Genomic DNA, 111,122 nt, shown 5'->3' on the forward strand with positions numbered 1-111,122 from the left:
CAGCATCGAAGCGTGGACGTGCATGCCGTTGCCGGCATATTCGAGGAAGGGCTTGGCCATGAAGGTGGCCGTCAGCCCGTGGGCGCGGGCGCAGCCAATGACGATGCGCTGGAGCATGATGACGTCGTCGGCAGCCCTCAGCGGATCGGCCCGGTGCTTGAGATTGACCTCGAACTGGCCGGGGGCGGCTTCCTTGATGATCGTGTCGATCGGCAGGTTCTGATCGTCGGCGGCGTCGCGGATCATGTCGAACAGGTCGGCATGTTCGGCGAGATCGTCGAGGCCATACATGCGCAGCCTGTCCGGACCGGCAGTGGCGCCGACGGGGGCCGGCATGCCGTCATCCCACTCCACCTCGGGATCGAGGAGATAGAATTCCAGCTCGAAGGCGACGACCGGGAAGAAGCCCTTGGCGTTGACCTCGGCCACCTTGCGCTTCAGCACCTGGCGGGAATCGGCCATGAAAGGTTCGCCCTCGGGCGAAAACGTCTGGAGCAGCACCTGCGCGGTCTTGCGCTTGGCCCATGGCACGATCGACAGCGATCCGCGCGTGGCACGGCAGTAGCCGTCCTTATCGCCGGTTTCGATGTGCAGGCCGGTCTCGCTGACCTCGCGGCCCCAGACGTCGAGGCCGTGCAGCGACATCGGGAAATTGACGCCGTCCTGGAAAGCTTTCTTGAGCGCGTCGCCCGGCGCCCACTTGCCGCGCATCATCCCGTTGGGATCGACCAGCAGGAATTCGACAGCTTCGATGTCGGGATGCTTTTCGACGAAGGCGCGATATTCGGCCTCGTGCTCTGGGGAAATGAACGAGGACTTCTGGCCGGAAGAGGCTGGAACCGGGGGAATTTCAGGGGAAGGAATTTCGGGCGGACGTTTTTTCCCGGCGGTGCCGCTTGAGGGAAAAGAAGAGCCGCCTATGGAAGAAGGTTTGGTTCCGGTTTCTATGCTTCCGGTTATTTCACGCAAGATATACCTGTTTACTGGTTGAAGATCACATAACCTGCCTGCTCTGTAACAGTTATGTCAATGGGGAGACGGCATGCCTGTGACGCCCGGCCTCACCGGACGCGACTGGCGCCGGAACTCCAGCCCGATGTGAACCAGCAGGGCCGTGAACACCACCGCACCGCCGACGATGGTGCGGGCCGATGGTACTTCGCCATGGATAAGCCAGACCCAGATGGGTCCGAGGATCGGCTCAAAACAGCCGAGAAGGGCTGCGATGGCAGCCGGAACCAGCCGCGCGCCGGTGGCGAAGAAGGCAAGCCCGAGCCCGAGATTGAGCGCGCCGAAGGCAAACAGGAACCCCATGTCGCGCGGCGACACGACAAAGGCTTCGACCTGCGTGGCGGCGAATATGCCGGCGAGAATCGTGCCCAGGCATGTTGCCGGCGTCATGCGCACATGGGCGAAGCGGCGGGTGATGACGGTGGCGATCGAAAACACCATGGCAATCAGCAGCGCAAGACCGTCGCCGATTGGCGATACCTGCCCGTTGAAGGATTCCGAGACCATGATGGCGACGCCGCAGATCACGGCGGCAATCGCTATCCAGGTCGGCCCGCTGACACGTTCGCGGAACACCAGCCAGGCGATCAGCGCCGCAAACAGCGGCACACCGGCCTGCATGAGAAGGATGTTGGCAACCGTGGTGTAGGCAAGCGCCACGACGAAACAGGTGGAGGCCACCGCAAAGCAAAGCGCCACCGCAAGGCCAGGCAGGCCCATTCCCCGGAACAGCTTCAGCGTGCCGCGCAGGCCATCGCGCCAGGCCATGAAGCCGAGCAGGAAGACGGCGGCCCAGAACGAGCGCCAGAATACGACCGTCCAGCTATCGTCAACCTCGACGAAGCGGGCGATCGCGCCACCAAAGCTCCACATCAGCGCCGACAGGAACACCAGCAGCATGCCGATGCGCTCCTCGCGCCGGGAGATGTAAGAGCCTGCGTGTGAAACGGCGGTTTCTGTCATGGCTCGACTATCGATGTTTCGAAAAGGCCGCGCATGTCGCCAAGCGACAAACACGTTCGGAATCCGATAGTCGAAAGATGTTTTTTGCGGGTGGTCCAGTCCGGGCTTGTGGTTGTGGCACCCGGTCGCTCAGCAGGCGCTGTCGCGCCTTTCGCGGCGGCTGCGAAACAGGCCGGACCACAGCCTGCGCAGGATGCTTCTGGAGGGAACGTCCAGCGCTTCGCCGTTATACGAGCGCTGGCGCTCGCGGGATTTTCGGCTCAGTTCGTGTTGTATCATCGTCCAGACGTGAAGCGGCTCCATGGCCATATCCTTTCCCTTGAAGTTCATAATCGAAAGATAACTGGCGTTTTTGGATGTATCTCCGGCGGATTTCGCGCTATCTTTTTCAATTATGAAAAATCTCGACTGGAACGACCTGAAAGCCTTCATCCATGTCGCGCGCAGCGGCGGGCTTTCGGCGGCAGCCGTGGAACTGCGCTCCAGCCCGGCCACGATCGGCCGCAAGATGCTGTCGCTGGAACAGGCGCTCGCGCGGCGCCTCTTCATCCGCCGCCAGACCGGCTATGAACTCACCGAAGACGGTCGTGCGCTGCTTGCCAAGGCGCAGGCGATGGAGGCGAGCGCCCGCCCCATCGAGGACTGGCTTTCAGCCGACATGCGACGCCCCGTGGTGCGGATATCGGCGGGCACCTGGATCGCCAATCTGCTGTCGGCCAATTTCTCGCGGCTGTGGACGCCCGACGATCCCTTCCGCATCGGCTTCAAGACGGCGGAAGCGCGGCTCGACATCGCCCATCGCGAGGTCGAGATCGGCGTTCGCAACCGACCGGCCGAGGGCATGAACCTGGCGTCGCGGCCGGCGGGCGAAGTCGCCTATGCGCCCTTCCGGGCACGCAACCAGCCGGTGCAGGGACCGGAAAACTGGGTGGCGATCACGCCCGACGACGCGGCCACGCCGTCGGCCCGCTGGACGAATGCGCAACCGAACCTGTCGATTGCCGCCTGGGCAAACACGCCACGCACGCTCTACGATCTCATCAGTGCCGGCGTCGGCACCGGCGTGTTGCCGTGCTTTGCCGGCGACCGCGACCCGCTGCTAGAGCGCGCCGGCGAGCCGATCGCTGAACTGCATCACAGGCAGTGGATCGTCATGCATGACGACGACCGCCATCGCCCGGAAGTGCGAAAAGTCATCGAGCGCTTGGCCGCGCTGATCGCTGCGCATGCGCCGCTGTTTGCCGGCGAGCGGCCCCTGGGAGGCGACTGAATCCAGCCCCGCTGCGTTTCCAAAAACCACGGCGGCGCTTTTTAGCGCTTGACCTCAACTATACCTGAGGTTTTATAGGGATGCTCCTGACCCTTATCGAATGGAGGCCCACCCAAAATGCCCCAGAAAACAAAGCTCGGCCTGATCTATGGCAGCGCCCGAGAAGGCCGCTTTTGCGACACCATGGTCAATTGGGTGGCAGCCGAGATTGTCAACGACGGGCGGTTCGTTGCGAATTCCATCGACCCGCGAGACCTCGACAAAAGCCGGGCGGAGATCGGGCACCGCTTCGACGAGGCAGACGCCTTCCTGATCGTCACGCCCGAATACAATCACGGCTACACCGGCGCCCTGAAATCGCTGATCGACGCCTACAATCAGCAATGGCAGATTAAGCCCATCGCCTTCGTCTCCTATGGCGGCGTTTCGGGCGGGTTGCGGGCGGTCGAGCAGCTTCGGCTGGTCTTCGCCGAGCTTCATGCCGTCGGCATCCGCGACACGGTAAGCTTCGCCAACCCCTGGAACAGATTCGACAGCGCCGGGGCGCTGGTCGAACCGAAGGACGCGCAGCGGGCGATGACAACGCTGCTCGCCCGCCTCCACTGGTGGGCCGTGACGCTGCGCGATGCGCGCGCCACCTCATCTTACTTCGAGGTGGCAGCATGAATGCGCAACTGCCGATCGAGACGGCATCAAGCCGCCACCCGCACCGCGCCCGCAACATCACGCTGCTGCTGGCGGCGACGCTGACCATCATGTCGGGCGCGACGATCTCGCCTTCCCTGCCGGCCATCCAAGCGCATTTCGCCGGCAGCGACAATGTCGAGATCCTGACCCGGCTGGTGCTGACGCTGCCGGCGCTTTTCATCGTCATCTGCGCGCCCTTCGCCGGTGGCCTTGCCGACCGCTTCGGCCGCCGGCCGTTGCTGATGGCGGGTGCTGTTCTCTACGGGATAGGTGGCATGTCGGGCCTGCTGGCGGATTCGCTTCTCGGCCTGCTGATCGGACGCGCCGCACTCGGCATTGCCGTGGCCGGCGTCATGACGACAGTCACGGCGCTCGTCGGGGACTATTTCACCGGCCCGGCGCGCGATCGTTTCATGGGGTTGCAGTCGGCTTTCGTCGGCATAGGAGGCCTGGTCTTCCTGACCGGCGGCGGCTTTCTGGCCGAATTGCATTGGCGAGCACCATTTGCCGTCTATGGCCTTTCGCTCCTGCTGATCCCGGCCATATTGGCCTTCATCAACGAACCCAATCATGCCCGCAGCACGACCGTGGTCGCCGGAGCCGTGGGCACGACGGCATGGCTTGCCATTGCCGCGGTGTACTTCGCTTCCGTTCTCAACAGCGTCGCCTACTATCTGATACCGACGCAACTTCCCTTCTACCTCAATACCATGGGCATTGGTTCGCCCACGCTGGCGGGGTTCGCCATCGGGCTGGGCAACATCGTCAGCGCTGGCGTCTCGCTGTTCTATGCTCCCTTGCGCGCAAGACTGGGCGTGACCGGTATCTTCGGCCTCGCTTTCGGCCTGATGGCGACCGGCTATGCGCTTCTGGGACTGGCAGATTCGCTACCCACTGTGCTTGCGAGCGCGGGCGTCATCGGGCTCGGACTCGGCATGATGATGCCGAACATCGCAGCAGCCGCCATGACCGCAGCCGCACCGGAGATGAGAGGACGCGTTGCCGGCGGCATGACGGCCAGCGTCTTCGCCGGCCATTTCATCTCGCCCTTCGTCAGCCAGCCGATGATCGCGGCATTCGGCTTCGAGCGGACCTACCTCTGTGCAGGCGCTGCTGTCGGTGCCGTCGCGATCTTCGCCGCCAGCATGGCGATATTTCGGGCTGCGCGCGTCCCGGCGGCGGGTTGAGCGGTAACCGGAAATGATGAGCGGGTCGATCAGCCCCGCTCGTCAAGCAATTCCCGCCAAAGGCGATGTCCTTCCGACACCAGCAGGACATGAACGGCCCTGCCCGTCTTATCGACATCATAGGCGATGACGTAGTTGTCGAGCACCAGATAGCGGAAGGAACCATAGGCACGACCGCTATTGGGGAATGCTGCGAGTTGCTCAACGGCTCGCTTTTGCAGATCGTCGACGAAGGACAGCGCCCGATCTGGATTATCGGCGGCGATGAAATCTATGATGGAGAGAAAATCGTCTTCGGCTGCCCGGGAGAAATAGACCCGATAGGTCATCAGGCCGGCTTCGCCCCGGAGCCCTTACGAATACGCTGGCGCGCGCGTTCAAAAAACTCCGGCGTCGCCTCGGTCACCGCGCCTGCCGCCACGTCGGCACGAGCTTGGGCGATGCGGCTCTGCAAATCGCGTTCCGCCTTCTCGCGCAAATGGCCGCGCAGCGCCTCGCGAACAACCTCGCTGGCAGACGAATAGTGGCCGGAGCGCACTTGGGAGGAGACGTACTCCTCCAGTTCCTTGGTCAGCGAGATGTTCATGCCAAAAAGTTAGGATCGATAACAGGCTTTGTCAATTTTGGTTATTTCTGGCTACTTCTGGTTATCATTGAAAATCGAAGGCGCTCAAGCCGGTTACCATCTCGTCAAGGCCGAGCGGGCGGGTGACGGGGGGTTCGGCGCGTGAGAGGCAGCCGGTGCGTTCGCAGAGCCGGCAGGCGGGGCCGACGGGCGTAGCGGCGATCTGGCCTGCCTTGCCGCCCGAGGCACCGGGAAGTGCGGCGCCGTAGACGATCTCGTCCTTGAAGGCGATGTCGCAGCCAATGAGCAAGGCGGTGCGGCGCGGGCGCTCGTTGAAGGCGCCTTGCGGTCCTTCCAGCGTGCGGGCAACGCACAGGAACTCTGCGCCGTCCGGCATCTCCACTGCCTCGACGAAGATCTGCCCCGGCTGGGTGAAGGCCGCATGCACCGGCAGTTTCGGACAGCCGCCGCCGAAGCGGCTTTGCGGAAAGCCTTGCGCGCCGGCCTTGCGGAAGCGGTTGCCGGCATTGTCGACTTCGAGCATGAAGAACGGCACCGCCGAAGCGCCCTGCCTTTGCAGCATGGTCAGCCGGTTTGCCGCCTGCTCGAAGGAGACGCCGAAGCGGGAGCGCAGCACGTCGACATCATAGCGTGAGCGCTGCGCCGCCGACTGGAACGCCTGATAGGGCATCATCAGCGCGTGCGCCGCATAGCGGCCAAGCTCGAACCGGGCGAGACGCCGGGCCTCGTCAGATGACAGTTTCAGCGATTGGATCTCGGCGGCTACCGCCACCGACATGCGGATGAGGCAGGCTTCCATCGCCACCTCGCGCAGCTGGTCGAAGGGCGACAGGCGCTCAGAAATGAACAGGCGCTGCGAATGGCGATCGTAGCGGCGGCGCCAGTTGGGCATGGTGGCGACCGGCAGCACCTTCACCACGATGCCGTATTCGCGCCGGAGCCATGCCTTCAGCGCCCCGAACAGGTCGTCGCCGGGATCGAGAACGCCAGTAAACGCCTCCGCCTCCTCCTCGATCGACGCAAAATGGTTGGGCCGGCGCTCGAAGACCTCATGCACCTCGTCGATGGGCAGCCGTGCGCCGGACAGGGCCGTCGCCCTGCCCTCTCGCGCCAGCAACTCCGAAAGATCGGACAGGCGCTCGGCCTGTTCGCGATAGGCGCGGAACAGCTTTATCACCGCCGCTGCCGCATTCGGCGCGCCCTCGGCGATCTCGACCAGCTCCTGGTCGCCCGGCAGTTCGCCTGCAAGCAGCGGGTCGGAAAACACCTCCTTGAGTGACGCGATCGAGCCCCTCGCCTCGCCCTGAAGCTCTTCGGGCTCGACCTTGTAGACGGATGAGAGTTTTAGGATCAGCTGCACCGTCAGCGGGCGCTGGTTGCGCTCGATCAGGTTGAGATAAGATGGCGAGATGCCGAGCCCCTCGGCCATCGCCGTCTGGGTCAGGCCCTTGGCGTTGCGGATGCGGCGGATGCGCGGCCCGGCGAAGATTTTTTGCTCGGCCATGGGTGCCGTCCTCAGCCCGTCGGATAGGAAATGTAAGAGATCAACAGCAAAAGGAGGCCCAGCACGCTGATCGTGAGACCACGTCGCGCGAGGGGCGAAGGCGCGAAACGCAGAAAGAACATGGACAGCACAGCGAACGCTCCGAAACTTGCCACTGCCAGAATCGAGGAGAGCTCCAAGAGTTCAGGTCGCCGTAGTGAAACCGCCATGGTGACGACGATGACCAGGTTCACGAATGAGGCATGCAGCACCAGCAGCCAAAGTCCTGGGCTATTCGGGCTTATTCCATAGAGATCGCTCAATCCCTTTCGCCCGCTCGTAAACCAGACGAACGCAATCTGGCAAGCGATCGCGCCCCAAAAAGCCCACATCCACAAATCCCGCATCTAGCCCCCCGTATTGACATCGATTTACAAACGAAACGCACTCAATCAAGCGCAGTCTAAATTTACAAGATTTACAATTTTACAATGCCAACCTGTCAAACACAATACAGGTTTTCCCTATTTCCCGCACGGTTTTCCTGAATTAACTCGCTTATGTCGCACCGCAATGTAAATTCCGTAACACACAAGTGGCCGGCAGGTCGCTTTGTCCACGCCAGATCACAGACTGTTCGGAGAAGAATATGACCGATTTTTACAATCTCGTCCCATCCGCGCCGGAAGGCCGTTTCGAAGGCATCGAGCGGCCCTACACCGCCGAGACGGTCAAGAAGCTGCGCGGCTCCGTGCAGATCAAGCACAGCCTGGCCGAAATGGGCGCCAACCGCCTGTGGCAGTTGATCCATGAAGAAGGCTTCGTCAACGCGCTGGGTGCGCTCTCCGGCAACCAGGCGATGCAGATGGTGCGCGCCGGGCTGAAGGCGATCTATCTGTCGGGCTGGCAGGTCGCAGCCGACGCCAACACGGCGTCCGCCATGTATCCCGACCAGTCGCTCTACCCGGCCAATGCTGCGCCCGAGCTTGCCAAGCGCATCAACAAGACGCTGCAGCGCGCCGACCAGATCGAAACCTCGGAAGGCAAGGGCCTGTCGGTCGACACATGGTTCGCGCCGATCGTGGCCGATGCGGAAGCCGGCTTCGGCGGTCCGCTCAACGCTTTCGAGATCATGAAGGCCTTCATCGAGGCGGGCGCTGCAGGCGTCCACTATGAAGACCAGCTCGCTTCGGAAAAGAAGTGCGGCCATCTCGGCGGCAAGGTTCTGATTCCGACTGCAGCCCACATCCGCAACCTCAATGCGGCCCGCCTTGCCGCCGACGTGATGGGCACGCCGACGCTGGTGATCGCACGCACCGACGCGGAAGCCGCCAAGCTGCTGACGTCCGACATCGACGAGCGCGACCAGCCTTTCGTCGACTACGACGCCGGCCGCACGGTCGAAGGCTTCTACAACGTCAAGAACGGCATCGAGCCCTGCATTGCGCGCGCCGTTGCCTATGCCCCGCATTGCGACCTGATCTGGTGCGAGACCTCCAAGCCGGATCTGGCGCAGGCGAAGAAGTTTGCCGAGGGCGTGCGCAAGCATCACCCGAACAAGCTTCTCGCCTATAATTGCTCGCCTTCCTTCAACTGGAAGAAGCATCTGGACGATGCCACTATCGCCAAGTTCCAGCGCGAGCTGGGCGCCATGGGCTACAAGTTCCAGTTCATCACGCTGGCTGGGTTCCATCAGCTCAACCACGGCATGTTCGAGCTGGCGCGCGGCTACAAGGATCGCCAGATGGCGGCCTATTCGGAGTTGCAGGAAGCCGAGTTCGCTTCGGAAGCCAACGGCTACACCGCGACCAAGCACCAGCGCGAAGTCGGCACCGGCTATTTCGACGCGGTGTCGATGGCGATCACCGGCGGCCAGTCGTCGACCACGGCGATGAAGGAATCGACCGAGCACGACCAGTTCCGCCCGGCGGCAGAGTAACCAAAGCAGAGGAAGCGCCCGAAAGGCGACTACAGGCACGGGAGAAGACCAATGGCAACAAGAACACGCGTCAAGGAGCGGGCCGAGGAACAGTCTTCGGCCATGAATATGGATCAGCAGGCGGTTATCCGTATCGTCGCCAACGATCTGCACCGCCTCAACCAGTCGGTGATGAAGGCGGTGGAGGCCGGCGTCTCGGTCGAGCTCGTGCGCTCGGCACGCCATCATGGCGGTGACGGCAACTGGGGCGACCTGCTCATCCCGGTGATCGTCACCCAGGGCACCCGCTAACGATCGGCATCCGTCAGCCGACAAAACATTTCCAAGGCCGGCTCAATCACCCGCGCGGTTTCGCGCGGGTGATCTTTTTTTAATGCCATGGCCCTTGCTGCGCCTTTGGTCGCAAGCGCGGCGCAGCCAATCCCTTCACTTTTTGCTCACGCTCGCCACGCAATGGTTTTACGCTTGACATGAAGGTCGGGCGTGCGGTTAGTTGCATCATTCCTCAACCATAAATTGAGCTATCGGCGGGCGGGCTAGTGCATGATCAAGTCACGTAGCGACAGCAGCCGTCGCCCGGGCACCGGCCCGACTGACCAGAGTCCCGCTGTATTCACGGTCGATCTGAACAAGGTTCTGGTCGTCGGCAAATCGCAGATCAACCGCATCGTGGTTTCCAAGATCGTCGAGAGATCCGGGCTCAGGCCGATTTCGGAAGATCCGGAGACAGCACTCAGGACGCTGCAGACGATGGTGCCGGGCACGGTCGTGCTCGACGGCGGCGTCGACAATACTGACTGCCAGGCGCTGATGGGCCAACTGGTGACCCTGCGGCGCCTGTCGGGAACGGAAGCGCCCTGCGTGATCCTGCTCTCGACGCGGATCATGGATGCCGACGATCTGTCGGCGCTGACGGCGATCGATGCCGCCGTCGCCAAGCCGATCACGCCCGAACTGCTCCAGCCGGTGGTCGATCGGCTGCTGGACCGCTTGCGCGGTTAAGAACCGCGCGTGGCCCCACAAAAGGCCGCGAAAGCCCCCCTTTCCTTCCCTGATGGGGCGTGGCTATACTCGCAAATCCGAAATCAAATCCTGGTGATTGATGCCTGCCCCTAAAAAGGAAGCCCGCCCCTCCAAAGCCGGAGGGCGCGCGCGAACCCCCGCCTACGTAAAAAACCTTCGTGGCGTAAAGAACTGGAAGGAAGTCAGCGACTGGCTGGAATGGCGCGGCATCGAAGACATAGAATGCATCACCCCCGACCAGGCGGGCGTGGCGCGCGGCAAGATGATGCCGTCGAGCAAATTCACCTCGAACACTTCGCTGGCGCTGCCTTCGGCGCCCTTCATGATGACCATCTCGGGCGACTACCCCGAAGACGGCAACGGCTTCTCCTATCCGGAAGACGACGGCGACCTGAAGCTGATGCCCGATCTTTCGACGCTGACCGCCGTGCCGTGGGAGGAAGACCCGACGGCGCAGGTGATCTGCGATCTCGTCCATCAGGACGGGCGCGCAGTGGAGTTCACGCCGCGCAACGTGCTGAAGAAGGTCGTTGCCGCCTATGAGAGGAAGGGCCTGCGCCCGGTCGTCGCGCCGGAGATCGAATTCTATCTCGTCCGCAAGAACCCCGACCCGGATTACCCGCTGACCCCGCCCGTCGGACGCTCGGGCCGGCCGATCGGCGGCGGCGCCGGCTATTCGATCGCCGGCGTCAACGAGTTCGACGAGCTGATCGACGACATCTACCATTTCTCCGAAAACCAGGGCCTGGAAATCGACACGCTCATCCACGAAGAGGGTGCCGGCCAGCTCGAGATCAACCTGCGCCATGGCGATCCGATCGAGCTTGCCGACCAGGTGTTCCTGTTCAAGCGCACCATTCGTGAGGCGGCGCTCAAGCACGACACCTACGCCACCTTCATGGCCAAGCCGATCCAGGGCCAGCCCGGCTCGGCCATGCACATCCACCAGTCGATCGTCGATCGCAAGACCGGCAAGAACATCTTCTCGGCACCGGACGGTTCGGAGACCGACGCATTCTTCAACTTCATCGGCGGCATGCAGCGCCATGTACCGAACGCGCTGGTGATGTTTGCGCCTTACGTCAATTCCTATCGCCGGCTGACGCAGGCGGCGTCCGCGCCGGTCAACACCAAATGGGGCTACGACAACCGCACCACCGCCTTCCGCGTCCCACGTTCCGATCCGGGCGGGCGGCGTGTCGAAAACCGCATCCCCTCTTCGGATGCCAATCCCTATCTGGCGCTGGCAGGCTCGCTCGCCTGCGGGCTGATCGGCATGAACAAGGGCCTGAAACCCGACGCGCCGATCCTGACCACGGCCAATGAGGACGAGATCGACCTGCCGCGCGGCCTGCTGGAAGCGGTCGATCTGTTCGAGGCCGACGAGGACCTGCGGGCGATGCTAGGCGAATCCTTCGTCGCCACCTACGCCGCCATCAAGCGCGCCGAATTCGAAACCTTCATGGAAGTGATCAGCCCGTGGGAACGGGAGTATTTGTTGTTGAATGTGTGAGAGATGAGTGAATAGTGAATAGTGAATAGTGAATAGCAGGAAATCGGATGAAGACGGCATTGCAAGTTAACAGCGCATGCAGCGCAATTCTCTACTCGCTACTCACCACTCGCTACTCACTATTCACTACTCACTAATGACTCATCACTCCCCCATCTCCCCAGGCCATTCCTGGTACGAAGCGACGGCCGGCGAGCGGCCTGCCTATCCGGCGCTGGACGGCGATCGCAGTGCCGATGTTGTCATCATCGGCGGCGGCTTTACCGGGCTGTCGGCAGCAGCCCATCTGGCCAAGGCTGGCACGAATGTCGTGCTCATCGAGGCGCATCGCTTCGGCGATGGCGCGTCGGGGCGCAATGGCGGCCAGCTTGGCACCGGCCAGCGCGCCTGGGCCGAAGACCTCGAGGCCGAGCTCGGCCTTTCGCGCGCCAAGGCGCTGTTCGAACTCGCCGAGGAAGCCAAGGCACATCTGCTGGAGTTCTCGGCGGCCAACAATATCGAGATCGACTTTATGCCCGGCCAGTTGTCGGTGGCGCACAAGAAGCGCTATGTCGACGACTACAAGGCCCATGCCGAGATCATGGCGACGCGCTTCGGCTATGAGCACATCTCCTTCATGGACGAGAAGGAGACGGCGGAGCGGCTCGGCTCGACCGCCTATTTCGGCGGCACGCGCGACACCGGCACCGGCCATATTCATCCGCTGAAACTGGTCATCGGCACGGCGCGGGTCGCGGCGGCGGCAGGCGCGCAGCTTTTCGAAGAGACGCCATCAACCGGCATCGTCTCCGCCGGCGGCAAAGTGCGCGTGACGACGCCGACCGGCACGATAACCGCCGACAAATGCCTGATCGCGGTCAATGCCTATGGCGGCAACCTGGAACCGGTGAGTGCCGCCCATGTCATGCCGATCGGCTCCTTCATCGGCGCGACCGTGCCGCTGGGCACTGACAGCCCGGTCATTCCGGGCGGCGAGTCCGTCGACGATTCACGCTTCGTCGTGCGCTATTTCCGCAAATCCAGGGATGGCCGGCTGCTGTTCGGCGGGCGCGAGGTCTATGGCGTCGATGATCCCAAGGACATCCACATCCATATCCGCAAGCAGATCGCCGAGCTTTATCCGGCCTTGAAGGATGTCGAGATCACCCATGGCTGGGGCGGCTATGTCGGCATCACCGTGCCGCGAAAGCCCTATGTGCGCGAGGTCATGCCCAATGTCATTTTCGCCGGCGGCTATTCCGGCCATGGCGTCATGCTGTCCAACTTCGTCGGCAAGCTCTACGCCGAGACCATCGCCGGAAACCGCGACCGGCTGAAACTGTTCGAAGACCTGAAAATACCGCCTTTCCCCGGCGGACGGCGCTTCCGCGCGCCGCTGATGTTCCTCGCGCTGAACTGGTTCGCGCTGCGGGACAGGTTCTGACACCTCTCGTTTTAGTGATCAGGCCCCCGAGCACTGTTGCGCAGGTGTGACAGCCAAAGCGCCGGATTTGGGCTAAGGTCGCTTCATCACGTCGGGTGGCGTGGGGTATTCGCATGTGCAGGAGGCAGCCTTGACCAAAGGGTTTGCGCGCGCTGCGGTTCTCGCAGCACTTCTTTCCACCGGAACGGTGGCCTATGCCGCTGACGTCGTGGAGCCCGAAGCACCGGCTCCCATTGCCGAAACACCGATCTTCAGCTGGACCGGCGCCTATGTCGGTATCGTCGGCGGCTATAATTGGGGCAAGACCGACTGGACCTTCACGGACACCGGCGACAACAACGATTTCGACACCAATGGTGGCTCGGTCGGCGGCACGGTTGGCTACAACTATCAATTCCCCAACAATGTCGTGCTCGGCCTTGAAGGCGATCTCTCCTGGTCGGGCGCCGATGGCAGCGTAACCTGTCCGAACCCGACCTTCTCCTGCGACTCGGAAGTGAAATGGTATGGCACGGTGCGCCCACGCCTCGGCTATGCCTATGACCGCTTCCTGCCTTACATCACCGGCGGCGCGGCCTTCGGCAATGTCGAGCTGACAACCCATGACACGGCGACGGGCAACAGCGTCAGCGACGACCAGACGCGGTTCGGCTGGGCTGCCGGCGTCGGCCTCGAATATGCCTTCACCGACCAGTTCACCGCCAAGCTCGAATACCTGCATATCGATCTCGGCAAGGACGACTACTCGCTGGATGGCGGCACGCCTGTCGAAGCCAAATGGAAGTCCGACGGCATCCGTCTCGGCTTCAACTACAAGTTCTAACGAACCGTCTCATTGGCTGAACTCCCCCGGCGCTCGCGCCGGGGTTTCTTTTTGCGCGGGCTCGTGCGGCATGCGGGAAGGTGGCTAGGGTCTTGGTGCGAGGGGCGACTAGCCGTGAAGTCGTCATTCTGGACGCTGCCATTCAATGTCGACGACTGGCGAAGGCAGTCCTGACGTCGTCATCCCGAAAACCGGAGCGAAGCGAAGGTTATCCCGGACCCATTGGCCGCAGCATCGTCAGGCGCGGCCCGGTCCTGAGGTTGACGCGCGTTCTGCACCGCCGAAGTTCCCCACCGTTCAGGCATGGATTCCCGACACTCTCCGCTCGTTCCTCGCTCACGAGGTCGAGAATGACGAATTGCATTTAGGCTTGCCGCCAATCTCAGGCGTTGGCGGTTTGGCGTTGGCCGTTTGGTGCTGGCGGTTTGGCGTTGGCGGCTTGGCGTTGACGGTTTGCGAAGGCGGCAAATAACAAGCTCGTCATCCCAGGCGAAGCACGAGCGAAGCGAAGGGCGAAGACCCGGGGATCCATGCCGGAACCTCGGTGAAATGTACCGCGGTGCAGAACCGCCAAAGCTGAAGCTTGCTAACTGTGGGAAAGATTTCCATCCGATTTCCCAGCAACCCATTGTTTCCGCTCACACCACACTTTCTCACGCCCGATTTTTCCACACCCTTCGAGCATCTTTCATAATCCAGCCAGTTCCTCCCATGGGAACATCGGTCGCGACGGTGATCTGTGGGGAGGAACCGGCGCTTCCGGTGATGGGCTAACGTGGCTCATCATCCGGGGAGGTTCCGTCCAAGGGTTCCCCTGCGGGTAATACGGCCCGCGCGTGCTGGACGAGCACATAGGTTTCGCAAACCGAAAGGTTTGCGAAGAGCAGCGGAACGGACGGGAACAGAAATCGCCGGCGGGGCGCGGAAGTCGCGCCACGTACTAAACATTAGGAAGGCACGGCCATGCGCCCCGCTTCCCACCCTCGTAGAGGGAGTTCTTTGACAATGGCCAGATGCGAAAGCAGGCGTGGCGACGATAAAGTGCGCCGCCGCGCCACCTCTTACTCCACCGCCGGCATCGGCCGCGTCTGGGAGGCGATCATGGCGCCGATGGCGTCGACCGCTTTTGGATTGGCCTCATAAGACATGGCGGTCTGCGCCAGGTCAGACGGCTGCGGCGCCTCGGACGGCAGGGACGGCGTGGCTTCCGCCATCTGTGGCGCAGAGGCTTCGGGCTTCGTGTCCTGCACAAGAATCCGAGGCCCCTTGCCTGTGGTGCCTGGCTGCATCGCTACCGGTCCGGCGTCGTCGGACCGGCCATTTCGGGCAACAAGCCGTGCGCCCTTTGCAGAGGTGGATGCGCGCGTCTCGACCGGTGCGGAATCCTGCGAACGGGCGCTTTGCGCAACGACACGCGGTCCGTTTTCGGTCATGGCAATCTTCGTTTCGACGGGAGCGGTTGCCTGCGCCGTCGTCTCCTGCACGCCGGGAAGCGGGCTGGCTTCTGCGACCTGGGTCTCTTCGACCGCCGGCTTTGCGCGGCGCCGGCTGCGCTTTTCGTAAAACTCGTTGCCGCCGGCTTCCAGCACGTAGTGCATGTTCTTGTAGGGGAAGCGCAGGCCGGCGGTGTGGAAGAACATGGCGCTCTGCACCTTCGGATGGCGCTCGCCCTTCAGCACGGAATCGGCTGCATCGACCACATCGGGGAGCGCCTTGGAGTCCATCCGGCGCGACAGCACGCCGGGCGCGAACTGGCCCTTCTGGCCAACGACCTGACAGACGGTGTTACCGTATTCGCCGGATTGCAGGCGGTTCATCACCACCGTGCCGACGGCGACAAGCCCCGACCGGCTCGAGCGGTTGGATTCGAAGAACATTGCGCGGGCGAGACATTCCTTGTCCTTGGCCGTGTAGGCATAGGACGTTTTGGACGATGTCTTGCCGAGGGACGCGGTCTTGAGGCCATCCGACAGACCGCCAGCGCCTTGCGTGGTACAACCAGCAAGCACGCAACCGGACACGACGGTGCCGAACGCAAGAAACGTCCTCCACCTTGGGAGATTTAGCAAGCGGGCCCCTTACTCCTTAGTCGTCCCCAGCCCAGAATCGAGATTGTGCATTTTTCAGGCTAAAAGATGGCGAAAGCCTTAACCATGTCAGCTTTCGCTTTTTTCACGCACCGGAGAGCTCGGCAAAGAAGCAGGATCGCCGGCTAGATGCAGCGGCCGCCGTCCACCTCCAGCGCCACGCCGGTGATGAACTTCGCTTCGTCGGACGCCAGCCAGAGAGCCGCATTGGCGATATCGAGCGGCGTCGACAGGCGGCCGAGCGGGATCGAGGCGCGGAACTTGGCGCGAAGCTCGGGCGTGTCCTCGCCCATGAACTGCGCCAGCATTCCCGTTTCGCCGGCCACAGGGCAAAGGCAGTTCACGCGGATGTTCTTCGGCGCGAGTTCCACCGCCATCGACTTGGTCGCGGTGATCGCCCAGCCCTTGGAGGCGTTGTACCAGGTCAGGCCGGGACGCGGGCGCAGGCCGGCGGTGGAGGCGGTGGTGATGATGGAGCCGCCACCTTGCGCGTCCATGATCGGCACGACGGCGCGGGCGGCGTGGTAGATCGCCTTCATGTTGACGGCGGTGATCAGGTCGAAAACATCCTCCTCGACCGCCACGAGATCACCGTTGCGATGGGTGTAGCCGGCATTGTTGACCATGATGTCGATGCGGCCGAACGTCTTCATGGTCGCGGCGACCAGTTCGTCGAACTCGGATTTCTGCGACACGTCGGTCTGCACGAAGATCGCCTGGTGCCCGATCTCGGCAGCAACGCGCTCGGCGCCCTTCACATTGAGGTCGGCGACGACGATTTTTGCGCCTTCCTCAGCAAAGCGCTTGGCCATGCCCTCGCCGAAGCCCGCTGCTGCACCGGTGATAATCGCGACCTTGTTCTTCAGACGTTGCATGGTGTTCCTGGTTCTCCTACCCGTGATTAAAAACCACCGTCTTTGTGGCCGACATATCGTAAAGCGCCTCGAAACCTTTCTCGCGGCCATGGCCGGATTTCTTGAAGCCGCCGAAGGGCAGTTCGATGCCGCCGCCCGCGCCATAACCGTTGACGAAAACCTGGCCGGCGCGCACGCGCTTAGCGACGCGATGCTGGCGCGCGCCGTCCTTCGTCCAGACGCCGGCGACGAGGCCGAAATCGGTGCCGTTGGCGAGACGGATGGCTTCTTCCTCGCCCTCGAATGGAAACAGCGTCAGCACCGGCCCGAACACTTCGTTCTGGGCGATCGCCGCTGCCGGATCAACCGAACCGAACAGGACCGGTGCCTGATAATAGCCCTCTGCGGGCGCGTCAGGATGGATCGAGCCGCGCGCCAGGATCGAAATGCCGGCCTCTTGCGCCGCCGCGATCATGCCGGCCACCTGGCTCTTCTGCTTGGGATTGATGAGCGCGCCGAGATCGAGATCGGCATCATGCGGACCGGCGACGAGCTTGGAGAATCGTTCAGCAAGGCCGGAGGCAATGCGGTCGTAGACCGGCTTTTCGATCAGCACGCGGCTGCCCGCAGAGCAGGTCTGGCCGCCATTCTGGATGATCGCGTTGACCAGAACGGGCAGTGCCGCCTCGATATCGGCATCGGCAAACACGATCTGCGGCGACTTGCCGCCAAGCTCCATGGTGACGCCGCGATTGTTGATTGCCGCCGCCTGCTGGATCGCGGTGCCGGTCATTGGTGAGCCGGTGAAGGTGACGTAATCGACCAGCGGATGCGCCGAAAGGGCTGCCCCGGCGTCGCGGCCGTAGCCGGTGACAACGTTGAACACGCCGGCTGGAATACCAGCCTCCAGCGCCAGTTCGGCAATGCGGATCGTGGTCAGCGAGGCGTCTTCCGCGGGCTTGACCACCAGCGTGTTGCCCATGGCAAGGGCAGCACCCGCAACGCGGGCAAGGATCTGCAGCGGATAGTTCCAGGGGATGATGCCGGCGACCACGCCATGCGGCTCGCGCAGGGTCAGCGCCGTGTAGCCCTCCAGAAACGGGATGGTGTCGCCATGGATCTTGTCGGCAGCACCGCCGTAGAACTCGTAATAGCGCATGGCGCCGTTCACATCCGCCCTGCCCTGCCGGATCGGCTTGCCGGTGTCGCGCGATTCGAGTGCGGCGAGCTCGGTGCCGTTTTTTTCGATGAGCTGAAACAGCCGGGTCAGGCAGCGTCCGCGCTCGACAGCCGGCATGCGGCTCCATGGCCCTTCATCGAAGGCGCGGCGGGCGGACTGCACGGCGCGGTCGACATCTGCGGCACCGGCAGCGGGAATTGAGGCGAAAACCTTGCCGTCCGAGGGGCACCGCACGTCGATCCGTTCGCCCGACAAAGCATCGACCTGCTTGCCGTCGACGATCTGCATGAAGGCGCGGCCTTCCGCCACGGTTCTGGAAAGATGCGTTCCCATCGCAATTCTCCTTTGGAAATCGTCACGCTCAAGTCTTATGTTGCGTTTGCGAACAGACCGGAGTGACTATTGCCTGCGCAGAAACGCCCCGGTTGGACCAGTGTCAAGGTTGAAGCTGTGACAGTCTGACACTGGTAATTTTAAATCGATTAGATTAATAGACGGCGGACTCACCGCCGTCGTGAACACGGAACTGCAATGACTAGCCAGATCATCCCCGTCGAAGCCTTCGACCTTGTCGTTTTCGGAGGCACGGGCGACCTTGCCGAGCGCAAGCTTTTGCCGGCGCTCTACCAGCGCCAGCGCGCCGGGCAATTCTCCGAACCGACGCGCATCATCGGCGCTTCCCGCACGACGATGACCGACGACGAGTATCGCGCATTCGCGAGCAAGGCGATTTCCGAGCACGTAAAGGCGGAGGAAATCGACCCCGCCCAGCTCGAAAGCTTTATTGCGCGCCTCAACTATGTGGCCGTCGATGCGAAGACGGGTGAAGGTTTTGCCGATCTCAAGAACGTGGTCGGTGACAGCAAGAACGTGCTGGTCTTCTATCTGGCGGTCGCGCCGGCCCTGTTCGGCGACATCTCGACCCATTTGAAGGCCAACGACTTGGTTACGCCGACTGCGCGCATCGTCATGGAAAAGCCGATCGGCCGCGATCTGGCATCGGCGCGCGAACTGAACGACCAGATCGGCAAGGTCTTCTCCGAACAGCAGATTTTCCGCATCGACCACTATCTCGGCAAGGAAACGGTGCAGAACCTGATGGCGCTGCGCTTTGCCAATGCGCTTTACGAGCCGCTGTGGAATTCGGCCCATATCGACCATGTCCAGATCACCGTGGCCGAGACGGTCGGCCTCGAGGACCGCATCACCTATTACGACAAGGCCGGCGCGCTGCGCGACATGGTGCAGAACCACATGCTGCAGCTTCTGTGCCTTGTCGCCATGGAAGCGCCCGCCTCGATGGAAGCGGACGCAGTGCGCGATGAGAAGTTGAAGGTGCTGCGCTCGCTGAAGCGCATCAACGGGCAGGAAGCGCCGAAATCGACCGTGCGCGGGCAGTATCGCGCCGGCGCATCGGCCACCGGCCCGGTGAAGGGCTATGTCGAGGAACTCGGCAACGGCGAAAGCGACACCGAAACCTTCGTCGCCATCAAGGCCGAGATCGCCAATTGGCGCTGGGCCGGCGTGCCGTTCTACCTGCGCACCGGCAAGCGGCTTGCCTCGCGCGTTTCCGAAATCGTCATCGAGTTCAAGCCGATCCCGCATTCGATCTTCGAGGAAAGTGCGGGCAATGTCATCGCCAATCAGCTGGTGATACGTCTGCAGCCCGACGACGGCGTCAAGCAGTGGATCATGATCAAGGATCCGGGTCCGGGCGGCATGCGCCTGCGCAACGTTGCGCTCGACATGAGCTTCGCCGAGAGCTTCCAGGAGCGCAACCCGGACGCCTATGAACGCCTGCTGATGGACGTCATCCGCGGCAACCAGACGCTGTTCATGCGCCGCGACGAAGTCGAGGCGGCGTGGAAGTGGATCGACCCGATCCAGGGCGCCTGGGCCGACAGCCATCAGGAAACGCAGGGCTACACCTCGGGCACCTGGGGTCCGTCTGCCTCGATCGCGCTGATCGAGCGCGATGGCCGCACCTGGCACGAGAGCTGAGCGCATGGACGCGGCCACCCGCAACTGGCACGAATTCGCCTCGTCCGAGACACTGGCGCTGGCGCTTTCCGGCGCCGTCGCCAAGGTTCTGAGTGATGCGATTGCGGCTAACGGAAAGGCGACACTCGCCGTTTCCGGCGGCACCACGCCCGGCCTGTTCTTCCGCACGCTTTCGCGCGAAAAGCTCGACTGGGCCAAGGTGACGGTTACGCTGATAGACGAGCGTTTCGTGCCGGCGGATTCGCCGCGCTCGAATGCCGGACTGGTGGCCGCGAACCTACTCCAGAACGAAGCGGCAGCGGCAAATTTCGTCGGCCTCTATTCCGAGGCCGGTAACGTCCAGAGCGCGGCACAGCGCGCCAATGATTCCATCGCCCGCAGTGCGCTGCCTCTTGATGCCGCGATCCTCGGCATGGGCGGCGACGGTCACACGGCCTCGTTCTTTCCCGATGCCGGCAATCTGACCGCGCTGCTCGACCCGGCCTCGAAGTCGAACGTGCTGCCGGTTCATGCGGCGAGTGGCATCGAGCCACGCCTGACGCTGTCCCTGCCGCGCATTGCCGAGGCCGGCTTCATTGCCCTGCACATCGAAGGGGCCGAGAAGCGCCGCGTGCTGGAAGCAGCCCTTGGGACTGAAGAGCATCTGCCCGTGCGCGCAGTGTTCGATCATGCCCGCACGCCCGTCCAGGTGTTCTGGGCGCCGTAATATTTCTGCATGCCGAGCCGGAGAACGCTCCTCCACGTTTTCTGCGGCATGTTCCAGACCATGATCCCGAAGACGGGAGCCGGTTTCGAAAAGGTCATGGTCAAACAACAAGGTAGGACCGAGAGCCATGACCGCGAGAAGCGATATCGAAGCCATCACCAACCGCATCCGCGAGCGGTCCAGAGGCTCGCGAGAGATTTATCTCGGGCGCATCACGGAGGCCTCCAGCCGCTCGGCCAACCGCGCTGTGCTCTCCTGCGGCAACCTCGCCCACGGCTTTGCCGTGTGCAGCCCGTCGGAAAAAATCGCGCTCGGCGGCGACAAGGTGCCCAATCTCGGCATCATCACTTCCTATAACGACATGCTGTCGGCGCATCAGCCCTTCGAGACCTTTCCGCAAATGATCAAGCAGGCGGCCCGCGAAGTGGGCGGCATCGCGCAGGTGGCGGGCGGCGTGCCGGCCATGTGCGATGGCGTGACCCAGGGTCAGCCGGGCATGGAGCTTTCGCTGTTTTCGCGCGATGTGATCGCCATGGCGGCGGCCGTGGGCCTCAGCCACAACATGTTCGATGCCGCCGTGTTCCTCGGCGTCTGCGACAAGATCGTGCCGGGGCTGCTGATCGGGGCCCTGACCTTCGGCCATCTGCCTGCGGTGTTCATTCCCGCCGGGCCGATGACGTCGGGCCTGCCGAACGACGAGAAGGCCAAGGTGCGGCAGCTCTATGCCGAGGGCAAGGTCGGCCGCGCCGAACTGCTTGAGGCGGAGTCGAAGTCCTATCACGGCCCCGGCACCTGCACCTTCTACGGCACAGCCAATTCCAACCAGATGCTGATGGAGATCATGGGCCTGCACACGCCGGGCGCCTCCTTCGTCAATCCGGGCACGCCGTTGCGCGATGCGCTGACCAGGGAAGCCGCCAAACGGGCGCTGGCGATCACCGCGCTCGGCAATGCCTACACGCCGGTCGGGCGGATGATCGACGAGCGTTCGATCGTCAATGGCGTCGTCGGCCTGCACGCCACCGGCGGCTCGACCAACCACACGATCCATCTGCTCGCGATGGCGGCGGCGGCGGGCATCAAGCTGACCTGGCAGGACATTTCCGATCTCTCCGACGCGACCCCGCTTCTGGCCCGCGTCTATCCGAACGGCCTCTCCGACGTGAACCATTTCCACGCCGCCGGCGGGCTCGGTTTCCTGATCCGCGAACTGCTCGACGCCGGCCTGCTGCATGAGGACGTGCAGACCGTGTGGGGCGAAGGCCTGCGCCCTTATGCGGTCGAAGCCAAGCTCGGCGCAGACGGCAACGTCACCCGCGAAGCCGCGCCCAAGCTCAGCGGCGACGAAAAGGTATTGGCGCCCTTCGCCAAGGCATTTCAATCAAATGGCGGCCTGAAGATGCTGTCGGGCAATATCGGCCACGCCGTCATCAAGACGTCTGCCGTCAAGCCGGAACGCCGCCTGATCGAGGCACCCGCCGTGGTACTCGACAGCCAGCAGGCGCTGAATGACGCCTTCAAGGCAGGCGAACTCGACCGCGATTTCGTCGCCGTCATCCGCTTCCAGGGGCCCCGCGCCAACGGCATGCCGGAACTGCACAAGCTGACGACCATTCTGGGCATCCTGCAGGATCGTGGCCACAAGGTAGCCCTTGTCACCGACGGCCGTATGTCGGGCGCATCCGGCAAGGTGCCGGCGGCGATCCACGTGACGCCGGAGGCGCTGGAAGGCGGGCCGATCGGCAAGATCTGCGACGGCGACATCGTGCGGCTTGATGCTGACAACGGCACGCTGGAAGTGTTCGTATCCGAGGCAGAGCTTAAGGCGCGCAAGGTGCCGCTGATCGACCTTACCGGGAACGAGTACGGCTTTGGGCGCGAGCTGTTTGCCGGCTTCCGCCAGATGGCCGGCCGTGCCGACCAGGGCGCGAGCGCTTTCGGGATGGCTTGAGGCGGGCGGCCTGTTTCTCGTTGAGGGCAGGCACTTGCGGAGGGACCCCCACCCCTAGCCCCTCCCCGGGACGATTTCATCACCTCTTCGACCAAAAACGTTGAAGATTGGCCTAGGCAGCAGCTCAACAAAATCCCCCTCCCCCTTGTGGGGAGGGGCTAGGGGTGGGGGTCCCTCCGCAAGTGCCTGCCTCCTTAGAGGAGCGTCGAGCTCTACTTATTTACCCGCGCGAACGCTATGCAACGCCTCCGCATAAGCAGTCAGCCCCGCCACGACGAGGTGGCGCTGGTCCTGCGAAAGATGCCGGAAGGCCGCAGCGACCTGATTTTGCCCAAAGCTGTCGATCGCCGCGAGCGTCGCCTTTCCGCGCGTCGTCAGCGTCAGGAGTTTTGAGCGGGCATCGCCGGGGCTTGTCCGCTCCTCGATTTCGCCGGTATCGATCAGCTTGCGCAGCATCCGGCTGACGCTCGATTTTTCGAGGTTGAGGATTTCGCTGAGCATGCCGGCAGTCATCGCCTCGTTGCCGCCAATCTCGATCAGCGCGTGAACGGCGGAAATCGGCAGGCCGCTTGAGGCAAGAGTGGGCCGCATGAAGCCCAGTTCGCGCACGAGCTTGCGCGAGGAATCGCGGACCTTTTCGATCTCTTCGTTTTCCAGCATTTCATGATCCTCTTGTTTATAATTAGTTGTATGATACAACTTTCATGAATTCAATCCGAATTGCGTGGAACGGGCAGACATGTCGGCAGAACCCTTGAACCTAAACGAGCAAGCAGCACATGCCCGGATGGCCGGTCGCGTCTGCCTTATCACCGGCGGCGGCAGCGGCATCGGACAGGCGACAGCGCTCAAGATGGCTGCCGAAGGAGCGGCGGCAGTAGTCATCGCCGGACGCCGCGCCGAGGAAGGCGAAGCCGTGGCCGAAGCCTGCCGCGCCGCCGGAGCGAAAAGCCTGTTCGTTCGCACGGATGTGACCAATGACGAGGAAGTCGAGCATCTGGTGCGGGCGACAGTCGAGCGGTTCGGGCGGCTGGATGTCGCCTTCAACAATGCCGGCTATCAGGAACGGCCTGGGCCGCTGGAGACGCAGAGCACCGAGACATTCGATGCGGTGTTCGACACCAATGTGCGGTCGGTGTTCGTGTGCCTGAAACAGCAGCTGGCGGTGATGCTGCCGCAGGGCAGCGGGCGCATCGTCATCAACACCTCCGTCAGCGGTGTGCGCAATCCCAACCCCGGCTTCGCGCTCTACTCGGCCTCGAAGGCCGCGGTGATCTCGCTGATGCGCTCCGCCGCGATGACTTATGCATCGCGCGGCGTGCGCATCAACGCCGTCGCGCCCGGCCGGGTGGTGACCGACATGATGAAGCTGGCGGCGTCCGGCGTCGGAGGATTGGAGGCGGTGGCGGCTGGGCTGCCGCTGCGGCGCATGGGCGAGCCCGAGGAAGTGGCGGAAGCCGTGGTATGGCTTGCATCCGACCAGTCGGCCTTTGTCGTCGGACATGTGCTGGCGGCAGACGGCGGCTTCCTCGCCGCTTGAGCCTCAATAGGTCGTGCGGCGCTCTTCGCTGGGCGGGCGGCCGAATTGCAGGCGGTAGCTCTGGGCGAAATAGGAATGCGAGGTGAAGCCGGTCGCGATCGCCACGTCGAGGATCGGCATGTTGGTCTGGCGCAAAAGTTCGCGCGCGCGCTCCAGCCGCAGGCGCATGTAGTAGCGGCCCGGCGTGACGGTGAGATGGCGCAAAAACAGCCGCTCTACCTGCCGCACCGACAGCCCCGCCGATTTCGCCAGTTGCACGGCAGAAAACGGCTCGTCGAGATTGTCGGCCATCAGTTCGACTATCTTGCGCAGCTTTTCCGATTTGCCGGTGAGGTCGCGCTCCGGCCCGACGCGCTGGCGATCTCCGGCAGAGCGGATGCGCTCATGCTGGAACTGGTTGGCGACGCCATTGGCGATGTTTGAGCCGAAATCGGTGCGCACGATCTCCAGCATCAGGTCGATCGAGGTGGTGCCACCGGCGCAGGTATAGCGCTTGCGGTCGATCTCGAAGACGTTGCCTGTGCAGTTGATGTCGGGAAAACGCTCCATGAAGCCGGCACGGTTTTCCCAATGGATGGTGCAGCGATGGCCCTCGAGCTGGCCGGCCTCTGCCAGCAGGTATGAGCCGACAGAGAGCGCGCCCAGCGTGCCGCCCCGGCGGCCCCAGTTGCGCAACGCGCCGAGCACCTTGCTCTTGCCGGGGAATTCCGTGGTCAGGCCGACGCAGACGAACAATATGTCGACTGGTGGCACGTCGGCGACGCTGTAATCGACCTTCAACGGCAGGCCGTTCGAGGCAATGACGGAATCGCCGTCGGCGGAGACCGTCGTCCAGCCGTAATAATCCTGGCCGAGCAGACGGTTCGCCGAACGAACCGTGTCGATCGCGGCTGCCAGGGAAAACATCGAGAACTTGTCGACCAGCAGGAAAGCGAACTGCCGGCCGCCTTGAACCAAATCGGCCATGGGCGGCATATCTACCGGAACGGGAAGCTTCGGCAAAGATGCCACCTGCGTTTGGGCTGAAAGATAGTCAGAAAGACGGGCGTTCGATGCCTGCGGTGAGACTAGCAGAGACGAGCGTGTTTGCCATCAGCATGGCGATGGTCATCGGGCCGACGCCGCCGGGCACCGGCGTAATCGCGCCCGCGACCTTCGCCGCCTCGGCATAGGCGACATCGCCGACCAGCCGCGACTTGCCCTCGCCCTTTTCGGGTGCCGGAATGCGGTTGATGCCGACGTCGATGACGGTCGCGCCCGGCTTGACCCAGTCGCCCTTGATCATCTCCGGACGGCCGACGGCTGCGACCAGAATATCGGCGGTGCGGGCGATGGCAGGCAGGTCCTTGGTGCGGCTGTGGGCGATGGTGACGGTGCAGTTGGCGGCCAGCAGCAGATTGGCCATCGGCTTGCCGACGATGTTGGAACGGCCGACGACGACCGCGTTGAGCCCGGACAAATCCTTGCCGCGCACGCGCTCGATCAGCAGCATCGAGCCGGCGGGCGTGCAAGGCACGAAAGCCGTCGCCAGTTCGCCGGTACCAAGCTTGCCGACATTGATGAAGTGGAAGCCGTCGACATCCTTTTCCGGCGCTATGGTCTGGATGACCTTGCCGGCATCGACGTGGTCTGGCAGCGGCAGTTGCACCAGAATGCCGTGAATGGCCGGGTCGGCGTTGAGATCGCCGATAAGTTTCAGAAGCTCGGCTTCGCCGGTGTCGGCGGGCAGCGTGTGCTGGACAGAATGGAAGCCGCACTCCTTGGCCTTCTTGCCCTTGGAGGAGACATAGACCTGGCTGGCAGGATCCTCGCCGACGATGACCACGGCAAGGCCGGGTGTCACGCCGTGCTTGGCCAACAGATCGGCAGTCAGGCGCTTGACCGTTGCGACAACATCTTCGGCCACCAGCTTGCCATCGATCACTTCAGCCATTTATTTCCTCCTATGCATTTTTCTTGCATGGTAAGCATATCCGTATAACAGGCATAGTCACGAAAAATTCGCGGCGCAATCCCGTCAATACGGCACGGCGTGCCGCTAACGTGAAACCCGGTGAATTATTTAGAAATAGCGGCGGCGCGCGCGTGATGTGGCGAGCTCTTCCACGGCCTGACGGAAGTCGCGCAGGCTGGCGCGGATTTCCTCGATGGGCGGCTGATGGGCCGCGGGGTCCGGCATCTGCTGGGCTGCTGGTGCGGACGCGGGCTGGAATGCCCCCGGCATCGGCTGATATGCGGGCTGTGCTGCCGGCTGAGGCTGAACCGGCATTTGCTGTTCGAATACAGGCGCTTGCGGAGGATAGGGATAATAGCCCTGGGGATGCAGCGGCTGATACATCTGCGCGGGTGCCTGCGGATAGGGCGTTGGCTGTGGCGCGTAAGTCATCGGCTGCGGCGCGGGCTGCACCGGCGGCTGCGCGTACTGCCCGGTATAAGGATGCGGCGCCGGCTGCTGCGGATAGGCTTGCGGCTGAGGCGTCGGCTGGACGAAAGGCGGCACCGCAGCCTGCTGATAGGTCACAGGCGCCTGAACCGGCTGTGGGGCATGATAAGTCGGATAGCCGGCGGCGGAATTTTGCCTCGGGTCTGTCTCCGGATAGGAAGGCTGCTGCCGCATTGGAGCCGGCTGCGGAACTGCCTGTTCCGGGACGGAATATGCGCCGGCGTGCACAGCAGTTTCGCGTGCGAAGGCGGGTTCGCCAAACGCGGAGGATGCGGCTTGTGGGGCCGGCTGGTATGGACGCTGCGCTGGCTCGCGGTTGGCCGGGGGGACATCCAGCGGTGCAGCACTGCGCTTGCGTGGATTGCGCCGGCGACGGCGATCGTCGGCGGTATCGCGCAGGCTTTCATAAGCACCGCGCATGCCGCCCAGCCCGATGCCCGCCAGGAAACCGAGGATGGTGCTGGCGATCGTTATCGTCGAGCGTGACGGCCCATTGGCCTGCAACGGCGCATATGCGACCGAAATCACGCTCATATTGGCCGTATTGATGTCCCTCTGCTCGCCGGTTTCGCGGGCGCGCAGCAGGAAGGATTCGTAGACGGCGCGCTTGGCGGTCGCCTCACGCTCCAGTTCGCGGAGGGTTACGAGTTCGCTGCTGACGCTGCCCGAACGCACCTTGAGCTGGGCGAGCCGCGACGACAGTTCCTGTTCAAGCTGCACGGCGCGCTTCAGTTCTGTCTGAACCGAGGAGACGATGCGGCGCAGTTCGGCGGCGATCTGGTCGCGCGCGCCGGCAAGCTGGCCTTCGACCGCCTGGCGCTGCGGATGGCGCGGCCCGAGCTTGACGGCAAGACGGTCGGCCTCGCCCTTCAGCGTCGAATATTGCGAGCGCAGTTCGGTCATGCTCGCCGACGCCATTTCTTCCGGCAGCACGCCACCGAGAACGGAATCGACATTGACGTTCCTGGTGGAGGCGGCCCTGGCATTGAGTTCCAGTGTGCGGGCACGCGCGATCGAAAGCTGTTCGTTGAGCTTCAGGATTTCATCGTCGCTGATCAGGCGGCCCTGCGCATCGATCAGATCATTCTCGGCCTTGAAGGCTTCGACCTTGCGTTCGGCGGCTTCCACGCCGCTGCGAAGCTCGTCGAGCCGGGCCGTCAGTTCGTCGGTGGCGCGGCCGGCCGTATCGGACTGCAACTCGCCATAGGTCTTCAGAAAGACATCCGCCATGGTATTGGCGATAAGCGCCGACTTCTCGCCGTCCTGCGTCTTCACATCGATGACGACCACGAAGGTCTTGCCGCCGCGTTCCACCGAAAGGGCCTTGGCGAGATTGCCGACGGCCAGCGAACGGCGGCGGCCGGGATCGTCGGCGCCATTGCTGCCGCGCGACAGCAGCGAGCGGACGAATGACAGAGGCCCGCCCCCGCCCTGCCCATTGAATTCTGGATCGCTTTCGAGATTGAGGCGGTCGACGACCTTGTTGAGCACCGTACCGGAGGTGATGACGCGCACCTGGTTCTCGACGATGGCGAGTGTCGCCTCGTTCGAGAAGCCGGCCTGGGTGAGGTCCCGGTCAACCAGCTTGAGGTCGCGCGGATCGATCAGCAGTTCGGTTGCCGCCTCGTAGGTCTTGGGCGTCGACAAGGCGATGGCGATGCCGAGCAGCGCGCCGAGTATCGTCGTCGCGGCAATCAGCAATTTGGAGCGGGCGACACCGCCGATGACCTTCATCGGATCGACCAGCGGCTTCCACTGCTGGTCGTCACCATCATCGCCCCTTTGAGCGAACTGATCTTCGTTGCCACGCACGCTGTCGTCATCCTGCCGCCGCGTTGCAAGCCGCCGGTCCTGATCGACGGAGGCGGCTTCGGCGGTGGCCGATGATAGCTGATGCTGGCGATGCTGCGCCATACGCGACATCCAGCCAGGAACCAGATCGGCGATATGCCACGAGGATCGCGGTTCGGCTGAGGTGTATGTCGGTTGTACGGTCGGCGGCGCTTCAGCCGCAACCGGGGCTTCCCAGCGGCTTTCGCGCTGCGCCCTTGCTGCCCGATGCCGCTCTACCGGATCGGCTTCCGGCTCGGAATTCGCCATTGAAAGCAGGGAACCGGGACGCGGTGCCTTTCGGGCATCACGATCGTCGCCGGCATATGCAAGCAGCGAACGCTTTCGATCATCACGATTTTCGGTGTCGAACATTCTGCGACAGCTTCCAAACGGGGCACGGTGATCGAGAACCGATCGTTAAGCCACGCTAAACAAGTATGGGAAACAAAACGTTAATTTAGGTGCAACTTCCGGTAAGCGCCAGCGTGCATCCTGCTTTGCGGGACATTAAGCTTTCAACGGTAGTTTCTCGACTCAAATATGACCCAGAGCAACAACACAAGGCCTGCGCGGCCGACCGCGCGACTGACCGCGTTCCTGTCGGAACGGCGCAACCTCGTGCGCGACTATTTTTCGGCGATCAGCGGCGCCGGCGGGCGGCTTGTCTTTTCGCTCATTTATTTCATAGCACTCGCCAACACGCTGTCTTTGGCCGACTTCGGTCTCTTCGCAACCGCCTCGGCGGCAGGCGTCATGCTGTCGCGCATCCTCGCCTTCGGCTTCATCTCAGCGCTTTACCGGACGGCGACGATCCGGCCGAACCTTATCGGCACCTTCACGGCGGGTTTCATCCTGCTTGCGGTGCTCTCGCTGCCGCTGCTCGCGGCGGCTTCCTATGGGGTCTACCTGCTGTTCTTTTCAAGCGAACTGACGCTCAAGATCTTTGCGACGGTGGTCTTCGCCGAAGCGCTGTTGTGGCGGCCGGTCGAGGTGGCGCTGATCGTCAACAACGGCCTCGGCCGGTTCGGTCGCGCGGCGATCATGGCGATACTCGGGACGGTGGCGCGTGCCGCTTTCGCGGCGGCATTCTTCTTCTGGCCGACGCATGCGCTGGAAGACTGGGCACTGTTCTACATTGCCGCCAATGCCATATCGGCGGTCATCGCCTTCGGCTTCTTCTATCCGCGCCAGCGCCTGCGGCTGCGCATTCCGCTCTATATGCGGCGGCTGGCGGATTCGGTCTATGTCGCCGGCGCGGAAGTGCTGTTCTACCTGCAGATGGAATTCGACAAGCTGCTGGTGCTGTCGATCGGCGGGCCGCAGCTTGCCGGCCTCTATGCCATCATCATGCGGCTGGTCGATCTCACCGCCATACCGATCCGCACCTTCTCGATGATGCTGGTGCAGCGGATGATGCGCGCGCCGGAAATGCTGAGGCGTTGGAAGGTGCGCGGCGGCATCGAACTCGGCGTGTTCCTCGTCTCGACGCTGGCCCTTTTCTGCCTTGCGGTGGTCCTGCATTTCTTCCCCAACGCACTCGGCAGGAACGTTGCCGAAGCCGCCCCGCTGGTGGCGCTTGCCATATGCGTTCCGGGCCTGCGCAACCTGGTGGAATACCAGGCCGAGCTGCTGTTTGCGCGGGGACAGACGCTGATCCGCGCGATAAACCTCGCCCTGCTGGCCGGGCTCAAGGCCGTTCTGTTGATCTGGATACTGACGCGCGGACTGGAAACACCGGACCTGATCTGGTGGCTGAACGGCGTCTTCGCCGGGCTCTACCTGGCGTCGGCCGCCCTCACCTATTCGGCATTGAAGCTGCCGGCGAAGGCGGTGTAAGCGGCCAAGCTCTGGCTTTTAAGCCTCGACCAACCGTCTGATGCGGTCGAGATCGGTGCCGATGAAGGACTGCATGCCGATCGCCACCTGTTCGGGCGACATGGTTGCGACGAATTCGCGGAATTCCGCCTCCGACATGGCCGAACCCGTCCAGTGCACGCGGCAGAATTCTTCCGCGCCATGGAAATGGCCCTGCCCTTCCAGAACCTCGTCCACGAAGCGGCCATAGAGCAGGCATTCGGAGAATTTTCGCGCCGAGCCAAGAACCGCGATCCAGTGGCGGCCATGCACCGCCTCGATCTTCCGGCACATTTCCAGCACGCTGTCGCGCCGCCATGCGATCAGCGTCGAGATGTAGTCATGCGGGGATATTTCGGGGGTTTCAATGCCGAGGGCTGCACCGGCATTGCGCGACCATATGGGGTGCTCGCCCTGATCACGGCCTGCCATGGCATCGTCACGCCGGAAAAGCCGCACCTTGCCCTCGCGCTGGAAGGCGGCGCAGTCGAACGGCTTCAGAAAGGCGACGTCGGAATCGACATAGACAAGAACGTCCTCCTTCGCATGCGCTGCAACCGCGATGCGGCGCAACTGCTGCACATGCCATCCGCGCAGCGGCATGGTGCGCATGCTGAGCCAGACGCGGCGGCGAAACAGGCTGAGCGGGTCGTCCAGAACGTGAAGCCAGCTCGGCAGCAGGTCTTGCTCGTCGACCACCGTGCGGTTTGGTGTTTCAAGCTGCCGAAACAGCGGCACGTCGCGATGCTCGACCAGGATGTAATGATGCGCCATGCCGGCGACGTGGCGGTCGACGGTCTCGCAAAGCAGCCGGCAGCGCTCGAAATCGGGCGCGTAGCTGGCGGTCACCATTGCCGCCTGCAAGGTCACCGGCATGTTCGAGCGCCTGTCGTCGGAGGGAACGAAACGGCTGTTCACCGTTCTTCCCTCACGCCGAAAAACTTCTGATACAGGACGCGGGCAAGGAAGAGCGGATTGCCGACGATATAGCGGCGCCACAGGCGGCGCGGCTCGATGATGAGGCGAAACAGCCATTCGAGCCGCAGGGTGCGCATCCACCCCGGCGCGCGCGGCACCGAGCCGCTGAGGAAGTCGAGCAATGCACCGACTGCGATCGGCAGGATGCAATGCTGCTTGGTCAGGTTGCGGGCGATCCACAATTCCTGGCGTGGCACGCCCATCGCGACCAGCAGGATGTCGGGGCGCAGGATTCTGATGCGTTCGAGGATTTCCGGCTCGTCCTTGGGCGCAAAATAGCCGTCATGGATGACGGCAAAGCTGTGCTGTTCGGCCAATGCTGCGAGTTTGCGCGCGGCTTCGTCGGCGTTGCGGCGCGTGGCGCCGATCAGGCCGACCGTCAGCGGGCGGGCCGACGCTTTCAGGAAAGCGGGAATGAAATCGGTACCGTTCAGGTTCGACGGAAACGGCGCGCCGTAGAGCAGTTTGGACGCGATATCGACACCGATGCCGTCCGGCAGAATGACGAAATCGTTCAGCGCGTCGGCGAAGGCTTCATCGACGCAGGCGATATTGGCGTTGTGCGCGTTGAGAAAGCTGATCTTGGTGAAGCGGTTGTCATCCAGCTTACGCTTCAGGATGGTGATCGCCGCGCCCCATTCGATATTGGCGACGTGAATGCCAAGTATCATTCTCCAGGACTTCACATCGGAGGACCGGCGGCCGGCATGGACGTTCATGCGGCAGCTCCATCTCTCTGGTAGCCGATCTTGTCCAGGCCGCGCATGACCTGCGCGTCGAGTGCGGCGCGCTGCTGGCGGTAGAAGATGCGGCCGTCGGCGTCGGCAACCTTTCCGGACGCCGCGCGCTCAAGCGCCTTGGCGAAAACGGCCGGATTGTCGGTCACGACGCAGTTTTCCGGCATATGATCTATGCCGCGCAGGGCGCTTCGAGTTGCGACTGCGGGAAGGCCGAGCTCGAAGGTCTCGATGGTCTTGAGCTGCACGCCGGTGCCGGCACGGCTGATAAGCGGGATGACCGCGGCACTTCGCACGAACGCTTCGGCATCGGGCACACGGCCGACGAACTCCACACCGGGATGGGTCGATGACGCGCCCGCGAGCGTGCGCCCGGCGATGCGGATCCGGAAATCGCTCGGCAGTTGCGGCACGACCTCGCCCAGGAACCAGTCGAGGCCAATTCTATTCGGCTGCCAGGTCCAGGTGCCGATAAGGGCTGCGTCACACTCGATCTGCCGCTTCGACGGCTGCGGCGGGGGCGTGTGGCGCGTGACGAGCGGCAAGGCAGCCGACCTGTCATCCGAGGCGACGCCAAGGGCTGCGCGATCTTCCTCGGCCAGCGTGAACACGAAACGCGCCTTTTCGCACAGCCGCAATTCGAGCGTCTTCAGCAGCCTCGCCTCGCGCGTATACATGAAACGCTGGAGCATGCTGTTGACCGAATGGGCAATCTCGATAGCCGAGCGATGCTCGACATTATGCGCGACGAAGATCGAGGGGCGGTCATCGAAAACGCCCTCGAATGCGCCCGCAAACTGGACGGAGTTTAGCACATAGCCGTCGAAAGGCCCGGCTTTGGCGATCTCCTGGCGCAATTCCCTGGCGGTGACGGCGCGCAGCTTCACCGACGAAAATGTCAGGCCGGTGCGCATCGCCTTGGCGAGCCACACCATCTTCTGCTTGAGCGGCGCGTCTTCCGTGCGAACGTCGATTTCGCCGAGCACTATGGTGTTGTCGGGATCGGCCGGCGGCTTGCCCGGCCAGGCAAAACCGATGACCGTGACGCGCACGCCAGCACGATGCAAAGCATCGATGACCGCGGCATTGGCGATCTCGTAGCCCGATTCCAGCGCGCCGTCCGGCACGATCGATGTTGCAAACAGAAGATGCATCACACCCCTACGTCAGCATTTTCGCTAGCAGAGCGCGGTGAACCGTTGATTAAATGACACATATGATTGTCGCGATTGCCCCACTGGCGAAGCCCGTTCCACGAAAGGTGTTTAACGAACCGTTATCGGCGATAGTGATATCACAGCCCAAACTCAATCGGCAGCCCACGCATGACCCTTTCGCCATCAAACGGCGCCGTTTCGATCGCCGGCAAGTCTCCTGCCCTGGACTTCGCGGCAATGGAAGCGGTTGTTACCGTGCCGACCTTCCGCCGGCCAGAGCAATTGCTGGCCACGCTCGACTCACTGCGCGCGCAAAAGACGCAACGCCCCTTCGCCATCATCGTCATGGAAAACGAGGCTGAAAAGCGCGAAGGCGCCAAGGCCGCGACGCCGCTGTTCGTGGCGGGACATCTTCCCGGCATGGTCATTATTGCGCATGATCGCGGCAATTGCAGCGCCTACAATGCCGGCTGGCAGACGGCGATCCGCTATTTCCCCGCCTTTCGCCACCTGCTTGTCATCGACGACGATGAGATCGCCGACGAGAACTGGCTGGAGCGGATGTGCCTGGCGTCGGAGACCATGCGTGCCGATATTGTCGGCGGCCCGCAGATTCCCGTCTTTGCAGAACCTGCTCACGAAAAGTGGGCGACGCATCCTGTCTTTGCGCCACCCTATAACGAAAGCGGTCGCGTGCCGGCGCTCTACTCGTCCGGCAATCTCCTGATCGGCCGGCATGTGCTGGTGGCCATGGGTCCGCCCTTCCTCGACTTGCGGTTCAATTTCATGGGCGGCGGCGATTCCGACTTCCTGAGCCGCTCGGCCGTGCGCGGCTTCAGGCTGGGCTGGTGTGCGGAAGCACCCGTCTACGAAGCCGTGCCGGCGCGCCGGGTCGAGGCCGACTGGATCCGCGCCCGCGCCTTGCGCAACGGCGTGATCTCGACGCTGGTGGAAAAGAAGAAACGGGCCGACACGCCGTTTGCCAACACGAAAGTGCTGTTGAAAAGCCTGGCGCTGCTGGCGGCTTCTCCGGTACGGGGCGCGCGGCGGCTCTATGAAACACGCTCGCTTTCGGTCGGTCTTTATCCCGTCTATGTTGCGCTCGGCCGGGTGATGGCCGAATTCGGATATGCCAATGAGCAATATCGTCAGCCCGAAAAAAACTGAGAAACCCTTCGATGACTTCGCCCCACCGGTCGTCTGACGCGATTTTCTCCGCTTCCGGTGCTCACGGACCGCATGTCCGCTCCGCTCCGGTTCTCGAAAACCACGCCATACACCTCGGCGGAACGAATCCTCGAAAGGTTTCTTTCTGGATGCCGCTGGCCGGCGCTTTCACGCGCACCGGCATCGCCACCGCGATCGCCTCGCTGCTGCTGACCGTCGTGATGATCTCGTTCCGGCCGTTCCAGCCGGGAGGCGCCGAGATGCCGTCGGCGGGCGGCGACATCGTCAACCAGCTCGGCTTCGGCGCATTGGGCGCGATTTCGATCTTCTCGCTGTTCACGTTTGCCGACAGGCGCGTGCTGATGGCGCTGTTTGCGCCGTCTTTCCTGCTGCTGCTCGGCTTCCTGATGCTTTCAGTCGCCAATGCGACGGACCCGATGGCGGCACTCCGTGCCGCTTCCTTCACCATCATCGGCATATTGGTGATGGCGACGGTCCTTGCCATTCCGCGCGACGCCGACGCATTTTCGACCGTCATCGCTTTTTCCGGCATTTTCATCGTGGTTCTGTGTTTTGTCGGACTGGTGCTGTTTCCAAACGAAGCCAAACACACGACAGCCGGCGCCGAGCCGCAGCATGCCGGGCTGTGGCGCGGCGTGTTCACGCACAAGAACATCGCCGGGCCGGTGATGGCCTGTTTCAGCTTTGGCGGTCTCTATCTGTTCCGGCGCGGCTGGAAAGTCACCGGTCCGTTCCTGCTGGTCGCCGCGATGATCTTCATGATGAACACCGGCTCCAAGACAACTGCCGGGCTGGTGCCTCTCGCGATCCTGATGGTGGCTGTGCCGGGAATTTTCGGGGTGCGCTCGCTGACGCCGGCGCTGTTCCTGCTGGCGATCATCGGTACGACGATCGGCACGCTCGGCATCGTCTTCATCGAGCCGTTGCGGCTGTTCGTCCACCACAACTTTCCCGACCTGACCTATACCGGGCGCACCACCCTGTGGGAGTTCGCCGGCGAGATGATCGCCAAGAAACCATGGACCGGCTACGGCTATGAGAGCTTCTGGGGCACGATGTTCCTCTGGACCATGGACCAGCCCTTCGACCGGCCATGGGACATCCGCAGCATCGTGCATGGCCACAACGGTTATCTCGACATCGCCGTCATCATGGGCATTCCGGCGCTATGCGTTGCCGCCTGGGCCTTCTTCATCGCGCCGCTGCGCGACTATATGCGCATTCCCATGCGCAAGGAGAATGTCTATCTCGGCGACTTCTTCATGATGATCCTGCTGTTCACCGCGCTGAACTCCTTCCTGGAGAGTTTCTTCTTCCGTCGTGCCGATCCGGTCTGGCTGTTCTTCGTCTTCAGCATCATCGGGCTAAGGCTGGTCGCACGTTTTCCGGTGGCGACACGGACGAAACGTTAGTTGCAAAGCGCATGCGGACGTCACATCTTCATCGCATGAGCGCGCGCGGCATTGCTCCTGGACAGGGTTCCAGCGCCCCGGACATTCGACTGTCCCGGCGCGACATGATCCTCGGCGGGCTCGGGCTGGCTGTGCTGTCCGCCTTGCCGCGCGAGGCCTTTGCCGTAGCGCCTGCTTCCGGCCGGATGATCGACGCCACCTTCATCTTCACAAACGACGTGCACGCCTGCCGCATGGCGAGCGGCCTCAGCCCGAACTGTTTGCAGGAAGGCAAGACGGACCAGAACCTGCTGCGCCACATCGCGGCGCTTAACCGCGTGCCGAACAATCGCTGGCCGAAGGATATCCAAGGCGCGGCGAGCGGGCTTGCGGGCGCAGGCAGGAAGATTTCGCGGCCGCTCGGCGTGGTCGTCGGCGGCGACCTGACCGACGATGGCGGCGGACAGATGACGCAACCGCGGGAAGGCACCCAGCTGCTGCAGTTCAGCCATCGCTACCAGAAGGGCAGTGGGCCGGACCGCGTGCATTTTCCCGTCTATGCCGGTCTCGGCAATCACGATCTCGACCAGGACGGCCCGCCGCCGCAAACCGACTGGTACCGGCAGGAACTGCGCGACTATATCGAGATCAACCACCGCCCGAGCGTGTTCTTCAAGCCGCCGGTGCCGGCCGAAAACTACGACAGCGCTTCGGATGACTATTCCTGGAACTGGGGCGGCCTGCATCTGGTCCAGACACATCGCTTTGCCGGCGACACCACCAAGGGCGCGGTGAGCGGCCTGCCCTGGCTCAAGCGAGATCTGGAAACCTATGCCGGCAATGGCGAGCCGGTGATCCTCTTCCAGCACTATGGCTGGGATCCTTTCTCGACGGAAAAGTGGGACCCGGCGAAAAGACAATTCGACGATGACGGCGCCGGCGCACCGCATTGGTGGAGCGAGGACGACCGCAAGGCGCTGCTGGCTGTCCTTTCCGGCCATAACGTCATCGGTATCTTTCACGGCCATCAGCACGAGACGGCGATGATCTATCAGCGCGACGGGCTCGACATCTTCAAGCCCAAGGCCGCCTATATGGGCGGCTTCGCCATCGTCCACGTCACCAACGACTACATGGATGTCGCGCTGGCAGAGGCGGTCGGCGACAGCGGCGAGATGATCTTCACCAATGCCTTCAGCAAGAAGCTGGACACGCCCTGACGAGGATTTGGGCCAGTTCCATGGGCACCCTTTTCCATCCGCACATGACCGTCTATTGAGGACTTGTCTGGAGAACTCAAATGACAATCACAGTCGTGCTCGCCGGTTGCGGCAATATGGGATACGCGATGCTCGCCGGCTGGCTGAAATCGGGCCAGTTGAAGCCATCCGAAACCTTCGTGGTCGAGCCGAATGCGGATTTGCGCGCGCGCGCCGAAAAGCTGGGCGCTGCGGCAAGTCCGGATGCCAGCGGTCTGCCGGCTGGCGCAACACCGAAGCTTGTGGTGCTTGCGGTCAAGCCGCAGGTGATCCGCGAAGTGACGGCCGCCTACAAGCATCTCGGCAATGGTGAGACGACTTTCGTCAGCGTCGCCGCCGGAACGCCGATTGCAACCTTCGAGACCATTCTCGGCAGCAAGACGCCGATCATCCGCGTGATGCCGAATACGCCCGCCGCGATCGGCAAGGGCATGATGGTGGTCTATGCGAACGGCAATGTCTCTGCGCTAACCAAACGCATCGTTGACGAGCTGCTTTCGGCCAGCGGCGCGGTGGCGACCATCGATGACGAAGGCCTGATGGACGCAGTGACCGCGGTTTCCGGCTCAGGCCCGGCCTATATCTTCCACTTCATCGAATGCCTGACGGCAGCGGCTGAGCACGCCGGCCTGCCGAAAGAAACCGCAAAGCTGCTCGCTATGCAAACCGTGTTCGGCGCGGCGAGCCTCGCCGCCGAAAGCGCGGAAGAACCCGGTGTGCTGCGCCAGCAGGTGACCAGCCCCAACGGTACGACAGCGGCGGCGCTTGCGGTGCTGATGGGAGAGGACCGGCTGAAGAACCTGGTGACCGAGGCCGTGGAAGCGGCGCGGTTGAGGTCGGTGGAACTGGGGAAGTAAATTTCTCTCGCGTCAAATGCCCAGGAATGGATTGCGAATAACCAATCGTCCGTCGACGACCAGATCGTGCTTCATGTCTTCTGAGAACACGCCATCGCAACCGGCATCAAGAGCGGCGGCGACAATCATGCCGTCATAAACGCCTAATTGATAACGCTCTGCCAGCGCCAAGCCGGCTACGTGGATTTCCTCGGTCATCGGAACCACCGTGAGCAGTTCTCTGAACGTCGAAAGAAAAACCTGCGTCTCGGACCATGCCATGCCCAACTTGCGGCGGGCGACACTGGCAAATTCATTCAGAACCTGAACGCTGATCGTGCCGCCTTCTTTCAGAATCTCTTCTGCTTGATCAGCCTTGGCCCCGTGACTGGAAGCCAGATAGATAAGCACGTTGGTGTCGATGAAGGGACGAACGATGCTACCGGGCATTCGCCTCATCCCGGTCGAACTTGAAATCGGCAGGCAAGCGGCCACGATAGGCCCTTAACCTTTCCACCAATTCGTCTCGACTGGGTTTGCGTGCAACTTCAAGCTCGCCACGATCCAACACGCGAAGTTCGATTTCATCGCCCTCGTGCAGTTCGAGCGCGTCCACCACCGCGGCGGGCAGTCGGACTGCAAGGCTGTTGCCCCATTTCGAAATCTTCATCTGCGTCACCTAAGGATATACATACTAAAAATGTATATCCAATCGGTCACTCAAACAAGGGCCGCCGAACTCTCAGCTGCCCCATAAAGCATCACATCCTGCCTCCGCCGCAGCTCATACAGCCGCGTCGTGGCGTCCGGTGCGGCGTTGTCGGTGGTGAGCAGCTCGCCCTTTCTCACCGGCTTCAGCACCTTGCCGCCTTCCAGCAATCCCACCGGCACGGCATGGCTGGCGCGGGCTTCCTGCGCCGTCATCGTCCAGGAGCGGTAGCAGGTTTCGCCGATAGCATCGAAGGTCTCGCCGGCTTTCAGGTCGCGCTTGGCCACCGCGCAGACTTCGGCCACGGGCGTCGGCAGCGGCACCATGTCGGGCTTGCCGTAGAGCATGATGCGGGCCGCCGTCAGCGGCACTTCCAGCGAGGTCAGGTGGTATGGCCGGAAGAAGCTGTAATAGGGACCGGTGCCGACATGCAGATCGTCCATGCGCTCGATGATGCGCGGATGGGTGGCCTCGACGATGACGAAGACGCCCGGCGCCACGCCCTTGCCGATCGTATAGTCGACGACGCCCTTCTTGCTCAGCACGCCGCCATCCTTCTCCGGGATCAGCACCTTGGCCAGTTGGTCGCGGTCGGCCTTGGGGCCGTGCATGCCCGGTTTGTCGGGCACGAGGCCGGTGGCGTTAGCGATCGCCGCCATCTCGACCATGGTTTTCGAGCCGTCGATGAACTCGACCAGCATGCGCGGGTTCATGTTGCGGCGGATGGCTTCCTCGCGATAGTCGTCGGGCACGGCATCGTGGTTGAGCGGGTTGTTCTTGCCCTTGCCGGCCGAGACGATGGTGTAGCCGAGTGCGGAAGCAAACTCGATCAGCTCCATGCAGCTCGACGGCTCGTCGCCGGCGCCAACCGAATAGACGACGCCGAGCCGGTCGGCCTCCTTCTTGAGATAGGCGCCAATGGTGACGTCGGCCTCGACATTCATCATGACGAGATGCTTGCCGTGCTCCATCGCCTTGAGGTCGAAGTCGGCGGCGACGCCGGGCTTGCCGGTGGCGTCGATGACGACATCGACCAGCGGGTTGGTGACCAGCATTTCGTTGGAGGTGATGGCGATCTTGCCAGCCTCGATCGCCTCGGTGACTTTCGAGGCGGTGTCGGCCTCGCGCGCCATGGCCTCGTCGCCATAGGCGATCTTGATCGCTTCACGCGCCGTATGCGGGCGGCGCGTGGAAATCGCGCAAACCTCGACGCCCTTCATCAGCATCGCCTGCGTGACCAGGTCGGTGCCCATTTCGCCCGAGCCGATGACGCCGATGCGAACCGGCCGCCCCTCCTCCGCACGTCTGGCAAGATCCCGGGCGAGCCCGGTGAGGGCGACATTGGTCATGGCAATTCCGATGCTTGGTAAAACTGAACGATGTTACGGGAATTGCGCCCGTCTTGCCAACGAAACGGCCGCGCGTCCAGTCACAGTCTACCATCATCCGAAGCAAATCGGCAGGCTGAAGCCCGATGCCTGCTCAGTTGAGCTTGACCAGCACCACGCGGCGGTTCTTGGCGCGGCCGGCCTCGTCGTCATTGCTGGCGACGGGCGCCATCATGCCGGCGCCCGCGGCGGTGAGGCGCGCAGCCTCGATGCCGTATTTGGCGGCAAGCTCATTCTTGACGGAATTTGCGCGCCGCGACGACAGGTCGAGATTGTAGTCGAAGGCGCCCTGATTGTCGGTATGGCCGACCACGATGACGGAGATATTCGGCTCGTTCTTCAGCAGGGCAGCGATTTCCTTCAGGGTCGGCTCGGATTCCGGCTTGATATCAGTCTTGTCGGTGTCGAACAGGATGCCATAGAGTGAAATGCTGCCCTTCTGGCTCAGCGAATCGGCCATCTCCTTGGCCTCGACCAGAACCATCTTCTTTTCGCGCGGCTTTGGCTCCAGAATCTGGACGACGGCAATGGTGCGCCCGTTGAACTCCTTGCAGTAGAGATCATCCACCAGTTGATAGGCCTGCACGGTGACGTAGGCGTCGCCGGCTGACTGCGGCACCTTGGCGGTGAAATAACGCTGGTCGTTGATGCCGGCAGTCAGGGCGCAATTGCCGTTGGAAAAGGCCGCATCCTTCACATCGGCCTCGTGGAAGAAATACTGCATCAGGCTCATATTGTTGCCGCCACCGCCGCTCGAACGGGTGGCATCGCCGCCGCATTCTTCCTTCTTGCACTCGAACTGGACTTCGCCGCCGGCCTCTTCGATCACATCCTGATAATTGCGCAGTACTTCCAGCGGCGAGCGCTCGGCGGGCAACACATAGGCGATGCGGGTCAATGCACCCTCGACCTCGACCTTCTTTTCAGGGGCGAAAACACGGTTGTTGCTGGAATCGCGCGCGTCCGGATCCTCACTGGGCTTCAGCGGCGAAAGCGGAATTGTGAAATCGGTGTAGGAGAATTTTTCGTAGCTGACGATGAACGAGCCGTCATAACGCTTGGCCAGCGCACTGTCGACGGCACCTTCGATGTCGGCAGTAGGAATGGTGGCATCGGCGGCGGCAAGATTTACGCCGGCAAACAGAAGAATGGCGGCACAAAACAGCGTCGCGACCCTGGAACCCGAAAATTGCATAATCTTCCCCCACTGCGTTTATCACAGGTGGTGAAAAATATCTTCGAGTGGCAAGAAACGCAATTACGCTTTACTGCTGAATAGACCGATTTTATTTTTCGGCTCGAGAAAAATTTGGCCTCAACTTCGAAGAACGAAACTATGTCTTCGTCACTGCTTCGATTCCGCGCTCCGGCGGCGTCATGGCCGATGTCCTGATCGCGCCACGCCGGCGTAACGTCTTGAACGCGGCCGCGATCGGTTTTTCCAGCAGTTCATAGGCGACGAGGCCAATGCCCGTGCCAGCGATCACCGCAATGACCAGCGCAAGGGGAGCCGGCAGGGAAAGCGCCGGCGCAAATTTCGCCACCACCGAAACCGCCAGCGTGTGCCAGAGGTAGATCGAATAGGAAGCGTCGCCGATCCACGTCAGCGGGCGAAAATCGGAAATCATGCCGGCGCGCTCCAGCGAAAGCACGCCGGTTACAAGGGCGACGGCGAGCGGGCCGAAGACGAAGGGATGAAAGCCGACATAGGTGACGCCGACAAAAACGAAACCGAAGACGGCAAGCAGGATCAGCGCAAGGCCGCTGGCCGGCGATGGAATCTTTCCCTCCAGCCAGAACGTGCCGATCAGCGCGCCCAGCAGGAATTCGAGGATTGCCGGATTGGTGTAGGTGCGGAAAAGCGGATTATCGCTGTCGAGCGAAAGGCCTATGACGGTCAATAGGATGAACAAGCCCGCCAGCGCCGGAAGCCGTCTGGCCGTTGGCAGCAGCAAGGTGCAGGCGAAGACGACGTAGAAGAACATCTCGTAATTCAACGTCCAGCCCTGGACGAGAACCGGCCAGATCTCGCCATTGCTCGGCGAAATGTGCGGAATGAAGAACAGCGAACCCAGCACATGGCCGAGCGTGAGCTTCATGTTGGGGAACAGTCCGGCAAAAGCGCCCGCGACCATGACCGCCGTGGCGATCCAGTAGACCGGTGCAATGCGCTCCAGCCGCTCCCGCAGGAACTGCAACGGCGTGACGGGCCGCGACTGCGCAAGCGTCCACATGATGAAGCCGCTGACGACGAAGAACACGTCGACGCCCGCCGCTCCGATGGCGAAGTGCCCGCCCGTGCGTTCGGCGGCGTGAAAGACGACGACTGCAAGTGCTGCGAAGGCGCGCAGATACTGGATACCGTAGAGCTTCTTCATTGGGCTGGATGCACCTGCAACTCCGGCTGACTTTCCGGCGCGACGTAGCGCCGGGTGGATTGGGACGTCGCGAGCAGGCCGGCCGAATAATAGAGAAGGAACGAGCCGATCGCATAAGGGTGCATCATGTCGACTTCGAAGAAGGAGCGCACGACCAGCATGACCGACATGCCGAAGACGACATAGGAGGCGACATCGTCGCGGTCATCGAGAAGCCGAATGAGATGGCCGACCGGAACCCGGACGATCACCACGGCGAGCAGGAAAAGCCCGACCACGCCAAGCTCGACCAGCAACTCGATATAGGTGTTGTGGAAATGGAAGCCGCTGCGCGAGGCGATGTAGAATTCCTCCCACAGCCGCTCTGCTTCCGAAAAGCCCTGCACCCAATAAGCCTGGTAGCCGACGCCGAAATAGGGTGACAGCCGCCAGGCGGCTATGCCCTCGCCCCACAGATAGGTTCGGCCGGTCAGCGTCGTGTCCTTGCCGAAAGCGCCAAGCAGAAGGTCGAGACCGCCAAGGTTGATGGCGGCGAAGGCGAGGCCGATGGCAGCTATGAGGCCGACGAGGAAGAACATCTTTCGCGTGCGCGGCGCAAACAGCAGGAGGAGGCTCAACCCGATTACGACCGCGAGGGTTCCTGCCGTGGCGATGATGGAGGTTGCCGATTGCGAGGCGAGCAGCGCGTAACCGGCGAGAACCAGCGTACCAAGGGCGAGCAGACGCCAGATGCCGCGTTCGCGCAGGATGAAGATGGCGGCGAAGGCAAAGTAGATGCCCACCGAGCAGTAAAAGCCGAGCTGGTTCTTGGACGAAAAAGCGCCGACGAAACTGAAATTGCCGTCCATCGAATCGTAGTTGTAGCCGCCGAATGCCAGCGAGTAGAGAACCACCATGCAGACGCCGGCAAGCATGCCCATCGACAATGTGCGGATGTTCATCGTGCGCGCGACGATCAGCGCGCAAACGATATGCGTCATATATTGCAGGCTGGCGCGCATGGTGACGCTAGGTGCTGCCGACCAGAAGACCGACAGGCAGGCAAAAACGCCGAAGGCTATGATCCAGTAGAATTTCGCGTAGTTGCCGAGCGAGTGGCGATAGTCGATCAGGATCAGCGGAAACCAGAGCGCGTAATAGGCCAGGATCGAAACCTGACCGAAGCGGCTCGAATAGGCGAAGACGAAGACCGACAAGGTAATCGCAAAGAAGCCATACCAGAAATTATGGTCGGGGCTGACAAAGCGTGCCTTGGCGATCTTCATATCCGGTCCACCGCCGATCAGTTGGCGGGGATCGGCAATATCCCGACCTTGATGACGTCACCCGGCTGCACCGGCGTGTTCTCGTCGACCGGTATCTCGCTGGCCTTTCCGTCTGTTTCCCGCACGATGGAGTAGCTGACCGGCGGGGCCTCGTTGGTGCTCGAGCCGCGCGCGGCGCCCGGATCACGCGACAGCGCCTCGGCTATCAGGTCCTTGTACATGCCGATCTTCAGGCTCAGGCCCTCGATATCGGACTCCGTCGACTGACGGTCCTGGGCTATCTCGGTATCGCGGTCGCTCTGAAGGTCGGCGGCATTCTGCGTTGCCTTGCTGATGTCCTGCTTGGCGCGCAGCGATGCCGTTTCCATGTCGAGCACCTTGCCCTGCAGATCGGAGATGGATTGTTCGAGCGACAGCACGCGCGAATTCACCACAAGTCCGCGGTCGGCCAGGTTGCCGATGCCGTCCAGCTCCTTGCGATAGAGTTCCATCTGACGGTTCTGGGTAGCGATCTTCTTTTCAAGCGAGGCGATCTCGCTCGTGAGAAGGCCCTTGAGGTCGTCGATCGACTTGAGCTGGTCGCTTAGTCTTTTCGCACGAGCGTTCTTGAAGTTGGTTTCGTCGGCGATCAGCTTCTTGCCATCGGCGCTTTCCTCCAGTTCCTTCGGAAACGCGATCTGCTCCTGGTCCTCGGCTTCCGCGACAAGGCGCGCGCGCCGGGCGAGAAGGCCGTTTCGCTGCGACACGAGAACATCGAAATTGCCGCGCGCATTGATGAAGTCACGCTCTATGCGCTGACCCGCATCAGCACGATGCAGACCGCCGGCGAGGCTGAGCGCCTTCAGCACCGTCAGATTGGGGGCAAAGGGATATTGCCCGGGCGTTTCCACATCGCCGGAAAGGAAGACCGGGCGGAACTCGGCGAGCTCCACCGAGGCGTCGGGCTTGTCGAGCAGGCCGAACTTCTGCTGAAGCTCCTCGCCGATCGCCGTCGAGATGTCGGTGGTCGTCTTGCCCGAAGCCGGCATCTCGCCGATGAAAGGCAGCGATATGTTGCCGGAAGGTCCGACGGTGTAGTCGCCGCTGATCGACGACCAGTCGCGCACCGCGCCCTCCGCCGTGCGCCACTCGACGACGCGGATGCGCAACTTGTCCATGGTGCCGAGCTGATAGTCGGCGGATTGCGCCGCCATGGGCAGCAGCATGACGATAGCGGCCGCGCCAAAGCAGAAAAAACGCCTGCCGGCGCGCCACATGGGATGGGGTATAGACAATAGGCTGATCAAAGCATGCCTTTCTGGCTGCGTTTGTCGGGTCATCTGGTGTTTGGCGCCGAAGCGCAGGCCGATCCGAACAATCGGAACGGCCTCAGTCCGTGGTCAATAGCTGCCGCGCGACGAGAAAACGGCCGGAACCGTCTTGAAGATGATCTTGAGATCGGAAGCGAATGACCAGTTCTCGACATAGTGACGGTCGAAGGCGACACGCGCATTGTAGGAAACGTCGTTGCGGCCGCTGACCTGCCACAGGCCGGTCAGGCCCGGACGCGACTTCAGATAATAGTCAGCCGCCTGGCCGTAGAGTTCGAGTTCGTCCTTCACCACCGGACGTGGTCCGACAATGCTCATATCCCCGCGCAGGATATTGATGATCTGCGGGAGTTCGTCGAGGCTGAGCTTGCGCAGGACGGTGCCGACCCTGGTTACACGCGGGTCGTTCTGCAGTTTGCGCGTGGCTTCCCATTCTTCGCGGCCCTGGGGATTGGTGGCGAGATAGGCTGCCAGAACTTCATCGCCATTCTGCACCATGGTGCGGAACTTGAGGCAATGGAACACATTGCCATTCCGGCCGATCCGGCGATGGCCATAAAAGATACTGCCGCCGTCAGAAAATTTGACCAGGGCTGCCAGCATCAGAAAAAGCGGGCTGAGTAATACGAGTCCTCCCACAGCACCGAGAATGTCGAAGCCCCTCTTAATAGCTCCTCCGATCGGCGGCTGGGCTTCGGTGCCGGATCGGAATCGTCGAGATAGGTTTGCCAGTACGGCGGCGTAATTCATTTGGCTGCTCCACGAGAATGGTCAGGAACGATGCGAAATGCTGCAACGCAACATAACATTTGTACACTGGGGGATATGTCATGTCTGTGATCAAAATCGGACGGGAAAACCGATTTAGATCATAATTTGTGACGCTCGTTTACATAACAGTCGATTTAGGTGAGGATATTTTACCGCGAGCTTTAGTAAAAATTGATCGTTTTAGGTGCATTTTTTGAAATCTATTTGTATTACTTATAATCAAACCAAATTTTATTGAGAAACTCTTAGGCGAAAATCAACATCATTCTTGTATATCCTTAATATTCTAACCTATGTTAGCCCAATAAATCTATGTCATGATTGAAATTATTTCCCACAGATATTGCGCTGCAACATCCTTTGGATTCAAAGCGATGCACAATGAAAGAATGGAAGAGAAACCAATTCGTGATGTTGCGCGTTCACCTCAGGTTCAATATATCTCCTCTATACGCGCCTTTGCAGTGGCGCCCGGCTCCGAAAAATCACAAGATCAGGTCGCGTGCCGGATGCAGATTGTGGGCGTGTGTTTGGGAGGGAGGTATCTGCGCATGATTTCGGGCAACCGAAACTATTACACTAATGGCATGAGGATATAACAATGTCCTTATTGCTATTCTTGCGCGGTCTTGTCGGCGTATTGGTGGTGTTTGCCATCACGACTTACGTTGTGACGCAATCGCTATGGACGACTTTCATCCAGACCGTGATCTGCGCCATTCTCCTGCAAGTAGGCTATTTTGCTGCTGTTTTGTTCATGGTCTGGCGCTCGGGCGCCAAGAATTCGCAGGCCACGGCAAGCCGTTCCGACGATTCAATTCAAACCTCGGGCACAGAAGAGCAGCCTGCGGCAAAGATCAGCCAACTGCCCGGCGTTTCCGGTTCCCAGCACCCCTGATCACTGTCTCGATCACCCGCATGTCATGAAATAGCCTTTCGCAACTGCGAACAATCTGCCTGTATTGGAGCCGGCGACTTCCGGCGCGTCGCCGTCTAGCGGCGATCCACAAGCGGATTGAAAGAGGTGCACGTGACATCATCCGAGGCTAGCGTCTGCGTTATCATCGCAGCCAAGAATGCGGCAGACACGATTTCCCGGGCCATAAGCTCCGCCTTGCGCGAGAGGCAGACCGCGGAGGTCATCGTCGTCGATGACGGCTCGAGCGACCGCACGGCGGAAACCTCGATTGCTGCCGACGACGGTACAGGCCGCCTGAAGGTCCTTCGCCTCGATACGAACAAGGGGCCAGCCTTTGCCCGCAACCATGCCATCGCAAATTCCACGGCGCCGCTGATCGCAATCCTCGACGCGGACGACTTTTTCCTGAAAGGCCGTTTCGACCGGCTTCTCGACAATGACGACTGGGATTTCGTTGCCGACAACATCGTCTTCATCGATGCCCGGGGCGACATGGCCGAACCGGAGGTTCCCTATTTCGCCGCAGAACCCCGCTTCCTCGACATTGGCGGCTTCATCGAGGGCAATATCTCCAAGCGCGGCAAGGCGCGCGGCGAGATCGGCTTTCTCAAGCCGGTCATGCGCCGGGCTTTTCTCAATGCGCATGGCATCCGCTACAAGGAAGAATTGCGGCTCGGCGAGGATTACGACCTCTATGCACGCGCGCTAGTGAAGGGCGCGCGCTACAAGATCATTCACGGCTGCGGCTACGGCGCGGTGGTGCGGCCGGACTCGCTGAGCGGCCGGCACCGCACACTTGATCTCAAGCGTCTCTATGAAGCAGACCGGGCCATCCTCGCCTCACCCGATCTGCCGAGGGAAGCGAAAGGCTGGCTGCGCCTGCACGAACGCCACATTCGCGGACGCTACGAGTTGCGCAACTTCCTCGACATGAAAGCCAAGGCCGGGCTCGCAAGAGCCGGGCTCATTGCGCTGACGAACCCGGCATCCCTGCCGTCGATCGTTGGTGGCGTCGCCGCCGACAAGATCGAAGCGCGCAAGTCGCGATACAGGCCGGTGAGCGACAAACCGATGCCGCCGCGCTACCTGCTGCCCGCGCGCGTCATCTAACTGTTTGTTTCTACAAACTTCCGAACGGAAACCCGCGACGCACTTTTCCTGGAATTGCTCTAGAAATAATCGCGTCGTATCCCGGCCAGCACTTCGCGAAAACGTTCCTTGCGCTCGGCAAGGACGCTATCGGCGCTGAGCTGCGGTACGGAGCGACGCGCCTGCCGCAGGGCAAGCGTCGATGGAGCCGCCAGCACCTGCTTTGCCATGGTGCGCAAGGTCGACTGACGCGGATCGTTGCGGGTCATGACCAGGCTTTCGTCGAAGCTGCGCTTGTTGGGATCGTCAAGCTGCGGCGGCGCCTTGTTGTCGAAATCGACGCCCCAGAAACGCGCCCCCTTGGTAATCGCCTCGGCGCGCGACGAAACCGGCACGTGCAACGGCTTGTAGGCGACCTTTACCGTCGAGGCCCAGTCGTTCCATTTGAAATTGTTGATGATGCGCGAGGTGCTGACTGCGACCCATGGCACGCGGAAGGCGTCGGCAAGAATCGCGGCATGCATGGATTCGGCAACGACAAGTTCGGCCTGGGCGATCGCCCGGATCACCGACTTCGCCTCGCCGCACGGATCGACATAGTCGAGGCCGGCGGCCTTGCAGACGATGGGCCAGATGCCGCCGACCGTAGACTCCCAATGCGGCACGAAGATCGGGCCACCGGTCTTCGGCAGGTTCTGGAATTCCGGCATATCGGCGACCAGCACTGCCGGATCGATGATGCCAAGCTCAGGGTCGATGCCGAGCTTGCCGGCAGTCAGCGGACCACGCACACAGCGAACGTCCCACTCCGACTCGTCGGAAAAATCGGGCAGCGTGCCGTAACCGAAGCCGCTGCCGATAACGAGCTTCTTGACGCCGTCCGGCAGCAAGACCTTGTTGAGGACGGTGCCGACGCCGACGAGCAGCACTTCGGGGTGAACCTCGCGAAAGCCGGGAAGCAGAAAATCCCAGAGCCAGAGATTGAGGTCGTCGCCGAAATTGCCGTGTTCGGATTCCCAATAGAATGGATTCATGTTGCCCTCGCCTATCGAGAAATCTTGGATACGGCGAGTTCCACCGCGCTGCGCAGGATTTTTGGGTCGCGCCAGGCCCATTCGGCCAGCAGGCTCAGCTGCGGCACCTTGCGCTTGCGGACCAGCCGCATCTGGCCCCACAGGGCCTGCCGGCGCGCCGTCTGCTTGTAGGATTCGATCGAGGCCTTGTCTTCCGGCTTATGCGGAAAGCCGTTTTCGAGACGGTCCAGCGCAACCCATGTGTTGAACTGCTGCTTCAGGAACTGCGGCGAATCGTTGTCGAGCCCGTGGAAAATGTTGATGCCCTCGCCGCGCGTCGCACCGACGGTTTCGCTGAGAATGCAGCGCTGCGCATTGCGTACGCACTCGTAGAAGAACAGCACGTCCTCGGCGGCAAGACGCAGCTCGGCTTCGAAGCGCACTTTGCGGAACAGGTTTTCGCCGATGACCATGCAGGACAGGTGCATGAAGCTCCAGTTCTTCAGCATGACGCCGGCAAGGTCGGGCACCTCGACGATCGGCGGTTCTTCCGACAGCCGGTTGACTGTGGTGACGTCTGCCAGAGCAGACACGCCGAAGTGGTAATAGAAGGCGTCGCCGCCTTTTATCGACGCCCAGTAACAATCTGCATCAAAAAGTGACAGGCCGGCGACCGCATTCTTGAGGTGATCGGGTGTCCATTCGTCATCGGAATCGAGGAAGGCAGCATAGGTGCTATCGGCGGGTATGTGCTCGAGGCCCATGTTGCGCGCTCCACCCGGGCCCGCATTGGTTTGCTTTATGACGGTAATCCTGGCCCGCTCCTCCAGCGAAAACCCTTCCAGATCCAGCTCCACGGGCGACGGCGAAGCGTCGTCCACGACGATCACGTCGAAGTCCGGATGGGTCTGCGCGAAGACCGATTTCAGCGCGCGATGCAGTATTCCGGGCTGCCGCTGGTAATAAGGGATAATGGCTGTGCACTTCGTCATTTCTTGCGCCTTATGAAGTCTAAGGGAGAGGCTCGCAGGCTATCGATGAGCGCTCGATGAATTCTGGTCGGCTGCCCAATTCCGGGCTTGATGGAGAACAAGGCGTTCACCGAGAGCCAAACAACGCCGGTCCATGCTGCCTGCCATTAACCCGAAACTGTGACGAATGATGTCGGCTGGAGCGACCCGTCCCAAACCAGCACATTCGGGCTGAAGTTTGTCACCGTGCCAATCCGAGCGCGCATCTTTTACCGCATACCTTCTCAGGATAGTGGTCCTTCTCAGCTCAATCCAGCTTTGCAACGGCGCAGTCTGTTCACTTTTGATGCAGTGCACAATTGCCGGCGCGAACTTCGTCGGAAGAAGGCTTCGGCACCGGTCGGGGCGCCGGCAGCCGCGACTTCAACCTGGTTCGGTTTCAGCCGCGCGAGGCACCCGCTGGCGACCATGGTCGAGGTGGAGGTTAGGCCCCCTCATCCTCTTGTTTATCTCGGGGTTCGGTGAGATTTTCCTGTAAGCTCTGGTCAAGCCGCATGGCGATTCGACAAGGCGCAACGATATGGCTCTTTTCCGCTTCAAAACCCGCAACCCGAATCGTGACCGCGAGACGGATGCCGGCCGCATGCAACGGCTGAGGCAGGTTCTCGATGAGATTCACGACGAAATCGAGAATGAAAAGAATGGCTTGCGCAATCGCTACGACAAGGTGACGGCCGACGCCGCCTTTTCGCAGCAGGCTCTCGAGGACGATCGCGTCGATGCCGGCATGTCATCGAAGATCGATGAACTGACCGAAGCGATGATCCGCTACACCAAGCGGCTTGCCTCGCTTGATGGTCAGATCGGTTTTGTTACCGAACTGCGCGAGCGCATCGAGCAATTTTCCCAAGCAAACGTGGGTGAAGGCGCCTCAGCGAACCCCGTCGCGGCCGAACAGGGTTAACGCGCGCTTATAAAATGTTACCGGACGCGGGTCCGAAATTAGGCCCCACGTCACATTCTGAACTTGCCACCGACCTATGTGCAGTGCAGCATTTCGATGCTGTGACTTGAACAGGTGGGCGTGGGAGGCGCCGCCAAAACAAAGGTGGCAAGCCACGTGATTTCAAACGAAGCCGGCACGGCACGGCGCGGTCTGACATTTCTCATTCTCGGCGTCGGTACCCTCCTCGTCTCATCCATGGGCGCAATGAATGCGTCCCATGCGCAAGAGAAGAAAGCCTCGGGAAAATCCTTCGTCGAAAATTTCGACAAGCTGGACAGGAAGCAGTGGTATGTCTCCGACGGCTGGACGAACGGCGAACACCAGAACTGCATCTGGTCGAAGGATCAGGTGAAGGTCTCGGACGGCATGCTGCGGCTGGGCTTCCAGAAGCAGTCGATAAAGAATCTCGACTATGCCTGCGGCGAAATCCAGACCAAGCAGCGCTACAGCTACGGCACCTATGAGGTGCGCATGAAGGCTGCCGCCGGCTCCGGCCTCAACACCGGTTTCTTCACCTATATCGGCCCGGTCGACAAGCAGCCGCATGACGAGATCGACTTCGAAGTGCTGGGCAAGAACCCGGCAAAGGTTCAGATCAACCAGTATGTGAACGGCAAGCCTGTCGGAGACGCCAAGCTGGTGGATGTACCGGGCGGTGCCGACCAGGGTTTCAACGACTACGCCTTCGTCTGGAAGCAGGACAAGATAAGCTGGTACGTCAACGGCGAACTCGTCGGCGAGGCGACCGACCCGGCAAAGCTGCCGACCCACGCGTCCAAGATTTTTGTCAGCCTGTGGAGCAGCGACATCCTGAAATCCTGGATGGGCACATTCGCTGATCCCGGCGCGCCGGTGACGGCCGAGATCGATCGCATCGCTTACACCGCCGAAGGCGATGCGTGCCAGTTTCCCGAATCGGTTGTCTGCAAGCTGAAATAACTGGTGTCCCACATGTTGCACGTTCTCTATCTCGTGCATGATCTCTCCGATCCGGCGGTGCGCCGGCGGGTGATCATGCTGCAGGCCGGTGGCGCGGATGTCACGCTGGCGGGCTTCAAGCGCGCCGACAAGCCCGTGGCCGGCCTGGAGATGCTTTCGCCCATCGATCTCGGTCCGACGCAGGACGGCAGGTTCGCGCAACGCATCGTGGCGATCGCCAAGGCAGCACTGTCGCTCGGCGGCAAGCTGCAGGGCATCCGCAAACCGGACGTCATCATCGGCCGCAATCTGGAAATGCTGGCGCTGGCCAATCGGGCAAAAGCGCTGTTTTCCTCCGATGCGCCCATCGTCTACGAGTGCCTCGACATCCACCGTCTGCTGCTCGGGCAGAACCGTATTTCGCGGGCGCTGCGGCGCACCGAGCGCGTGCTGGGCAAGAACGCATCGCTGCTGATGACCAGTTCGCCGGCCTTCGTGCGCGACTATTTCCAACGCTTCCGCCAAATCGATGCGCCGGTGGCACTACTGCAGAACAAGGTGCTGGAGCTGAACGGCGGGAGCGACACGAGCAACCAGGCGCTGCAGGGACCAAAGCCCGGCGAGCCATGGCAGATCGGCTGGTTCGGCGCCTTGCGTTGCCGCAAGTCGCTGGAGCTTCTTGCAGCCTTCACGCGGCGCATGGAAGGCCGCTTCGAGGTCGTGCTGCGTGGACGTCCAGCCTATTCGGAGTTTACCGATTTCGACGGTTTCGTTGCCGCTGAGCCTTATCTGCGTTTCGAGGGCGCCTATCGCAACCCCGAAGATCTGCCGCGCGTCTATGGCGAGGTGCATTTCTCCTGGGCGATCGACTTTTTCGAGGAAGGGCTGAATTCCAGCTGGCTGCTGCCGAACCGGCTTTACGAAGGCTGCCGCTACGGCGCGGTTCCGATTGCCATGCGCAACACCGAAACCGGCCGTTTCCTGGCCGACCGGCATCTGGGCAAATTGCTCGACGAACCATCCGTGGATGCGCTGGCAGCGCTTTTCGAAGACCTCACACCCGAAACCTATTCCGCTGCCCGTCGGAAAATCCTGGCAGAGGATCGCGGAACATGGGTCTGCGACGTGCGTGACTGCCGGGCGCTGGTGGAGCGACTGGCCGGCCTGAGATCGACACGTGTCCCCAACATGATGCTGCAGGCGGCGTGATGGCTGAGATGACAAACGAAGCCTTGCCGGCAACACCTTGCATGGTGGTGATCCCCTGCCTGAACGAGGCAGCGCATATCGAGGCGCTGATCGACCGGCTGACGCCTTCAGTCGAGCGGCTGGGCATGAAGATCGTGGTTGCCGATGGTGGCAGCACCGATGGGACGCAGGCGATCGTGCAAAAGATCGCCGCGAGCAATCCGCGCGTAACGCTGCTCGATAATCCCAAGAAGATACAGAGTGCTGCCATCAATCTCGCCGTCGAAAGATTCGGTGACGAGTTCGCGAGCTTCATCCGCATCGACGCGCATGGCGACTACCCAGCCGACTATTGCGACCGGCTGATCGAGGACGCGGACGAGACGGGCGCGGATTCGGTGGTCGTCTCCATGGCGACGCGCGGCTTCGGCGCTTTCCAGAAAGCGACGGCGATCGCGCAGAATTCCAAGCTCGGCAATGGCGGCTCACCACACCGCCAAGGGGCCAAGGGCCACTGGACCGACCATGGTCACCACGCCTTCATGCGGGTGAAGGCGTTTCGTGCGGTTGGCGGCTATGACGAGACATTCAGCCACAATGAGGATGCCGAACTCGACTATCGGCTAGGGGCTGCAGGCTGCCGGCTCTGGATGACCGACAAGACGTTCATGGTCTACTATCCGCGTGCGTCCGTGCCGGCGCTCTTCAGGCAGTATCTGGGCTACGGCAGAGGCCGCGCCAAGAACATTCTGAAGCACCGCGCCATGCCCAAGATCCGACAGATGATTCCGCTGATGGTGTTTCCGGTCGTTGCCGGGACATCGCTGGCGTTCCTCAGCTGGGCTGCCGTCATTCCGGCAGTCCTCTGGGCAGCGGCATGCCTGGGTTACGGCGTCTGGATGGCTCTCAGCCAGCGCAACCCCTACGGGCCGCTGGCCGGCTTTTCGGCGATGGTCATGCACCTGGCATGGTCCGCGGGCTTCTGGCTCCAGCTCCTCGATTTTCGAAGGAAAGAGGCACCGGCATCATGAACAAGCAAAACGAAGCCGCCACCAAGCCGACCCGGATCGACGTCTGCGTCTGCACCTATCGCCGCCCGGAACTGGAAGAGACGCTGCTGTCGCTCGGCGCGCTGACCATACCGCCGCATACGACGGTTCGGGTCATCGTCGCCGACAACGACGCCGAGCCGAGCGCACGTGACCTCGTCTATGCCATTGCCGCCAAGCTGCCGTTCTCGGTGGTCTACGTGCATTGCCCGGCCTCCAACATCTCGATCGCGCGCAATGCCTGCCTGGAAAACAGCTCGGGCGATTTTCTCGCCTTCATCGACGACGACGAGACCGTCTCGAAGGAATGGCTTTCGGAACTCATGAACGTAGCGCTCGCAACCAGCGCGGACGCCGTGCTCGGGCCGGTCGAAGCGACATATGGGAACGGCGCTCCCGGCTGGATGGCGCGCGGTGACTTCCATTCGACGCTGCCGGTCTGGGTCAAGGGCGAGATCCGGACAGGCTATAGCTGCAATGTCCTGCTGCGCCGTGCGGCAAAGCCGGTGGCCGGCCGACGCTTCAACCTGGCGCTGGGCAAGACGGGCGGCGAGGACACCGAATATTTCACCCACCTGCATCAGGCCGGCGGCAGAATAGCCTTCGCACCAAAGGCCTGGGTCTATGAGCCTGTGCCGGCCAAGCGGGCACAGTTTTCGTGGCTGATGAAGCGCAAGTTCCGCTCCGGCCAGACGCACGGCAGGCTGATCGTCGAGCGGCAGACATCGGCGGGCTCCGCCCTGCCCCAGATCGGGCTTGCTTCGGCGAAGGCAGCCTATTGCTTCGCGGCAGCCGCGGGCCTCGCAATATTGCCTGAGCGACGCAACCGTTTCGCCCTTCGCGGCGTTATGCATATCGGCGTCGTCAGTGGACTTCTCGGCGTCCGCGAAATCAAACAATATGGTGACCATGAACCTGCGCGGAGAAGCAGCAATGCAGCCTGACGTGACATTCGTCATCGCGGCTTACAATGCTGAAACTTTCCTCGCCCGGGCCGTTCAAAGCGCGCTCGGCCAGCGGGACGTATCCGTCGAGGTGGTCGTCGTCGACGATTGCTCGGCTGACGGCACGGTCGAGCTTGCGCGGTCCTTTCCGCTCGATATGGTCAAGGTGATTGCGCTCGACAAAAATCGCGGACCTGGCGGCGCACGCAATGCCGGACTGGAAGCAGCCAGCGGGCGCTGGATCGCGGTGCTCGACGCGGACGACACGGTCCAGCCTGAGCGGCTCGCCCGGATGATCCGGCGCGCAGAAGCTGCCGGCGCGCAGATTGCCGTCGACAATCTCGACGTGATCCGTGAAGAGCCCGGCACACGCGAGACGATGTTTCCGCATGCGCATCTTGAAGGCGTCAGCGAAATCACGCTGGCCGATTTCATTGCAGCGAACATCCTTTTCGAAGGCACGTTCAACTACGGCTATATGAAGCCGATATTCGAGCGCCGCTTCATCGAAGAACACCAGCTGCGCTACGACGAGAAGCTGCGCATCGGCGAGGATTACATCTTCCTCGCTTCGGCGCTGGCCAAGGGCGGGCGTTGCGTGGTCGAGCCGGAACCCGGCTACGACTATCACATTCGCGACGGCTCCATCTCGCGCGTGCTCGAACAGCATCACGTCAAGGCGATGTTCGACGCCGATGCCGCGTTTCTGCGCGCGCATCACCTTGACGAAGCCGCCAAGTCGGCGCAGGCGCGGCGTACCCGCAGCCTGGAAAAGGCGGCGTCGTTCCTGGCACTCGTACAGCATCTGAAGGACCGTGCGCCGCTGAAGGCCATGGGCGCGGCACTGCGCGATCCGGTCGCGCTGACGCATCTCAGAATGCCGATCGCTGCGCGGCTGCGGCGGTTTACTGACCCGCTTCGGGCACGCCGCCCGGCAGGCCAGGCAGGATGACCTGAAATCTCGGAATTGGACGGGGGATAAATTGAAAAGCACTCAAAGCAGGGATGATAGAATGAAAAAAGTCAGAAAAGCAGTGATCCCGGTCGCTGGGCTTGGAACACGTTTCCTGCCGGCAACCAAGGCAATGCCGAAGGAGATGCTGACGGTGGTCGATCGTCCCGTCGTGCAGTATGCGGTCGACGAGGCGCTGGAAGCAGGTATCGAGCACATCGTGTTCGTCACCGGCCGCAACAAGCACGTCATCGAGGACTATTTCGACATCCAGCCGGAGCTTCTGGACACGCTGACGCGCTCCAAGAAGCAGGAGCAGCTTGCTTCGCTGAACAAGATCCAGTTGAACGCAGGTGCGGTGAGCTTCACCCGCCAGCAGGCCCCGCATGGTCTCGGCCATGCAGTGTGGTGCGCGCGCGATATCATCGGCGACGAGCCTTTCGCGCTGCTGCTGCCCGACATGGTGTCGTTCGGCGACAAGGGCTGTCTTGCCGGCGTGATGGAGCTCTACGAACAGACCGGCGGCAATGTCATTGCGGTTGAGCAGTGCGACCCGACCGAGACCAACAAATACGGCATCGTCGGCAAGGGCAAGGATGTCGGCACCGGCTTTGCCGTGACCGAAATGGTCGAAAAGCCGGCGCCGGCCGTCGCGCCGTCGAACTACTACATCAACGGCCGCTACATCCTGCAGCCGGAGGTGTTCGACCTTCTCGGCACGCAGGAGCGTGGCGCCGGGAACGAGATCCAGCTTACGGATTCGATGAAGCGGCTTGCCCAGACACAGGCGTTCCATGCAGCGCCCTTCAACGGGCGCATGTTCGACTGCGGCTCGAAGGAAGGGTTCATTCAGGCCAACGTTGCCTTCGCGCTGGCACGCGACGACATCCGCGATCTCGTATTCGACCCGATCGTCGAAATGATCGCGTCGCAGCAGCGCCGCAGCGCGGCAGCCTAGTCGAAATGCTGCTCGTCGCGGCCGAGCGTATCGGCCGCGACATGGCATGATCGTCAAGAAGGTAGATAGCGGCGCAAAGGCCGCCGCAAACGCATTCTCGCCTCATAACCATGCTTGATGCCGCATCAGTGGCGGAGCGCATCGGACGAGATCGAAAAGCATCCAAAACGAAAGTGACGCCTGGCGTCGACGAAATCATGCACCAGAGAAACATTCCCTTGAACAGCAGACTGGCCGTGGAGCCGGATGAGGCGGATCGCTTCATCGATCTTGAACGCCTGATGACTATCGCCATGCGGCAAATCCGCGTGGTGGCGCTTTGCGCGGCGGTAGGCCTTGCGCTTGGCGTCGTCTATCTTCTGTTCACGCCCGCCCAATACACATCGGGCACCCGCATCCTGCTTGACGACACGCTGACCAAGTTTGCCGAAGAGAAGGATTCCGGGCCGTCCCGGGTCCAGGCGGACTCGATGGTTTCGAGCGAAGTCGAAATCCTGAAATCGGCCCGCCTCGCCCGCGCGGTGGTGATGGCCGAGAACCTTCAGAACAACGACGCGTTTCTCAATCCGCCGCGCTCGCCGATCGGCTGGGTGAAGGATCAGATCAAGTCCGTAATCGGCCTGTTTTCCTCGCAGCCCGAACTCTCCGCGACCTCGATCGCAAACGGCAAGATCGGCAAGGCGACAGCACTGCTGCAGGCCGGCATGTCAGCCGAGCGTGTCGGGCGCAGCTATGTCATCGACCTGTCGTTCCAGGCCTACGACAAGAAGCTCGCCGGCGCGATCACACGCGCCTATGCCAATGCCTATCTCTCCGACCAGCTCGACGCCAATTTCGACGCCACGCAGCGGGCGACCGTCTGGCTTCAGGGGCGGCTGGCCGAATTGCGCGACAGTTCCCAGGCCGCAGCACTTGCCGTGGAAAAATTCCGCGCCGAGAACGGCCTGACCTCGGCCCGGGGCGAGCTTATCTCCGAGCGGCAACTTGCCGATCTCAACAGCCAGCTCATCCTGGCGCAAGCCGATACTGCCAATGCGCTGGCGCGCTACAACCAGTTCAAGTCGATCATCGAAAGCGGCCCGGACAACGCCGTGAAGAACGCGACGATCCCTTCCGACAAGGGCAGCAACAACACCGTCATCAATGACCTGAAGGGACGCTATCTTGACGTTACCAAGCGCGAGCGCGAGATCAGCGACCGTTTCGGCGAGGACCATCCTCAGGCCGTCGCGCTGCGGCGCGAACAGGGAGACCTTTCGCGGCAGATTTTCCAGGAACTCAACCAGCTCACGGAGAGCTACCGCACGGAATATGAGGTTGCGAAATCGCGCGAGGATTCGCTGCGCGCCAATGTCGGGCTGATGGCCGGAGAAAGCTCCGAGACCAGCCAGTCGATGGTGCAATTGCGTGAACTCGAACAGAAGGCAGCCGCACTGGCGACGCTCTACCAGACCTTCCTCGCCCGTCACGAGGAAGCCTCGCAGCAGCGCTCCTTCCCCATCGCCAAGGCGCGCGTGATCTCGGAAGCCGTCGATCCGGTGGCCGCCTCCAGCCCTAAGAAGACGATGGTACTCGGCCTGTCGCTGGTGCTCGGCCTGTTTGGCGGCGCCGGGGTCGGCGCCTTTCAGGAGTTCCGCGAGCGTTTCTTCCGCACAGGCGAAGACGTGCGCGCATCACTCAACATCAACTTCCTCGGCTATCTGCCGATCGTCGGCACACGCCTTTCCAGTGCTGCGTCCAAGAACGGGGCCAATGGCGCCGACAAGCCGCCACGCGATGGTCCCGAGCCCGTCACGCCGCGCATTCTAAGGGTAGCGATCAACGCTCCGTCGTCGTCGTTTGCAGAGACGCTTCGCAACGCCAAGATCGCCTGCGATGTCGTGTTGCAAGGCAGGCCCTGCAAGGTGATCGGTTTCGTCTCGGTGCTGCCGAGCGAAGGCAAGACGACGGTTGCCGCGAACTTCGCCGGGCTGCTCGCCGCCAATGGCGCAAGAACATTGCTGATCGACGGCGATTTGCGCAACCCGGGCCTCAGCCGTGGTCTGTCGCTGTCGCCGGACAGAGGGCTGGTCGAGGCAATCGTTGGCGAGCAGCGCTGGCAAACCACGGTCATGGTCGATCGCACGACCAAGCTCAACATCATTCCCGCCGTGGTTCGCGGACGCCTGTCGCATACCAGCGAACTGCTTTCCGGGCCGGGAATGAACGACCTCCTGACCGACGCCCGCAACGCCTATGATTACATCGTGGTGGATCTGCCGCCGCTCGGCCCGGTGGTCGACGCCAAGGCGTTCGCACCGTTTGCCGATGGATTCGTGATGGTCTCCGAGTGGGGCGTGACGCCGCGCGCATTGGTGAAGGCGACACTGCAGGGTGAACCGCAAATCGCCTCCAAGCTACTCGGCATCATCCTGAACAAGACGGACATGAAGAAGCTGGTGCGCTACGGCGCCTATGGCGGCTCGGAACAATATCTCGACCGTTATTCATCCTATTACATCGAGCAGGCCGGCCTGACGGCGAAAGCCTGAAGGCCTGGCGGTTTCTGCTTTCAGAAACCGCCAGCCACTCAGGTCAGGTCGTGAGGTAACGGCCCTTGTTCTGCCATATCCGCAGGGCGGTCAGCCGTCCAGAAAAGAAGGCGCCCGTATCGACATTGATGCGCGTGCCTTCGAGCTTCGCTTCCGTGACCGGCGTGTGGCCATGGACGACATATTTCTTCAGGAGATGCGCCTTTTCGTAGAAGGCGGTGCGAATGAAAACCAGATCGTCGTCCGACTGCCGGTCGAGATCGAGTTCGGGCCGGATACCGGCATGGACGAAGATGTACCGCTTTGCCTCGATGAGAATCGGAAGCGAGCGCAGGAATTCGACATGCCCTGCCGGAATGGCATGCCTGATCATGTCGTCGACCTGCCGGGACTGATAAATCGAGCCGAGGCGCTCGGGGTCGACCCCGTAGGAAAGAAGCGTCGGCCCTGCCCCATATGCATCCAGTCGCCAAGCGTCAGGCGCTTGTCGATGTAATCCAGCATCGCCACTTCATGGTTGCCGGCCAGGCAGATGCGCTCGAAACCAGCCGGTGGCGGGGCTATCAGGTGATCGATCACCTGCGCAGAGGCAGGCCCCCGATCGACATAGTCACCGAGCATGACGATGGTCTTGCGCCCCGGCAGATCGCGCGCATCGGCGACGATCAAATGTTCCAGCGCCAGCAGCAGGTCGAGGCAGCCGTGGACGTCACCGATCACATAGACGGCGGCTCCCGCGGTCTCGATCTTCAACCGGGCGCGCCGTTCCCGCCCCGGGTTTTTGTCCAGACCAAACAGGCCTGCCAATTTCTTCATAGGCGATATTCTCTGCTTTCCAGCGAAGCGGCCCCCATTGCAGCCCTTGTATTAAACGACGTTGCATTTTGTGAATCGGAAATCGCGCAGAAATTGCACAACATTCACATTTGAACCACCCAAACGGCTTACATGGTGTCGATGTCCTGTGCCAGCCGCAAGTCGGCAGACACCTGGCCCTGGATGCAGGGCGCCAAGGATGGGAGCGGCCTCAGTGGCTCGCTGCGATGCTGCACCCGGTTTCGCTCCGGCCTCGCTCTTCAAAGAGAACACCTGCAGCCGTGCGGTTAGCCGCCGCGTGACTGTTCAAGGAGAACGTTTTGACAGCAAGAACATCTTCGCCCGCGCCGAGCGCGACCGGCCTGTCGCCCGTCGCCAAGACGATGTCGAACCGCATCAAGATCGCGCGAACGCTGTGCATCTTCTTCATGACATTCGTTCACGTCCAGCCGGGCATCGCCGAGAACGTCTATGACCGTGACGCCGGCTTCTTCGACATCGTCTATTTCATCCTGACGCGGCTGATGGGGCTGAGTTCGGTTTCGCTGCTTAGCGTGGTTTCGGGCTATTTCATCGTCTCAAGCCTGCTCAAGGTCGGCACGCTCGATCTTTACAAATCCAAGGTGAAGACGCTGGTCGTGCCATTGGTGGCCTGGAATGTGCTGGCGCTGGTGCTGCTCGGCGCCTACGGGCTGCTTTCCGACAACTGGCGCAACTGGCCGGAGTTTACCCTACCCGCATTGGCCAACGCCTTCCTTGCCGTAACCGAATGGCCATTGGTCGTGCCGCTGTGGTTCCTGCGCGACCTTTTCGTCTGCTGCCTGTTCTCGCCGCTGCTTTATTTCGCGATCAAGCGGCTGCCGGTTGCGACCATCCTGCTGCTTGTCGTCTTCACGCTTTTCGGGGAAGACCTCTACATCCTGCAGAGGCCGCAGTTGATGCTGTTCTTTGCCATTGGCATGTGGCTTCGCCTGTCGCGGACGAATGAGCAGGAAATCGACCGGATCACCCGCCCGCTTTCGATCGGCCTTGCGGCGATGGCGGCGGTTTTCCTCTACATCCGCATTCAGGGCATATTGCTTTCGGAAATGGACGATACGCTGCGGCTGACGCTGGACACGCTGCTGCGCATAACCATGGCGGCAGGTTTCTGGTATCTGACGGAGCTTATCCGGCGGTCATCCTTTGCCGAGCCGTTCATGCGGTTCGAGCCTTATGCCTTCTTCCTATTCTGCAGCCATGCGATCCTGTTCGACTACGCCGGAATCATCTTCCGACGCTTTTTCGGCAATTACGGCTCCGACCTGTTTCCGATCACCTTCTTCACGCTGCCCGTTCTGGCGGTGGTCGGTGCAATCATCGGGTTGCAGATCATCAACCGCTCCGGGGTGCTGATCTTCCTGTTCAATGCAGGCCACAAGGTGCAGCCGCTGTGGCGGCCGGCAGCGGAGCGGGCGTCCGCTTGATCCGAGGATTGTCAGGCGCCTGATGGCGACAGTTCGTCACGCGCGTCGGACGGCCGTCCCAAGACCGCGATGAAAGACTGGCTGAGCTGCGGAAACAGGTCGCAGAGCATCTTGTTCACGCGCAGCATGAAGGCACGTTTCATCGTCACACCGCGCGTTCCGTAGTCATAGTCGGAAAAATAGATCTGCTTGATCTCGAAGCCTTCGCGAACGGACAGTTGCTGCAAGGTCTGCGGCGTGTAGTAACAGGTGTGCTCGGGATTGACCGGCGGCTCGTTGGTCAGGCCGAAGACGCATTTCAGCAATCGGCTCATGGAGAAAGCGTTCGGCGTCGTGATGACGAGGACGCCGTCCTTCTTCAGATTGCGGATCGAGCAGCGGAGAAAAAGGCCAGGATTGCTCAGGTGCTCGATCAGTTCGCCGGCAAAGACCACGTCGTAGGGTTCGGTATCGACAAAGGATTCGGCGTCGCCGACGACAACCTCGTAGCCGGCGGCGCGGGCCCGAGCGACATCCTCTTCAAGAATGTCGATGCCTTTCACGTAGCCTGCCAGGCCGACGAATTCTGAAAGGTAGAAGGTGCCGATCTCCTGCCGGGCCTCAAACTCGTGCCCGATGGTTCCAATGTCGAGCATTCTTCTGCCCTTGATAAGCGGGCCGAGAAGATCATGAATGCTCCGCAGTCGGGCATTTCCGACAAGATGTAACATCGAGACAACCCCTTGCTGAGCCCCCTTTGTTACTCAAACATCTTTGCAAAAGACGGACAAGTATTCACAACGGCCGACGGGATGTACTTGTCCTAAGTCGAAATCGGTATGCCAACCGAGCAATAAAGCCTTCCTGCCTTCGGGTGGTCCGGCAGTTGGATCGCGCGTCCATCTGCATCGCCCTGACCTTACAGGAAGATCGCTACATGCGACGTCAGCGCCAACCCATCGCCGGGGCAACATGGGTCATGATGGCCTCGATGACATGTGCGTTGTAGTCGACGCCGAGCTGGTTGGGGACGGTCAAAAGCAGTGTGTCGGCCTCGGCGATTGCCTCGTCCTTTTTCAGCTGCTCGATGAGAACGTCCGGTTCGGCGGCATAGCTGCGGCCAAACACGGCGCGTGTGTCGGCCTCGATATAGCCGAAATGATCCTCGCTCTCGTCGCCGCCGAAATAGGCGCGGTCGCGGTCGTCCATCAGCGCGAAGATGCTGCGGCTGATCGAAACCCGCGGTTCGCGCTCGTGTCCTGCCGCCTTCCACGCGGCGCGGAAGGCGCGGATCTGATCGGCCTGCTGGATATGAAGGGGCTTTCCGCTCTCATCGAATTTGAGCGTCGAGCTCTGCAGGTTCATCCCCGCTGCAGCCGCCCATTCCGCGGTGGCGTTGGTGGCAGCGCCCCACCAGATCCGGTCGCGCAAGCCCTGCGAGTGCGGCTCGACACGCAGCAATCCGGGCGGATTTGAAAACATCGGCCGCGGATTTGGCTGTGCAAAGCCCTGCCCGCGCAGCACTTCCAGGAATACCTCGGCATGGCGCCTGGCCATGTCGATGTCAGTCTGGCCCTCAGGCGGGGCGTAACCGAAGTAGCGCCATCCGTCGATCACCTGCTCGGGCGAGCCACGGCTGATACCGAGTTGCAGGCGTCCGCCGGCGATCAGATCGGCAGCGCCCGCGTCTTCCGCCATATAGAGCGGATTTTCATAGCGCATGTCGATGACCGCAGTGCCGATCTCGATACGGCTGGTCTTCGCGCCGATCGCCGCCAGAAGCGGAAATGGCGAGGCCAACTGGCGGGCAAAGTGATGCACGCGAAAATAGGCGCCGTCCGCACCCAATTCCTCCGCGGCGACCGCCAGGTCGATCGACTGCAAAAGGGCATCGGACGCTGACCGCGTCTGCGATTGGGACGAGGGCGACCAATGCCCGAACGATAGGAAGCCGATTTTCTTCATACCGCGAGGATGTAGCATGTGCGGCTTATGCTGCAATGCAAAGATGCGTCATCAGCCAACATCGCAGCGGTTTTCCAAAGCGGAAGCGGCGCGAGGTTGGTGCTCTGGCCTTACAGGACGCTGCGCAGCATTCCACCGTCGACCCTCAGGGTCGTGCCGGTGATGTAGCTCGCTCTCTCGCTCGCCAGGAATGCAACGGCGTCCGCGAATTCCTCGGGCTTGCCGTAGCGGCCCATCGGAATGCCGGCGCGCGAGGCTTCGGCCACGGCTTCCGGCGTGCTGCCGGTGCGGTCTGCGGCTGCCTTGTCGAGCTGGTCTACGCGCGACGTGTGAATGCGGCCCGGAATGACCGAGTTGACCGTGATGCCGTCGGCAGCAACCTCGGCTGCGAGCGTCTTTGCCCAACCTAGGATCGACAGGCGCAACGTGTTGGAAATTCCAAGATTGGGGATTGGCTGCACGACGCCCGACGAGACGACATTGACGATGCGGCCCCATTTGCGGCTGCGCATGCCCGGCAGCAGGCCAGCCGTGATGCGGAACGGCGCGTTGACCATCGTTTCGAATTGGGCGCGCCAGACGTCGGCAGCAACACCGGCAATCGCACCGGGCGGAGGACCGCCTCCATTGTTGACGAGAATATCGATGGCACGCGTGCTGATGACCGGAACCCATGCCTCAAGAGCGGCGGAATCGGAGAGGTCCAGCACCTCGGTATTCACTTCCGAACCGCTCTCTGCGCGGATCGTTTCCGCAGCCGCGTTCAACCGTTCTCCCGAACGGCCGACCAGCGTGACCGAAGCGCCTTCAAGCGCCAGATTGCGCGCGATGGCAAAGCCAAGTCCCTGGCTGGAACCGAGCACGAGCGCGCTGCGGCCTTTTATGTTGAGATCCATTTTTTAAAGTCCCGGTTTCAATGCGAGTGAGCGTATTCGCGTGCTGCCGACAGGAAGGCGGACAGCAGCGGATGAGGGTTGTTTTCGCGCGAGCCAAGTTCGGGATGGCCCTGCATGCCGATGAAGAAGGGATGATCGCGGTCCTCGATCGCATCGACGATGGCGCCGTCGAAACCCGTGGCGGCGACGCGCAAGCCAGCCTCTTCGAGGTCTTTCACGAGTGCCGGATCCAGCCGGTAGCGATGGTTGTAGTGAGCGGTCGTCGAGGCGGGCAGGATTTCAGCAAGGCGCGTTTGCGCCGTCACAGCGCTTGCATGCGTTCCGGTCCGGTGTTCCGGCAAGGCACGGCCGTTCGGCCCCTTCTCTCCAGCCATCGGTACGAAAGTCTTGATCGGCGCTGCCGGATCAGCTTCCGCGAGATTGGCGGTTCCGCGCCCGAACCGACGCCATGCGATCGCCGTCGCCATCGTCTGCATTCCCAGACACAGGCCGACAGTCGGAACGCCTGCAGCAAGACCGGCTGCCGCAGCTTCGATCTGCCCGGGAACATTCTTCATCGCCGCACCACCCGGAAGAACCAGGCCGGTAAGCGAGGCGGGAATTTCAAAATTGCCCGCGTCGCCCAACGCAACGGGATCGATGAACCGGATAGTTAGATTTATCGACAGGCCATCCGCAGCATCGGCCAGGCTCGCAAGCGTCGCGGGGTAGACGCTGCGTTGATCCCCTTCGGCGGCGATCAGCCCTATCTCAAGCGGGATACGATTTTCGGAGGCGCTTTCCGGGCGATCCGTGATCCGCCCGAAACCGTCCCTGCCCGCAAGTGTTTCGCCTTCAACGACAAAGCCGTCGCCGGAGGTTCCTATCGTAACGACCGTTGTTTCGATCCCTGCATTTTGGGCCGCGCGAACGATGGTGCCCGGAAGCGTCGGATTTCGAAGGTAGTTGGGGTGAATAGGCACGATGATTTCATTCGCGCGCGCCTCTGCGACGATCTCATCAACGCTTGAAGCCGCACGAGCTGGCGACAGTGTCAGGCGATCGGCCCAATAGAGCCCGCTTGGCCCAAGCCCGCCTGCTGCGAGCACATGCTGAACCGCATCGGCGTGCAGGCCGGTATCAAAACGAAATTCGGGATAGAGCACCCGGCCACCATGCCGCGCTGCGATCACCGCTGCCGCCGCGCCATACAGCGCGGGTTCGTCAATCTCATGCGTGACAAGCACCAAACTCATCGGAAACCCTGTAATTCATGATCGCATGCAATCATTCAATATATGCACTTCTGCTCACACACGAACAAGCGCTTCTTCATAAGAAATGCTGATTTCACGGCATAATTTGCCGATCGCAGATTGCACAATATAAAAACAATTATACAATGTAAAGAAATCGCCACAAGGAATCTGACCGTGCATCCATCGCTTGCTCCCCGCATGAAACTCGTCGGTGCCTCACCGACCGCTGAAATTTCCAACAAGGTTCGCGCGCTCACGGCAGCAGGCCATTCCGTCATCAATCTCGGCGAAGGCGAGCTCGATTTCGCGACGCCCGAGGCGATCTGCGAAGCGGGCGTCGCAGCGATCCGCGACGGCGACACGAAGTATACTGCCGTGGCTGGCACCGCCGAGTTGAAAGCTGCGATCCAGCGCAAGTTCGCGCGTGAAAACAGCCTCTCCTATGAACCCTCCGAGATAATCGCGGGCGCCGGCGCCAAGCAGCTCATCTTCAACGCGCTTCTGGCAACGCTCGCGTCCGGCGACGAAGTGATCGTGCCTGCTCCTTACTGGGTTTCCTATCCGGACATGATCCGGCTCGCAGGCGGCGAGCCGGTTATCGTCCAATGCTCTGCAGAGGAAGCCTGGAAAATCACCCCGGCGGCGCTGTCGGCGGCACTGACCCCGCAGACGAAATGGGTCATCCTCAACTCACCGAACAACCCGACGGGTGCGGTATACAGCTACGCTGAAATGAAGGCGCTGACCGACGTTCTGCTAGGCCACGATGGCGTTCTCATAATGGCCGACGACATCTACGAACATGTGCGTTTCGAAGGCGAATTCGCCACGCCCGCCGCAATCGAACCCGCTTTGAAAGCGCGCGTGCTGACGGTCAATGGGCTGTCGAAGGGATACTCGATGACAGGATGGCGCCTGGGCTATGCCGCAGGTCCGGCCTGGCTGATCGAGGCGATGCAGGTTCTGCAATCCCAGAGCACCTCCAATCCGAGCTCGATCAGCCAGCGCGCGGCGATCGCGGCACTGGATGGCGGGATCGGCTTCATGGCGGACTGGATCGAAACCTTGCGCGAACGGCGCGACATCGTTCTTGCGGCCCTGGGCAAGATCGACGGACTGCACGCGGACACGCCTGAAGGTGCGTTCTACGTCTTTGCCGACTGCTCCAAGCTGCTCGGCACCGCGCGTCCGGACGGGCGTGTGATAAGTTCCGATCTGGAGTTCGCCTCCTACCTTCTAGAAACCGCGCATGTTGGCGTGGTCCATGGCTCGGCTTTCGGCGCGCCGGGGCATGTTCGCATTGCCTATGCCGTCGACACGGAGACTTTGCGTACGGCCTGCGACCGTATCGTCAATGCCTGCGCAAAACTGCACGGACGCAACGCCGCCTGAAACCAGGCGCACAAAAAACCCCGGCTACAGCGATGTAGCCGGGGTTTTTTGTTGGGAGTTTTTCGCCTTAGGCTGCGAGCGTAACCTGCGTGCGCGTATCGCCGCGCAGCGTCTCCAGAACCTTGGCGATCTCTTCGATCACCGGCTTTTCCAGATTGCGCAGAGGCGCCCGCACCGAACCGCCGTCGAACCCGCGAAGGTTCATCGCAGCCTTGGTCGTCTGCGGCTGACCGTGCTTGCGCGCCAGTGCGCGGAACGAGTACCAGATGCGGTGCAGGTCGCGCGCGGTGGCCGCATCGCCCTGTTCCAAAGCACGATAGGTGTCGAGAATGAGCTCCGGCAGCGCGCAGCTGTTGGTCGAGCTGATGCCGTCGAAACCTGCCATCATCGGCCCGAGGAAAGCGAGATCCGACGCACAGAACAGGCGGATGCGACCGCCGATCCGATTGGCGATCTGGTCGATTGCGGTGGGGGTGAGATCACCCTGCTTGACGCCCGCGACATTGTCGATGTCGGCAAGCTGCTCGAGAATGGACGGCGAAAGCGTGATGCCGATGCCCGGCGCATTGTAGACAAGAATGCCGGTCTTCGACAGCGGCGCCATATCACGGAAGAACGACACGATCTGGCCGTCGGTGACTTCGGAGACGTATGGCGGTGTGACCATCGGCAGGCCGCCGAGCTCGCCTGCGAGGCGTGTCAGGTCATTCACGACGCGGATATCCGAATGCGCGCTGCACAGCATCACCGGAACACGGTCTCCCGCGACGTTCATGGCATGCCGAAACAGGTCAGCCCGCTCCTCCGTCGACATCGCCGGAAACTCGCCATAGGTGCCGCCGATCAGGATGCCGTCATAGCCGAGCCCGATGACGCGCTCGATGCTGCGTGCGAAGCCGGCCTTGTCGATATCGCCATTTGCGGTGAACGGCGTGACCGTGATGTTGAAGATGCCCTTCAGCCGGGCACGCGTCTCGCTGATGTCTTTCATGTTCTTATTCCTGTTTCCTTGACCCTAGATTTCCAGAAGCTCGCGCCCGATCGTGCCGAGTGCGCGGTATCCGGTTTCGGTAACGACGATGGTTTCGCTGACGCCAACGGTGAAGCGGCCGTAGATGCGCAGCGCCGGCGGCAGGTGGAACGTCATGCCCGGCTGCAATTCGGTCTTCACGCCTGCATTGAGGCTGAGAATTGCGCCCTCGCCCCAGTCCGGCGCAAACGAGATGCCGACGCTGTAGCCCAGTCGCTTGCGGAAATTGTCGGTGTAGCCGGCAGCGTCGATGACCTTCTGGCAGGCGATGTGCGGGACTTCGCAGGCGACGCCCGGGCGGATGGCATCCAGCGCCACCTGCAGCGCTTCCTGGCAGGTCTTCATCATGTCGATTGCTTCACGCGGCGGCTTGCCGACCCAGGCCGAGCGCATAAGGGCCGCATGATAGCGATCGTGGCAGGCTGCCATTTCGAGGAAGGCGGGATCGCCGTCCTCGATCTTGCGGCGACGCCATGTGCCGTGCGGAACGCCGGTGCGTGGCCCCGAGGAAACCAGCGGCTCCATGCCCATATATTCGGAGCCGGCGGCAATCGCCGCCTGCATCATCGAGGCGACGAGATCGTTTTCCGTCGCGCCCGCGCGCACTGTCGCCAGGCCGGCCTTCATGCCGGCATCGACATAGCCGGCGGCCTTTTCGAGCTTCTCGACTTCCAACGGAGATTTGATGGCGCGAAGCTTTTCGATAACGCCAGCACCGTCGTGGATGGTTCCGAGGCGTGCCTGCAGTGTCTCGTAGACGGCAATCGGAAGGAACCAGCCGCGCTTGTCTATCGCGACGCGCTTTGAAGCGAGCCCACGCTTCTCTATAAGCGCGACGAGGAAACCGACCGGCTCATCGCCGTCCTGATAGACCTCGGCGTCCGAAATGAAGGTGTTGGCGATGAAGTTGAAATATTCGAGCTGACGGATCACGAATACCGGATCGCCTTCGGCCGGAAGGACCAGCGCCTGGAACGTGTAGTAGCCGGGCGTCTGCTGGCCGGTCAGGTAGAAGATGTTCTCCGGCCCCGTCACCACCAGCGCATCGATGCCGGCCTCGACCAGATTCTGGCGCGCGCGGGCCTGGCGTGCTTCATACTCTTGCCTGGGAAAGGCGGATTCCTGTCCCTGCTGAACGCCGATGTTCTTCACTGTCCAAACTCCCTGATGAGACGCGTTTTCGACGCGCCGAATTCCAATCCCAGACCCGGAGACTGCGTGCCGCTGACGGATCCGTTTTCATATGCGAGACCCGGCGCCGGATCGTTCTCGATGCCGTCCGCGCCATAGAGCTCGGCAAACTGCGGCTGGGCCGCACAAGCGACGTGCAAGGCGGCCGCCGTCGCCAGACCGCCCTCGTTCATCTGCCCGATCATGAAGGGGATGCCCGCCTCGCGAAGCCGTGTCGCGGCGTTCATCGTGGGGGCGATGCCACCCATCTTCACCAGCTTGAGATGCGCCCAAAGCTTTCCGCCCGCCACGATGATCGCGTCCACGTCGGATTGGCCGGCGACACTTTCGTCGAGCATCAAAGGTATGGCGCTCTTGTCGGCGAGTTCGGAAAGTGCCGCCCAGCTGCCGGCAGCGATCGGCTGTTCCACATAGGCAAGGCCGATCGGCGCAAGTGCCGACAGGTTTTCCAAGGCCTCTTCGAACGTCCACGCGCCGTTGGCGTCGATGGCGAGCTTGATCTTCGACCCAAAACGGGCACGCAGGCTTTCGAGCCGGGCCATATCTTCGGAAAAGCCGCTGGAGCCGACGCGCACCTTCAGATCGCGAAAGCCGCGCGCGACATAGGCGTCCGCCTGTTCCAGGAAACGCTCCAACGACGAGATGAAAAGCGTCTGGTTGGTCGCATGACTTACCGGGCGGGCCGCATCGCCGCCCAGCCAATGCGCCAGCGGCAAACCTGCGTGCCGGGAAACGAGATCGTGCAACGCTCCATCCAGCAGCATCCGCACCGGAGCGCTCACACCTTCCAAGATCGTAGCAGCGGCAAGCAGTGCGTCCGGCTGCCTCGACCAATCTATGGTCTCGAAGAACGTGAGCGCTTCCTGCTCGACGGCTTCTTCCGAAAGGCCGTTGAGATAGCCGATGTTGATGCGCACTTCGCCGGTGCCGGCCACGTCGCCATCATCCAGATGCAGATACAGCGCGTCGAGACCAGACACCGGCCCCGACGATGCCGTGTGCAGCATCAGGCCGCCGCCATAATGCAACATCGCGCGATGGAGTGAGGCGCGCATGTCCTATGCCTTGAGCATCGCTTTTGCGACGTCCCTGTAAATCAGGCTCGACGTTATGAACTCGTCCACGGGCACGAATTCGTCGGGCTTGTGCGCAACCGAAAGGCTTCCCGGTCCGATAACCGTTCCCTGCGCTCCTACCGACCGGAAATGCACGAGGTCGCAACCGCCCTGGAACCCGAACGGGCCGGGCTCCGCCGTGCCGTGCGCGCGGCAGGCAGCAAGGCTCGCCTGCACGATCGAAGTGTTTTCATCGGTCTGCGTCGCCGGGCCGGTGGTCGCCTTGTAGTCGATGATCTCGGCGCGGATACCGAACTTCGTGTGGGCGCGTTCGAGAAGCAGCGCGAATTCCTTCTGGACGGCTTCTTCTTCCTCGCCTGGAACCATGCGGCGGTCGAGCAGCATGTCGCAGGCGCCGGGCAACACATTGTCGGCATGGCCGCCATTGATGCGTGTAACCGTCAGGCTGGCATTGCCGACCAGCGGATGCGACTGATGCCGCACATAGTCTTCGTGATACGCCTCGACGATGGTCAGAAACTGAGCAGCCCGGTAGATCGCGTTCTCGCCGAGATGCGGCGTGCCCGAATGGGCGGTGATGCCGTGAATGCGCACCACCGGCCGCAGGCTTCCCTTATGCGCCGAAAACGTCGCGTTGGAGGTCGGCTCGCCGACGACGGCAAAATCGATCTTCGGCTTTGAGGCGGCATAGAACTTCGCACCCTCGCTGGCGATTTCCTCGTCACCGACGAAAACGCCCAGCAGCGTGCCCGACCAGGACGAACGGTCCTGCGCCAGCATCCGCATCGCCTCGATCATCGAGATGAGCGGGCCCTTGCAGTCGCAAGCGCCGCGACCGAACAGTTTGCCATCGGCTTCGCGAACCACGAAAGGATCGGACGACCACCCCTCGCCTGCCGGAACCGTGTCCATATGTGTGTTGAAGGCAAAGACCGGGCCCGGGCCGTTTTCGAGCTTTGCCTCGATGTTGAAGCGGCCCGGCTTGTATTCGGTCGATACCGTTGCGAACCCTTCGGCCTCGAGCAGATTGCGCACATAGACTGCGGCCTCGGCCTCGTTGCCCGGAGGGTTTTCGGTGCGAATGGCAATCAGTTCGGCGAGCTCACGCTTCATCCGAGCGGCATCTGGTGCGATGGACATGTGTTGGTTCCGGGCTGTGGTCTAATGCAGGATCTGATCGAGGAAACGCTGCGCACGCTCATTGACCGTGCCGCTGAAGAAATCCTCGCTGGTGGCATTCTCGATGATCTGGCCGCTTTCCATGAAGACGATCTGGTCGGCCGCGCGCTTGGCGAAACCCATTTCGTGCGTCACCACGATGCTGGTCATGCCGTCGCTGCTGAGCTCGGCCATGACGTCGAGAACCTCGCGGATCATCTCGGGATCAAGCGCCGAGGTCGGCTCGTCGTAGAGCATGAGCTTCGGCTTCATCGCCAGCGCCCTGGCAATCGCAACACGCTGCTGCTGGCCGCCGGAAAGCTCGTCCGGGAAGAAGTCCGCCTTTTCGGGGATGTGAACCTTGCGCAGAAGGTCGGTGGCCAGATCATGGGCGTCCGACCTGCTGAGGCCCGACACTTTCATCGGCGCCAGCATGATGTTTTCCGCCGCCGACAGGTGCTGGAACAGCTCGAAATTCTGGAAGACCATGCCGATTTCACGACGCACGGCCGGTGCGTCGCGGAGATTGCCGGCAATATCCTTGCCGTCGAAAAGAATGGCGCCGCTGTCTGCCGGCTCGAGAAGGTTCAGGCAACGCAGCAATGTCGACTTGCCCGATCCGGATGGGCCGATGACGACGACCGTTTCCTTGCGGTTGACCTTCAAGCTGCAGCCTTTGAGAATTTTCAAAGCGCCGAAGCTCTTGTCGATATTGATGATGTCCAGAAGCGGCTGATGATCTTGCGAGCGCATATCTTGATCCTTCACCGGGTCTCGGCAGTTTCGGTCATGTGGGTAAGGCGCTCGATGAGCGGGGCCGGCGCAGCCTTGCGGCGCCCACGCTTCGGGTCGAGCGAACGTTCCAGAAGGAACTGTCCGGCCATGAAGATCGTCGTCAGAGCGAGATAGTAGATGCCCGCGGCCGTCAGCGCTTCGAAGTAGCGGAAGCTGGCGCTCGCGGTCTGGTTGGCAACGAGCAGCAATTCCTCAACCGCGATGACCGATACAAGCGCGCTCGTCTTGAGCATGCCGATCATCTGGTTGCCCATCGGCGGAAGCACGATGCGGGCGGCCTGCGGTATCACGATGTAACGCATGACCTTCGCCTTCGTCATGCCGAGAGCGAGACCGGCCGTGCGTTGGCCGGTCTTCACCGCCTGAAGGCCGGAGCGCAGGATTTCAGCCATGTAGGCGCCCTCGTTCAACGAGAGAGCGATCACCGCGCTGAGGAAGGCGGAAAGGCGGATGCCGAAGGTCGGCAAGACATTGTAGATGAAGATGATCTGGAACAGCACCGGCGTTCCACGGAACAGCCAGAGGTAGACAAGCGTCACCACCTGCAGACTGCGGATTTTCGTTTCCTGCAGCAGGGCCACGACCAGCCCTGCGAGCACGCCAAAGAACAGCGATGTTATGGTGATCAAAAGCGTGAGCACCGCACCATCGAAGAAGGTGCGCGAAAACAGATATTCGAAGACGAGTTCGAGTGACATTCGCGCTCCTTTTTCTTTGTCTGGTGTTGGATCAGTTGAAGATGGAAACCGTTGCGGGCAGCTTCCATTTCTCGATCAGGCTCTTGTAGGTGCCGTCCGCGACGATTTCCGCGAGCGCTGCTTTCAGCGATTCCTGCATCTGCGTGTCGCCCTTGCGGGTCGCAATGCCGATATTGGTGTTTGCTTCGAATTCCTCGCCGACCGTCTCATAGACGTCGGGCAAGGCACCCAGCAGCACAACAGCGCCCGGTGTCGAGTCGAAGGTCGCATCGGCGCGGCCCTGGCGAAGCGTCAGTGCCGAATCCTGCGCGGTCGGCATCGTCAGAACCTTGATGCCGTCCAGCCCCTTGTCGGTGCAACGCTTGTCATCAGCGCGCGCCTGGCTTTCCTGGATGCCGCCCAGCGTCACCGAGATCGTCTTGCCGCAAAGCGAGTCGTCGCGGCCGGTGACCTTCGACGGGTTGCCCTTCTGAACGATGACCTGGTTGCCGATCTTCAAATAGGGAACGAAGTCGACCTGCTCGGAGCGCTGCGGGTTGATGTACATCGCGGAATTGATGATATCGATCCGCCCTCCGCTCAGCGCCGGTATCAGGCCCTTGAACTCCATATTCGATGCCTTGGCTTCGGCGCCGAGTTTCTTGGCAAGCGCGCCGATCAGGTCAATGTCGAAGCCCGTCAATTGTCCATCCTTCTGGAATTCGAATGGGGCGAAAGTAGCAGCGACGCCATAGTTGACGGCGCCAGCCTCCACGAGACCCTCTTTCGGAAGCTCTGCAGCGATGGTCGGGGCGGTTGCGAAAAGCGGCAGGATAGCTGCGGCCAGCAAATATCTAAACATGTCAGTTCCCTTTCTCTGGATAAGTTATTGCTCTTTTTGAGAACAAACATACAATCTTGAAAAAATGGAAGTCAAGCGGAAATCGGTCAGGCGAAGCCAGCCCACAATCTGCTCGATAAACGAGCTATCACGGCATAAACTGCAAAAAACACAGGCAAAATTCGAGAAATCTCGAGGCTTATCGACCGTCACTGTTTGTTTTTTTGGCAAGGCGTACAGCTTTCACACCGCACCTTCTTGTACGATTGACGGAAATCATTGTATGAATATACGGTAGAAAATACGAAAGTGAGCACGCATGGTCAGCAGTCCGCGCCAGAATCGCTACCGTCTGGCAAATCAGATTCTGGAAATTGCGCGGGACGCCCGTTTCGAACCCGGACATCGCCTGCGCGAGCAGCAATTGGGCGACATGCTCGGCGTTTCGCGCACACCGGTGCGCGCAGCTCTCTCCCTGCTGGCGGAACGCGGCATTGTCGAAGCCAAGAAGAACCACGGATTTCTGCTGACCGCCCGCCCGGAAGAATTGCACCGGCTCGAGGTCGAGGTACCGACAACGGCCGACCAGGATCTCTATACAAGAATCGTCGAGGACCGGCTTTCAGGCCGCCTGTCAGAGACATTCACCCAGACCCAGATTCTCCAGCGCTACGACGTCGACAGAACGCTGCTGCTCAGAACCCTGACCCATCTCGTAAGCGATGGCCTTTTGGCCAGAAGCAGCGGCAGGGGCTGGACGTTCCTGCCCACGCTCGACACGCAGATGGCGCTTCGAAACAGCTATAATTTCCGCAGGACGATCGAGCCGGCGGGCATCATGCTCGAGACTTTCCGGTCGGATGCGGCAGCACTTGAGCGCTCGCGCATGCATCATCTCTATCTGGAAGCGCATCCGGACATCAGCGCGCTCGACCCACGCCAGCTGTTCGACACCGATGCCCAGTTCCATGAGATGATTGCGGAATTCAGCGGCAACGTGTTCTTCCAGCAGGCCATCCAGCAACAGAACAGACTGCGCAGGCTTCTCGAATTCGGCGGCTACACCAATCGAAGGCGCGTGCGCGACTGGTGCCGCGAGCATGTCATGATCATCGACGCAATCGCATCCGAAGACCGGGCCAGAGCCGCAACACTGATGAACGAACACCTCAACGCGGCACTGGCCTCAGCGCCGAAATATGGCGGCTAGAACGGCTCACTTCTCGCAGAATGCCGGTCGATATTGGCAGACACTCTCCTGATATCCCCAAGGACCGCCCATTTCCGGGGCGATGGCGGCACCTACTATGGTAGCCGGCAACCGTAGCTTTGCAGCATAGTCCACGATCTGGAATCGATGCCAACGGAAGTTGCGTAACGCTGCCGAACGATGCTGCGCGCCACGTGTAGCGCGCAACTTCAGTTGGCGAGTTTGCGCAACTTCAGTTGGCATCGATTCATCGACCGAAACGCAGCTCCGATTATCCAATATCGGTCTCAGCTTTGGATTCGAAGGACGTTACGAGGTCTTTTGCGCTCGATACCAAGCCCTTTAGGTGCTCGAGCCCAAGCAGCCGCGCGTCAAGCTTGACCCTTTCTGAGGCCTTTGCCACTGTTTCCAGAAGTGCGTCGAGTACCTCTAACTCGTCTTGAAGCCGCGACGAGAGGGCGAACGGTACAGAGATGATCTCGAGTCCCTCCGGAAGGGCTTCGAGCTTAAGGGCATGCAACCAAACTACTAGTTTCTTGCGGTGCTCTTGGATGTTCCGCTCGCGATCTGATCCAAACTCCTGGCTCCCACTACGGATGGAACCGTCCGATAGCTTGGCTTTAATGGCTCCCGCGCTACCCCTAATTACGTCTTCCAAGGTATCAAGAAGCCGCTGAAAATCGGCCTCGACAATTTCGGTTTGGCGTTCAATCCATTCTGACTTCATGATTTCTGTTTGAGCGAAGATATGTTCGGCCTGTTTCCGCGCCTCGGATACTTGGGCCTCCGCAACATTGCGATTTAACTCAAATTCTTTGCGTGTCAGCGCGAGTTCACGCCGCTGTTCGCGCAATTCCGCTGCCTGGACCAAAACTGCGGCTACGAGCCAGATAAAAGCAACAGGTGCGAAGGCACCTGCCAGGTAATCGCCCAACTCATTCGCTGAGAGGCAGTTGAAGGTACGTTCGAGGACGTTACCATTTTCAGTTGCGCATGGTCTCGCTCGAGCCGTTAGGAACCACAAAGCCAAGGCGTAGGCGACGGTGAGACCTGACGCGATCAGTACCCAAGGACTGCCCTTGGCGTCATTAGCTTTTTTTGGCTCCAAAGATGCTCCGTCACTCATGCTGCCCCCTAGTTCGCGCGTCGAATTCTCTATCCACTGTGCCCATAAACGTCTTCTTGGAAGGAACAAATCACTCAATCGCACCAGCTCTGACGACGACCTGTCCACTGCCGCGCAAGACCTTCCTCGACCAGCATCGCGCCGACGCTGACACCATCGATCTCAATCACCGCCAGCGTGCGACCGTGCCGGTCGACAAGCCTGCCGTCGAGCGGATCGCCTCGCTTGATCTCGAATGCGCCTGGGCCGAGCAACTCGGCCAGGCGGTCGGCGGCAGCGGCCGCACCCACGCGCTCCCGTTCGCACCGTGCTTCCGTTTCGGGCGTGTCGATGTCCGCCAGCCTGATCTTTTCGCCTTGAATCCAGACGGTATCGCCATCAACGACGCAAGTGTGCCGCTTTGAACTCGAACATAGCTCGAAGGCCGCCGCTGGCGAAGCCAACGCACCGACCAAAGCAATGCTCAATAGGGTGATTCCGACCTGGAGGCGGTTACGATCAGATAAAATCGAATCGCTTAGAGCCGCCACAAAGAACCCTCTTTGGATCTCCGCCGTACCATATTCACTATCTGCGCTGGTCGATGAGCTTTGCAATATTCCCCGATATGGACAGGTCCGGTGCGGCGTCCTCTTTCACAATCCCGTCCGCAGTAGGGCGGAATAGAGAACTGAGAACGATATGACGGTCGTCCGTGCCCTCGGTTGCCTTCTCCGCGATGAGAGCGAGGTATGTCATCACCATCGTCTCCCTTTCGCGAGCATCCATTCCCAAATGAAGCTCGCTGAGGTAGAGCCGGACCAAGACCCTTCCAGCCCAGAAGGCGACGGTCGATACCACTACGCCAATTGTTGTCAGTATCAGGAATACAGCTGCTGGCCGTTGAACGACCTCATTATTGTGCATAACTGGCTCAGCGAACTCGAAAGCCACACACGCGAGCACCGACAACGCAACCAGCAACGCCAACGTCGCCAGGACTGCATAATAGGTGACGATAGTTTGGAGCCCTTTTGCCTTTCCTTCATGCTTTGACGCTTTGTTGCTCCAGTATTCGACCGGAGCCTTCAAAGCCATTTGTTCGCGATAAGCCGCCTCGACAGCCTTAAGGTCCGAGATTGCCGTTGAAATGTCCGATACGGCCTTCGACTTTTGCACTCTTCGTCGTGAAGCCGCCCAACGGGTGAGGACCGTCTGCCGTTTCTGCGCCTGACCAAGCAACGCTGCCGTCGATGCGGCAAGTTCGTTGTAGTTTTGATGGTCGGTTTCCGCCTGCGCCCGGAAGCGCTTGCTGACCGCATCCATTGCACTCTTCGCCGCGTAAGGGGTGCGCCTATTTATGCCAAGTCGATAGGTGCCAACGGCAGTTGCGGCCAACAGATGTTCGGGATCATTGGCATTGATCGAACGTTTTAAGATTATGGCCAGCGCTACCGTTGCGGCGGTATCGCCCAAAGCCTCCCGAGTATTTCTAATAAAACTCGCATCCTCCGTCGAGCTGTGAAGAATCTGCCGGCTACCAGACGTCGGAGCGTAGAGCTGCTCGACATGAGCGACAAAGGCCTCCCGACTGACCGACCCATCCTGAACGCCAACGACATGCGCTCTAAGAGTTTTCAGCGAGCTGCGAGTGATATTTGGAACATCTGTCCCGGACCGGGACGCGTTCGGCTCTTCATAAATCCACTCCCAAAACTCTGTCTCTTCGTCCACAAAAGACAGCAACTCATCTGCTGTCTTGGCACGAAACACCCCTCCGTTGTCTCCAAGGTCCCAAGACAAGAAAGGCTCTATATTTATCTCGTCCATATCACGCCCCCCGACACTTCTAAGAGACGCTACTTTGATTCCCGACACTTTGCATCGATTGTTCAATATCTGTCAGAGCAAACGTTGAATCTTGCTCATTTCAGCAGCAAGGCCCGCACGGCCTGTGATGTATGCTCGGGCGTCCGCCGACATGCCCGAAGCGGTGCATATCCGCGGTCTTGGCTTCGCTCAAGACTCGCTCACACTCCGGTCAAAGGACTGGCCGGTCGCTTCGTTCAAGGTGGGCAGCCTTGAGAGTTCGCCACGCATATGCCGCAGCCAGGCTGACCACTCCGTTACCGGCTGCGAGGGCGCGGTCCATCCGATCGGCCATCCCATCAGCCAGTCCGAGAAGTTCGGGTTGAAGATCAGGTCGCCCGGCGAGTACCGCGTCCCAACGGTCAAATTCAAATGGAGCGGGAGCGAAGAGTGGAAGCGATACGCCCCGAACCGGCCCGCGCCGCAGGCCTTCATGATCAGGTAGATCATCGTCCACGCCCTGGCGACCTTGCCGAGCGCCAACTGACTGCCCGTCTCGTCCGGATCGTCCCTGAAGCGCAGGCCCGTCGAAGACATCTCGATCTGGACCTTGTTCGCATAGAGCGTCCGGGTCGGCGTAGGCCACAATGAAGAGGCGCCGCCGCAGGTGCGATGCGCCAGCTTCGAGCGCTGAAAACAGGCCTGCTTTGACCGCGTAGCCCATTTCCCGAAGGTCTCGGCAGACTTCGGCGGCGCCCAGATCGAGATGGCCCTCGACGTTTTCGAAAAAACACCAGACTGGCCGCACCTCCTCGACGATGCGGCGGATCGACGGCCAGAGATGCCGGGGGTCGTCGGCACCCTTTCGCCGGCCAGCGAAGGAGAAGGGTTGGCATGGATATCCGCCAGCGACGAGATGAACCTTGCCGCGCCACGGTCGGCCGTCGAAGCTGGTAACATCGTCCCAGACAGGCGCGTGATCCAGCGCCTGGTCCTCCATCCGGGCCACGAGGGTCGCCGCCGCGTAGGCTTCCCGCTCGACGAAACAGACAGTTCGATATCCGGGTTCTGCGATATGGAGGCCAAGCTCCAGTCCGCCAACGCCGGCGCAGAGCGCGATTCCTGTGAGTTGATCATTTCCGGGGGGAGATAGAGCCACACGAGACATCCCTTTCCAGTCGCTCTTGGCGCTCGGGTTCGGGCTCGTTTGGCCTCAAATGATTGACCGTGCCGCAGCGGCGGCACTTGATCTCGATTTCGTTGGTAGCGCCGCTCATCCTGAAGAGCAAGGCTCGGCATTTGCCGCATCGGATATCCTTCATTTCAGTTTAACCGCAGGTCGGCCACACTCCATTTGCCCGGCCGGGCAACGGGTGCGGCGGTTATCTTCGGTCATCGTCGGGCGGGCTTGGTTTGGCGATCGACCCGCCGCCGGCGCTCACGCGCCGGCCATCCGTGTTCAGGCGATGCGATATGATCCAGCCACGCGAATACCAATGGCGTTCGTCGAGGGCAGAATATTCGCGATCCCCATCGCCACGACGCTTGCCGCCGAACGCACGCTGTAGAACCATATCTGGTTGGTGTTTGCCCTCGCAAAGGCGACCGCCCACCGGTCGAGTGCGTTCAACGTCACCATGCTCAGGAAGGGTGATGAACCGGGATCAAACCCAAGATCAGCGTCGTTGACGACAGGAAACGGCAATCCACCGATATAGAATTGTCCCGCAGCCGTGGTGTAGGCATTCGAATTGAACCCGACATAAAGCCAATAGTGACAAACCCCGCCGATCAAGACGTAGCGCCCCACTTGCGCGGTATAGGTCGGAACGAAGTTGCCGGGCGTGGTGAAATTGCCCGTGGGAGTGAAATTGCCGCTTTCTCTTTTGGCCAGACCGCTATCCCAGGACGTGCCGAATGTCAGAAGGACACCTTCGTCCTCGACCCAGCAAAGCCACCCGCGTCTGGGCACAAGCTTAACCCAAGCGCCATCTGTATAGAGCGCGATGTTGTGGTCCCATCCAGCCCAGGCGCCGGTCGCGCCAGAGGCGGGTAAATAGACGTCCCCCTCGGATGGCGTCCCCGGAGGAGCGGTCAGGTCACGGTCCTTGACCGAAAGCTGCACGATCGTGTCCAGCTTGCGCAGGCTTTCATTGACTGGAACGTGCTTCTGCGCCTGTGCCGGCGCGATCAGCGGCAAGTTGAGCTTCGTCGTCGTGGTCATAATAGCACCCTCATTCGAACATCCAGACCCAAACCATGCCGGTAGCACCCGCGCCGCCGGCGCGGCCGGTCGCCGAGTTCGCGACCACGCCGCCGCCGCCGCCATCGCCGCGCGCAAAGCCGGCCTGTCCGGCCGAATTGCCGGCGAAGCCGTTGCCGCCGCCCGCCAGCATTGCCGCCGGCGCGCCGCGGCCGGCGGCGCCGTTCTGCATGTCCAGGCGGATTCCAGGCGCGCCGGGTGAGCCGGTCACGTTGAAGTCGCCGCTCGACGCGGAGCCGCCCGAACCGCCGGCAACGATCTGGCCGAAGTTTCCCGCCGTCTGGCCGGCCCCGCCGGTGCCGCCAGTCGCGGAGATATGGGAGCCGAAGGTGGTCGTGCCGCCGGTGCCACCAGTACCGCCGGCCGTGGAGCCGGCTGCACCGCCGGTGCCGATCGTCACCGCCACCGACGCGATCGACGACACGTCGATCCACTTCCAGCCGAATCCGCCGGCACCGCCGCCGGCGCCGCAAGCGCCGTTGGACGCTCCGCCCTGGGCACCGCCGCCGCCACCGCCTGCGCCCCAGCAATAGACAAGGATGCGGCGAATTCCCGTTGGTTTCGTCCAGGTGCCGGACGCGATGAATGTCTGCTGCGCGCGCAGGATGCCTGCCGGGATGTTTGCCGTGGTCACCACGCGGACGGAGTTGACATAGAGGCTGGTGCCGTCTCCGGAGAGCGGCGTCCCGCCCAGCGCTCCGCCGGCGGCATTCAGCGGCGTATAGCCCAGCCGGGCCGGAATGTTGGTGAAATAGCCGCTGTCGAAACCGTCGAGCTGGTCGGCATCGAGGCCGGAACCGGCGCCGTCATTGCCCTGATGCCAAACCTTGAACGCCCAGACATACATATCGTCGCTGTCGCCGGTCAGGCGGGTTCCGCCGAGTTCGACGAGCGGCACCTCAAGCGGGCCGGTCATTGCGCCACCGAACCGGGACAGCTTCGCATCCAGCGCGTCGGCAAGGCCGACGATATCGCCCATGCCATGGGTATGAATGGCGGGCGCGTAATCGCTCGCCTCTTCAAGCGGCCGATAGCGCTGTCCGTCCCAGAACTCGATGCGGCCCGTCGTCTGGTTGTAGCCAAGCCACGATGTTGTGAGCTGGGTAACGGCCATCAGGGAAACGTCCCCGGAATGCCGCGGCCGAAAGTGGCGCTGATCTGGTGGACGCGGAACGCAATCGACGTGATCGGTCCACCGAAATCGGCGGCCTGGTCGGCAACGCGGTAGAGCCATGCCGGCGCGCCGAGACCGAGAACAGTGCGGGCAACCGAGGCACCATTCAGGATTTCGATCTCGTAGCGCTCGAATTCCTCGCCCAGCGGCACCTCGGCAGCGTCCCAGCTATCGCCGCCGATCCGGGTTCGCCTGATCCATTTCAGCAGGAAGTCGCCGTTCGTCTGGCGGGTGGCGCGCAGGTGAACGGGCGAAAGGGGCCGGCGGCCGCGGCCGCGAAGCGTGATGGTCGACTGACTGACGCCCGGATCGGAGACGCCGCGATCGGCAGCACCGACGCGCCAGTTGAGCGGCATGCCGATGAGGCTGGCCGGAACCGATGCCTGTCCGACAGCCTGATCCAGCACGAGCACCCGCGCGCCCGCAGGCACCGGATCGCGCATCGCGTGTTCGGTGCCTCTTTGCCCGCGCAAAAGATCGGTCAATACCCAGGAGCGCCCGCCGATCGGCGTTGCGGTCGCGAACTGCAGCACTTCCCACTCGCCGACCTGGTTCTCGATCATGAAGGCGTTGGCGCCGTTGAGGACCGCAAGTTCCGACGCCGAGGTCAGCGTGCCGCGCTTCAGGTCGACATAGATAGAATTGACACGGTCCCATCGCACGGTGGGGCCGCTGTAGACATCACCGATGGTCTCGCCGATCGCGCCAGGAACCGGAATGAGGGTGTCCAGCTCGAACCCGGTCGCTGCCGGCGAACGCCACAGCGCCACCCCGGAGCGGAAGGGCGACATAAGGCCGGCAACATAGGGCGCGTGTGGGGCGTCCTCGTCGCGCAGCAAGGCCGTGTCGGCAATCACGGCCTCGGCCTGGAGGATGGAGACGACCGGCGCAATCGCACCGGCGCTCGGTTCCGAATCGACCGTGCCGCCGGCAAGCGGGTCAATCTCGAATGCCTCTATCCGCCGCGCCTGCGCTTCGCCTGCGCTATCGACTCGCACCGGATGGCCGGACGGCGCGAAGGCGATCACGTCGCCGGGATCGATCGCCAGGCGCGACGGCGGCAGTGTGAAGGCGTAGCGTTCGCGGCCGACCCATGCCGCATGCAATTCCAGCTCGGCGATTTCGCGGGCGCGTGTATCGGCCATGACGACAGGCGGCGAGAACTCTACGACCCGCTGCGACCCGCCCGAAGAGCGGCGCGCTTCGCTGGAACCGGCCTGATCGTCGCGCGCCTGGTCGCCATACTTGATCTTGATCGCATCGGGCAGCTCGGTTTCCTGCGCCCGCGTCCGGCGGAACCGCGGCGCATCCGGGCTGTCCGGGTTTATCACCAGCTCGTCGGCCGTGATGGTGGCGACCGGCGCGCGGCCGTGTCGGGCGAGGAATTTCATAACGCCGTCGCTTTCGACCGCATCGAACTGATAGGCCGGCCGAAGCGAGTCGAGCAGCGAGCGCGGCGAAATCACATTGCCGACTGTGATTCCGTCGACCACGCCGGGGATCGGTTCGATCAGCCGCAGGCCGAAACCCGCCTCGTCGAGAATGGTTCGGATCGTCTCGGGCGCGGGTGCGGCACCCATGCGGCCCGAAAGCCAGTGTCCAGATTGCCAGTTCTGCCAGTCGCCCCAGAAATTGCGGCTGATCGGAAAGGACGGCCAGGGCCGCGAATCCCACGCCCAGATGTTCGACCGGGCGAGATCTATCATGCGCCCGCCGTAGACGGACGAAACCGGGTTGTTTGCCGCCGTGTTGTAATAGCCGATCATCGCCTGAAGCCACGATCGTTGCATCTGATCGTCGCGGGCGCGGGTCGAGTACCAGGGCAAGCCGCCTTCCGACGAAATGCGGTCGGGAAAGATATTCGGCTGGTTCGCGCCCTTGTCGACGGCGCCGCAGCCCATCTCCGTGAAGCGGATCGGCTTGGACATCGGCGTCCAGGCGGTCGCGGCACCGCTACGCACGCCGCCGGGCCGGTTGCGATGCGCGTTGCTCCACCATCCCCGGATATCCTTGTTCCGGTAGACGAAGGGTTCGTTGTAGGCGCCGTCCGCGATCGGGGCGCGGGTCTGGGCGTCGCGCGCCGCCTTGCTGGCATAGTACCATGCGTAATGTTCACCACCTTCGACATTCGAGCGGAGATACGCCTGGTCGTAGATCGTCGCCGGCCCGGCCGGGTTGAAATCCAGATGACCGGAACCATCGCGCCAGTCCGACAACGGCAGATAGTTGTCGATGCCGATGAAGTCGATATTGGCGTTCGACCAGAGCGGATCGAGATGGAAGAACACGTCGCCCGATCCGTCGCCGGGCCGGTGGCTGTGATACTCCGACCAGTCGGCCGCGTAGGAAATCTTGGTGGCGGCGCCGACGATCGAGCGGACATCGCCGGCAAGTGCTGCAAGCGCGGTCACGAAGGGATAGGCCGATGCGCTGGAGCGCACCGTCGAGAGGCCGACCATTTCCGAGCCGATCAGGAAGGACTCGACGCCGCCGGCGAGCTGCGCGAGCTTGGCGTTGTGCAGCACGAAACGCCGATAGCTCCATTCCGCCGGCCCCGAATAGGTGACGGTCGTTCCCGATCCGCCGAAATGGCCGGGCGCTGCCGTGCCGACGAAGGCGGAGACCTGCGTGCCGGCGGTGGCCGTCTTGTCGGGCGAACCCGCAAAACTGGCAGCCGGCGAACAGGTGATGCGCCCACGCCATGGAAAGGCCGGCTGGCCGCTGGCGCCTGCATTGTTGCTGTAAGGGTCCGGAAGGCTGTTGCCGGGCGGCACGTCCATCATCATGAAGGGCAGAAACATCACGTCCAGCCCGCGCGCCTTCAGCATGCGGATGCATCGGATCACGCTGGCGTCGTCGGGCGTGCCGCCATAGGCAGGCTTGCCGTCGACATAGGAGACGATGGTCGCGGTGTCGCGCGTCAATGCGCTGACGCGCCATTGATGCGGCCGCGTCCTTTTGCGCGACTCTATCTTCGGGCGGATGCTGCAGGTGCCGGCGCGCAGATCGTCGCCGAACCAGGAGACGACAAGCATAACCTGCCGGATCGACGGGCAGACCATCTGAAGGCGGTCGATCGACGCGACTATATCCGTCGAAGCGGCCAGCGTGTGGCGGTTCTCGCTCGGCCCGTCGACCTGGTGAACGTATTCGGTGTCGAGGCCGTGCTCGTTGCCGGGGATCACCGCCACGCCCCGGACCATCGGCTCCAGATCGCCAACCGGCCGGAACACCTCGGCCGTGATCTGCGGCAGGCGGTTGCCGTAGTTCGTCAGGTCCATGCGCTCGAAAACGATGTAGCAAAGGCCGCGATAGGCAGGTGCCGCCCCTTCCTTGGCCTCGATGAGCGGGTCCGGCGCCTGCGTCTCGGTTCCAGTATGGACGCGGAACTCGATTTCCTCCTGGTCGACCTCCTTGCCATCGGCCCAGATACGGCCGACGCCGGCGACCGGCCCCTGGCAAAGCCCCACGGCGAAATTGCCGTAGTAGCTGTATGTCGTGGTCTCGACCTTCGCCCCGCCGCCGAATCCCTTGCCGCCGCTCTTTTCCTTGGTGACGACTTCCTCGAAGCGTGTCGCCCAGATCACCTGGCCGGCGGTGCGCGCCCTGCCATAGATGCGATTGATGACGCTGCCTTCGGTCGATGTCTGGATGTCGGTCGTCGTCAGGCGCGGCCCCTGGCGCCGCTGCGTCGGCGTCAGCGCCGAAACGATGGCCTGATCCGCGAACGAGCCGACGAGACCGCCTATCGCCTGACCGACGAGGAAGGCCGTCGAGCCGACCGGGCCGGCCAGAAACCCGCCGGCAAGACCGAGGACAACAGTCGCCATCTATTCCGCCTCCCCGATCGGCGGGAACACGAAGACGCCGGCAATCCGCCGCTTCCATGCTGGGTCCAGCGATCCCTCGGCAACGAAGCCCGCGGCCTGATAGGCATGGATCATGCGGTCCGGTTCGGTGACGATCCCGCAATGCTTGGCCGGCAAGTGCGCGCGCCAACGGAATATGAGCAGGTCGCCCGGTTGCCAGCGGCCGTTCCGGCGCTTTTTCATATGCCTTGAAGCGGCGTTCAACAGCGTTTCTTCGCCTGTCGTTTCGGCCCAATCGGAAGAATATGGCGGCGGCAGTTCGGGATCGGCGCCATAGACCTTGCGCCACACGCCGCGCACCAGGCCGAGGCAATCGCAACCGATGTCGCGCGCCGATCCCTGATGCCGGTATGGCGTGCCGATCCAGCGCCGCGCCTCGGCAATGATCGGGCTGGCGTCAGTTGAAGAACGAGCCGCCATCATTCACCTCGTCGCGTTTGGCTACGCCGAGCGCGAAATCGTCGCCCGGAATGTGCGGAAATCCTCTGAAATTGGCGGTGTTCGAAAAGCGGGCGCGGCACATCTCCCAGCTCTTGTCGCAGCCCGCCACGACCTTGAATCCGTCGCCGGGTGCGACCGGCAGTGCTGCCCGGCGCCAAAGGGACAGACAGCCGGCGGAATGCCCCCTGATCTCGATCGACGCGCCGGCGTTCGCGCCGCTCGTCCAGGTCAACAGACCGTTGGCGAAAAGCCTGACAGCAAAGCCGTTCAATCCCGACACCGACAGCAGCCGGTCGTCGGTCGACGAAATCACCTGACCGGTGCCCGAGAATGCGGCCTGGGTGAGATTGACCTTGCAGCGCCCGTCGCCAAGCACCGCGTCGCAAAGGCGCTGATAGGTGCGCCCGGTCTCCTGGTTGAGCCGGTGTGCCAGGCCACGGATTTCAGCCTCATAGGCGAGATCACCGCGCGTTACCTCGCCGATCGAGCCGCGCCGTTCGATAAGGCGGTTCGCGACATTGCTCCAATCCACGATCCACGCCTCGACATTGGCATCGTCCCAGAGGCCAAGGGAGATATCGCCATCGGTAATGCGGTCCGACGAGACCGCGCCGGCGACTTCCATCGTGTCTACGGCAAGGCCCAAAGTGGCCTCGGTTTCGGACGCGCTGAAGCCGGTTTCCGGCTCGTAGTCGACGCCACCGAATGTCAATATCCGGTCGTGATCGGTGAAGCCCATCACCATGCCGTCGCGCCGCTCCAGGCGCCAGCAGCGGCAAAGCGTGGTAACGCCGGAAGCGACGAGGTTTGCAAGGCCCAGAGGAACCGTCTTCATGCTTTCCCCCTCGCGCCGGCGGCGCTCGACGCCTCTTGTTTCAAACCCTGATCTCCTTCAGCAGGATCGAGGGAATGTCGCCGATCGTCGCCGTGCGATGGCTGATCTGGTCGAGCCGGCAATCGAAGCGGACGGGCACATGGAACTCGCCGCCCCAGGTGAGCGAAGCACCTGCGGCTGGCGCAGCAGTGAAGGTGACGATGCCGGTCGCCGCATCGAGCGACCAGCCCGACGAGAGTTGCGCGCCGTTCAAGCCGATCCTGACCGTGCCGGCGACCGGCTTACGAATCGGCCGGAAGAATTCATGCGCGCCGCGCGCATAGCGCTTGATCAACTGAAATTGTCGGTTGCTGCCGTTGCCGGTGCCGAGGTCCTGATCGGTATGGGTCGGCACCTGATGCGGCGCGCGCGAGCGATAATCCGACCAGTCCTTGAGGCGGAAACCCTTCAGCCGGCCCATGGCGACATAATAGAGTTCCAGCACTTCATAGAGTTCGTTCTGCGTCCGGACGCCGTAGCGGGCGTCATAGGTGCGGCGCGGCTGCGAGATGCGGGTGTTGCGCTCCTCGTGGCCGGATGACAGCTCGACGATTTCAGCCGGCCAGTCCGGACCGCCGGCGGTGCCGGACGAGACGTGAACGGGGAAGAGCTGATCCTCAAGGAAAGGTGCGGCCATCGCTTAGCTGAACCTTTCGCTGCGCGAGGCAAGCCGGCCGGCGGCGCGTGCCAGCGACGAGCGGCTTTCGCCAAAGGCCTTCGGGTTCGGCGTCTCGACATGGAAATTGTTGATGACCGTCTGCCCGCCGCCGCCATACTTGCGCGAAAGATCGTCCGGCCAGCCGATCTCCTCGCCGTCCATCGCGATCACCGGGCGCTCGCCCGGTTTCAGCCATCCACCGCCATGCATGCGCGGCGCGTCCATGAAAACGCTTGGCGGGACCATGCGCGAAGTCGACGGCATCGGGCCGACCCTGCCGCCGCCGTGATAGAGCCCGACGCCGACAGCGGAAGGCGCCGGCGGGAAATAGTTGAGGCCGGTGCCGCCGATGCCGAGAAGATTGCCGATCAGGCCGAAAGCGCCGCCGGCGCCCGATGCCTTGCCGCTGCCGAGCAGCAACTGGTCGAGCGCGCCCAGGGAGAGATCAAGGAAGCGCTGCGAGACGGACTGGATGACGGTGCCGAGTGCGGCCCCGGCATCCTTCGTTTGCCACAGCGTCATGCCGAACTGGCGCATGGAACCGCGCAGCACGCCGAACTCATCGGCAAGCCCGCCGGCGGCTCCCGCTCGGCCGGCTGTCGCGCCTGCCATCGGCAGCGATCCGACATAGCCGCCGGCGGCATAGCCTTTCACGCCGCGCCGGATCGCATCGAGATTGCCGACGCCGATGCGCGCCGTCGCTTCGGCGTCGAAGACATATTCGCGGCCATGGACGAAGCCGGCGATCTGGTCAGGTGGCATGTCGCCCGTCCAGCCGCCGGCGGCGAACTGCCGCCCTTCAAGGATCGGCGTCAACGCGGCACGGTTCGGATTGCCGAGGTTAGGGCCGGCGCCACCTGCGGCGATCGACTTCAACAGCCGGTCATATTCGCCAAGCGCGGGAATGGCCGTTGTCGCGGCGCGTTCCGTCCGCTCGATCTGGTCGGCGCTGCCGCCGATCGCTTCGCCGGCCGTAGCGGCGCTGTCCTTCAACTCGCCGTATTTTTCGGCCTTGCCGCCCAGAGCGGTCGCGGCCGCTTCCGCATCACCCTTCAGGCCCTGGAGCAGATCGCGGGCGCGCTCCAGCTCCGATTGCAGCTTTGCGGCGACTTCGGTCTGTTCGAGCAACTGCTCGGCAAAGGCTCGCGACGGTGAATCGGCCGGCAGCGCCTCGGCCAGAGTGGCGATGCGATTGCGAAAGGCGATGACATCTGCCTCGCCCTCGCGCAGTTCCTGGCGGAACTTGCGGACTTCTTCGGCGAGCGGGCCAAGGTCGCGGGTGTTGTTGTGCAGGGAGTCGACGGCGGGGTGAAGTGCGCCGGTCCGATAGTCGTTGGTCGCCGCATCCAGATCGCGCTCCAGGCGGCCGACATTCTGCTGCGCCTGGAAACGCAGCACCGAAGCCGAATTGAGGCCGTAGGACGATGCGCCGCCCGCCGCCTCCGCCCATGCGCCCTTGATCCGCTTGACCAACTGCTCATGGCTTTTCAGGTCGCGCTCGATCATCGGCGCGTTGGAGGTGATTTCGAAGAAAAGGTCGCCGGCCGCACCCGCCGCCGCCTTCAGGCCTTCCCCGATCGCCGTTATGGCAATGCCGGCCGCAAGACCGCCGGCAATGCCGACCAGCACGCCCGACAGACCGGAGAATTTCCCCGTCGCGACGCCGGCGGCTTCTCCGAGATTGCCGAGTTCCGGGGTGGCCTTCGCACCGGCGTCGGCGACGGCTGAAACATTATCCGCCGCCCGTTGTCCTTCGTCCGCCGTTTCCTTCAGGCCAAGCCGGGCACGGTCGAATTCGGCGGTGTTCCACTCGATCGGCTTGCCAACCTTCTCGACCTTCTTGGCGGTCTCATCCGCCGCCTTGCCCAGCTCCTCGATCTCGCGCTTGGTCTCTCCCGCCGCCTGCTTCGCGCCAGTTGCATTCCCATCGATGACGAGTGAGAGGCGCAGCGTCATGTGGCCGTACTCCTGTTGAGTGCGTTACGGGCCGCTTGCTCCATGATCTGGATGCCGGTCATCAGGTCGGCGTCGAGCGCTATCCCGCGCGCATCGAGTGCGACGCGAATGCCCGCATAGTCGAGGCCGATCCAGAGTGTCGTCATGCGCCTTTCCACCATCGTCGTCGCCGTCCGCCACTGGCTGGCAGCGAACAGGAAGGCGTCGACCGCCTTGCGATTGTCGGGCCAGACACCGGCGAAACCGGCACCAAGCGGCTGCCACAACGCGGCCTTGAGCGCTACGATCTCGGCTTCCGGCAGTTGCCAGCGCCGCGCATCCGCGACCGCCTCTTCCTCCTCGCCGGGCACCTCGGCACCCGCGAGGAGATCGCCTGCCGCCCAGCTCCGGGCGGTGGCTGTCAGTTTCCCGAGAGCGCCTCACGAAACGTCGCGTGATAGGCGTTCACCATCGCTAAGCGGACATGGGAGAGGTCGATAAGCTGGTCGCGGATGGCGTCGCTGTAGGCTAACGATTTTCCGTCGAGCGTCTGGATGTCCTCAACGTCCTCCAACGTATCGACGAGGAAATCGCGGGTCTGCTCCGGATTGTTCAGATCGTATGCGTTGTACTCACTCGCCGGCAAAGCGCGGAATTTGACGCGGAAATCCTCGTTGGCGCCGCCGCCGAGCGGCCGCACCGTCACTTTCGCCCAGAATGTCGGATTTGGATCGAGTCTGTACATGTTGCCTTCCTTTCCTTCGAAGCTTTCAGGTGAGCGTGAGCGTCCACTGGTCGTTGCCGGCTGTCGGCAGCGGCACCATGCGCAGCGGCCATTCCTTGACGTTCTGGCTGTTCTCGAAACCCTGCAGGCGCTGCACCTGGGCGCCGCCGATCATCAGCGTGGCGATGCGGCCGGCGGTTTTGCCATGCACCAGGCGAACCGGCACCGCGTTCTGGTCGAGCGCCTCCGAGAACGGGTCCCATGTCGTAAGGGGCACGGCCTCGACCTGGGCCGTCGCGAGGTCTCCTCGATCGACGATCAGGACGCTTTCAGAGCCGACCAGGAACCGGGTCTGGACGTCATTGGCGAGATCCAATGCAAAGGAGCGCATGACGAGCGAAACGCCGTCGACGGTAAAGGTCGGCGTGTTGGCGCTTGTGACCAGATCGGGCTTGAGGAAGGCCGAAAGCGTCGGCGTCGGCCGCGTCTGCTCGGTCGGAAGTGAGAACAGGCCGAGGATGGTGAATTCCAGATAGGCGATGCCTTGCGCCGTGAAGCGCAGCGCGCAGGTGCCGCGCGAACCCTTCATGACGTAGCGGGTGGAGCCGACCCAGAAATGTATGGTGCCGCTTTCGTGGCTGTCGGTGACCGGATTGAAGGCGACCGACGTTCCCGGCGTGAGCGTCTGCGCCACGCCGCAAAGGCGAAGCAGCGGCGCCCAGGCTGGCGCGGTGCCGGGCGACCCGGACGGAACCAGTTCGACGCGGAAAGTCATGCGGCTGTGCAGCCCGGCCGGGAGCGTCGCCTGCGCAGCGAGCCAGGGCAATTCGAGTTCCCGGCTTACATCCTGGCCTTCCATCGGCTGGAAAACGATGTTGGTGGCGAGGATGCCATTCGCCAAGCCGGTAGGTGCGGAGTCGGTGCCGTAAATCGTCTCGATCTTGGCGAGAAGGATTTTCGATTTCCATTTGATCGCCATTTCAAGCCTCCTTCGAAGCGGCTTCTTCGGCCGCGCTTTCGGACACGAGCGTCCCGTCCGGCATCATGACGAAGCTGCCGCCCTGCTGCGGCAGCGCCGGCGGCACCGACGCGGGAGCCGGTTCCGGTTTCTGCGGCGCGGCTTGTTCTGGCTGGGGCTTTTTCACGGGAACGTCCTCACCTGTTGCTGAAGGGCGAAATCGAGCTGGTAGATGACGGCGCCGGCCTCGACCGAGAGGAGCTGGCCGCGGCGAAGATGAAAGACGCCGATCGCCTCGTCCGGACCCCAGCCGCAAACCGCGTCGATGATCGCCCAGACCGTCGCGTCGATCGTCGGCATGGCCTTGCCGCCGGTTATGTCGCCGGAGGCGCGGACGAAGAGGACCACGCCGAAAACCTCGTCGACCATCTGGGTAAAGGCACCGGTCGAGGCGTCGCCTTCGGACCTGGCATGGAGGCCGAGCGGCAGGACGAAGGCGAAGGGCGAGGCCTGCGGCAGCGCCTTGCGGCGGATCAGTTCGGACATCTCGGCGGCGGCTTCCACGCGGCCCTTGAGCGGGTCGACGGCCGTGCCGAGATGCGCGACGAGATCAGCGACCAGCATTGGCCCCTCCATCGTCCTCGGCTCCAAGCCAGTCGGCACTAAGCGCCCGGATTTCGGCCTCATCGTCCTGGTCGAGGCCAAGGAAGGCGCGCTGTGGAATGGTCACTTCCTGTTTCGTGATCCAGCCGCCATTGCCCAGGCCGCGAAAACGCAGGCCCTTGGAGGTCTTGGCCCTGATCGCGCCGCCCATCTGGTGGATAGCGGCATGGATTTCGTTCGTGCCGACCGCGACGGAACTTTCGGTCGCCTCATGGGTGATAGACTGGACCAGGCGCGCCGTGTCGGTGAGCGTCCGGCCGCCGACAGTCAGGGCGCGCAGCGATGCGGGCCACGGATTGCCTTCCGGGTCGGTCTCGTCCTCGAAACGCTTCTGTGTCGACACGACCAGCGACGCGCCGATCGCGTCGAACAGGCCGCGCTTGTCATCTGTCCGCTCGATCGTGCGCGACAGGAAAGCGAGCGTCTCCTCCCGGCCGGTCAGCTCCATGCGGGCGCCGGCCATCAGATATAGCCCTTCATCGTTTCAGCGGTCATAGGGCGTTCCGGCTGGTTCGTGCGAACCTCCGAAGCGCCGGAAGCGGCAGGCTCGGCGCCGTCCAGGTCGAGCCGGATCAGCCCGATCGATATGTCGCGCAGCGCCTTCAACGCCTCCTCATAGTCCTTGCGGATTTTCTCGGCCGCGACATGCGCATGGGCGTAGTAGATCGCAATCCGCAGCGACAGGTCCGTGACCAGGCGCGGCACCGAGGCGAGCGGCAGGGCGTAACGCACCTTCAGGTAGCCGTCGATCAGCGCGTCGGCGTCTGCGATGGCGCGATCGACAAGCACCTGGTCGATCGTTCCGGTGGGCGCATCGCCACGGTCGGAAATATCGACCAGCATGCGTTCCGAATAGCGGTCGATCAGCTCCTGAAGGGTGCAATAAGCCATAGGGTCAAACCAGCTCGACCGTAAGCAGCGGCTCGGCCAGAAGCCGTTCCAGCTCGTTCGGCGTGAAGTGTTCGACCGCGTGATCGGTCGCGGCTTTCGGATGCGCGAGGCCACAGCGGCGGAAACCATCGCGTTTCGCGCTGATGCGAACGGTCGGGCCGGCTTTGATGCTGCCCATCGACCCCGCCAGTTCCGCCCAACGTTGCACAGCCTCGATGACCAGCGGATACCGCCGGCGCGCTTCGTCTTCCCCCAGCTCTTCAAGCTCCAGCCACGCGGCATGTCCCGGCGGCACGACGGAGGCGCCCAATTCTGGCGCGCCTCCGTCGCCCTTCTCGCTCTGCGGGGTATTGGGGAACAAGGCAGCGACATCGCCGCCGATGTTTTCGATCGCTCTTTCCAGCATTTCACGATCAGCGGAATTGGTCCCGGCCGGAGCGTCGCCGAACGGGTCGGCCGAGGCGGACGGCGAACCCGTCCCAGGTGCGCCGGACGCATCCGGGCGATCCTCTGGCCGTTCATTGGACAGCCGCGCTGCCGCAGCCGCGATCCATTCGGCCTTGACACCGTTCTGGCCCGCAACCGCATTGTGAGCAAGTTGCTCGAAAGTCGTGATGCCGGCGGCTGCGAGCTTGTCGGCCGCGGCCTTGCCGATGCCCTTGATGGTGGTCAGATCGTCCATGTTGCCATCCTCACGTTGCCGGTTCGGAAACTGCCCGCCGCCCCGCGGCAACAATCGGGGCGGCGGGCGATCGGCGCGCCGGGAGGATGTGGCGCGGCCGAACTGGAACCGCCGGCGTCAAGCCGGCGGCAAGCCGTTAGGCGAGCCAGGGCGTGACGAGCAGCTCGGCGGTTGCGCGGTAGGTGTTGGTCGCGCCGGCCGCATCGCGCTCGGCCTTGAGCACGTCGAAGGCAGCGCCTTCGTTCGACGGCGAAACGACAAGGAGGTCCGGCCTGAGGCCGAGGGGCCGGCCATAATCGCCCTTCATTTCCATGATGGCCGTGCGGGCAGCGATATAGCGCTGCTTTGTCAACGGCTGGGTCGAACCGAACGCCATCTGCCAGAAGCCGTAACCGACATTGCGCCGGCAATCGACGCCGTAGACGAATTCCTTGTTCATGAAGACGTTGTCGTCGCGCGGATCGTCCTTAGCGACGAATGTCGGCTTCTCGCGCTCTTGGAAGATGATCGGCTTGAGCGCCCGGCGTGTCGACAGAAGGAACCAGGGCGCGGCCGAGCCCTCGTCGGTGTTCGTCACCGAATAGGGCGTGCCGTCTGCGTCAAGAACGGCATGATCGCCGTCAAAGTAGTTCTGGCCGTCATAGCATGGCCGCGACCATCCCTCCTTGGCGGCTTCCCAGACCAGAAGATCGGGATGCGCCGCAGTGCTCTCGCCCATCTCCACGAACATGGGTTCGTAGACGCCGAGATTGTCGTCGCGGATGTCGTCGCGGTCGACGCCCACGGTCATCTCGAAAGGCTTGTTCTTGATCGCGTAGTCATGTTCCGCCAGCCCATGCACCGCGCGTGGGCCGATCCACTCGCGCAGGTTCGGCAGCTTGCCGAGCCAGCCATATTTGTTTTCCTTCGTGCTCGACGGAACGGTGGTGGCGATGCGGCTGTAGTCGGTCTCGGCCTGGCCGAGGCCGCGCCGGAAGGCGGTGGAGAAGCCGACGCGGATAGCGTCGAGATTGGCGGAGTTGATGATCATGAGCGGAGTCCTGGTTGAGTGACGGGCTGCTGGGCGGCCGGCCGATCAGGTCGGCAGAGTGATACCGGCGAGGTAAGACTGGACTGCGGCCTCGTCGAAGCGCACCCAGACGCCCAGATCGTCCAGGTGATCGACATAGCCGGCGATCGAGCGGGTGTTGGTGCCGGAAGTCTTGGCCACCGTCTGGTCGTCGACCGCGTAGACTGGCTTGCCGATGTCGGCGATTCCGATCTGGTCGGCGCCTGCGGAGTTGGCGAAGCGGAACGTGCCGGCCCGGTACTTCAGATTGGCAGCCCCGGCCGAACCGGCGTTGATGACGCGCTCCTCGGCGCGGCCGACGCCAACGAGATTGAGCGCAGCGGTACCCTTGGTCAGGTAGCCGGCCGCGTTGCGCATGACCATCGCGCCGGCATAGATCGTCGTTGCGGCGGCGACGCCGCCGGAGCGGATGTCGCCGATGGCCTGCGGGGTGTTCCTGTCTTCGGTCAGAGCCGGCATGGTCGGAGTCCTTGTGCTTGTTGCGCGGAAGTGTCGTCAGTCCGTCAGAGCGCGGCCGCGCGCTCCGCCTTGAGGGTTTCGGCGTAGTCCTTGGGATCGATGCCAAGCATCTTCGCGACTTCGAGCTGTTCGGCCTGGAGGGAGACCTCGCCCTCCCTGGCCGGCGGCGTCGCAGGGACGACCGAGCCACCGGCGCCGAGCACCGGCATGGCACTGATCAGCGCCTCGGTATTGGCGGGGTCGGCCATGTGCATCGTCACGTAGCGGTCGCGCACCGGCTTGAGGCCGACGCGGCCAAGCTTGATCGCATCGTCGACAAAGGTCGCGGCCGCCTTGCGCTTGGTTTCTTCGGTAAGCGTGTTGAGCGTCGTGGTGACCGTTGCAAGCTCGGCCTGGAGAGCGATCACCGCATCTTCGGAACCGGACGACCGCTTCAGGGCTTCGACGCCGATCAGGACCGCGGACGCTTCGGCATCGACCGCAAGCCCCACCGCCTTTGCGATGGGTGAGAGTGCGGCCTGCAGCGCGGTCGACACCTCGGCCTGGGCCGCATGCATGGAGGTCACGCGCTCGACGAGTTGATCTGCGGTCGTGCCGGCCGGCAGGCCGAGCGCGTTCAAGAGCTGTTGAAGCAGGTCCATTGTGTTCTCCTGGTGAAGCGCGGTCAGGCCGCGAAGATTGGGGCGGTTGACGAGCGAGGCGCGCAGGATGGCGGTGATCTCGCCCGACTTCTGATGCTGAATGACCGGAGACAGCCCGCGATAGGCGCGTCCGGCCACGAGACGTCGGCCGTGCGCGGTCCACTCGACGCGGCCCCATATGCCGTCCTGGCGATGCTGAAGCTCGACGATCCAACCACGCGCCGGCGCCGGTTCGCCGCGCGGGGCGGCAAGGTCGGTCGCGTGGTTCTCATCGATCGGCAGCCGGTCCCCGCCGTCGAGGCGGCTGTTGCGGATCAGCGATTGCGGATCGGCCACGCGGTAAGGCCCGCGGTTGTCCCCGGTGCGAATTTCACCTGCCGGTAGCAGATGAACCCATTCCGGCACGGCCGATCCTTCGGCCGGCAGGTCCAGTGCGGCGCAAAGCGCTACGGCGTCGACCGAAGCGGCGTTGAGGGAAACGAAGCGAGTGCGGTTGCCAAACATGGCCCGCACATTCGCCGGTCGGCTGTCGGCAAAACAGCCACAAGGTGTTGCGGGGGGATGCCGGCAGTTAGTGAGAATGTGCGGTCCAATGGCGATTGGAGCCCGACCGGTGACGCAGCGGAGAGAAAGCTGTCACGATAGGCATTAACGGTCAATCGCAATCCCTTGCCTGCACAGACGACTCAGGAGCACATTCAGTTTCAGGGATAGGGGGAGGCTCAAATGAACGACGATCCAGATTCGAAACCGGCACCAATCATCGGCCAGGTTACCGATTTGCTTGGTGCCGGAGCGGTAGCAAGCCGTTTCCTGACCATGGTGGAACGGGGCATAGGGCCATTGCTCGGGCCTCTGGCCGATCGCTGGAAGAACAAGCACATCCGCGCCGATGCAGACCGATTTTTCTCCGATATGAATTCGAAAGGACTTGCTCCCACATCGGCAGAGCTCACGATCGACGGCCGGGCAAACCTTCGCGTCAGCTTCGAAACCGTCCGGCAACAGGAAAACCGGGAAGCGATCGCTGTTGAAGGGCTCATCGAGGCCGAACGCATAGCTGGCGAATTGCCTCCGCCAAGCGATCCCCTGCCGGACATCGAAGCTGAATGGATCGATCACTTCTGGGATCTGGCCGGGCGTGTCAGTTCCGAAGGGCGGCAAGCGCTATGGGGTCGAATTCTGGCACGTTCGGCAGCGGGTCGCTTCACGAGCGCTCGCGCGTTGACACTACTTTCCACTTTGAGTGGCGAGGAGGCACGACAGCTTGAAAGATTGGCCCAATTTACCTGCCGGTTCGAGATTGATGAAGTCGTCACAGGCTTTGGGCTGTTCCGGCGAATCCCTTCACCTCTCCAGGATTCGGACCGGGCAATTCTAGAAGAGGCCAACGCCCGTCTATTTGAGAAAATGCAGCCGTTGTCGCAACGTCTCTTTGGGTCGATCGGTATTTTCGTTGAGGACGGCTTTGCGTTCAGTTTCCAGCAGAGGCCTAGGGGCGACGTCATCAGATTGGCTCTTGCGGGACGTTCATTCCGGCTGCACGGTCGGAGCCGACTAATCAGTCCATTACCTGGCGATACACATGGGTTCGTCGGTTTCGGCAGCGGCGTTGAAATATCCCCGATAGGTGCGGAGATATTCGAACTCATTCGAATCGAACCGAACCACGAATGGTTGCGTATTCTTGCTGGAGCGTTCGCGGTACTTGGCTGGCAGCTTTGTGAAGCGGACGGGTCTCCAGTGGCTCCAGGTTAGGCGCGCATAGGATAATCTTGGACGCTGAGCGACGATATGAGGGGCGATCATGGAAAGCAGGCGGCAGTTTGCAACCTCGGTGAAGGCAGTGGAGGCCTTCACCGAAGAGTGGGTCGAGACGATCCTTAAATTCAGATCACTGGAGGAAGCGGGGAAAACCGTCAGCCAAGCTCAGATCGAATTTCTCGACAAAACGGAATTTCTAAATCATTTTGACGGCAACAATTTTGTTAGTGCAAATGGCTACGACTATTTGCGCTCTGCGGCAGAACTCGTTCTTCACGAGGACAAACTGCAATTTCGGGTAAGGCGTGAAACGGCTCAGGCTGAACTCGAAAGAGCTTTCGCGACTGACGTCAAAAAACTCAAGAAAAGACGCCGGTTTTCGCCAAACGCCATTGTGAAGGAGGCGAAAGCGAAACTTCACGCACTGCCCTTTTCAGACGGCTTATACGTCTTTCCTGCCATATTTGCACCGAATGCGATTGAGCACTCCTTCCTATGCGGTCCAATAGAAATTGTCCCTAAGGCTCGATTCTTGGCAGAGAACAAAGCCGCGATCGAGAACATGAAGAAGGAGGAATCGAAAGGTAAGTGGCCGAGTTTGGCCGAGCGATGGGAACAATATATCGGTCGATACGATCATTTTGTGACCGTTCACATGGATGGCTTCGAAAGCGAGAGGGCATGGGTGGTTGCACGCGAGAGCGCAGAATTCCTGCTGAATCTCGTTCGCATGACATTCACCTTTCAAGTGACGGAAAGGATTAAGCTAGCGGGCGGATTTATTTGGGATGAATCAAGCACATTTCTCATGATTTCGCCGAGTGGTGGCATCGGTCTTTCCTCACAGGACGGCCCTTGGGGATCGCATCTCGATAATGATTGGACTTGTGAGGTGGATCGACAACTGGGTGCGTCTCGCGGTTACCTTTCAAGTCTGGCAGCTTTGCTTACCAGCGGGAAATATCCGACTTCGCCAATCCTTGAAAGATTGCGCTATGCCAATCAACTAATCTCCGAAGCCTATTGCGAACCTCATGATCACATCCGCCTTGTGCGCATAGTATCCGCATTGGAAGCGCTTGCTTTGGTCGATGGGAACGAGAAGGCGCGCCCTGTGGCGGTGCGTTGCGCTTGCGCCGGCGGTTGGTCGGACACCGCACACGCCATGCGAATCTTTGAAGCCGTAAGCCAAGCCTATCACTGGCGGAACGCAATTGTTCACGGTGATCCATCTCCACCCGAAGCAATCAAAGAGGCTTTTCTGCGCCTGGAGCAGTTTTTGGTTCACATCTACGAGGGGTTTGTAGTTCTTTTTGGCGGTATCTGGAATGCCAAGAAACCCGAAACAATTCGCGACCTCCGTCGAGAAGTACGAGAAAGGATAGATCTTTTTTTCTGGTCCCCCGAGTTGGCAACCTCGGACGGGTAAATCCTATTTTTGACCGGACGCCACTAGGTGGGATTGATGGAAGAAATTTACAAATTCAGTGATGACATGCCCGGTCGGAATGCCTTCCGGGACGACAAATTGGGATTTCGCCCGTTCGCGTCACGGCTGGCTAAAGTTCTCTTGTCGATGGATGCGCCGAACGGTTATGTCATTGGCCTGCACGGAGTTTGGGGCAGCGGCAAGTCCACCGCGCTGAATTTCGTTCGTCAGCATGTCGAAAAGCACAACCAGGAGATCGAGCGGCCCGAAGAGCAGGTGGTGCTGATCGAGTTTCAGCCCTGGCTGATATCAGGTCATCAGGATTTAATCGGTGCGTTCTTCAAGGTCCTGTCAGAACGCCTGCCTGTGCTATCGGAGCAACCTAGCAACCTACTTGGCAAGCTTCAGAGTGTCGGGAAAAAGGCCGGTGATCCTATTATCGACGCGGCGGCGGCCATCGGAGCACTTTTTGATCCAACTGCCGGGATTGGTTCGAAAGCTGTTGCAACTGTCGCGAAGAGCACTTTGAAGGACCGGCTGGATAGATGGCAGGCGATTCCTTCTCTGCAGTCAAGCTATCAAACGCTGGTGGTCAAGCTTGCCCAGCAGAAGCGCAGAATAGTCGTCTTTATTGACGACGTCGACCGGCTAAGCCAGGACGAAATCCGCAACATGATGCAGCTTGTGAAGTCCGTCGGCCGCTTGCCGTATGTTACCTACGTTCTTGCCTATGATCGACGCATCGTTTGGGCCGCGCTGGATCGCGAAGATTCCACTCATGAAGGGCCGCGGTTTGCAGAAAAAATCATTCAGCATGAATTGGAACTTCCGCGCCCGACGCAAAATGCGCTTCTCAGAGTGTTCGATAGTGCGGCCAGGGACTTCCTGGACGGCATCGAGTCAAACGAACGTCTGCATCGCATAGTTCTTCATGGGCTCTACAATTGGATCGCAACGCCTCGCGACGCGATACGGCTCGCGAACGCGATTAAGTTCTCCTGGGGTGCCATTCGCGGCGAGATTGATCCCCACGACCTCCTCGCGATGGAGGGGCTGCGTGTGTTCGACTACGACACTTTTCAGTGGTTGAGAAAGAACCGCGGTTTTCTGATAGGCGATGACCTTACGATGCTCAATGATGACGAGCGCAAGAAAATAGCCTCGAAGTTGCGAACGCAACTCACTGAGAATGACAAGAATTACGTAATTGAACTTCTGGCGAACTTGTTTCCCGGACGCGAAAAAGAGCTCCGTGGTGGCCTTCAACATCATGGGGAGCCATATTATTCCATAGTGAAACGTGGCGGCGTGGGAGCGGCACAAGGCTACGACGCCTACTTCAGTCTATTTCCACCGGAGGGGGAAATCTCGAAATCAGCCGCTGATAGCCTGGCCTCCCGTCTCGACGATCGTGAATACATCGAGCAAATGATTGTCGAGACGTTTGGCAATGCCGACCGCAAAGGCGAGCCGCTTGTCGGAAGTTTTCTGGCACAGCTACACTATAGGATGCTTGGCAATTCCAATATCAAGCCGACAACGCAGTTGCTTGCGGCTCTGATGGCAACTGGTGATAAGATTGTTTCAATCGAGTGGACGGGCCGCTGGTTTGCCGCTCCGGCATATATCGGGTTGTCCGGCTTATTGAGGGAGATGGTCAAGCGTTGGGGGCAGGAAATGGCGCTTCAAGAGTTTTGCACTGTGGCCAAGGACGGCTCACCCCTGATGTCCTCTTTCTTGCTCGCACAGGTATCGCCGAGCTTGGCTTCTCAGGGCGCCGATCGCGATGGACTTCTGACGGAGGACCAAGCCAATGAGCTGGCGGCAGTAGTTCAGGAACGCATCAGAGATGCAATTGGCAAGAAAGCCTTGCACACTTTGCCCGATCTTTGGCCGGTTTTTCAAGTGTGGAGGCAAGTGGCTCAATCGGATGAAATTAAGAATTGGGTTTCAGAAACCCTCAGCAACCATCCCAGCTTACTGGCCAAATTGCCCATCTTCAGAACAAGAAGTGCGAGCGGTGATGGGGTTGACTACTCGCTAGGTTCGAAACCCGATCCGAGCTTATTTCAGATGGAGGACCTCGTGAGCGCTGCCAACGAGCTCGTCGCCAATGAGGAAACGGACAAAGTCACTCGCGCTAAAGCCGAAGCCATCCTAAGGGGCGTCAGAGATGGCATTCCTGACTATGCTACGGATGGAGTCGCAGATGACGACCAATAAGTACTGATAGTCTTTCTATTAAACGGGTTTTGAACGGGTCAGGGCAGCCGGCAAGGCATTTCGTCGACACATGGCGCGGACAAGCAGCGCTGAGGTGCCCCAGGGCCACTTTTGGCAAAACTGCAATCTCAGCGTAGGATGGCGCCATGGGATGGCGGGCTGACCTCGCATATGACAAGGCCGAACGGGAAGAATGGCGCCGCTTCATGCGGGCGCAGCCTGTCTGGCGGCGGCTAAATATCTACGTCTGGCAGTTTCTGTTCCTGGTCGCCGTTGCTGTGATCCTTGCCGGCCCGTTCGTCTTCTCCATCATCGGCTCCCCCTCCTGATCGACCGCAAGCGATCGGGGCTCGATCAGTATGAGGCCAAGGTCCAACTATCGCCGCCGTGGCGAAATGTTATCGATCGACGGATTGGATGGGGCGGTCGCGCCTATCCCCAGTTGGCGCTGCCAGTTGCTAGACCGGCAACTTTCTAGCCTTGAAATGGGAGACCATCATGAGAAGCTTGTTTCGCTCTTGCGTCTTTGCAATTGTGCTTGCAGTCATGCCATGTGCCGAGGCGTTGGCTGACGACCCCATTCCCGTAACGCCAGACAACTTCGTCAGGGCCGAGTCGGACTTGTACTTCGGCAATATCGTCAAGGATGGCGGCCTCGGGAAATTTGTCCACCGCCGCGAGCCTGCGGAAATCGACAATCAAACGGTCATCCGGCTCAACCGCGACACATTATATTCCGCCGCCGTGTTCGATCTCGATGCTGGTTCGGTGACCGTAAAGATACCTGAAGTCGGCAAACGCTTCGTCTCAATGCAGGTCATCAACGAAGATCAGTATACGCCGGCCGTCTATTACGGCAAAGGAAACCACACCTTTACCAGGAAAGAGATCGGTACGCGTTACGTTATCGTCGCCATCCGGACCCTGGTTGATCCGGCCGATGCCAAGGACCTGGAAAAGGTTCACGCCCTGCAAGATGCGATCAAGGTAGACCAGAAGAGCGCCGGCAAATTCGAAATCCCGAATTGGGATGCCGCCAGCCAGGCGAAGGTGCGTGAAGCACTCCTCGTCCTCGCCTCAACGCTGCCAGACGCGAACCGGATGTTCGGCACCAAAGCCCAGGTCGACCCTGTCCGGCGGTTGATCGGCGCGGCTTCGGCCTGGGGCGGAAATCCCGACAAGGAAGCGATCTATCTCAATGTCACGCCTTCCAAAAACGACGGCAAGACAATCTACAAGGTCACGGCGGCGAAGGTTCCTGTCGATGGCTTCTGGTCGGTCAGCCTCTACAATGCCAAGGGCTTCTACGAGAAAAACCCCTACGACGCCTATAGTTTCAACAGCATTACGGCTCAGAAGGCTGCCGATGGGTCTGTGACGATCCAGTTCGGAGGGTGCGACGGAAAAATCCCGAATTGCCTGCCTGTCATGGCGGACTGGAACTACATGGTCCGTCTCTACAGGCCTCATCCCGAGGTCCTGAACGGCAAATGGAAGTTTCCAGAGGCGCAGGCAGTTAACTGAGAGGACCTCCTTAGCCGGCCAGCGCCAGCCCGACTATGCCTGGATTAAATGCGAAGCCCGGGTCGATGCCTGCCGGCGTCTCGATCGGCCGGCCGCGGACGAATTTGATCAGCGTCCGCTCCGGGGGAGCCTCGTCCGAAACTTCCCAGCCGTAGCGCGCTAGATCTCGCTCCGAAAGCGACTGCACGTAGCAACGGCAGTTCCAGCCATTGGGCGGGTAATGCGTGATCCACCATGGATGATCGACCGGCAGGATGACGCCGTGCCATTCGGCATGTTCATGCCGCGAATAGCGTTGCGTCAGCTCGGGATCGACATGGACGTAGCGCAGATAAGGCCGCACACGCTTCAGCCGCTGGATTTGCTGCCAGCGGCCCGCCGCATAGGCCTGCGCCGTCATGATCCTGAAGGTAAGCCCAGCACGGTAGCCGTCCGATCCGTCTTCCCAGCCGTGGCGGCGTATGGCGGTGTCCCAGCCATCCAGGAAGCCGCCGAGGCCGGTACCGTCCTCGATCGCGCGCAGCACTTCGGCCAGGATATCGGTCAGCAGCGCGTCGGTCATGCCGGCGGAACGGTCGGTTGCTGCCTCATCAATCTGGCGGACGAGTTCGGCCCAGCGGTCGGCCGGCAGCTCCAGGCGACGGCGCAGGAAGGTGATAGCCTCCTCGAAGCGGACGTTCGAGACTTCAGGCGTCGCCACGATCCGCCTCCGCGGCCTCACCGGACAACCAGGCGAGCAGTAAGGCCTGTCGCATCGCGGCGGTCAGGTCAGCCGGGGCGGCGAAGGCGGTACCGGCATGCTCAAGCGCTGCATGTGCCTCCTCGAGACTGCCGGCGCCGGCAACAAGGCCGCGGACCTTGGAGACCAGGCCATCGACCGCAGGGCCGGCAAGCTTCAGCGCGGCTTCGGCAAGCAGTTCTTCTGCCGTTCTGGACGCCGGCGCCTGTTCCTGATGAAGCGACTGCGTGCCGGCCGGCTGGCGATCCGGTTTCGACGGCGCGGGATTTGGCGCGCCAAGAACCTCGGCCCCGTCCTCCGGATCGGACAGGCCGAACTTGTCGCGGATTTCTGACGCCTGGACGCGAAGGCCGAGCGGGACGAGCTGCGAAAGCGAGGTAGAAAGCTGCGCCAAATCCTCCTCGTCCGGCCGGGCGATGCGCAGGCGCGGATAGCGCTCCTGCGGCCCATATTCCAGGTCGATCCAGATGCGTATCAGGTCGCGATTGAGGATCGCCGAGAGTGCGCGGGCGTCGGCCCGCTCGATATCGGCCTGGACCTGTCTATGCTCCTGGCTGACGGCATGACCGCCCGATATCGCATCCGTTGTCGTCGTCTGGCCGAGGACAGCTTTAGAGACCTGACGGTCGAGCCAGTCGACGCGCTTTTCGTACAGGTCCGACGAAGCGCCGACCGACTTCGATTCGATGAACTCGATGTTCATTCCTTCCGGCATGATCGCGGCGCAATCACCGGCAATGTTCGCCACCGCGCGATAGAGCGTGTCGCGATCGGCTTCGGTCGCGCCCGGTCCATATTTGCCGACCCGGATCGGCTGGCCGTAAGTCTGCGTGAAGATCGCCCAATCGCGATTTGAAAAGGCCTTGAACATCCATGCCCATGTCGCGGCGCGGGCAATGCCCGAGCGGATCGGCAGGCCGGATTTCGCCTTCAGCACGGCGCTGACGAACTTGCCGCCGGGCAGTTCCAGCTCCTCGCCATGTTCGCCAAGCATCAGGGGTGTCGTCAGGTCGCGCCGTGCCGGCCGGAACCAGCGCGGATCACGCCATTCGAGTCGGCCCGGCTGCCACTGGCCTTCAGACGTATCCCAGATGATCTCGGTGAAGGAATAGCCCTTTCCGACCGCGTCGAGGATGTCGAACAGCTCGTCGGCCAGTTCGTCACGTAGCAGCCACTCGCGCACCATATCGGCCTTGTCGACATCGGCCGAGTCGTCGCTGGCGGCTTCGACGCTCACCTCGATCTGGGCGACAGAGCGTTTGCGCGTACCGATGACGCCCAGATAATGGAGGTCGCGCTCCTCGATCGTTTCCGCCAGTTCCAGGTAGCGCAGCGGATCGCCGGCGTCGGCCTCGCGCAGGATGGTCGCGAGCCGCGCGGGATTGAGCCCGTCGCCGGGATAGCCGCTGATCGGCGAACGCACGCCTGTAACGGTCGCCGCAGCAATCTCCTGCGTCAGCACCTTACGCTCGATCGGCCGGCCCCACTGGTCGAGGATTTTGGAAGTGATCGCCATTACCAGGTACCTCCTCGAATGCCGGCGCCGAGCGGCGAGCGATAGGGATCGAGCTCGCCCATGTCGAAACGGTCGTCAGGCGCGTGGTCGAAGCCGCGCCTCGATGCCCCTTGAACACCCGTCGAAACGGCCTGATAGCGGTATTCGTAATGAGCGCCGCCGGCCGCATTGACGGCCAGGAAGCACGCCCAGGTGCGATCGGCGTGATCGTCGGTGCGCTCGGCAACAAACCGCGGCGCGCCTGTTGGCCCGGAGACCTTGCGGAGTTTGTGCAGATCGGCGCGCAAGGCCGGACGACCTTCCGGAATACGGATTGTCCTATCCTCGAAGCGTTCCTTGCCGGCCGTCGCCATGACGAGCTTGTTTGGTCCGGTGAAAAGCACGCCCTCGACACGGTGTTCGCCGTAACGACGTTGCGCATCCTCGATCGGCTTTTCGCCCATGCCGGTCTGGTCGCCGCAAAGGCGGGCAACGCGGTAGCGGCGCATGACCTGGTCAAGCGCCTCGTCCTGTTCGGCAAAGGTGGCGCGCTTCATCTCGACGATTTCGCGCGTCCAGAGCACATCGCCGACCTGCTCCAGCACCCATATGACGAAGAGATCGTTGCGACGGCCGATATCCATGCCGACGAAGCAGACGCCGCCCTGATAGCCGTCAGGATCGCCGGCAGCCTCGTCCTCGACCGAAGAGATCAAGTCGTATGGCAGCCAGGCGCTCGCCTCGTCGAGATAGCGAAGCTCGTATTCCTGCGCCCATGCGTCGTCGTCGGCAATGCCGGCGCGCAGTTCCTCGATGTCGCGCGGCAAGCCGTCCGCCACCGCCTGATAGATATCAACCGTGTGGCGCGACCACGTTTGATCCTCGGCCGTGTCGAGTTCGTAGAATTTGCCGCTCTTGCCGTTCGGGGTCGAGGTGATGCGCAGTTTCCAGCCGGCCGAGATGACCGGAAACAGTGCCTTCCAGATCGCACCGGAATCCTTGTGGAAGGCGAATTCGTCGAGGAAGACATTGGAGGAGAAACCGCGAGCGGTATCGGGATTGGCAGGCAGCGCGGTTATCTTCGAGCCGTGCGGCAGCTCGACCTCCATCGCCCGGTAGGAGCCGGAAGCGCCCTTCCAATCGAACTCCTGCGCTTCGAGCGCGAGGCCGTAGGCCTGCGCATGGCGCTTAACGCCTTCGTCCATAGCCTCCTTGGCCTGGCGCTCGCCGCGCGAGAGTATGACCCAGCGGCTACGATGCTGCTTGATTGCCACCTCCAGGGTTGTGGTGAACGTCTTTCCGGTCTGGCGGGCGAATTTGCCGATCTTGAAGCGCGAGCGGTCGAGAAACCAGCGGCGCTGGAAGCCATAAAGGGGAACGGCCGAGGCGCTCATTTCTCGAAAATCCCATAGATGTCCTGACGGATTTTGCGAAGCACCTCTGCGCCATCGGCTGCCGACGCGCCCGATGCGGCCAGCTCGCTTTCTGCCGCGTCGACCGCTTTTTCGAGTTTTGCCCTGATGCCGGCCTCCAGTTTCGAGCGATGCTCGGCCGAGGTCTTCTGGGCGGAGCCGATAGCCTGGACCGCACGCGCCAGTTCCATCGCGCCCTTGGTGTCCACCTTGTTGCCGCCTTCGAGCAGCTCATAGGCGCGGGTTTTGATGAGCTGAGCGATTGCGGTTGTCAGGGCGTCGTCATCGCCCGGTCCCAAGGCGGCCGTGATTGCGTTGGAGATTTCGCGCACCTCGCGAAGCCGCGTGAAAGCCATGCGCTTGCGCAGCGCATAGCGCGAAAAGGCGGAATGCGAGATCGGGCCGATGCCGCGATCGGCAAGACGCGCATTGAATTCGGCGTGAATGTCGATCTGGAGCCGGCCGCCGGCCTCGATCTCGCCGATCGCCCAGGCAACGTCTGCCTCAGCCTCCGCTGGAAGGAGGTCGATCGAAGACGGGCGATGGCGGCGCGCCGTCGCCATGCTATTCGCCCGGCCGAGACGGACGCTTCACGCCCTCGATGGCGATCTCGCGTCGCAAATGCCGGTGGCCCTTTTCAGTCAGGGTCGCTACCTGGACGCTGCCGGCCGGCGTCACGACAATGGCCCCATGGTCCGCCAACCAGGCGTATTCGTCATGCACCCAGGCGCGATCCTTGCGGATGGCGAACGGACGCAGCTCCTCGATCATCAGGTCGGAATTGAGCGACTCGTCGATCTGTGCGGCGAGCGCCTTCAAGATGATGAGGCGCGCCTGCTCCCTCAAAACACGGTTGGCGGCTTCCGGGTCCAGCGTCATTTCTTTGCCTCTTCCAAAATCAGTTCCTGCCAACGCTCGCTGATCGCGGCGATTGGCTCAATGCTTTTGGCCAGGGTGTCGACGCGACCCGAAAGCCTCTCGATCGCCAGTTCCATCCGATGCGACTGCTCGCGATCGGGCAGATGCTTCATGTCGCTTTCCAGCGACTGAATACGCCGATCGTGGTCGGCGAGCTTTTCCTCGGCCTTCTTCGAATCGGACTTCAAGTAGGAATGCACCGCGCCAACGATCGAGATGATCAGCGCCGCCGCCGACAGCCAGGGCATCAAAGGCGTGATGTCCATCAGAACGTCCTCGGAAATGCCAGCCACATAAGAACGCCCGCAAAAGTGGTGGCGGCGATCGCGATTAGGCAGGTTGTCGAAGCTGCCTTCATTTGCGCGTCTCCCCGCCATGTCTGGCGCATTCCGAGGGCGTCCAGATCGCCGCGCCACAAAGGCCCGCCACGGTCTGGTCGATATTCATCTGGTCGGCTGGCGTCGCGCCCTTCGTGCCGACAAGGGACGTACCGACGACTTTGCGCAGGCCGTCAGCGCTTGCAGGTGCCTTTGACGAAGTCGAACACGCCGCCAGCATCAACGCAGCTGCGATGATCGGAACGCCTCTTTTCAGCGGCATCACCAGCCTCCTCGTTTTTCCGATTGATGTTTGCGGTGGAAGTCGCCTCTCCAAGCAGTCCGCCGTCCGCGCAGCCCTTGAGGTAGGCGATACAGGCGAGCGCCAGCGCGCCGGCGGTCAGCCAGGCGGTAAGCACTCCGGTTGGCCGAGGGCCGATCATGCCGGCACTTCCACGGTGCGACGCCGGCGCCAGATGCCAATGCAAGCCCAGGCAAGACCGCCGATCGCCAACGCCACGGCCGCGACGGTGAGACTTGCCGAAAGCCATTCGAGGCCCGCCAAGCCACCGATTTTAGCGGCGGCTTCCTCGATCGTCCGCCGGGTGGCCTCAATAGTAAGACCGCCACCAAGACCGCTGAAAAGACCGTCGCGAACCTCCTTCAGCTCAGCCAGTTTCTGTTCGCCCGGCCGATCCGCCGCGCCCTGGCGGTAGCGGTCGACGGCGCGCATCGTCTCCGGGCCGGCAATGCCATCGACCGTCAGGCCGAACGCCGCCTGAAACGCGCGCACCGCCGAGGCGGTGGCCGGGCCGAAATCGCCATCGATGGAAACTGATTGTCCGGCCCGGACGAGCAGCGTCTGAAGCTCGCGAACACGCGCGCCGCGGCTGCCGAGCCGCAGCATGCCCTCCGACGAGGGCGGCGCCGAACTGGCGGCCGCGCCGGCATGGCGGCGATAGGCGGCCGCGATCTTCGTATGATAGCCGTCCTTGGCGAAGTTCGGCCCGTTGTAGCCGCGGGCGAAGGCCGTCCAGTCGCGCCGCTGAAGCGCACCGGCGAGCCCCGCCTTTTCGATATAGCGCACCATAAGCTCGATCTGGCCGGCGACGCCGTCGCGGGCCGTGTTCACCAGCTTGGCAACACTTTCATACCCCAGCCAATTCCAGTGCGCGCCCATCACCTGGCCGAGGCCCCAGGATACCGATTCCAGGGCTGCAATCGCATCGATCTCGATCGCCCGGTTGATCAGCGTCCAGCGGGCTTCCTGCGTCGAGGGGTTCTTGACGGCGCCGGCGTTCGGATGCGCCAGTCCCAGGCGGCGGGCCTCAACGCGGGCTTCACCCGTCAGACGGCGGTCGAAGTAATGACCCTCGAAGCGGATCATCGGTTCCTTGCGGCCGTTGACGATGGCATAGACGCGGCCGCCGCTTTCGATCTCGATCACGGCTAGAAGTGCGGCCGTCTCGCATCCAAGCCGCTGCGCGAATTGCCGCGCGGCGATCATCGTCTCGCTATCGAACATGACATTGCCCTACGCCGTTGCAGAAGTCGGCAGGACAGGGTCCAGCCGACGCGCAGAATGGGCGCATGGGCGGTTGCGAAACAGCCACAAGTCCTTGCGGAGAAGTCAGAAGAGATCGAGCTGACGCTCTTTGGCAGGCTTGAGCCATCCGCGCACGGAGACGTCAGTGCTCCTCAATCTGCGCGCGATTTCTGCTGTCGACAAGCCCTTTGACCAATAGACCTCGGCGATCCAGCGCTTCGCAAGCGGCACCCGGCGCGGCAAGCGCTCTGCCGCCTCGGCCAGGGCGGCGGCCTTGTCGCGTCCGACCAGGCGCGCAACGCGCGACCGGCCTTGCGGCATCCGCGCCAGATAAAGCTCGGCACCGCCGAATTCCGTCAGGAACGCAATCGTGAGGTCGATGCCGAGGACTCTCACATAGGGCTCCACATTGGCGGGGACGGGAATCTCGGTCATTTGCGATTGCTCAACTGGCATTCCAGGCGCATTTGGCGTGAGCGGAGATCGCGCAGCCGCACCTCCAGTTCCAAGCGATAGTGACTGCGCGGCCGCAGGCCCGATATCCGCACCGCCAGGGACTGACACTCCTCCTCGATGCGCGCCATCTCGCTCTGCTCGCGCCAGACCAGAAGCGGCGGCGGAAGCGATGAGACTGGCGAGCGCTGCGCGGTCATCATACTTTCCCCCATCGCCGCGGCCTGTTACCGTCAAGGCCATGCGCAACCTGCTTTCCATGCTCCTTGTCCTTGCGGCCGGCTCGCCCGCCCTTGCCGACGATCGGGCGCTCGGCGTCGCCATGGCGATCGCGGCCGGAAAGGAATGCAGCGGGATCTCGCTCGACCTGGATGCTGTCGCCCGTCTGATCGCCGAAGAGACCGTTTCCGATCCCGCTTTCGAGGACCGCGTTACCGGCGGCTATCTGGAAGGCGCCATCCTTCGCATCCGCCATGCCGACGCCGCCGACCGGGTCACTCATTGCAACCGGATGCGGGAAATCATCGTGCAGGCCGGGTTCGGAAACTGAAAACTTGGCGGTCTCATTGCCCCACACGTCATTGCCAGGCCAAGGCTCACGGGCGAACAGCTCGGCCATGAACTGATCTGGCAGGAGTGCCGACATCATGGCGCGCGCCTCGGGCGGCTTGCGACTGTGTTCGCGGCGAATGGAGTCGATCAGATTGCGAACGGATTTCGAGCGAACCACCGGCTCGCCTATCGTGCCGATCAGGAACGGTTCTGTCGACGATCGCAAAATGTAGCCGGTGCCGAAGGTCGGCTTGCCTTTGGGTGTCCGCTTCACCCAGGCGCCGCCGGTTTTGTATGTGAAGCCGTAGTGTTTCATGAGCCGCATCGCCACTGGCAGATGAGGCCAAGTCGACCACATCCAAAGCAGGCAATTCCCCGAGGCGAGATAACCAACGGGCAACGCCGCCAGTTCGTCCTCACTCATCGTCTCGTAGTGTGCTTCCGGGCTTTTCTCGTATCCCTTTTCCGACCGCATCTCGTAGCGGTAACAGGGGTCGATCAGGAGACCGCCGTATTTGAGCGGCGTCAGCCCATGGAAAGGCCACGTCATGGGCGGTCCTCGTCGATACGCCAGCCTGCCTTGAGCGCCGTCACCACCGACACGCTATCGGCGTGACGCTTTATCACCAGCTTGACGTTCTCGATCGTGACGCCGATTGCGCCGAGGCGCACACCGTTGGTCACGCGGCTGGCGAGATGATTGCGAACGGCCTCCACGTCGAGGCCATGCGCGCGCTCCAGGTAGCGCAGCACTGCATGGTCGGTGACGCGGATCGGCGGCTTCATCCGGCCTTCACCGTTCTGATCAACGCGCCAAGCGCGTTCATCACTGGCATCCAATCGCGTTCGCCCATCCGGTCGACCGGTTTCGCGAGGTCGGAAACGAAAGCACGAAAACCTTGCGGATCGACCTTTTCGCACCGCGCCAGTATCTGCCATTGCGCCACCGCGATTTTCGCACCTGGGCAGCGCAGCCAAGCCGGAAGGGCGACGCTGTCGCTCCAGTCGACATGCGCCTCGCGCGCCATCCAGGCCTTCAAGGCATCGACGGCCTTGGCCGCATCTTTGCCGTCGAGGAGAAATCGGGTGTGGTCGATGTTTGTCTGTCTTTTGACAAACATCAGCATGGCGGCATCGCGCCGATCGCGGACGATGCCGAGGTTCCAGGCATCGATCCAGAGCGCCTGGAGCTTCTTTGCAAACGGCCCCTGAAGGCCCTTTTGAACGGGCATGAAACCATGATTGCGAAACTCCGAAACAACGCGCTGGCGCTCGGCCTCGCTCATATCGCGGGTGGAGCCCTTGCCGGTGACGCGGACGAGGACCGCACGATAGGTGTCCTCGTCCAGGCCGAGCTGCTTGCGGGCAATTTGGATGACAGCGAGCGCGTTCATGCCGCGACCGCCTTATCAAGCCACAAAGAGAAACCGGGAGTCGCTCGCACAATTGCAGAAAACCGTTTTGCGCGTACGATCGTCATCGCACGAGGGGGGCACTGATGAGAGCTGACGCGGTACTGCAAGCCTGCAGCAACGTAATTTCG

Annotated in this window: 112 protein-coding genes and 1 pseudogene (2 of these 113 running past the window's edge); 39 read left to right on the plus strand and 74 right to left on the minus strand. The window is 61.9% G+C overall.

The annotated features are described in order from the left end of the window. Nucleotides 1-714 carry the 5' portion of a glutamine synthetase family protein gene (locus DZG07_RS20360; RefSeq protein ID WP_244537879.1) on the minus strand. It extends 540 nt beyond the left edge of the window, so only the first 714 of its 1,254 coding nucleotides appear in the window; it begins with the start codon at nucleotides 712-714; its stop codon lies beyond the left edge, outside the window. 91 nt (nucleotides 715-805) lie between these two features. Between DZG07_RS20360 and DZG07_RS23955 the strand changes: the two genes are divergently transcribed. Then, on the plus strand, nucleotides 806-991 hold the full coding sequence (locus tag DZG07_RS23955) for a hypothetical protein (RefSeq protein ID WP_162931516.1): 186 nt from the start codon (nucleotides 806-808) through the stop codon (nucleotides 989-991). Nucleotides 992-1,026: 35 nt separating this feature from the next. On the opposite strand, the gene DZG07_RS20365 is transcribed toward DZG07_RS23955, so the two are convergent. Together DZG07_RS20365 and DZG07_RS20370 are read right to left on the minus strand one after the other, a co-directional pair. Continuing rightward, a complete protein-coding gene (locus DZG07_RS20365; RefSeq protein WP_119820215.1) occupies nucleotides 1,027-1,974 on the minus strand; it encodes a DMT family transporter in 948 nt (315 codons plus the stop codon). A gap of 129 nt (nucleotides 1,975-2,103) precedes the next feature. Next, entirely contained in the window at nucleotides 2,104-2,277 is a 174-nt protein-coding gene (locus DZG07_RS20370; RefSeq protein ID WP_162931676.1) for a hypothetical protein, read from the minus strand. A 91-nt stretch (nucleotides 2,278-2,368) separates the two neighbouring features. On the opposite strand from DZG07_RS20370, the gene DZG07_RS20375 reads away from it, so the two are divergent. The 3 genes from DZG07_RS20375 (at nucleotide 2,369) to DZG07_RS20385 (ending at nucleotide 5,118) form a co-directional block, all read left to right on the plus strand. Beyond that, the gene (locus tag DZG07_RS20375) at nucleotides 2,369-3,244 is read left to right on the plus strand and encodes a LysR family transcriptional regulator (RefSeq protein ID WP_119820221.1); all 876 of its coding nucleotides are present in this window, start codon (nucleotides 2,369-2,371) and stop codon (nucleotides 3,242-3,244) included. 117 nt (nucleotides 3,245-3,361) lie between these two features. Continuing rightward, nucleotides 3,362-3,910 carry an NAD(P)H-dependent oxidoreductase gene (locus DZG07_RS20380; protein ID WP_119820222.1) on the plus strand — a complete coding sequence of 183 codons (549 nt, stop codon included), beginning with the start codon at nucleotides 3,362-3,364 and terminating at the stop codon, nucleotides 3,908-3,910. Continuing rightward, nucleotides 3,907-5,118, plus strand: a complete 1,212-nt coding sequence (locus DZG07_RS20385; protein WP_119820225.1) for an MFS transporter — start codon at nucleotides 3,907-3,909, stop codon at nucleotides 5,116-5,118. Before DZG07_RS20380 ends, DZG07_RS20385 begins: the two co-directional genes overlap by 4 nt. A gap of 29 nt (nucleotides 5,119-5,147) precedes the next feature. On the opposite strand, the gene DZG07_RS20390 is transcribed toward DZG07_RS20385, so the two are convergent. The 4 genes from DZG07_RS20390 to DZG07_RS20405 all read right to left on the minus strand — a co-directional run bounded on the left by DZG07_RS20390 (nucleotide 5,148) and on the right by DZG07_RS20405 (nucleotide 7,510). After that, nucleotides 5,148-5,447, minus strand: coding sequence for a type II toxin-antitoxin system RelE/ParE family toxin (locus DZG07_RS20390; protein ID WP_119820228.1), 300 nt, complete (start codon nucleotides 5,445-5,447; stop codon nucleotides 5,148-5,150). Next, the gene (locus tag DZG07_RS20395) at nucleotides 5,447-5,704 is read right to left on the minus strand and encodes a type II toxin-antitoxin system ParD family antitoxin (RefSeq protein ID WP_119820231.1); all 258 of its coding nucleotides are present in this window, start codon (nucleotides 5,702-5,704) and stop codon (nucleotides 5,447-5,449) included. Before DZG07_RS20395 ends, DZG07_RS20390 begins: the two co-directional genes overlap by 1 nt. Before the next feature lie 64 nt (nucleotides 5,705-5,768). Beyond that, a complete protein-coding gene (locus tag DZG07_RS20400; RefSeq protein ID WP_119820235.1) occupies nucleotides 5,769-7,208 on the minus strand; it encodes an XRE family transcriptional regulator in 1,440 nt (479 codons plus the stop codon). A gap of 11 nt (nucleotides 7,209-7,219) precedes the next feature. Next, entirely contained in the window at nucleotides 7,220-7,510 is a 291-nt protein-coding gene (locus tag DZG07_RS20405; RefSeq protein ID WP_119920292.1) for a hypothetical protein, read from the minus strand. Between the two features lie 326 nt (nucleotides 7,511-7,836). Between DZG07_RS20405 and aceA the strand changes: the two genes are divergently transcribed. From aceA to DZG07_RS20435, 6 genes are all read left to right on the plus strand, one after another. After that, the gene (gene aceA / locus DZG07_RS20410) at nucleotides 7,837-9,126 is read left to right on the plus strand and encodes an isocitrate lyase (protein WP_119820240.1); all 1,290 of its coding nucleotides are present in this window, start codon (nucleotides 7,837-7,839) and stop codon (nucleotides 9,124-9,126) included. Nucleotides 9,127-9,177: 51 nt separating this feature from the next. Next, nucleotides 9,178-9,417: a hypothetical protein gene (locus DZG07_RS20415; protein ID WP_091914306.1), complete on the plus strand. Its 240-nt coding sequence runs from the start codon at nucleotides 9,178-9,180 to the stop codon at nucleotides 9,415-9,417. Nucleotides 9,418-9,669: 252 nt separating this feature from the next. Continuing rightward, nucleotides 9,670-10,128: a response regulator gene (locus DZG07_RS20420; protein WP_245429536.1), complete on the plus strand. Its 459-nt coding sequence runs from the start codon at nucleotides 9,670-9,672 to the stop codon at nucleotides 10,126-10,128. Between the two features lie 100 nt (nucleotides 10,129-10,228). Then, nucleotides 10,229-11,662, plus strand: coding sequence for a glutamine synthetase family protein (locus tag DZG07_RS20425; protein ID WP_091914304.1), 1,434 nt, complete (start codon nucleotides 10,229-10,231; stop codon nucleotides 11,660-11,662). 136 nt (nucleotides 11,663-11,798) lie between these two features. After that, nucleotides 11,799-13,085: an FAD-binding oxidoreductase gene (locus DZG07_RS20430; protein ID WP_119820243.1), complete on the plus strand. Its 1,287-nt coding sequence runs from the start codon at nucleotides 11,799-11,801 to the stop codon at nucleotides 13,083-13,085. A gap of 130 nt (nucleotides 13,086-13,215) precedes the next feature. Continuing rightward, nucleotides 13,216-13,908: an outer membrane protein gene (locus tag DZG07_RS20435; protein ID WP_162931677.1), complete on the plus strand. Its 693-nt coding sequence runs from the start codon at nucleotides 13,216-13,218 to the stop codon at nucleotides 13,906-13,908. 1,061 nt (nucleotides 13,909-14,969) lie between these two features. Here the strand turns inward: DZG07_RS20435 and DZG07_RS20440 are convergent. The 3 genes from DZG07_RS20440 to DZG07_RS20450 all read right to left on the minus strand — a co-directional run bounded on the left by DZG07_RS20440 (nucleotide 14,970) and on the right by DZG07_RS20450 (nucleotide 18,362). After that, nucleotides 14,970-15,917 (minus strand): cell wall hydrolase, encoded by a 948-nt coding sequence (locus DZG07_RS20440; protein WP_245429537.1) that lies wholly within the window; start codon nucleotides 15,915-15,917, stop codon nucleotides 14,970-14,972. Nucleotides 15,918-16,120: 203 nt separating this feature from the next. After that, nucleotides 16,121-16,870 (minus strand): SDR family oxidoreductase, encoded by a 750-nt coding sequence (locus DZG07_RS20445; RefSeq protein ID WP_119820249.1) that lies wholly within the window; start codon nucleotides 16,868-16,870, stop codon nucleotides 16,121-16,123. A gap of 16 nt (nucleotides 16,871-16,886) precedes the next feature. Next, entirely contained in the window at nucleotides 16,887-18,362 is a 1,476-nt protein-coding gene (locus DZG07_RS20450) for an aldehyde dehydrogenase family protein (protein WP_119820251.1), read from the minus strand. Nucleotides 18,363-18,560: 198 nt separating this feature from the next. Between DZG07_RS20450 and zwf the strand changes: the two genes are divergently transcribed. The 3 genes from zwf to edd all read left to right on the plus strand — a co-directional run bounded on the left by zwf (nucleotide 18,561) and on the right by edd (nucleotide 22,687). Beyond that, a complete protein-coding gene (gene zwf, locus DZG07_RS20455; protein WP_119820254.1) occupies nucleotides 18,561-20,030 on the plus strand; it encodes a glucose-6-phosphate dehydrogenase in 1,470 nt (489 codons plus the stop codon). A 4-nt stretch (nucleotides 20,031-20,034) separates the two neighbouring features. Beyond that, on the plus strand, nucleotides 20,035-20,736 hold the full coding sequence (gene pgl / locus DZG07_RS20460; RefSeq protein WP_119820257.1) for a 6-phosphogluconolactonase: 702 nt from the start codon (nucleotides 20,035-20,037) through the stop codon (nucleotides 20,734-20,736). Nucleotides 20,737-20,863: 127 nt separating this feature from the next. After that, the gene (gene edd, locus DZG07_RS20465) at nucleotides 20,864-22,687 is read left to right on the plus strand and encodes a phosphogluconate dehydratase (RefSeq protein WP_119820260.1); all 1,824 of its coding nucleotides are present in this window, start codon (nucleotides 20,864-20,866) and stop codon (nucleotides 22,685-22,687) included. A gap of 216 nt (nucleotides 22,688-22,903) precedes the next feature. Here edd and DZG07_RS20470 read toward each other — a convergent pair whose 3' ends face one another. Beyond that, entirely contained in the window at nucleotides 22,904-23,347 is a 444-nt protein-coding gene (locus DZG07_RS20470) for a MarR family transcriptional regulator (RefSeq protein ID WP_197716886.1), read from the minus strand. A gap of 79 nt (nucleotides 23,348-23,426) precedes the next feature. On the opposite strand from DZG07_RS20470, the gene DZG07_RS20475 reads away from it, so the two are divergent. Then, a complete protein-coding gene (locus DZG07_RS20475; RefSeq protein WP_245429538.1) occupies nucleotides 23,427-24,227 on the plus strand; it encodes a glucose 1-dehydrogenase in 801 nt (266 codons plus the stop codon). Nucleotides 24,228-24,230: 3 nt separating this feature from the next. Here DZG07_RS20475 and DZG07_RS20480 read toward each other — a convergent pair whose 3' ends face one another. The 3 genes from DZG07_RS20480 to DZG07_RS20490 form a co-directional block, all read right to left on the minus strand. Further along, on the minus strand, nucleotides 24,231-25,193 hold the full coding sequence (locus DZG07_RS20480) for a GlxA family transcriptional regulator (RefSeq protein WP_091914284.1): 963 nt from the start codon (nucleotides 25,191-25,193) through the stop codon (nucleotides 24,231-24,233). A gap of 67 nt (nucleotides 25,194-25,260) precedes the next feature. Further along, nucleotides 25,261-26,160 carry a bifunctional methylenetetrahydrofolate dehydrogenase/methenyltetrahydrofolate cyclohydrolase FolD gene (gene folD, locus DZG07_RS20485; RefSeq protein WP_119820263.1) on the minus strand — a complete coding sequence of 300 codons (900 nt, stop codon included), beginning with the start codon at nucleotides 26,158-26,160 and terminating at the stop codon, nucleotides 25,261-25,263. A gap of 129 nt (nucleotides 26,161-26,289) precedes the next feature. Further along, a complete protein-coding gene (locus DZG07_RS20490) occupies nucleotides 26,290-28,875 on the minus strand; it encodes a GumC family protein (RefSeq protein ID WP_119820266.1) in 2,586 nt (861 codons plus the stop codon). 168 nt (nucleotides 28,876-29,043) lie between these two features. On the opposite strand from DZG07_RS20490, the gene DZG07_RS20495 reads away from it, so the two are divergent. Then, complete coding sequence (locus DZG07_RS20495; protein WP_119820269.1) at nucleotides 29,044-30,339, plus strand: lipopolysaccharide biosynthesis protein; 1,296 nt, start codon at nucleotides 29,044-29,046, stop codon at nucleotides 30,337-30,339. Nucleotides 30,340-30,357: 18 nt separating this feature from the next. On the opposite strand, the gene DZG07_RS20500 is transcribed toward DZG07_RS20495, so the two are convergent. The 3 genes from DZG07_RS20500 to DZG07_RS20510 are packed head-to-tail and all read right to left on the minus strand — an operon-like array spanning nucleotide 30,358 to nucleotide 33,226. After that, complete coding sequence (locus tag DZG07_RS20500; RefSeq protein WP_091914276.1) at nucleotides 30,358-31,275, minus strand: DUF6492 family protein; 918 nt, start codon at nucleotides 31,273-31,275, stop codon at nucleotides 30,358-30,360. Then, a complete protein-coding gene (locus tag DZG07_RS20505; protein ID WP_091914274.1) occupies nucleotides 31,272-32,054 on the minus strand; it encodes a WecB/TagA/CpsF family glycosyltransferase in 783 nt (260 codons plus the stop codon). The genes DZG07_RS20500 and DZG07_RS20505 overlap by 4 nt, the downstream gene beginning before the upstream one ends. Then, on the minus strand, nucleotides 32,051-33,226 hold the full coding sequence (locus DZG07_RS20510; protein ID WP_119820272.1) for a glycosyltransferase family 4 protein: 1,176 nt from the start codon (nucleotides 33,224-33,226) through the stop codon (nucleotides 32,051-32,053). Before DZG07_RS20510 ends, DZG07_RS20505 begins: the two co-directional genes overlap by 4 nt. A gap of 171 nt (nucleotides 33,227-33,397) precedes the next feature. Here DZG07_RS20510 and DZG07_RS20515 point away from each other — a divergent pair, with 171 nt between their 5' ends. From DZG07_RS20515 to proC, 4 genes are all read left to right on the plus strand, one after another. Continuing rightward, complete coding sequence (locus DZG07_RS20515) at nucleotides 33,398-34,396, plus strand: glycosyltransferase (RefSeq protein WP_119820275.1); 999 nt, start codon at nucleotides 33,398-33,400, stop codon at nucleotides 34,394-34,396. A 149-nt stretch (nucleotides 34,397-34,545) separates the two neighbouring features. Beyond that, on the plus strand, nucleotides 34,546-35,829 hold the full coding sequence (locus DZG07_RS20520) for an O-antigen ligase (RefSeq protein ID WP_119820278.1): 1,284 nt from the start codon (nucleotides 34,546-34,548) through the stop codon (nucleotides 35,827-35,829). A gap of 35 nt (nucleotides 35,830-35,864) precedes the next feature. Next, a complete protein-coding gene (locus tag DZG07_RS20525; RefSeq protein ID WP_119820281.1) occupies nucleotides 35,865-37,028 on the plus strand; it encodes a metallophosphoesterase in 1,164 nt (387 codons plus the stop codon). Between the two features lie 80 nt (nucleotides 37,029-37,108). After that, nucleotides 37,109-37,924 carry a pyrroline-5-carboxylate reductase gene (gene proC / locus DZG07_RS20530; protein WP_119820284.1) on the plus strand — a complete coding sequence of 272 codons (816 nt, stop codon included), beginning with the start codon at nucleotides 37,109-37,111 and terminating at the stop codon, nucleotides 37,922-37,924. Between the two features lie 12 nt (nucleotides 37,925-37,936). Here the strand turns inward: proC and DZG07_RS20535 are convergent, their stop codons facing one another. The 8 genes from DZG07_RS20535 to DZG07_RS20570 all read right to left on the minus strand — a co-directional run bounded on the left by DZG07_RS20535 (nucleotide 37,937) and on the right by DZG07_RS20570 (nucleotide 45,703). Further along, complete coding sequence (locus tag DZG07_RS20535) at nucleotides 37,937-38,353, minus strand: PIN domain-containing protein (RefSeq protein ID WP_197716887.1); 417 nt, start codon at nucleotides 38,351-38,353, stop codon at nucleotides 37,937-37,939. Beyond that, complete coding sequence (locus tag DZG07_RS20540) at nucleotides 38,343-38,573, minus strand: AbrB/MazE/SpoVT family DNA-binding domain-containing protein (RefSeq protein ID WP_119820287.1); 231 nt, start codon at nucleotides 38,571-38,573, stop codon at nucleotides 38,343-38,345. The genes DZG07_RS20535 and DZG07_RS20540 overlap by 11 nt, the downstream gene beginning before the upstream one ends. A 50-nt stretch (nucleotides 38,574-38,623) precedes the next feature. Then, a complete protein-coding gene (locus tag DZG07_RS20545; RefSeq protein WP_119820290.1) occupies nucleotides 38,624-39,961 on the minus strand; it encodes an NAD(P)H-dependent oxidoreductase in 1,338 nt (445 codons plus the stop codon). Nucleotides 39,962-40,094: 133 nt separating this feature from the next. After that, a complete protein-coding gene (locus DZG07_RS20550) occupies nucleotides 40,095-41,195 on the minus strand; it encodes an OmpA family protein (protein WP_119820293.1) in 1,101 nt (366 codons plus the stop codon). 139 nt (nucleotides 41,196-41,334) lie between these two features. Next, the gene (locus tag DZG07_RS20555) at nucleotides 41,335-42,378 is read right to left on the minus strand and encodes an acyltransferase (protein WP_119820296.1); all 1,044 of its coding nucleotides are present in this window, start codon (nucleotides 42,376-42,378) and stop codon (nucleotides 41,335-41,337) included. After that, on the minus strand, nucleotides 42,375-43,643 hold the full coding sequence (locus tag DZG07_RS20560; RefSeq protein ID WP_091914258.1) for an O-antigen ligase: 1,269 nt from the start codon (nucleotides 43,641-43,643) through the stop codon (nucleotides 42,375-42,377). Before DZG07_RS20560 ends, DZG07_RS20555 begins: the two co-directional genes overlap by 4 nt. 17 nt (nucleotides 43,644-43,660) lie before the next feature. After that, nucleotides 43,661-44,848 carry a polysaccharide biosynthesis/export family protein gene (locus DZG07_RS20565; protein WP_245429539.1) on the minus strand — a complete coding sequence of 396 codons (1,188 nt, stop codon included), beginning with the start codon at nucleotides 44,846-44,848 and terminating at the stop codon, nucleotides 43,661-43,663. A 174-nt stretch (nucleotides 44,849-45,022) separates the two neighbouring features. Next, a complete protein-coding gene (locus DZG07_RS20570; protein WP_091914254.1) occupies nucleotides 45,023-45,703 on the minus strand; it encodes a sugar transferase in 681 nt (226 codons plus the stop codon). A gap of 622 nt (nucleotides 45,704-46,325) precedes the next feature. Here DZG07_RS20570 and DZG07_RS20575 point away from each other — a divergent pair. Both DZG07_RS20575 and DZG07_RS20580 read left to right on the plus strand, forming a co-directional pair. Next, nucleotides 46,326-46,622 (plus strand): exopolysaccharide production repressor protein, encoded by a 297-nt coding sequence (locus tag DZG07_RS20575; RefSeq protein WP_119820301.1) that lies wholly within the window; start codon nucleotides 46,326-46,328, stop codon nucleotides 46,620-46,622. A gap of 132 nt (nucleotides 46,623-46,754) precedes the next feature. Beyond that, nucleotides 46,755-47,753, plus strand: a complete 999-nt coding sequence (locus tag DZG07_RS20580) for a glycosyltransferase family 2 protein (RefSeq protein WP_119821934.1) — start codon at nucleotides 46,755-46,757, stop codon at nucleotides 47,751-47,753. Nucleotides 47,754-47,812: 59 nt separating this feature from the next. Here the strand turns inward: DZG07_RS20580 and DZG07_RS20585 are convergent, their stop codons facing one another. Together DZG07_RS20585 and DZG07_RS20590 are read right to left on the minus strand one after the other, a co-directional pair. Continuing rightward, on the minus strand, nucleotides 47,813-48,766 hold the full coding sequence (locus DZG07_RS20585) for a polysaccharide pyruvyl transferase family protein (RefSeq protein ID WP_119820304.1): 954 nt from the start codon (nucleotides 48,764-48,766) through the stop codon (nucleotides 47,813-47,815). A gap of 11 nt (nucleotides 48,767-48,777) precedes the next feature. Continuing rightward, nucleotides 48,778-49,737 carry a glycosyltransferase family 2 protein gene (locus DZG07_RS20590; protein ID WP_119820307.1) on the minus strand — a complete coding sequence of 320 codons (960 nt, stop codon included), beginning with the start codon at nucleotides 49,735-49,737 and terminating at the stop codon, nucleotides 48,778-48,780. 559 nt (nucleotides 49,738-50,296) lie between these two features. Between DZG07_RS20590 and DZG07_RS20600 the strand changes: the two genes are divergently transcribed. From DZG07_RS20600 to DZG07_RS20635, 8 genes are all read left to right on the plus strand, one after another. After that, on the plus strand, nucleotides 50,297-50,680 hold the full coding sequence (locus tag DZG07_RS20600) for a hypothetical protein (RefSeq protein WP_119820312.1): 384 nt from the start codon (nucleotides 50,297-50,299) through the stop codon (nucleotides 50,678-50,680). Between the two features lie 237 nt (nucleotides 50,681-50,917). After that, on the plus strand, nucleotides 50,918-51,661 hold the full coding sequence (locus tag DZG07_RS20605) for a glycoside hydrolase family 16 protein (protein ID WP_091914576.1): 744 nt from the start codon (nucleotides 50,918-50,920) through the stop codon (nucleotides 51,659-51,661). Nucleotides 51,662-51,673: 12 nt separating this feature from the next. Further along, nucleotides 51,674-52,849 carry a glycosyl transferase family 1 gene (locus tag DZG07_RS20610; RefSeq protein ID WP_119820315.1) on the plus strand — a complete coding sequence of 392 codons (1,176 nt, stop codon included), beginning with the start codon at nucleotides 51,674-51,676 and terminating at the stop codon, nucleotides 52,847-52,849. Between the two features lie 8 nt (nucleotides 52,850-52,857). Next, nucleotides 52,858-53,859, plus strand: a complete 1,002-nt coding sequence (locus tag DZG07_RS20615) for a glycosyltransferase family 2 protein (RefSeq protein WP_119821936.1) — start codon at nucleotides 52,858-52,860, stop codon at nucleotides 53,857-53,859. Then, a complete protein-coding gene (locus tag DZG07_RS20620; RefSeq protein WP_119820318.1) occupies nucleotides 53,856-54,821 on the plus strand; it encodes a glycosyltransferase family 2 protein in 966 nt (321 codons plus the stop codon). Before DZG07_RS20615 ends, DZG07_RS20620 begins: the two co-directional genes overlap by 4 nt. After that, nucleotides 54,811-55,773 carry a glycosyltransferase family 2 protein gene (locus DZG07_RS20625; protein WP_119821938.1) on the plus strand — a complete coding sequence of 321 codons (963 nt, stop codon included), beginning with the start codon at nucleotides 54,811-54,813 and terminating at the stop codon, nucleotides 55,771-55,773. The genes DZG07_RS20620 and DZG07_RS20625 overlap by 11 nt, the downstream gene beginning before the upstream one ends. A 61-nt stretch (nucleotides 55,774-55,834) precedes the next feature. Beyond that, nucleotides 55,835-56,731: a UTP--glucose-1-phosphate uridylyltransferase gene (locus DZG07_RS20630; protein WP_119820321.1), complete on the plus strand. Its 897-nt coding sequence runs from the start codon at nucleotides 55,835-55,837 to the stop codon at nucleotides 56,729-56,731. A gap of 197 nt (nucleotides 56,732-56,928) precedes the next feature. Next, nucleotides 56,929-59,262 (plus strand): polysaccharide biosynthesis tyrosine autokinase, encoded by a 2,334-nt coding sequence (locus DZG07_RS20635; protein ID WP_091914572.1) that lies wholly within the window; start codon nucleotides 56,929-56,931, stop codon nucleotides 59,260-59,262. A gap of 43 nt (nucleotides 59,263-59,305) precedes the next feature. Here the strand turns inward: DZG07_RS20635 and DZG07_RS20640 are convergent. Beyond that, nucleotides 59,306-60,078: pseudogene (locus DZG07_RS20640) on the minus strand (metallophosphoesterase family protein). Nucleotides 60,079-60,398: 320 nt separating this feature from the next. Here DZG07_RS20640 and DZG07_RS20645 point away from each other — a divergent pair. Then, a complete protein-coding gene (locus DZG07_RS20645; RefSeq protein ID WP_245429540.1) occupies nucleotides 60,399-61,544 on the plus strand; it encodes an acyltransferase in 1,146 nt (381 codons plus the stop codon). Between the two features lie 11 nt (nucleotides 61,545-61,555). Here the strand turns inward: DZG07_RS20645 and DZG07_RS20650 are convergent, their stop codons facing one another. The 4 genes from DZG07_RS20650 to DZG07_RS20665 all read right to left on the minus strand — a co-directional run bounded on the left by DZG07_RS20650 (nucleotide 61,556) and on the right by DZG07_RS20665 (nucleotide 65,619). Then, the gene (locus DZG07_RS20650; RefSeq protein WP_091914235.1) at nucleotides 61,556-62,254 is read right to left on the minus strand and encodes a class I SAM-dependent methyltransferase; all 699 of its coding nucleotides are present in this window, start codon (nucleotides 62,252-62,254) and stop codon (nucleotides 61,556-61,558) included. Between the two features lie 214 nt (nucleotides 62,255-62,468). Beyond that, nucleotides 62,469-63,488: an LLM class flavin-dependent oxidoreductase gene (locus DZG07_RS20655; protein ID WP_119820324.1), complete on the minus strand. Its 1,020-nt coding sequence runs from the start codon at nucleotides 63,486-63,488 to the stop codon at nucleotides 62,469-62,471. A 110-nt stretch (nucleotides 63,489-63,598) separates the two neighbouring features. Next, complete coding sequence (locus tag DZG07_RS20660) at nucleotides 63,599-64,384, minus strand: SDR family oxidoreductase (protein ID WP_119820327.1); 786 nt, start codon at nucleotides 64,382-64,384, stop codon at nucleotides 63,599-63,601. Between the two features lie 17 nt (nucleotides 64,385-64,401). Further along, nucleotides 64,402-65,619, minus strand: a complete 1,218-nt coding sequence (locus tag DZG07_RS20665) for a gamma-glutamyl-gamma-aminobutyrate hydrolase family protein (RefSeq protein ID WP_119820330.1) — start codon at nucleotides 65,617-65,619, stop codon at nucleotides 64,402-64,404. A gap of 177 nt (nucleotides 65,620-65,796) precedes the next feature. Here DZG07_RS20665 and DZG07_RS20670 point away from each other — a divergent pair, with 177 nt between their 5' ends. Continuing rightward, nucleotides 65,797-67,014: a pyridoxal phosphate-dependent aminotransferase gene (locus DZG07_RS20670; protein WP_245429541.1), complete on the plus strand. Its 1,218-nt coding sequence runs from the start codon at nucleotides 65,797-65,799 to the stop codon at nucleotides 67,012-67,014. Between the two features lie 67 nt (nucleotides 67,015-67,081). Here DZG07_RS20670 and DZG07_RS20675 read toward each other — a convergent pair whose 3' ends face one another. Genes DZG07_RS20675 through DZG07_RS20705 form a run of 7 tightly spaced genes read right to left on the minus strand, consistent with a single transcriptional unit; the run spans nucleotide 67,082 to nucleotide 73,803 of the window. Then, nucleotides 67,082-68,005 carry a dihydrodipicolinate synthase family protein gene (locus tag DZG07_RS20675; RefSeq protein WP_119820336.1) on the minus strand — a complete coding sequence of 308 codons (924 nt, stop codon included), beginning with the start codon at nucleotides 68,003-68,005 and terminating at the stop codon, nucleotides 67,082-67,084. Between the two features lie 24 nt (nucleotides 68,006-68,029). Then, the gene (locus DZG07_RS20680) at nucleotides 68,030-69,196 is read right to left on the minus strand and encodes a Xaa-Pro peptidase family protein (protein WP_119820339.1); all 1,167 of its coding nucleotides are present in this window, start codon (nucleotides 69,194-69,196) and stop codon (nucleotides 68,030-68,032) included. Then, on the minus strand, nucleotides 69,193-70,290 hold the full coding sequence (locus DZG07_RS20685) for an enolase C-terminal domain-like protein (protein ID WP_119820342.1): 1,098 nt from the start codon (nucleotides 70,288-70,290) through the stop codon (nucleotides 69,193-69,195). Before DZG07_RS20685 ends, DZG07_RS20680 begins: the two co-directional genes overlap by 4 nt. A gap of 3 nt (nucleotides 70,291-70,293) precedes the next feature. Next, a complete protein-coding gene (locus DZG07_RS20690) occupies nucleotides 70,294-71,451 on the minus strand; it encodes a M20 family metallopeptidase (protein ID WP_119820344.1) in 1,158 nt (385 codons plus the stop codon). A gap of 21 nt (nucleotides 71,452-71,472) precedes the next feature. Beyond that, complete coding sequence (locus tag DZG07_RS20695; RefSeq protein ID WP_162931679.1) at nucleotides 71,473-72,222, minus strand: amino acid ABC transporter ATP-binding protein; 750 nt, start codon at nucleotides 72,220-72,222, stop codon at nucleotides 71,473-71,475. Between the two features lie 11 nt (nucleotides 72,223-72,233). Continuing rightward, complete coding sequence (locus DZG07_RS20700) at nucleotides 72,234-72,962, minus strand: amino acid ABC transporter permease (RefSeq protein ID WP_091914214.1); 729 nt, start codon at nucleotides 72,960-72,962, stop codon at nucleotides 72,234-72,236. 31 nt (nucleotides 72,963-72,993) lie between these two features. Then, complete coding sequence (locus tag DZG07_RS20705; RefSeq protein ID WP_091914212.1) at nucleotides 72,994-73,803, minus strand: ABC transporter substrate-binding protein; 810 nt, start codon at nucleotides 73,801-73,803, stop codon at nucleotides 72,994-72,996. A gap of 298 nt (nucleotides 73,804-74,101) precedes the next feature. On the opposite strand from DZG07_RS20705, the gene DZG07_RS20710 reads away from it, so the two are divergent. Beyond that, nucleotides 74,102-74,992, plus strand: coding sequence for a GntR family transcriptional regulator (locus DZG07_RS20710; protein WP_091914210.1), 891 nt, complete (start codon nucleotides 74,102-74,104; stop codon nucleotides 74,990-74,992). Between the two features lie 271 nt (nucleotides 74,993-75,263). Here DZG07_RS20710 and DZG07_RS20715 read toward each other — a convergent pair whose 3' ends face one another. The 4 genes from DZG07_RS20715 to DZG07_RS24295 all read right to left on the minus strand — a co-directional run bounded on the left by DZG07_RS20715 (nucleotide 75,264) and on the right by DZG07_RS24295 (nucleotide 78,554). Beyond that, the gene (locus tag DZG07_RS20715) at nucleotides 75,264-76,118 is read right to left on the minus strand and encodes a hypothetical protein (RefSeq protein ID WP_119820350.1); all 855 of its coding nucleotides are present in this window, start codon (nucleotides 76,116-76,118) and stop codon (nucleotides 75,264-75,266) included. Between the two features lie 74 nt (nucleotides 76,119-76,192). Continuing rightward, nucleotides 76,193-76,648, minus strand: coding sequence for a thermonuclease family protein (locus DZG07_RS24440; protein ID WP_348626399.1), 456 nt, complete (start codon nucleotides 76,646-76,648; stop codon nucleotides 76,193-76,195). Between the two features lie 37 nt (nucleotides 76,649-76,685). Continuing rightward, a complete protein-coding gene (locus tag DZG07_RS20725; protein ID WP_119820353.1) occupies nucleotides 76,686-77,927 on the minus strand; it encodes a DUF6161 domain-containing protein in 1,242 nt (413 codons plus the stop codon). Between the two features lie 189 nt (nucleotides 77,928-78,116). Next, nucleotides 78,117-78,554: a hypothetical protein gene (locus DZG07_RS24295; protein ID WP_245429542.1), complete on the minus strand. Its 438-nt coding sequence runs from the start codon at nucleotides 78,552-78,554 to the stop codon at nucleotides 78,117-78,119. A gap of 118 nt (nucleotides 78,555-78,672) precedes the next feature. Here DZG07_RS24295 and DZG07_RS24300 point away from each other — a divergent pair, with 118 nt between their 5' ends. Beyond that, nucleotides 78,673-79,059: a hypothetical protein gene (locus DZG07_RS24300; RefSeq protein ID WP_245429543.1), complete on the plus strand. Its 387-nt coding sequence runs from the start codon at nucleotides 78,673-78,675 to the stop codon at nucleotides 79,057-79,059. 306 nt (nucleotides 79,060-79,365) lie between these two features. Here the strand turns inward: DZG07_RS24300 and DZG07_RS20740 are convergent, their stop codons facing one another. The 18 genes from DZG07_RS20740 to DZG07_RS20820 all read right to left on the minus strand — a co-directional run bounded on the left by DZG07_RS20740 (nucleotide 79,366) and on the right by DZG07_RS20820 (nucleotide 95,711). Then, nucleotides 79,366-80,130, minus strand: coding sequence for a DUF2793 domain-containing protein (locus DZG07_RS20740; protein ID WP_197716889.1), 765 nt, complete (start codon nucleotides 80,128-80,130; stop codon nucleotides 79,366-79,368). Between the two features lie 10 nt (nucleotides 80,131-80,140). After that, nucleotides 80,141-81,283 (minus strand): hypothetical protein, encoded by a 1,143-nt coding sequence (locus DZG07_RS20745; RefSeq protein ID WP_119820362.1) that lies wholly within the window; start codon nucleotides 81,281-81,283, stop codon nucleotides 80,141-80,143. Beyond that, nucleotides 81,283-85,173 carry a glycoside hydrolase/phage tail family protein gene (locus DZG07_RS20750; RefSeq protein WP_119820364.1) on the minus strand — a complete coding sequence of 1,297 codons (3,891 nt, stop codon included), beginning with the start codon at nucleotides 85,171-85,173 and terminating at the stop codon, nucleotides 81,283-81,285. Before DZG07_RS20750 ends, DZG07_RS20745 begins: the two co-directional genes overlap by 1 nt. Then, a complete protein-coding gene (locus DZG07_RS20755; RefSeq protein ID WP_245429544.1) occupies nucleotides 85,174-85,635 on the minus strand; it encodes an NlpC/P60 family protein in 462 nt (153 codons plus the stop codon). Further along, on the minus strand, nucleotides 85,610-86,488 hold the full coding sequence (locus DZG07_RS20760; protein ID WP_119820367.1) for a DUF2163 domain-containing protein: 879 nt from the start codon (nucleotides 86,486-86,488) through the stop codon (nucleotides 85,610-85,612). Before DZG07_RS20760 ends, DZG07_RS20755 begins: the two co-directional genes overlap by 26 nt. A gap of 40 nt (nucleotides 86,489-86,528) precedes the next feature. Further along, a complete protein-coding gene (locus DZG07_RS20765; RefSeq protein WP_119820370.1) occupies nucleotides 86,529-87,164 on the minus strand; it encodes a DUF2460 domain-containing protein in 636 nt (211 codons plus the stop codon). Between the two features lie 3 nt (nucleotides 87,165-87,167). Next, on the minus strand, nucleotides 87,168-89,141 hold the full coding sequence (locus DZG07_RS20770; RefSeq protein WP_119820373.1) for a hypothetical protein: 1,974 nt from the start codon (nucleotides 89,139-89,141) through the stop codon (nucleotides 87,168-87,170). Next, complete coding sequence (locus DZG07_RS20775) at nucleotides 89,138-89,491, minus strand: DUF1799 domain-containing protein (protein ID WP_162931680.1); 354 nt, start codon at nucleotides 89,489-89,491, stop codon at nucleotides 89,138-89,140. Before DZG07_RS20775 ends, DZG07_RS20770 begins: the two co-directional genes overlap by 4 nt. Nucleotides 89,492-89,541: 50 nt before the next feature. Continuing rightward, nucleotides 89,542-89,865 (minus strand): hypothetical protein, encoded by a 324-nt coding sequence (locus DZG07_RS20780; RefSeq protein WP_119820379.1) that lies wholly within the window; start codon nucleotides 89,863-89,865, stop codon nucleotides 89,542-89,544. A 25-nt stretch (nucleotides 89,866-89,890) separates the two neighbouring features. After that, on the minus strand, nucleotides 89,891-90,823 hold the full coding sequence (locus DZG07_RS20785; protein WP_119820382.1) for a hypothetical protein: 933 nt from the start codon (nucleotides 90,821-90,823) through the stop codon (nucleotides 89,891-89,893). Nucleotide 90,824: 1 nt separating this feature from the next. Further along, on the minus strand, nucleotides 90,825-90,989 hold the full coding sequence (locus DZG07_RS23960; RefSeq protein WP_162931681.1) for a hypothetical protein: 165 nt from the start codon (nucleotides 90,987-90,989) through the stop codon (nucleotides 90,825-90,827). Continuing rightward, nucleotides 90,986-91,426 carry a hypothetical protein gene (locus DZG07_RS20790; RefSeq protein WP_119820385.1) on the minus strand — a complete coding sequence of 147 codons (441 nt, stop codon included), beginning with the start codon at nucleotides 91,424-91,426 and terminating at the stop codon, nucleotides 90,986-90,988. Before DZG07_RS20790 ends, DZG07_RS23960 begins: the two co-directional genes overlap by 4 nt. After that, nucleotides 91,413-91,928, minus strand: coding sequence for a phage virion morphogenesis protein (locus DZG07_RS20795; protein ID WP_119820388.1), 516 nt, complete (start codon nucleotides 91,926-91,928; stop codon nucleotides 91,413-91,415). The genes DZG07_RS20790 and DZG07_RS20795 overlap by 14 nt, the downstream gene beginning before the upstream one ends. Continuing rightward, the gene (locus tag DZG07_RS20800) at nucleotides 91,928-92,356 is read right to left on the minus strand and encodes a DUF1320 domain-containing protein (RefSeq protein ID WP_119820391.1); all 429 of its coding nucleotides are present in this window, start codon (nucleotides 92,354-92,356) and stop codon (nucleotides 91,928-91,930) included. Before DZG07_RS20800 ends, DZG07_RS20795 begins: the two co-directional genes overlap by 1 nt. Nucleotides 92,357-92,360: 4 nt before the next feature. Next, a complete protein-coding gene (locus DZG07_RS24130; protein WP_197716890.1) occupies nucleotides 92,361-93,038 on the minus strand; it encodes an HI1506-related protein in 678 nt (225 codons plus the stop codon). Between the two features lie 136 nt (nucleotides 93,039-93,174). Then, complete coding sequence (locus tag DZG07_RS20810) at nucleotides 93,175-94,068, minus strand: Mu-like prophage major head subunit gpT family protein (RefSeq protein ID WP_119820394.1); 894 nt, start codon at nucleotides 94,066-94,068, stop codon at nucleotides 93,175-93,177. Between the two features lie 45 nt (nucleotides 94,069-94,113). Beyond that, complete coding sequence (locus DZG07_RS20815) at nucleotides 94,114-94,566, minus strand: hypothetical protein (RefSeq protein WP_119820395.1); 453 nt, start codon at nucleotides 94,564-94,566, stop codon at nucleotides 94,114-94,116. Nucleotides 94,567-94,610: 44 nt separating this feature from the next. Continuing rightward, nucleotides 94,611-95,711: a phage protease gene (locus DZG07_RS20820; RefSeq protein WP_119820398.1), complete on the minus strand. Its 1,101-nt coding sequence runs from the start codon at nucleotides 95,709-95,711 to the stop codon at nucleotides 94,611-94,613. A 222-nt stretch (nucleotides 95,712-95,933) separates the two neighbouring features. Here DZG07_RS20820 and DZG07_RS20825 point away from each other — a divergent pair, with 222 nt between their 5' ends. The 5 genes from DZG07_RS20825 (at nucleotide 95,934) to DZG07_RS20845 (ending at nucleotide 102,147) form a co-directional block, all read left to right on the plus strand. After that, nucleotides 95,934-96,965: a DUF2806 domain-containing protein gene (locus tag DZG07_RS20825; RefSeq protein ID WP_119820400.1), complete on the plus strand. Its 1,032-nt coding sequence runs from the start codon at nucleotides 95,934-95,936 to the stop codon at nucleotides 96,963-96,965. Between the two features lie 49 nt (nucleotides 96,966-97,014). After that, a complete protein-coding gene (locus DZG07_RS20830) occupies nucleotides 97,015-98,400 on the plus strand; it encodes a hypothetical protein (protein ID WP_119820403.1) in 1,386 nt (461 codons plus the stop codon). A 36-nt stretch (nucleotides 98,401-98,436) separates the two neighbouring features. Then, complete coding sequence (locus tag DZG07_RS20835) at nucleotides 98,437-100,623, plus strand: P-loop NTPase fold protein (RefSeq protein ID WP_119820406.1); 2,187 nt, start codon at nucleotides 98,437-98,439, stop codon at nucleotides 100,621-100,623. Between the two features lie 146 nt (nucleotides 100,624-100,769). Then, nucleotides 100,770-100,952, plus strand: coding sequence for a hypothetical protein (locus DZG07_RS20840; protein WP_119820409.1), 183 nt, complete (start codon nucleotides 100,770-100,772; stop codon nucleotides 100,950-100,952). A gap of 217 nt (nucleotides 100,953-101,169) precedes the next feature. Continuing rightward, the gene (locus DZG07_RS20845; RefSeq protein WP_245429663.1) at nucleotides 101,170-102,147 is read left to right on the plus strand and encodes a DUF1254 domain-containing protein; all 978 of its coding nucleotides are present in this window, start codon (nucleotides 101,170-101,172) and stop codon (nucleotides 102,145-102,147) included. A 10-nt stretch (nucleotides 102,148-102,157) separates the two neighbouring features. On the opposite strand, the gene DZG07_RS20850 is transcribed toward DZG07_RS20845, so the two are convergent. From DZG07_RS20850 to DZG07_RS20910, 13 genes are all read right to left on the minus strand, one after another. Beyond that, nucleotides 102,158-102,847: a phage minor head protein gene (locus tag DZG07_RS20850; RefSeq protein ID WP_119820411.1), complete on the minus strand. Its 690-nt coding sequence runs from the start codon at nucleotides 102,845-102,847 to the stop codon at nucleotides 102,158-102,160. Continuing rightward, a complete protein-coding gene (locus DZG07_RS20855; protein WP_119820414.1) occupies nucleotides 102,834-104,402 on the minus strand; it encodes a DUF935 domain-containing protein in 1,569 nt (522 codons plus the stop codon). The genes DZG07_RS20850 and DZG07_RS20855 overlap by 14 nt, the downstream gene beginning before the upstream one ends. Further along, nucleotides 104,402-105,775 (minus strand): terminase family protein, encoded by a 1,374-nt coding sequence (locus DZG07_RS20860; protein ID WP_119820417.1) that lies wholly within the window; start codon nucleotides 105,773-105,775, stop codon nucleotides 104,402-104,404. Before DZG07_RS20860 ends, DZG07_RS20855 begins: the two co-directional genes overlap by 1 nt. After that, a complete protein-coding gene (locus tag DZG07_RS20865; RefSeq protein WP_119820419.1) occupies nucleotides 105,772-106,356 on the minus strand; it encodes a phage protein Gp27 family protein in 585 nt (194 codons plus the stop codon). The genes DZG07_RS20860 and DZG07_RS20865 overlap by 4 nt, the downstream gene beginning before the upstream one ends. A 1-nt stretch (nucleotide 106,357) precedes the next feature. Continuing rightward, entirely contained in the window at nucleotides 106,358-106,672 is a 315-nt protein-coding gene (locus tag DZG07_RS20870) for a hypothetical protein (protein ID WP_119820422.1), read from the minus strand. Beyond that, nucleotides 106,669-107,088, minus strand: coding sequence for a DUF2730 family protein (locus tag DZG07_RS20875; protein WP_119820425.1), 420 nt, complete (start codon nucleotides 107,086-107,088; stop codon nucleotides 106,669-106,671). The genes DZG07_RS20870 and DZG07_RS20875 overlap by 4 nt, the downstream gene beginning before the upstream one ends. Beyond that, nucleotides 107,066-107,269, minus strand: a complete 204-nt coding sequence (locus DZG07_RS20880) for a hypothetical protein (RefSeq protein ID WP_245429664.1) — start codon at nucleotides 107,267-107,269, stop codon at nucleotides 107,066-107,068. Before DZG07_RS20880 ends, DZG07_RS20875 begins: the two co-directional genes overlap by 23 nt. A 198-nt stretch (nucleotides 107,270-107,467) precedes the next feature. Then, the gene (locus DZG07_RS20885; RefSeq protein WP_119820431.1) at nucleotides 107,468-108,553 is read right to left on the minus strand and encodes an N-acetylmuramidase domain-containing protein; all 1,086 of its coding nucleotides are present in this window, start codon (nucleotides 108,551-108,553) and stop codon (nucleotides 107,468-107,470) included. A gap of 105 nt (nucleotides 108,554-108,658) precedes the next feature. Then, nucleotides 108,659-109,009 carry a helix-turn-helix domain-containing protein gene (locus tag DZG07_RS20890; RefSeq protein ID WP_119820434.1) on the minus strand — a complete coding sequence of 117 codons (351 nt, stop codon included), beginning with the start codon at nucleotides 109,007-109,009 and terminating at the stop codon, nucleotides 108,659-108,661. Beyond that, a complete protein-coding gene (locus tag DZG07_RS20895) occupies nucleotides 109,006-109,230 on the minus strand; it encodes a hypothetical protein (protein ID WP_119820436.1) in 225 nt (74 codons plus the stop codon). The genes DZG07_RS20890 and DZG07_RS20895 overlap by 4 nt, the downstream gene beginning before the upstream one ends. After that, on the minus strand, nucleotides 109,227-110,129 hold the full coding sequence (locus tag DZG07_RS20900) for an MT-A70 family methyltransferase (RefSeq protein WP_119820439.1): 903 nt from the start codon (nucleotides 110,127-110,129) through the stop codon (nucleotides 109,227-109,229). The genes DZG07_RS20895 and DZG07_RS20900 overlap by 4 nt, the downstream gene beginning before the upstream one ends. Beyond that, a complete protein-coding gene (locus tag DZG07_RS20905) occupies nucleotides 110,126-110,365 on the minus strand; it encodes a hypothetical protein (protein ID WP_119820442.1) in 240 nt (79 codons plus the stop codon). Before DZG07_RS20905 ends, DZG07_RS20900 begins: the two co-directional genes overlap by 4 nt. Beyond that, nucleotides 110,362-110,973, minus strand: a complete 612-nt coding sequence (locus tag DZG07_RS20910) for a regulatory protein GemA (protein ID WP_119820445.1) — start codon at nucleotides 110,971-110,973, stop codon at nucleotides 110,362-110,364. The genes DZG07_RS20905 and DZG07_RS20910 overlap by 4 nt, the downstream gene beginning before the upstream one ends. A 104-nt stretch (nucleotides 110,974-111,077) precedes the next feature. Here DZG07_RS20910 and DZG07_RS20915 point away from each other — a divergent pair, with 104 nt between their 5' ends. Continuing rightward, nucleotides 111,078-111,122, plus strand: partial view of a hypothetical protein gene (locus DZG07_RS20915; protein ID WP_119820448.1) — the start only. Its footprint extends 660 nt past the window's final position; 45 of the gene's 705 nt are visible here — the first part of the coding sequence; it begins with the start codon at nucleotides 111,078-111,080; its stop codon lies off the right edge, out of view.

This window comes from Mesorhizobium sp. DCY119, assembly GCF_003590645.1.
Classification (GTDB): Bacteria; Pseudomonadota; Alphaproteobacteria; order Rhizobiales; family Rhizobiaceae; genus Mesorhizobium_M.

Excerpts from the sequence above, each read along its gene's own strand:
- DZG07_RS20625 (WP_119821938.1), top strand. The coding sequence starts at position 54,811 with ATGCAGCCTGACGTGACATTCGTCATCGCGGCTTACAATGCTGAAACT.
- DZG07_RS20490 (WP_119820266.1), bottom strand. The coding sequence starts at position 28,875 with ATGTTCGACACCGAAAATCGTGATGATCGAAAGCGTTCGCTGCTTGCA.
- DZG07_RS20395 (WP_119820231.1), bottom strand. The coding sequence starts at position 5,704 with ATGAACATCTCGCTGACCAAGGAACTGGAGGAGTACGTCTCCTCCCAA.
- DZG07_RS20380 (WP_119820222.1), top strand. The coding sequence starts at position 3,362 with ATGCCCCAGAAAACAAAGCTCGGCCTGATCTATGGCAGCGCCCGAGAA.
- DZG07_RS20385 (WP_119820225.1), top strand. The coding sequence starts at position 3,907 with ATGAATGCGCAACTGCCGATCGAGACGGCATCAAGCCGCCACCCGCAC.
- DZG07_RS20695 (WP_162931679.1), bottom strand. The coding sequence starts at position 72,222 with ATGCGCTCGCAAGATCATCAGCCGCTTCTGGACATCATCAATATCGAC.
- DZG07_RS20660 (WP_119820327.1), bottom strand. The coding sequence starts at position 64,384 with ATGGATCTCAACATAAAAGGCCGCAGCGCGCTCGTGCTCGGTTCCAGC.
- DZG07_RS20425 (WP_091914304.1), top strand. The coding sequence starts at position 10,229 with ATGCCTGCCCCTAAAAAGGAAGCCCGCCCCTCCAAAGCCGGAGGGCGC.
- folD (WP_119820263.1), bottom strand. The coding sequence starts at position 26,160 with ATGGCTGAAGTGATCGATGGCAAGCTGGTGGCCGAAGATGTTGTCGCA.
- DZG07_RS20840 (WP_119820409.1), top strand. The coding sequence starts at position 100,770 with ATGGGATGGCGGGCTGACCTCGCATATGACAAGGCCGAACGGGAAGAA.
- DZG07_RS20365 (WP_119820215.1), bottom strand. The coding sequence starts at position 1,974 with ATGACAGAAACCGCCGTTTCACACGCAGGCTCTTACATCTCCCGGCGC.
- DZG07_RS20815 (WP_119820395.1), bottom strand. The coding sequence starts at position 94,566 with ATGCCGGCTCTGACCGAAGACAGGAACACCCCGCAGGCCATCGGCGAC.
- DZG07_RS20745 (WP_119820362.1), bottom strand. The coding sequence starts at position 81,283 with ATGGCCGTTACCCAGCTCACAACATCGTGGCTTGGCTACAACCAGACG.
- DZG07_RS20650 (WP_091914235.1), bottom strand. The coding sequence starts at position 62,254 with ATGTTACATCTTGTCGGAAATGCCCGACTGCGGAGCATTCATGATCTT.
- DZG07_RS20800 (WP_119820391.1), bottom strand. The coding sequence starts at position 92,356 with ATGGCTTATTGCACCCTTCAGGAGCTGATCGACCGCTATTCGGAACGC.
- DZG07_RS20620 (WP_119820318.1), top strand. The coding sequence starts at position 53,856 with ATGAACAAGCAAAACGAAGCCGCCACCAAGCCGACCCGGATCGACGTC.
- DZG07_RS20585 (WP_119820304.1), bottom strand. The coding sequence starts at position 48,766 with ATGAATCCATTCTATTGGGAATCCGAACACGGCAATTTCGGCGACGAC.
- DZG07_RS24130 (WP_197716890.1), bottom strand. The coding sequence starts at position 93,038 with ATGGACGATCTGACCACCATCAAGGGCATCGGCAAGGCCGCGGCCGAC.
- DZG07_RS20605 (WP_091914576.1), top strand. The coding sequence starts at position 50,918 with ATGGGCGCAATGAATGCGTCCCATGCGCAAGAGAAGAAAGCCTCGGGA.
- DZG07_RS20480 (WP_091914284.1), bottom strand. The coding sequence starts at position 25,193 with ATGGCCGATTTGGTTCAAGGCGGCCGGCAGTTCGCTTTCCTGCTGGTC.
- DZG07_RS20875 (WP_119820425.1), bottom strand. The coding sequence starts at position 107,088 with ATGGCGGGGAGACGCGCAAATGAAGGCAGCTTCGACAACCTGCCTAAT.
- DZG07_RS20895 (WP_119820436.1), bottom strand. The coding sequence starts at position 109,230 with ATGATGACCGCGCAGCGCTCGCCAGTCTCATCGCTTCCGCCGCCGCTT.
- DZG07_RS20740 (WP_197716889.1), bottom strand. The coding sequence starts at position 80,130 with ATGACCACGACGACGAAGCTCAACTTGCCGCTGATCGCGCCGGCACAG.
- DZG07_RS20565 (WP_245429539.1), bottom strand. The coding sequence starts at position 44,848 with ATGCTGCTGCCCATGGCGGCGCAATCCGCCGACTATCAGCTCGGCACC.
- DZG07_RS20615 (WP_119821936.1), top strand. The coding sequence starts at position 52,858 with ATGACAAACGAAGCCTTGCCGGCAACACCTTGCATGGTGGTGATCCCC.
- DZG07_RS23955 (WP_162931516.1), top strand. The coding sequence starts at position 806 with ATGAACGAGGACTTCTGGCCGGAAGAGGCTGGAACCGGGGGAATTTCA.
- DZG07_RS20845 (WP_245429663.1), top strand. The coding sequence starts at position 101,170 with ATGCCATGTGCCGAGGCGTTGGCTGACGACCCCATTCCCGTAACGCCA.
- DZG07_RS20880 (WP_245429664.1), bottom strand. The coding sequence starts at position 107,269 with ATGCTGGCGGCGTGTTCGACTTCGTCAAAGGCACCTGCAAGCGCTGAC.
- DZG07_RS20520 (WP_119820278.1), top strand. The coding sequence starts at position 34,546 with ATGCCGCTGGCCGGCGCTTTCACGCGCACCGGCATCGCCACCGCGATC.
- DZG07_RS20780 (WP_119820379.1), bottom strand. The coding sequence starts at position 89,865 with ATGTACAGACTCGATCCAAATCCGACATTCTGGGCGAAAGTGACGGTG.
- DZG07_RS20910 (WP_119820445.1), bottom strand. The coding sequence starts at position 110,973 with ATGAACGCGCTCGCTGTCATCCAAATTGCCCGCAAGCAGCTCGGCCTG.
- DZG07_RS20600 (WP_119820312.1), top strand. The coding sequence starts at position 50,297 with ATGGCTCTTTTCCGCTTCAAAACCCGCAACCCGAATCGTGACCGCGAG.
- DZG07_RS20555 (WP_119820296.1), bottom strand. The coding sequence starts at position 42,378 with ATGAAGAAGCTCTACGGTATCCAGTATCTGCGCGCCTTCGCAGCACTT.
- DZG07_RS20685 (WP_119820342.1), bottom strand. The coding sequence starts at position 70,290 with ATGCGCGCCTCACTCCATCGCGCGATGTTGCATTATGGCGGCGGCCTG.
- DZG07_RS20445 (WP_119820249.1), bottom strand. The coding sequence starts at position 16,870 with ATGCAACGTCTGAAGAACAAGGTCGCGATTATCACCGGTGCAGCAGCG.
- DZG07_RS20630 (WP_119820321.1), top strand. The coding sequence starts at position 55,835 with ATGAAAAAAGTCAGAAAAGCAGTGATCCCGGTCGCTGGGCTTGGAACA.
- DZG07_RS20825 (WP_119820400.1), top strand. The coding sequence starts at position 95,934 with ATGAACGACGATCCAGATTCGAAACCGGCACCAATCATCGGCCAGGTT.
- DZG07_RS20515 (WP_119820275.1), top strand. The coding sequence starts at position 33,398 with ATGACCCTTTCGCCATCAAACGGCGCCGTTTCGATCGCCGGCAAGTCT.
- DZG07_RS24300 (WP_245429543.1), top strand. The coding sequence starts at position 78,673 with ATGGCCCTCGACGTTTTCGAAAAAACACCAGACTGGCCGCACCTCCTC.
- DZG07_RS20475 (WP_245429538.1), top strand. The coding sequence starts at position 23,427 with ATGTCGGCAGAACCCTTGAACCTAAACGAGCAAGCAGCACATGCCCGG.
- DZG07_RS20550 (WP_119820293.1), bottom strand. The coding sequence starts at position 41,195 with ATGCAATTTTCGGGTTCCAGGGTCGCGACGCTGTTTTGTGCCGCCATT.
- DZG07_RS20770 (WP_119820373.1), bottom strand. The coding sequence starts at position 89,141 with ATGACGCTGCGCCTCTCACTCGTCATCGATGGGAATGCAACTGGCGCG.
- DZG07_RS20575 (WP_119820301.1), top strand. The coding sequence starts at position 46,326 with ATGTCCTTATTGCTATTCTTGCGCGGTCTTGTCGGCGTATTGGTGGTG.
- DZG07_RS20610 (WP_119820315.1), top strand. The coding sequence starts at position 51,674 with ATGTTGCACGTTCTCTATCTCGTGCATGATCTCTCCGATCCGGCGGTG.
- DZG07_RS20700 (WP_091914214.1), bottom strand. The coding sequence starts at position 72,962 with ATGTCACTCGAACTCGTCTTCGAATATCTGTTTTCGCGCACCTTCTTC.
- edd (WP_119820260.1), top strand. The coding sequence starts at position 20,864 with ATGACCGCGAGAAGCGATATCGAAGCCATCACCAACCGCATCCGCGAG.
- DZG07_RS20560 (WP_091914258.1), bottom strand. The coding sequence starts at position 43,643 with ATGAAGATCGCCAAGGCACGCTTTGTCAGCCCCGACCATAATTTCTGG.
- DZG07_RS20370 (WP_162931676.1), bottom strand. The coding sequence starts at position 2,277 with ATGGAGCCGCTTCACGTCTGGACGATGATACAACACGAACTGAGCCGA.
- DZG07_RS20535 (WP_197716887.1), bottom strand. The coding sequence starts at position 38,353 with ATGCCCGGTAGCATCGTTCGTCCCTTCATCGACACCAACGTGCTTATC.
- DZG07_RS20890 (WP_119820434.1), bottom strand. The coding sequence starts at position 109,009 with ATGACCGAGATTCCCGTCCCCGCCAATGTGGAGCCCTATGTGAGAGTC.
- DZG07_RS20715 (WP_119820350.1), bottom strand. The coding sequence starts at position 76,118 with ATGAGTGACGGAGCATCTTTGGAGCCAAAAAAAGCTAATGACGCCAAG.
- DZG07_RS20710 (WP_091914210.1), top strand. The coding sequence starts at position 74,102 with ATGGTCAGCAGTCCGCGCCAGAATCGCTACCGTCTGGCAAATCAGATT.
- DZG07_RS20545 (WP_119820290.1), bottom strand. The coding sequence starts at position 39,961 with ATGACCAATGTCGCCCTCACCGGGCTCGCCCGGGATCTTGCCAGACGT.
- DZG07_RS20765 (WP_119820370.1), bottom strand. The coding sequence starts at position 87,164 with ATGGCCGCACCTTTCCTTGAGGATCAGCTCTTCCCCGTTCACGTCTCG.
- DZG07_RS20820 (WP_119820398.1), bottom strand. The coding sequence starts at position 95,711 with ATGTTTGGCAACCGCACTCGCTTCGTTTCCCTCAACGCCGCTTCGGTC.
- DZG07_RS20885 (WP_119820431.1), bottom strand. The coding sequence starts at position 108,553 with ATGTTCGATAGCGAGACGATGATCGCCGCGCGGCAATTCGCGCAGCGG.
- DZG07_RS20505 (WP_091914274.1), bottom strand. The coding sequence starts at position 32,054 with ATGAACGTCCATGCCGGCCGCCGGTCCTCCGATGTGAAGTCCTGGAGA.
- DZG07_RS20750 (WP_119820364.1), bottom strand. The coding sequence starts at position 85,173 with ATGGCGACTGTTGTCCTCGGTCTTGCCGGCGGGTTTCTGGCCGGCCCG.
- DZG07_RS20810 (WP_119820394.1), bottom strand. The coding sequence starts at position 94,068 with ATGATCATCAACTCCGCCAATCTCGACGCTATCCGCGTCGGCTTCTCC.
- zwf (WP_119820254.1), top strand. The coding sequence starts at position 18,561 with ATGACTAGCCAGATCATCCCCGTCGAAGCCTTCGACCTTGTCGTTTTC.
- DZG07_RS20655 (WP_119820324.1), bottom strand. The coding sequence starts at position 63,488 with ATGAAGAAAATCGGCTTCCTATCGTTCGGGCATTGGTCGCCCTCGTCC.
- DZG07_RS20905 (WP_119820442.1), bottom strand. The coding sequence starts at position 110,365 with ATGAAGCCGCCGATCCGCGTCACCGACCATGCAGTGCTGCGCTACCTG.
- DZG07_RS20830 (WP_119820403.1), top strand. The coding sequence starts at position 97,015 with ATGGAAAGCAGGCGGCAGTTTGCAACCTCGGTGAAGGCAGTGGAGGCC.
- DZG07_RS20635 (WP_091914572.1), top strand. The coding sequence starts at position 56,929 with ATGCACCAGAGAAACATTCCCTTGAACAGCAGACTGGCCGTGGAGCCG.
- DZG07_RS20430 (WP_119820243.1), top strand. The coding sequence starts at position 11,799 with ATGACTCATCACTCCCCCATCTCCCCAGGCCATTCCTGGTACGAAGCG.
- DZG07_RS20540 (WP_119820287.1), bottom strand. The coding sequence starts at position 38,573 with ATGAAGATTTCGAAATGGGGCAACAGCCTTGCAGTCCGACTGCCCGCC.
- DZG07_RS20795 (WP_119820388.1), bottom strand. The coding sequence starts at position 91,928 with ATGGCCGGCGCCCGCATGGAGCTGACCGGCCGGGAGGAGACGCTCGCT.
- DZG07_RS20525 (WP_119820281.1), top strand. The coding sequence starts at position 35,865 with ATGAGCGCGCGCGGCATTGCTCCTGGACAGGGTTCCAGCGCCCCGGAC.
- DZG07_RS20665 (WP_119820330.1), bottom strand. The coding sequence starts at position 65,619 with ATGAGTTTGGTGCTTGTCACGCATGAGATTGACGAACCCGCGCTGTAT.
- DZG07_RS20590 (WP_119820307.1), bottom strand. The coding sequence starts at position 49,737 with ATGACGAAGTGCACAGCCATTATCCCTTATTACCAGCGGCAGCCCGGA.
- DZG07_RS20450 (WP_119820251.1), bottom strand. The coding sequence starts at position 18,362 with ATGGGAACGCATCTTTCCAGAACCGTGGCGGAAGGCCGCGCCTTCATG.
- pgl (WP_119820257.1), top strand. The coding sequence starts at position 20,035 with ATGGACGCGGCCACCCGCAACTGGCACGAATTCGCCTCGTCCGAGACA.
- DZG07_RS20375 (WP_119820221.1), top strand. The coding sequence starts at position 2,369 with ATGAAAAATCTCGACTGGAACGACCTGAAAGCCTTCATCCATGTCGCG.
- DZG07_RS20415 (WP_091914306.1), top strand. The coding sequence starts at position 9,178 with ATGGCAACAAGAACACGCGTCAAGGAGCGGGCCGAGGAACAGTCTTCG.
- DZG07_RS20675 (WP_119820336.1), bottom strand. The coding sequence starts at position 68,005 with ATGAAAGACATCAGCGAGACGCGTGCCCGGCTGAAGGGCATCTTCAAC.
- DZG07_RS20855 (WP_119820414.1), bottom strand. The coding sequence starts at position 104,402 with ATGGCGATCACTTCCAAAATCCTCGACCAGTGGGGCCGGCCGATCGAG.
- DZG07_RS20755 (WP_245429544.1), bottom strand. The coding sequence starts at position 85,635 with ATGATGGCGGCTCGTTCTTCAACTGACGCCAGCCCGATCATTGCCGAG.
- DZG07_RS20865 (WP_119820419.1), bottom strand. The coding sequence starts at position 106,356 with ATGGCGACGGCGCGCCGCCATCGCCCGTCTTCGATCGACCTCCTTCCA.
- proC (WP_119820284.1), top strand. The coding sequence starts at position 37,109 with ATGACAATCACAGTCGTGCTCGCCGGTTGCGGCAATATGGGATACGCG.
- DZG07_RS20705 (WP_091914212.1), bottom strand. The coding sequence starts at position 73,803 with ATGTTTAGATATTTGCTGGCCGCAGCTATCCTGCCGCTTTTCGCAACC.
- DZG07_RS20495 (WP_119820269.1), top strand. The coding sequence starts at position 29,044 with ATGACCCAGAGCAACAACACAAGGCCTGCGCGGCCGACCGCGCGACTG.
- DZG07_RS20690 (WP_119820344.1), bottom strand. The coding sequence starts at position 71,451 with ATGTCCATCGCACCAGATGCCGCTCGGATGAAGCGTGAGCTCGCCGAA.
- DZG07_RS20900 (WP_119820439.1), bottom strand. The coding sequence starts at position 110,129 with ATGACGTGGCCTTTCCATGGGCTGACGCCGCTCAAATACGGCGGTCTC.
- DZG07_RS20570 (WP_091914254.1), bottom strand. The coding sequence starts at position 45,703 with ATGAATTACGCCGCCGTACTGGCAAACCTATCTCGACGATTCCGATCC.
- DZG07_RS20870 (WP_119820422.1), bottom strand. The coding sequence starts at position 106,672 with ATGACGCTGGACCCGGAAGCCGCCAACCGTGTTTTGAGGGAGCAGGCG.
- DZG07_RS20835 (WP_119820406.1), top strand. The coding sequence starts at position 98,437 with ATGGAAGAAATTTACAAATTCAGTGATGACATGCCCGGTCGGAATGCC.
- DZG07_RS20390 (WP_119820228.1), bottom strand. The coding sequence starts at position 5,447 with ATGACCTATCGGGTCTATTTCTCCCGGGCAGCCGAAGACGATTTTCTC.
- DZG07_RS20760 (WP_119820367.1), bottom strand. The coding sequence starts at position 86,488 with ATGAAGACGGTTCCTCTGGGCCTTGCAAACCTCGTCGCTTCCGGCGTT.
- DZG07_RS20510 (WP_119820272.1), bottom strand. The coding sequence starts at position 33,226 with ATGCATCTTCTGTTTGCAACATCGATCGTGCCGGACGGCGCGCTGGAA.
- DZG07_RS20725 (WP_119820353.1), bottom strand. The coding sequence starts at position 77,927 with ATGGACGAGATAAATATAGAGCCTTTCTTGTCTTGGGACCTTGGAGAC.
- DZG07_RS20860 (WP_119820417.1), bottom strand. The coding sequence starts at position 105,775 with ATGAGCGCCTCGGCCGTTCCCCTTTATGGCTTCCAGCGCCGCTGGTTT.
- DZG07_RS20420 (WP_245429536.1), top strand. The coding sequence starts at position 9,670 with ATGATCAAGTCACGTAGCGACAGCAGCCGTCGCCCGGGCACCGGCCCG.
- DZG07_RS20790 (WP_119820385.1), bottom strand. The coding sequence starts at position 91,426 with ATGCTGGTCGCTGATCTCGTCGCGCATCTCGGCACGGCCGTCGACCCG.
- DZG07_RS20470 (WP_197716886.1), bottom strand. The coding sequence starts at position 23,347 with ATGCTGGAAAACGAAGAGATCGAAAAGGTCCGCGATTCCTCGCGCAAG.
- aceA (WP_119820240.1), top strand. The coding sequence starts at position 7,837 with ATGACCGATTTTTACAATCTCGTCCCATCCGCGCCGGAAGGCCGTTTC.
- DZG07_RS20400 (WP_119820235.1), bottom strand. The coding sequence starts at position 7,208 with ATGGCCGAGCAAAAAATCTTCGCCGGGCCGCGCATCCGCCGCATCCGC.
- DZG07_RS20785 (WP_119820382.1), bottom strand. The coding sequence starts at position 90,823 with ATGGCGATCAAATGGAAATCGAAAATCCTTCTCGCCAAGATCGAGACG.